Origin of the sequence: Candidatus Blochmannia sp. SNP, from assembly GCF_036549215.1 — a bacterium.
Lineage (GTDB): Bacteria > Pseudomonadota > Gammaproteobacteria > Enterobacterales > Enterobacteriaceae > Blochmanniella.
In genome coordinates this window covers 288,358-403,700 of record NZ_CP144371.1, presented here as the reverse complement: position 1 = coordinate 403,700, position 115,343 = coordinate 288,358, and the positions used below count along the sequence as shown (strand labels likewise).

At 28.6% G+C, this 115,343-nt stretch carries 82 protein-coding genes, 7 tRNA genes and 2 pseudogenes (2 of these 91 only partly in view); 45 read left to right on the top strand and 46 right to left on the bottom strand.

Annotation, left to right across the window (positions count from 1 at the left end; genetic code table 11):
• Positions 1–491, bottom strand: the 5' portion of a protein-coding gene (locus tag VOI34_RS01650) for a TonB family protein (protein WP_331828148.1). The gene continues 121 nt to the left of window position 1, outside the view; only the first 491 of its 612 coding nucleotides appear in the window; the start codon lies at positions 489–491; its stop codon lies beyond the left edge, outside the window.
• A gap of 879 nt (positions 492–1,370) precedes the next feature.
• Here VOI34_RS01650 and cls point away from each other — a divergent pair.
• The gene (cls, locus tag VOI34_RS01645; protein WP_331828147.1) at positions 1,371–2,840 is read left to right on the top strand and encodes a cardiolipin synthase; all 1,470 of its coding nucleotides are present in this window, start codon (positions 1,371–1,373) and stop codon (positions 2,838–2,840) included.
• A 545-nt stretch (positions 2,841–3,385) separates the two neighbouring features.
• On the opposite strand, the gene VOI34_RS01640 is transcribed toward cls, so the two are convergent.
• Positions 3,386–4,000, bottom strand: a complete 615-nt coding sequence (locus VOI34_RS01640) for a thymidine kinase (protein ID WP_331828146.1) — start codon at positions 3,998–4,000, stop codon at positions 3,386–3,388.
• A 610-nt stretch (positions 4,001–4,610) separates the two neighbouring features.
• Here VOI34_RS01640 and hns point away from each other — a divergent pair.
• From hns to minE, 8 genes are all read left to right on the top strand, one after another.
• Entirely contained in the window at positions 4,611–5,021 is a 411-nt protein-coding gene (hns, locus tag VOI34_RS01635; RefSeq protein WP_331828145.1) for a histone-like nucleoid-structuring protein H-NS, read from the top strand.
• Between the two features lie 1,835 nt (positions 5,022–6,856).
• A complete protein-coding gene (gene xthA, locus VOI34_RS01630; protein ID WP_331828144.1) occupies positions 6,857–7,663 on the top strand; it encodes an exodeoxyribonuclease III in 807 nt (268 codons plus the stop codon).
• Between the two features lie 174 nt (positions 7,664–7,837).
• Positions 7,838–9,697, top strand: a complete 1,860-nt coding sequence (gene sppA / locus VOI34_RS01625) for a signal peptide peptidase SppA (protein ID WP_331828143.1) — start codon at positions 7,838–7,840, stop codon at positions 9,695–9,697.
• A gap of 355 nt (positions 9,698–10,052) precedes the next feature.
• Positions 10,053–11,057, top strand: coding sequence for a type I glyceraldehyde-3-phosphate dehydrogenase (gene gap, locus VOI34_RS01620; protein ID WP_331828142.1), 1,005 nt, complete (start codon positions 10,053–10,055; stop codon positions 11,055–11,057).
• Positions 11,058–11,525: 468 nt separating this feature from the next.
• The gene (dsbB, locus tag VOI34_RS01615) at positions 11,526–12,053 is read left to right on the top strand and encodes a disulfide bond formation protein DsbB (RefSeq protein ID WP_331828698.1); all 528 of its coding nucleotides are present in this window, start codon (positions 11,526–11,528) and stop codon (positions 12,051–12,053) included.
• Positions 12,054–12,624: 571 nt separating this feature from the next.
• The gene (gene minC, locus VOI34_RS01610) at positions 12,625–13,305 is read left to right on the top strand and encodes a septum site-determining protein MinC (protein WP_331828697.1); all 681 of its coding nucleotides are present in this window, start codon (positions 12,625–12,627) and stop codon (positions 13,303–13,305) included.
• A 27-nt stretch (positions 13,306–13,332) separates the two neighbouring features.
• Positions 13,333–14,145 (top strand): septum site-determining protein MinD, encoded by an 813-nt coding sequence (gene minD / locus VOI34_RS01605; protein ID WP_331828696.1) that lies wholly within the window; start codon positions 13,333–13,335, stop codon positions 14,143–14,145.
• Between the two features lie 5 nt (positions 14,146–14,150).
• Positions 14,151–14,417 carry a cell division topological specificity factor MinE gene (gene minE / locus VOI34_RS01600; RefSeq protein WP_331828695.1) on the top strand — a complete coding sequence of 89 codons (267 nt, stop codon included), beginning with the start codon at positions 14,151–14,153 and terminating at the stop codon, positions 14,415–14,417.
• 387 nt (positions 14,418–14,804) lie between these two features.
• Here the strand turns inward: minE and tsaB are convergent, their stop codons facing one another.
• The gene (gene tsaB, locus VOI34_RS01595) at positions 14,805–15,512 is read right to left on the bottom strand and encodes a tRNA (adenosine(37)-N6)-threonylcarbamoyltransferase complex dimerization subunit type 1 TsaB (protein WP_331828694.1); all 708 of its coding nucleotides are present in this window, start codon (positions 15,510–15,512) and stop codon (positions 14,805–14,807) included.
• A gap of 423 nt (positions 15,513–15,935) precedes the next feature.
• Between tsaB and pabB the strand changes: the two genes are divergently transcribed.
• A complete protein-coding gene (gene pabB, locus VOI34_RS01590; RefSeq protein WP_331828693.1) occupies positions 15,936–17,327 on the top strand; it encodes an aminodeoxychorismate synthase component I in 1,392 nt (463 codons plus the stop codon).
• 52 nt (positions 17,328–17,379) lie between these two features.
• Here pabB and VOI34_RS01585 read toward each other — a convergent pair whose 3' ends face one another.
• Positions 17,380–18,936 (bottom strand): TerC family protein, encoded by a 1,557-nt coding sequence (locus tag VOI34_RS01585; protein ID WP_331828692.1) that lies wholly within the window; start codon positions 18,934–18,936, stop codon positions 17,380–17,382.
• Positions 18,937–19,503: 567 nt separating this feature from the next.
• Here VOI34_RS01585 and manX point away from each other — a divergent pair.
• The 3 genes from manX to VOI34_RS01570 all read left to right on the top strand — a co-directional run bounded on the left by manX (position 19,504) and on the right by VOI34_RS01570 (position 22,262).
• Positions 19,504–20,478 (top strand): PTS mannose transporter subunit IIAB, encoded by a 975-nt coding sequence (manX, locus tag VOI34_RS01580; RefSeq protein WP_331828691.1) that lies wholly within the window; start codon positions 19,504–19,506, stop codon positions 20,476–20,478.
• An 88-nt stretch (positions 20,479–20,566) separates the two neighbouring features.
• Positions 20,567–21,379 (top strand): PTS mannose/fructose/sorbose transporter subunit IIC, encoded by an 813-nt coding sequence (locus tag VOI34_RS01575; RefSeq protein WP_331828690.1) that lies wholly within the window; start codon positions 20,567–20,569, stop codon positions 21,377–21,379.
• 16 nt (positions 21,380–21,395) lie between these two features.
• Complete coding sequence (locus VOI34_RS01570) at positions 21,396–22,262, top strand: PTS mannose transporter subunit IID (protein WP_331828689.1); 867 nt, start codon at positions 21,396–21,398, stop codon at positions 22,260–22,262.
• Positions 22,263–22,646: 384 nt separating this feature from the next.
• Here the strand turns inward: VOI34_RS01570 and cspE are convergent, their stop codons facing one another.
• From cspE to zwf, 3 genes are all read right to left on the bottom strand, one after another.
• A complete protein-coding gene (gene cspE, locus VOI34_RS01565) occupies positions 22,647–22,856 on the bottom strand; it encodes a transcription antiterminator/RNA stability regulator CspE (protein WP_331828688.1) in 210 nt (69 codons plus the stop codon).
• A 458-nt stretch (positions 22,857–23,314) separates the two neighbouring features.
• Positions 23,315–24,247: a protease HtpX gene (gene htpX, locus VOI34_RS01560; RefSeq protein ID WP_331828687.1), complete on the bottom strand. Its 933-nt coding sequence runs from the start codon at positions 24,245–24,247 to the stop codon at positions 23,315–23,317.
• Between the two features lie 248 nt (positions 24,248–24,495).
• Positions 24,496–25,974: a glucose-6-phosphate dehydrogenase gene (gene zwf / locus VOI34_RS01555; RefSeq protein ID WP_331828686.1), complete on the bottom strand. Its 1,479-nt coding sequence runs from the start codon at positions 25,972–25,974 to the stop codon at positions 24,496–24,498.
• Positions 25,975–26,585: 611 nt separating this feature from the next.
• On the opposite strand from zwf, the gene pyk reads away from it, so the two are divergent.
• Positions 26,586–28,028 (top strand): pyruvate kinase, encoded by a 1,443-nt coding sequence (gene pyk, locus VOI34_RS01550; RefSeq protein ID WP_331828685.1) that lies wholly within the window; start codon positions 26,586–26,588, stop codon positions 28,026–28,028.
• Positions 28,029–28,166: 138 nt separating this feature from the next.
• On the opposite strand, the gene mepM is transcribed toward pyk, so the two are convergent.
• Together mepM and aspS are read right to left on the bottom strand one after the other, a co-directional pair.
• The gene (gene mepM, locus VOI34_RS01545) at positions 28,167–29,525 is read right to left on the bottom strand and encodes a murein DD-endopeptidase MepM (protein WP_331828684.1); all 1,359 of its coding nucleotides are present in this window, start codon (positions 29,523–29,525) and stop codon (positions 28,167–28,169) included.
• A 288-nt stretch (positions 29,526–29,813) separates the two neighbouring features.
• A complete protein-coding gene (aspS, locus tag VOI34_RS01540; protein ID WP_443092752.1) occupies positions 29,814–31,538 on the bottom strand; it encodes an aspartate--tRNA ligase in 1,725 nt (574 codons plus the stop codon).
• 625 nt (positions 31,539–32,163) lie between these two features.
• Between aspS and argS the strand changes: the two genes are divergently transcribed.
• The gene (argS, locus tag VOI34_RS01535) at positions 32,164–33,909 is read left to right on the top strand and encodes an arginine--tRNA ligase (RefSeq protein WP_331828682.1); all 1,746 of its coding nucleotides are present in this window, start codon (positions 32,164–32,166) and stop codon (positions 33,907–33,909) included.
• Positions 33,910–33,944: 35 nt separating this feature from the next.
• Here argS and murJ read toward each other — a convergent pair whose 3' ends face one another.
• Positions 33,945–35,492: a murein biosynthesis integral membrane protein MurJ gene (gene murJ, locus VOI34_RS01530; protein WP_331828681.1), complete on the bottom strand. Its 1,548-nt coding sequence runs from the start codon at positions 35,490–35,492 to the stop codon at positions 33,945–33,947.
• A 631-nt stretch (positions 35,493–36,123) separates the two neighbouring features.
• On the opposite strand from murJ, the gene mdtH reads away from it, so the two are divergent.
• Positions 36,124–37,347: a multidrug efflux MFS transporter MdtH gene (gene mdtH / locus VOI34_RS01525; protein WP_331828680.1), complete on the top strand. Its 1,224-nt coding sequence runs from the start codon at positions 36,124–36,126 to the stop codon at positions 37,345–37,347.
• 190 nt (positions 37,348–37,537) lie between these two features.
• Positions 37,538–37,630, top strand: a tRNA-Ser gene (locus VOI34_RS01520).
• A gap of 597 nt (positions 37,631–38,227) precedes the next feature.
• Here the strand turns inward: VOI34_RS01520 and VOI34_RS01515 are convergent.
• Positions 38,228–38,317: transfer RNA gene (locus VOI34_RS01515), tRNA-Ser, on the bottom strand.
• Between the two features lie 261 nt (positions 38,318–38,578).
• Here VOI34_RS01515 and VOI34_RS01510 point away from each other — a divergent pair.
• Positions 38,579–38,651: transfer RNA gene (locus tag VOI34_RS01510), tRNA-Asn, on the top strand.
• 75 nt (positions 38,652–38,726) lie between these two features.
• On the opposite strand, the gene gutQ is transcribed toward VOI34_RS01510, so the two are convergent.
• Together gutQ and tmaR are read right to left on the bottom strand one after the other, a co-directional pair.
• Positions 38,727–39,707 (bottom strand): arabinose-5-phosphate isomerase GutQ, encoded by a 981-nt coding sequence (gutQ, locus tag VOI34_RS01505; RefSeq protein WP_331828679.1) that lies wholly within the window; start codon positions 39,705–39,707, stop codon positions 38,727–38,729.
• A gap of 452 nt (positions 39,708–40,159) precedes the next feature.
• Entirely contained in the window at positions 40,160–40,483 is a 324-nt protein-coding gene (tmaR, locus tag VOI34_RS01500; protein WP_331828678.1) for a PTS system regulator TmaR, read from the bottom strand.
• Positions 40,484–40,889: 406 nt separating this feature from the next.
• On the opposite strand from tmaR, the pseudogene sbcB reads away from it, so the two are divergent.
• Positions 40,890–42,347: pseudogene (sbcB, locus tag VOI34_RS01495) on the top strand (exodeoxyribonuclease I); the annotation flags it as partial.
• A gap of 331 nt (positions 42,348–42,678) precedes the next feature.
• Here sbcB and VOI34_RS01490 read toward each other — a convergent pair.
• Positions 42,679–42,810: a hypothetical protein gene (locus VOI34_RS01490; protein ID WP_331828677.1), complete on the bottom strand. Its 132-nt coding sequence runs from the start codon at positions 42,808–42,810 to the stop codon at positions 42,679–42,681.
• 52 nt (positions 42,811–42,862) lie between these two features.
• Here VOI34_RS01490 and hisG point away from each other — a divergent pair, with 52 nt between their 5' ends.
• The 8 genes and pseudogenes from hisG to hisIE all read left to right on the top strand — a co-directional run bounded on the left by hisG (position 42,863) and on the right by hisIE (position 49,989).
• Positions 42,863–43,762 carry an ATP phosphoribosyltransferase gene (hisG, locus tag VOI34_RS01485; RefSeq protein ID WP_331828676.1) on the top strand — a complete coding sequence of 300 codons (900 nt, stop codon included), beginning with the start codon at positions 42,863–42,865 and terminating at the stop codon, positions 43,760–43,762.
• 4 nt (positions 43,763–43,766) lie between these two features.
• Positions 43,767–45,092 (top strand): histidinol dehydrogenase, encoded by a 1,326-nt coding sequence (gene hisD / locus VOI34_RS01480; RefSeq protein WP_331828675.1) that lies wholly within the window; start codon positions 43,767–43,769, stop codon positions 45,090–45,092.
• Positions 45,079–46,185, top strand: a complete 1,107-nt coding sequence (hisC, locus tag VOI34_RS01475; protein WP_331828674.1) for a histidinol-phosphate transaminase — start codon at positions 45,079–45,081, stop codon at positions 46,183–46,185. Before hisD ends, hisC begins: the two co-directional genes overlap by 14 nt.
• Complete coding sequence (gene hisB, locus VOI34_RS01470; RefSeq protein WP_331828673.1) at positions 46,175–47,251, top strand: bifunctional histidinol-phosphatase/imidazoleglycerol-phosphate dehydratase HisB; 1,077 nt, start codon at positions 46,175–46,177, stop codon at positions 47,249–47,251. The genes hisC and hisB overlap by 11 nt, the downstream gene beginning before the upstream one ends.
• Positions 47,248–47,837 (top strand): annotated as a pseudogene (gene hisH / locus VOI34_RS01465) (imidazole glycerol phosphate synthase subunit HisH). The gene hisB and the pseudogene hisH overlap by 4 nt, the downstream one beginning before the upstream one ends.
• Before the next feature lie 3 nt (positions 47,838–47,840).
• Positions 47,841–48,581, top strand: coding sequence for a 1-(5-phosphoribosyl)-5-[(5-phosphoribosylamino)methylideneamino] imidazole-4-carboxamide isomerase (locus VOI34_RS01460; RefSeq protein WP_331828672.1), 741 nt, complete (start codon positions 47,841–47,843; stop codon positions 48,579–48,581).
• Positions 48,563–49,339: an imidazole glycerol phosphate synthase subunit HisF gene (gene hisF / locus VOI34_RS01455; protein WP_331828671.1), complete on the top strand. Its 777-nt coding sequence runs from the start codon at positions 48,563–48,565 to the stop codon at positions 49,337–49,339. Before VOI34_RS01460 ends, hisF begins: the two co-directional genes overlap by 19 nt.
• Positions 49,333–49,989 carry a bifunctional phosphoribosyl-AMP cyclohydrolase/phosphoribosyl-ATP diphosphatase HisIE gene (gene hisIE / locus VOI34_RS01450; RefSeq protein ID WP_331828670.1) on the top strand — a complete coding sequence of 219 codons (657 nt, stop codon included), beginning with the start codon at positions 49,333–49,335 and terminating at the stop codon, positions 49,987–49,989. Before hisF ends, hisIE begins: the two co-directional genes overlap by 7 nt.
• A gap of 282 nt (positions 49,990–50,271) precedes the next feature.
• On the opposite strand, the gene gndA is transcribed toward hisIE, so the two are convergent.
• Positions 50,272–51,687: an NADP-dependent phosphogluconate dehydrogenase gene (gene gndA / locus VOI34_RS01445; protein WP_331828669.1), complete on the bottom strand. Its 1,416-nt coding sequence runs from the start codon at positions 51,685–51,687 to the stop codon at positions 50,272–50,274.
• Positions 51,688–52,246: 559 nt separating this feature from the next.
• On the opposite strand from gndA, the gene metG reads away from it, so the two are divergent.
• Complete coding sequence (metG, locus tag VOI34_RS01440) at positions 52,247–53,896, top strand: methionine--tRNA ligase (RefSeq protein WP_331828668.1); 1,650 nt, start codon at positions 52,247–52,249, stop codon at positions 53,894–53,896.
• 807 nt (positions 53,897–54,703) lie between these two features.
• Here the strand turns inward: metG and folE are convergent.
• On the bottom strand, positions 54,704–55,369 hold the full coding sequence (gene folE / locus VOI34_RS01435) for a GTP cyclohydrolase I FolE (protein ID WP_331828667.1): 666 nt from the start codon (positions 55,367–55,369) through the stop codon (positions 54,704–54,706).
• 924 nt (positions 55,370–56,293) lie between these two features.
• Here folE and rplY point away from each other — a divergent pair.
• Positions 56,294–56,530: a 50S ribosomal protein L25 gene (gene rplY / locus VOI34_RS01430; protein ID WP_331828666.1), complete on the top strand. Its 237-nt coding sequence runs from the start codon at positions 56,294–56,296 to the stop codon at positions 56,528–56,530.
• A 367-nt stretch (positions 56,531–56,897) separates the two neighbouring features.
• Positions 56,898–56,971, top strand: a tRNA-Pro gene (locus tag VOI34_RS01425).
• 7 nt (positions 56,972–56,978) lie between these two features.
• Here the strand turns inward: VOI34_RS01425 and VOI34_RS01420 are convergent.
• From VOI34_RS01420 to gyrA, 3 genes are all read right to left on the bottom strand, one after another.
• Positions 56,979–58,070, bottom strand: a complete 1,092-nt coding sequence (locus tag VOI34_RS01420; RefSeq protein ID WP_443092749.1) for a D-alanine--D-alanine ligase family protein — start codon at positions 58,068–58,070, stop codon at positions 56,979–56,981.
• A gap of 113 nt (positions 58,071–58,183) precedes the next feature.
• Entirely contained in the window at positions 58,184–59,305 is a 1,122-nt protein-coding gene (locus VOI34_RS01415; RefSeq protein WP_331828665.1) for a porin, read from the bottom strand.
• 686 nt (positions 59,306–59,991) lie between these two features.
• Positions 59,992–62,547, bottom strand: coding sequence for a DNA gyrase subunit A (gyrA, locus tag VOI34_RS01410; protein ID WP_331828664.1), 2,556 nt, complete (start codon positions 62,545–62,547; stop codon positions 59,992–59,994).
• A 244-nt stretch (positions 62,548–62,791) separates the two neighbouring features.
• Between gyrA and ubiG the strand changes: the two genes are divergently transcribed.
• From ubiG to yfaE, 4 genes are all read left to right on the top strand, one after another.
• Complete coding sequence (ubiG, locus tag VOI34_RS01405) at positions 62,792–63,526, top strand: bifunctional 2-polyprenyl-6-hydroxyphenol methylase/3-demethylubiquinol 3-O-methyltransferase UbiG (RefSeq protein ID WP_331828663.1); 735 nt, start codon at positions 62,792–62,794, stop codon at positions 63,524–63,526.
• Between the two features lie 444 nt (positions 63,527–63,970).
• On the top strand, positions 63,971–66,253 hold the full coding sequence (gene nrdA, locus VOI34_RS01400; protein ID WP_331828662.1) for a class 1a ribonucleoside-diphosphate reductase subunit alpha: 2,283 nt from the start codon (positions 63,971–63,973) through the stop codon (positions 66,251–66,253).
• A gap of 69 nt (positions 66,254–66,322) precedes the next feature.
• On the top strand, positions 66,323–67,453 hold the full coding sequence (gene nrdB, locus VOI34_RS01395) for a class Ia ribonucleoside-diphosphate reductase subunit beta (protein WP_331828721.1): 1,131 nt from the start codon (positions 66,323–66,325) through the stop codon (positions 67,451–67,453).
• The gene (gene yfaE / locus VOI34_RS01390; RefSeq protein ID WP_331828661.1) at positions 67,437–67,721 is read left to right on the top strand and encodes a class I ribonucleotide reductase maintenance protein YfaE; all 285 of its coding nucleotides are present in this window, start codon (positions 67,437–67,439) and stop codon (positions 67,719–67,721) included. The genes nrdB and yfaE overlap by 17 nt, the downstream gene beginning before the upstream one ends.
• A 102-nt stretch (positions 67,722–67,823) precedes the next feature.
• Here yfaE and nuoN read toward each other — a convergent pair whose 3' ends face one another.
• From nuoN to fabB, 18 genes are all read right to left on the bottom strand, one after another.
• Positions 67,824–69,323, bottom strand: coding sequence for an NADH-quinone oxidoreductase subunit NuoN (nuoN, locus tag VOI34_RS01385; protein WP_331828660.1), 1,500 nt, complete (start codon positions 69,321–69,323; stop codon positions 67,824–67,826).
• Between the two features lie 33 nt (positions 69,324–69,356).
• A complete protein-coding gene (nuoM, locus tag VOI34_RS01380; RefSeq protein ID WP_331828659.1) occupies positions 69,357–70,898 on the bottom strand; it encodes an NADH-quinone oxidoreductase subunit M in 1,542 nt (513 codons plus the stop codon).
• 78 nt (positions 70,899–70,976) lie between these two features.
• The gene (gene nuoL, locus VOI34_RS01375) at positions 70,977–72,866 is read right to left on the bottom strand and encodes an NADH-quinone oxidoreductase subunit L (RefSeq protein ID WP_331828658.1); all 1,890 of its coding nucleotides are present in this window, start codon (positions 72,864–72,866) and stop codon (positions 70,977–70,979) included.
• Positions 72,863–73,165, bottom strand: a complete 303-nt coding sequence (nuoK, locus tag VOI34_RS01370) for an NADH-quinone oxidoreductase subunit NuoK (RefSeq protein ID WP_331828657.1) — start codon at positions 73,163–73,165, stop codon at positions 72,863–72,865. The genes nuoL and nuoK overlap by 4 nt, the downstream gene beginning before the upstream one ends.
• Before the next feature lie 7 nt (positions 73,166–73,172).
• Positions 73,173–73,715, bottom strand: coding sequence for an NADH-quinone oxidoreductase subunit J (gene nuoJ, locus VOI34_RS01365; RefSeq protein ID WP_331828656.1), 543 nt, complete (start codon positions 73,713–73,715; stop codon positions 73,173–73,175).
• A gap of 34 nt (positions 73,716–73,749) precedes the next feature.
• The gene (nuoI, locus tag VOI34_RS01360; protein ID WP_331828655.1) at positions 73,750–74,292 is read right to left on the bottom strand and encodes an NADH-quinone oxidoreductase subunit NuoI; all 543 of its coding nucleotides are present in this window, start codon (positions 74,290–74,292) and stop codon (positions 73,750–73,752) included.
• 23 nt (positions 74,293–74,315) lie between these two features.
• On the bottom strand, positions 74,316–75,290 hold the full coding sequence (gene nuoH / locus VOI34_RS01355; RefSeq protein WP_331828654.1) for an NADH-quinone oxidoreductase subunit NuoH: 975 nt from the start codon (positions 75,288–75,290) through the stop codon (positions 74,316–74,318).
• Complete coding sequence (nuoG, locus tag VOI34_RS01350) at positions 75,287–78,046, bottom strand: NADH-quinone oxidoreductase subunit NuoG (protein WP_331828653.1); 2,760 nt, start codon at positions 78,044–78,046, stop codon at positions 75,287–75,289. The genes nuoH and nuoG overlap by 4 nt, the downstream gene beginning before the upstream one ends.
• Positions 78,047–78,168: 122 nt before the next feature.
• The gene (nuoF, locus tag VOI34_RS01345; protein WP_331828652.1) at positions 78,169–79,500 is read right to left on the bottom strand and encodes an NADH-quinone oxidoreductase subunit NuoF; all 1,332 of its coding nucleotides are present in this window, start codon (positions 79,498–79,500) and stop codon (positions 78,169–78,171) included.
• Entirely contained in the window at positions 79,497–80,009 is a 513-nt protein-coding gene (gene nuoE, locus VOI34_RS01340; protein ID WP_443092751.1) for an NADH-quinone oxidoreductase subunit NuoE, read from the bottom strand. Before nuoE ends, nuoF begins: the two co-directional genes overlap by 4 nt.
• 28 nt (positions 80,010–80,037) lie before the next feature.
• Positions 80,038–81,813 carry an NADH-quinone oxidoreductase subunit C/D gene (gene nuoC / locus VOI34_RS01335; protein WP_331828650.1) on the bottom strand — a complete coding sequence of 592 codons (1,776 nt, stop codon included), beginning with the start codon at positions 81,811–81,813 and terminating at the stop codon, positions 80,038–80,040.
• Between the two features lie 89 nt (positions 81,814–81,902).
• Entirely contained in the window at positions 81,903–82,577 is a 675-nt protein-coding gene (locus tag VOI34_RS01330) for a NuoB/complex I 20 kDa subunit family protein (RefSeq protein ID WP_331828649.1), read from the bottom strand.
• Positions 82,552–82,956: an NADH-quinone oxidoreductase subunit A gene (ndhC, locus tag VOI34_RS01325; protein WP_331828720.1), complete on the bottom strand. Its 405-nt coding sequence runs from the start codon at positions 82,954–82,956 to the stop codon at positions 82,552–82,554. Before ndhC ends, VOI34_RS01330 begins: the two co-directional genes overlap by 26 nt.
• Before the next feature lie 686 nt (positions 82,957–83,642).
• Positions 83,643–84,923: a bifunctional tetrahydrofolate synthase/dihydrofolate synthase gene (folC, locus tag VOI34_RS01320; RefSeq protein WP_331828648.1), complete on the bottom strand. Its 1,281-nt coding sequence runs from the start codon at positions 84,921–84,923 to the stop codon at positions 83,643–83,645.
• Positions 84,924–85,018: 95 nt separating this feature from the next.
• Complete coding sequence (accD, locus tag VOI34_RS01315) at positions 85,019–85,882, bottom strand: acetyl-CoA carboxylase, carboxyltransferase subunit beta (protein WP_331828647.1); 864 nt, start codon at positions 85,880–85,882, stop codon at positions 85,019–85,021.
• Between the two features lie 351 nt (positions 85,883–86,233).
• The gene (gene truA / locus VOI34_RS01310) at positions 86,234–87,019 is read right to left on the bottom strand and encodes a tRNA pseudouridine(38-40) synthase TruA (protein ID WP_331828719.1); all 786 of its coding nucleotides are present in this window, start codon (positions 87,017–87,019) and stop codon (positions 86,234–86,236) included.
• Between the two features lie 499 nt (positions 87,020–87,518).
• Positions 87,519–88,652: a 4-phosphoerythronate dehydrogenase gene (locus tag VOI34_RS01305; protein WP_331828646.1), complete on the bottom strand. Its 1,134-nt coding sequence runs from the start codon at positions 88,650–88,652 to the stop codon at positions 87,519–87,521.
• A gap of 493 nt (positions 88,653–89,145) precedes the next feature.
• Positions 89,146–90,360, bottom strand: a complete 1,215-nt coding sequence (gene fabB, locus VOI34_RS01300) for a beta-ketoacyl-ACP synthase I (RefSeq protein WP_331828645.1) — start codon at positions 90,358–90,360, stop codon at positions 89,146–89,148.
• Between the two features lie 850 nt (positions 90,361–91,210).
• Between fabB and prmB the strand changes: the two genes are divergently transcribed.
• The 3 genes from prmB (at position 91,211) to VOI34_RS01285 (ending at position 93,549) form a co-directional block, all read left to right on the top strand.
• Entirely contained in the window at positions 91,211–92,122 is a 912-nt protein-coding gene (gene prmB / locus VOI34_RS01295) for a 50S ribosomal protein L3 N(5)-glutamine methyltransferase (RefSeq protein WP_331828644.1), read from the top strand.
• A gap of 26 nt (positions 92,123–92,148) precedes the next feature.
• Complete coding sequence (gene aroC, locus VOI34_RS01290; protein WP_331828643.1) at positions 92,149–93,213, top strand: chorismate synthase; 1,065 nt, start codon at positions 92,149–92,151, stop codon at positions 93,211–93,213.
• Between the two features lie 264 nt (positions 93,214–93,477).
• Positions 93,478–93,549, top strand: a tRNA-Arg gene (locus VOI34_RS01285).
• A gap of 335 nt (positions 93,550–93,884) precedes the next feature.
• Here the strand turns inward: VOI34_RS01285 and VOI34_RS01280 are convergent.
• Complete coding sequence (locus tag VOI34_RS01280; RefSeq protein WP_331828718.1) at positions 93,885–95,123, bottom strand: Nramp family divalent metal transporter; 1,239 nt, start codon at positions 95,121–95,123, stop codon at positions 93,885–93,887.
• A gap of 349 nt (positions 95,124–95,472) precedes the next feature.
• On the opposite strand from VOI34_RS01280, the gene VOI34_RS01275 reads away from it, so the two are divergent.
• Positions 95,473–96,663, top strand: a complete 1,191-nt coding sequence (locus VOI34_RS01275; protein ID WP_331828642.1) for a NupC/NupG family nucleoside CNT transporter — start codon at positions 95,473–95,475, stop codon at positions 96,661–96,663.
• Positions 96,664–97,077: 414 nt separating this feature from the next.
• Here the strand turns inward: VOI34_RS01275 and gltX are convergent, their stop codons facing one another.
• A complete protein-coding gene (gltX, locus tag VOI34_RS01270) occupies positions 97,078–98,517 on the bottom strand; it encodes a glutamate--tRNA ligase (RefSeq protein ID WP_331828641.1) in 1,440 nt (479 codons plus the stop codon).
• A 168-nt stretch (positions 98,518–98,685) separates the two neighbouring features.
• Here gltX and VOI34_RS01265 point away from each other — a divergent pair.
• Together VOI34_RS01265 and VOI34_RS01260 are read left to right on the top strand one after the other, a co-directional pair.
• Positions 98,686–98,758 (top strand) — tRNA-Val (locus VOI34_RS01265).
• Positions 98,759–98,781: 23 nt separating this feature from the next.
• A tRNA-Lys gene (locus VOI34_RS01260) sits at positions 98,782–98,854 on the top strand.
• A gap of 313 nt (positions 98,855–99,167) precedes the next feature.
• On the opposite strand, the gene ligA is transcribed toward VOI34_RS01260, so the two are convergent.
• The gene (ligA, locus tag VOI34_RS01255; protein WP_331828640.1) at positions 99,168–100,955 is read right to left on the bottom strand and encodes an NAD-dependent DNA ligase LigA; all 1,788 of its coding nucleotides are present in this window, start codon (positions 100,953–100,955) and stop codon (positions 99,168–99,170) included.
• A 375-nt stretch (positions 100,956–101,330) separates the two neighbouring features.
• Here ligA and cysK point away from each other — a divergent pair, with 375 nt between their 5' ends.
• The 3 genes from cysK (at position 101,331) to ptsI (ending at position 104,730) form a co-directional block, all read left to right on the top strand.
• On the top strand, positions 101,331–102,281 hold the full coding sequence (gene cysK, locus VOI34_RS01250; RefSeq protein ID WP_331828639.1) for a cysteine synthase A: 951 nt from the start codon (positions 101,331–101,333) through the stop codon (positions 102,279–102,281).
• Positions 102,282–102,681: 400 nt separating this feature from the next.
• Complete coding sequence (locus tag VOI34_RS01245) at positions 102,682–102,939, top strand: HPr family phosphocarrier protein (protein WP_331828638.1); 258 nt, start codon at positions 102,682–102,684, stop codon at positions 102,937–102,939.
• A 75-nt stretch (positions 102,940–103,014) separates the two neighbouring features.
• On the top strand, positions 103,015–104,730 hold the full coding sequence (gene ptsI, locus VOI34_RS01240; protein ID WP_331828717.1) for a phosphoenolpyruvate-protein phosphotransferase PtsI: 1,716 nt from the start codon (positions 103,015–103,017) through the stop codon (positions 104,728–104,730).
• Positions 104,731–105,241: 511 nt separating this feature from the next.
• Here the strand turns inward: ptsI and cysA are convergent.
• From cysA to cysP, 4 genes are read right to left on the bottom strand one after another with little or no spacing between them, the layout of a single operon-like run.
• On the bottom strand, positions 105,242–106,312 hold the full coding sequence (gene cysA, locus VOI34_RS01235; protein ID WP_331828637.1) for a sulfate/thiosulfate ABC transporter ATP-binding protein CysA: 1,071 nt from the start codon (positions 106,310–106,312) through the stop codon (positions 105,242–105,244).
• Between the two features lie 27 nt (positions 106,313–106,339).
• On the bottom strand, positions 106,340–107,191 hold the full coding sequence (locus VOI34_RS01230) for a sulfate ABC transporter permease (protein WP_443092748.1): 852 nt from the start codon (positions 107,189–107,191) through the stop codon (positions 106,340–106,342).
• On the bottom strand, positions 107,191–108,024 hold the full coding sequence (gene cysT, locus VOI34_RS01225; RefSeq protein WP_331828636.1) for a sulfate/thiosulfate ABC transporter permease CysT: 834 nt from the start codon (positions 108,022–108,024) through the stop codon (positions 107,191–107,193). The genes VOI34_RS01230 and cysT overlap by 1 nt, the downstream gene beginning before the upstream one ends.
• Positions 108,024–109,046, bottom strand: a complete 1,023-nt coding sequence (cysP, locus tag VOI34_RS01220) for a thiosulfate ABC transporter substrate-binding protein CysP (RefSeq protein WP_331828635.1) — start codon at positions 109,044–109,046, stop codon at positions 108,024–108,026. Before cysP ends, cysT begins: the two co-directional genes overlap by 1 nt.
• A gap of 1,963 nt (positions 109,047–111,009) precedes the next feature.
• On the opposite strand from cysP, the gene tkt reads away from it, so the two are divergent.
• Positions 111,010–113,016: a transketolase gene (tkt, locus tag VOI34_RS01215; protein WP_331828634.1), complete on the top strand. Its 2,007-nt coding sequence runs from the start codon at positions 111,010–111,012 to the stop codon at positions 113,014–113,016.
• 184 nt (positions 113,017–113,200) lie between these two features.
• Entirely contained in the window at positions 113,201–114,367 is a 1,167-nt protein-coding gene (gene dapE / locus VOI34_RS01210; RefSeq protein ID WP_331828633.1) for a succinyl-diaminopimelate desuccinylase, read from the top strand.
• Positions 114,368–114,425: 58 nt separating this feature from the next.
• Here the strand turns inward: dapE and VOI34_RS01205 are convergent, their stop codons facing one another.
• Together VOI34_RS01205 and dapA are read right to left on the bottom strand one after the other, a co-directional pair.
• The gene (locus VOI34_RS01205; RefSeq protein ID WP_331828632.1) at positions 114,426–114,707 is read right to left on the bottom strand and encodes a hypothetical protein; all 282 of its coding nucleotides are present in this window, start codon (positions 114,705–114,707) and stop codon (positions 114,426–114,428) included.
• 68 nt (positions 114,708–114,775) lie between these two features.
• A protein-coding gene (dapA, locus tag VOI34_RS01200; RefSeq protein WP_331828631.1) for a 4-hydroxy-tetrahydrodipicolinate synthase crosses the window boundary here: on the bottom strand, positions 114,776–115,343 show its 3' portion. It continues 317 nt past the right edge of the window; the window shows 568 of its 885 coding nt (coding positions 318–885); the start codon falls outside the window, past its right edge; its stop codon occupies positions 114,776–114,778.

The following is a 115,343-nucleotide window of genomic DNA, read 5'->3' as shown; positions in this document are numbered from 1 at the left end:
ACACCAACAGGAACAGCTGATAATATCCGTACATTATCAACTCTACCTTCAATGTTAACATCATATTGTACGATAACTACTCCTTCTATACCTAATATTTTTGCTTTATTAGGATATTCAGGATACATACGGTTAATCACACAAGAAGATACATAATTCCTCTGATTACGATCTGTTTTAAAAGAAGATACAGAATGTCCTGTAGGTTCTGAAATGTTCATATTATTTTTTTTAACTACAGGAGAATTTTTATTAGAATTTAATATATTTTTAGAATTACTTACAATCTGTTGTTGTTGTTTTGGATGAATTATAGTTTTTGAGTTTGACTTATTATCATTTTTTTTTAACAGTTTTAATGACTGATTTTCTTCCAATGAAACCTGAAGAACCTGATCAGGTTTCGGAAACGATAGTGTAAATATTTTAGATTTTTCTATATACATAGACTTATTAACAACATGAGAAAATTGGCACGATAACACTTTCATTATAAATATATGTATTATACATGATAAAAAAACACAAAAATAAATTGATACATGTAATTTATTCCAAGTACGTCGATAATTATTTATAATTAAATTTTTTAAAAAACCCATATTGCATTATGCAAATTAAATAATTTGTTCTTTTATACAAAAAATGATTCTCTATCATGCTCCTTAATATTTTTTAAAAAATTTTTAATCACTTTATAATACATAAAACAACAGTTATATTTTGCATGTTTCTTTCATCACATACGTTAAAACAGTAATACATATAGTATTCAGTTCAAATCCACTTAAATGTGTATAATTTATTTATATGATCATTCTTATGATATTTATATATATATATATATATATTTTAAAGATATTTTAAATTTACATTTAATATACATTAAATTTTTTAAAAATACTCTTTCACATTTATTAAATAAGTAAATATGTTTTACTAAAAAATATTAATAAAATCAATAATAATTATTACAATCGAAAAATTTTAATTCAACACATATATCAAGTTTTAAATTTTAACTATATACTAATTTAGCGTTAATAATAAATAAATTTTTGGTTACTGATAAACAATAATTACTAATTTTATAATGAAAATACCCATTTATTTACTTAATACGCAAAAAAATTTCATGCAATTATCATATGTTTTATGGGTTGTAAACAATGCAACGGAACCAATATTATTGATACAAATTTATTAATATTTAACCACAATATATTTTACCGATTAAAATTTGATTATTATAAATATGTAGGTCTCTTATACAATTATAAGATTTGTCAGAAAATAAATATTCAATAATAATCAAATAACCTTTTGTTAAAAATATTCCACAAACGTTCTGAATAGGATTTATTATAATCATGATCGCGATGTATACCATTTTCAATTGTATTTTTTTATGCAGTTATTGGTCGTTAATCGCGCTAGTTACATTTCGAGTCTTAATAAAACGTCGAGCAGTCCCATCATCTATGGCTTGGTTATTAGTAATTTACATTTTACCTTTAATAGGTATAATTACATATCTGCTATTTGGAGAATCTAATCTTGGCAAACAACGATCTACTAGAAGTAGAATAGCATGGTTATCTACTGTACGTCGCATACAAATATTAAAAACCTATAAACATATTTTTTCAACTGAACACAGTGCAATTGCTTCATCGTTATTTAAGCTTTGTGAACATCGTCAAGGGATAGGTGCGCTGAAAGGCAATAAAATACAACTATTTAAAAAAACTAATGATGCTATTACCTCTTTAATTAAAGATATTGAATTAGCTCAAAATAGTATTGATATGGTATTTTACATTTGGGAATCGGGAGGATTAGTAGATCATGTTATAAAAAAATTAATTATAGCGGCTAAAAGAGGTATCCAATGCCGTATTATATTGGATTCTGCTGGATGCACTAGTTTTTTTAACAGTTCGTATCCTAATATAATGCGACAGGCTGGAGTTAATGTAGTAGAAGCGCTACATGTAAATTTACTACGAATCTTTTTGCGACGCATGGATTTACGACAACATCGAAAAATGATATTGATTGATGAACATATTGCTTATGCTGGCAGTATGAATATGGTAGATCCACAGTTATTTAAAAAAAATATAGGAATTGGACAATGGATTGATATCATGGTTAGAATAGACGGACCTGCAACTTCAGTTATGAGTATAATATTTTCTTCTGATTGGGAAATTGAAACAGGACAACATGTATTATTACCAGTATTATTAAATACTCACATAGTGGCAGCTCACAAATTAATACCAACAGGCCACACCATTCAAATTATTCCTTCTGGACCAGGATGTCCAGAAGGAATAATTCATCAAATATTACTAATATCATTATATGAAGCTCGAAAAAAACTTATAATCACTACTCCATACTTAGTACCCAGCGATGATTTACTACATGCTATTTGTACAGCGGCGCAAAGGGGAGTGGAAGTACATATAATTATTCCGAAACACAACGATTCTGTACTAGTAAGTTGGGCTAGTAGAGCATTTTTTAGCGAGTTATTGCAAGCTGGCGTTTTAATACATCAATTCCAAAACGGACTATTACACGTAAAAAGCGTATTAGTTGATCAACAATTAAGCCTGATAGGCACTGTAAATTTAGACACACGAAGCCTATGGCTAAACTTTGAGATTACTTTAGTCATTGATAGCCAAGAGTTTAGTGATGAACTAGAAAAAACACAACAAAACTATATTTCTCATTCTAGAGTAATTGATCCTCAAACATGGGCTAACCGTCCCTACTGGGAACGAGTTATTGAGCGTTTATTTTATTTCCTAAGTCCTTTATTATAAAAATTTTCATCCTCAATGCAAATAATATGTCTCAATTTGATATAAATCAACTAATACAAATACTGATGGTAATATTTAGTAACACTACATATTTCTTTTATTTTTATCAAAAATACCTTAATAACTATAATTAATTTATACAGATAATAAAAACTATTTATATGCTATAAATAAAAATTTGTTCCTCTCACTCTCAATACCATCAATTTAACACTTATGCTTAATTTCATATATTAAATTAATTACAAAACACTTAACTCTGTTATATATACATAACACAACCAAATATAACGCATAATATATACCATCGTGCGTTATAAATAATCACAACACACGTCATAATAAAAATATATTAAATATAAAATAAAAAATTAATAAAATTAATAAATCTATGATCCATATCAATATCTATTTTCAATCCAATGTTAGAATATCTTTAATATCACAAAAATATATCTTTTTAGAATAAAATATAACAGATATAAATATTTTCAATACTTATATATTTATTAAGATATATACGGATAAAACTAAATATTTTTTATCTATTTCGATGAATACTTTTGATTAGATACAAGTGATAATTCAAATTTTTCTAAAAAATGCCTACGACATACTGAAATATAACGATTATTACCTCCAACTAATATTTGATCACCATCTCGTATTACTAAACCTTGATCGTCAATTCTAAGAACTCTATTAGCCTTACGTCCACAATAACAAATAGTTTTTAATTCAATTAATTTGTCCGCCCATGCTAATAACCACAAGCTTCCCGGAAACAAATCAGCTTTGAAATCAGTACGTAACCCATAGCACAATACTGGAATATTTAATGTATCTACTATTTTTCCTAAATCAATCACTTGATCACGATTAAGAAAATGACACTCATCTACTAATATACAATGTATTATATCATCCTGATACATAGCTGCTATTTGATTAAAAAAATTAGTTTTAACATTAAATATTCTAGCAGAAGCAGTCAATCCAACACGGGACTTAATTTTTGCATGCCTACAATTTTTATAATTCATTTCAGCGGTATATAACACAGTACACATTCCTCGTTCCTGATAATTATAAGAAGATTGTAATAATGCGGTAGTTTTTCCGGCATTCATTGCAGAATAATAAAAATACAATTGCGCCATAAATTAAAATCCTATCTAAGTCACAGCATTTGAATACTATTCACATAATATAATTCTATTATGTTAAAATTAAGTTTATTAACCTAATTTAATCCATGAAATTTATAAATAAAAATATTTTATATACACATTAATTTTAATGTAATGAATTTTAGATTCTATCTAATATAAATATTTTTACAATACCACATATATACCTTAAAATCATTCTATACTTTATATATAAACAATAATTTAAGTAAATAAATACTCTATACTTAAAAGATTATATATCTCTAATGAGAATAACTAAAAAATTTAATAAACAACTATTATTTATATTTAAAATTCTTGCAAATAAAAAATAATTATTAAATTAAATAATTACATAATGTTAAAATTTTTTATAAAAATATATCAGTTTATTTAATTAAATTAACAAAATATTTTTAGTAAAATATAACATGCAACAATACTTTACTTATATTTATGACTCTATATATAATTACCCGTTGACACACAATGTCATAGAATTTTTTATAAATTAAAACACTCTAGGTATTGCAGAAAATAAATTAGCGCTCTATCCTTATCAATAGATTTGTTATTTATAACATTTGAGATTAAATCAATGAACGACGCATTAAAAATTCTTAATAATATACGCACGTTACGAGCGCAAGCTAGAGAATATACTCTTGAAACATTAGAAGAAATGTTAGAAAAATTAGAAATAATTGTTAATGAGCGCCGAAAAGAAAACAATCAAGCCCAAGCTGAAATAGAAGAACATGCTCGAAAATTACAACAATACCGGGATATGCTTATAGCTGATGGGATAGACCCTAATGAACTATTGCAAAATTTAAGCGCTACTACTAAATTATTTCATAAAAATAAACGTGCATCTCGCCCAGCAAAATATCAGTACACCAACAAAAATGGTGAAATTAAAACCTGGACTGGACAAGGACGCACACCCTCAATTATTAAAAAAGCTATCGATGAAAAACTGAAAAAGTTGGAAGATTTTTTACTATAATTGATAGTACTGTTATATTTTATATTTAATGTAAAGTCAAAGGGCTTTTGATCATATTACTAAGCTCTTTGTTTTATATAAATATAAAAACACGTAATATTTATAATTATTTCATAGAAAATAATATCTAATAATTAGGCTAATAAGCCTATATTACATGTTATTTTGTATATATGTAATACTATTAAACACGTTCTCAAAACAACCAGTATTGTTTACAGTTTAATAATTGAAATACAAATCAAATAAACTTTTCAATCATTAATAATATTATTCTAATAATAAATATTTATTATTACTTAACAGTTACCCTTATGTTGAACTATTATAATATTTTAATAGAATAGAATATAAATACACTTATATTTTCAGTATTCTCGATAAATCTCATTATCTATTTAACACTTATAATATCAATTATAACTCTATCATCTGAATTATTTAAGATTATATATTTCTATATAATATAAATCTTAAATAAATTAAAACTCAACCGCATTAGCATCAGTTACAGTGCTGAGATTAAAAATAATTTTTGAAATAATACAAACACTACCACGCATATGTTATTAAAATAAACGATAATTATTGTTCCTTTAATTACTTCGCTCTTAAACATTCAATAAAATAGCACATAAAATTAATTAAAGAGTCATGTTCATGAAACAACTACTTTCTCAATTACATACCTACAAGGCATAATATGTACACCATACTACTCATTCTATTTTTCATAATAATTTTTTAAATAACTAAAAATATAAAATTGCAACATAACTTTATAACATTATCAACTTAATATAATATTATGATTTGTGCTACAAACAAGCTTCAAATATGTTATAATTTACATTATAAATATAAATGTTACTTAAAAATCATACATATAAACAATCATTGTATTTTAATATATTCCAATAAAAATTTTAAGTTTAAAAATTATTACAATCATCAAAGTTAATGACATTATTTAATAGATATCTAAAGTGTTTGCAATAACAATTGTTACGAACATTCCCTATTTTATGCGTAAAAGAATATAATAAATTCGATGCAACCATTAACTAATATCATATTAAAAAAATATTTAAATTTTTTAAAAAAAACATAAGATACTGTTTTATTTTGACAGAACCAAAAAACTTTAGTTGTTTTACAAAAGACGACGACCAATCTTCTAAAAAATCTTATTTCTATATAAATCTCCACAACTATAACACTTACTAATATATCTATTGCATATACAATAACCTTTTACATAATAAAACTTATAAATAAATTAATCTTAAATCAATGCTAATTTTTAGTTTAAATAACTGATTATTATTCAAAAAATTCACCATATAAACTTGTAGCAAAATTATAAATCAATAACATTCAATTTATGACTACTAAAAATAATCATCATGTCTGTAGTTATCACTTTAATCAAGAAATTATCTAGATATAATAAATACGTAAAAAAAATCAAAAACATAACCACTTATTGAAATACAATGAAAAAATTTCATCACAATATGCAAATACTGTTCTAAACTAAATATACTTACTAAAATACAACAATTCTTTTTTAATTAGTTCTCGTTATTGCATTGTACAGAAACATTTATATATAATGTCCACAATCTTTGAAATACGAGCTGTTACTTTAGAAATAAAGTATTATATACTGAAATCAATTCAAGATTAATCGATATAATTAATAATTATCTGTTACATGCCTCATTATAAGTTCATGAAATTTATTTATTGATTGCAATGGAATATCCATACTTAATAAATAAACAATATATTGTATATATAATACGTATAAATAATTTACGGATCAATATTATATGAAATTTGTTTCTTTTAATGTCAACGGACTACGTGCGCGTATGCATCAGTTAACTGAAATTATCTTACAGTTACAACCTGACGTGATCGGTCTACAAGAAACTAAAGTACATGACGATTATTTCCCCATAAAAGAAATTTTAAAATACGGTTATCACGTATACTATTATGGACAAAAAAAATACTATGGTGTTGCATTACTTCTTCGTCAGATTCCATTAACCGTGATCCGGGGAATTGCTAATGATGATCATTTATCTCAAAAACGAATAATCATAGCTGATATTATGACATCAATAGGCATATTAACTATTATCAATGGTTATTTCCCTCAAGGAGAAAATAAAAATAATACTAAAAAATTTATGTATAAAAAATTTTTTTACAAAAACTTTCAAAACTATATAGAACACACTTATCACAATAATTCATTGTTACTAATTATGGGTGATATGAATATCAGTCCTACAGACTTTGATATTGGTATTGGTGAAAAGAATAAAAAAAAATGGATTTCATCAGGACGATGCTCTTTCTTGCCAGAAGAAAGAACATGGATAAATAATTTAATGAACTGGGGATTAATAGATATTTATAGAAATATGCACCCTCATAAAAACGAACGTTATTCTTGGTTTAGTTATAAATCTAATGGATTTAACAGAAATAGTGGTTTACGTATCGATTTAATATTAGTAACTTGTTCTTTAAAAAATCATTGTAAAAATAGTGATATAAGTTATAGTATTCGCAGTATGAGTAAACCTTCTGATCATGCCCCGGTATGGGCAGAATTCAATATTTAACTTTTACTTATATAATAAAATAAAAATTATATTTAATCTTTATTACTTATCATAAGGTAACACACTATTAGTTTCTACAAATTATGAGTATATAAAACACCTGATATAACTTAAGAGTAATTGATAAATTATTCATTGGATCGTAATATAATGTATTTAATGATTAAAGAGTTCATGCGAAACACATGGAAAACAATTCGTAAAATACTTAAATATAGTGTACGGACACTATATTTAATACGAACAATAATAATAAATATATTTTTTATAGTTCTAATAATTGTCATTATAGGAACATATTTAAACTTAAGAAATAATTCTACCAAATCGCCATCAAAGAACACTGCTTTGATTTTAGACATTTCCGGCACTATTGTAGATAAACCTGTAACATCAGATAACAAGTTTCACAAATTCAGTAAACATTTACTAAATACAAATCAATCAAACACCAAAGAAAACTCACTATTTGATATTATTAATATATTACGTCAGGCTAAAAATGATCCTAACATAACTGGATTAATATTATCATTAAAAAACTTTTCTGGAAGTAATCAAACATCATTAGAATATATTGGAAAGGCTTTACATGAATTTAAAAATTCTGGTAAATCTATTTATGCCATTTCTGATTATTATAACCAATCGCAGTACTTGCTAGCCAGCTACGCAAATAAAATTTATCTTACACCTCATGGTTTTGTAGACTTACGAGGTATCTCTACCAACAGATTATATTATAAATCACTATTAGATAATTTAAAAATTAATACTCATGTTTTTAGGGTAGGTGCATATAAATCTGCTGTTGAACCATTTATTCAAGATCAAATGTCTGATCATGTACGACATGAAGAAAAAAAAATAATCAATCATTTATGGAATCAATATTTAAAAACAATATCCACTAATCGTAAGATAACAGCTCAAGAAATTTTTCCAGAAACTAATAAAATGTTAAATGAATTACATCAAATACAAGGTGATACTGCAGCTTATGCACTTAAAAAAAAATGGATAGATGAAATTGCTTCTCACTGTGTTATAGAAGACACAATGCAAAAAATATTTGGATCTAATAAACAAGGCACTTCATTCAATGCAATTAGCATGTATGATTATAATCTTATAGCACCAATACAACAAAAAGATGAAATAGCAATAATTTGTGTTAATGGGCCAATTGTAGATGGACCTGATATACCAGGTTCAATTGGGGGCGATACTATAGCTCATAAAATTAGAAGTGCCCGATTTAATTCTAAAGTGAAAGCAGTAATACTTCGTGTCAATAGTCCTGGAGGAAGTGTAAATGCTTCTGAATTAATTAGATCAGAATTAATAGCTGTAAGAAATTCTGGTAAACCAGTGGTTGTTTCTATGGGAGGAATAGCCGCATCTGGTGGGTATTGGATATCAACTCCAGCTAATAGTATTATTGCAAGCAATAGTACTATTACGGGTTCTATAGGAATATTTGGTATTATTAATACATTTGAAAAGTCTCTCGATGCTATCGGTGTTCATAATGATGGAGTAAGTACATCTCCTATTGCGAATATTTCAATTACTACATCTCTACCTACTGAATATATAAATATGATGCAACTTTATGTAAATAATAGCTATCATTATTTTATTAACACAGTCGCTGAGTCTCGCCGTCAAACTATAGAAGATATTCATAAAATTGCTCAAGGACACGTATGGCTTGGTTATGATGCAATAAAACACGGACTAATTGATAACATAGGGGATTTAGATGACGCAATAAATAAGGCTGTTAAATTATCTCATTTGACAGAATATCAACTCAATTGGTATGAAGACAAAACAAATTGGATAGATATTTTATTACAACACACTAATAAAGTTATTCATGCCATAACTATAAATTTTTTAAATAATCATCTTTCATTAACTAATTTTAATGAAAAATTAAAAATTAATAATCTTAATGTCTTAAATTTTATATGGAATGACCCCAAAAATTGTTATGCTCTATATTTAGATCATTTAACACAATTATAACAGTATAATCAAAACTTAATTCATAAATGTATAAAAGTTATTAAATTATATTTGCGTATATCAAAGATCACATAATAAATATACTTAATATTAATTTTAATAAAAACAAAAGGTAATAATATATAATATTTACATTCCTATATATTGCTATCATATAGCAGATCACATTATAACTAATTAAACACATATATTCTATTTAGTGTTATGATAACGTGTAATTAATTAATATTTGCATAAACATATCAAAACATACTTTATATTTTCAATTATTAATTTATATATCGCACATATATATTATAATTGAGACTTTATTCATAACACATAACTACAATTACTTACATAGGAGTTATAATATATGGCTATTAAAATAGGTATTAATGGATTTGGAAGAATTGGTCGTGTTATCTTCAGAACCGCGCAAGAACGAAAAGACGCAGATATCGTTGCTATTAATGATTTACTAGATATTGAACATATTGCATATATGCTGAGGTATGATTCAACTCATGGTCGGTTTAAAGGCACAATCAATGTACATGACGATCATTTAATTATTAATAATAAAATTGTGCACTATACTTCACAAAAAGATCCAAAAAATTTATATTGGAAAGATTTTAATGTCGACGTTGTCACCGAATCTACAGGGATTTTCTTAACTCAAGAAAAGGCTCATGGACACATATCTTCTGGAGCTCGTAAAGTAGTATTAACAGCCCCAGCAAAAGATGATACTCCAATGTTTGTTATGGGAGTAAATAACCACCTTTATAACGGAGAAAAAATAGTATCTAATGCATCTTGTACTACTAATTGTTTAGCTCCATTAGCTAAGGTTATTCATGATAATTTTGGAATTATTGAAGGCATGATGACCACTGTTCATGCTGCTACTGCTACTCAAAAAACTGTTGATGCTCCAATACATAACGATTGGAGAAGTGGACGTGGTGCTTATCAAAATATCATTCCATCTTCTACTGGGGCAGCACAAGCATTAGGAAAAGTTATTAAAGAATTAGATGGTAAATTAACGGGAATGTCATTCCGGGTCCCCATTCCAAATGTTTCTGTTGTCGACTTTACTGTCCGATTGGAAAAACCAGCCTCTTACAAAAATATTTGTGATGTTATTAAACATGCTTCTTATGGTAATTTAAAAGGAATTATGGGATATACCGATGACAAAGTAGTGTCCAGCGATTTTAATGGAGAAAAATTAGTTTCTATATTCGACGCACAATCTAGCATTTCGTTAAATAAGAACTTTGCTAAATTAATATCTTGGTATGATAATGAAACAGGTTATTCTGATAAAGTGATTGATTTAAGCATATATATTACAAAATATAAACAATAATACAGATCATATAAGTATATTGACACATTTATTGAATGAATGAATACTTAAAGCCATGTAAAATGGCCCTATATAACTCAAATAGGGAGGTTGTTTAAATAAATTAATAAAAAACAACATCCCTATCAATATAGACCTCAAAGCTTCAAATTTTTTATTCATTTAATTATATTTGTAATATAACTTAATATTTTTATATTCCTATAAAATAAAAAATTATCAGCTTTAAAATTTGAATGTTTCTATACACAGAAAATTTCAAATTTAATTTTAGAATTAAATTTTGACATAAATATCATTATGTATAATTTGATAATCTTGAGAGATTTTAATATATATGTAGTTTATATGCATATAAGCATAACAATAGTTAATACATAATAAATTAATTATATAATAAATATTTTTATTCTATTTTTGAATAATTACATATTAAACCAAAAATATTTTAATTCTAGGTAATTATTTATGTTGTATTTTCTAAATATTTGTTCCAAAAGCAGAAAATACTGGGGTTTTCTAGTTTTTACTATTATTAATTTAGAATTAGTGGCCCTATATTTACAACACATTGTTTTAATAAAACCTTGTGTACTATGTATCTATCAACGATGCTCCCTATGTGGCATAGGGATTGCAGGATTGATTGCAATAACCGCCCCGTCATTTGCTCCTTTAAGATTATTTGCTATATCAATTTGGACATATAGTGCTTGTAAAGGATTATTATTCGCTAAAAAATACATTGATATTCAATTACATCCTTCCCCATTTTTTACATGTGATTTATTTGTCGAATTTCCTAATTGGTTACCTATAAATAAGTGGTGGCCCGCTATATTTGATGCTAACGGCAATTGCGCTGAATACAAATGGTATTTTTTATCTCTAGAAATTTCTCAATGGATGCTCATAATTTTTTCTAGCTATTTGCTAATAGCATTACTTATATGTATATCACAAATCATTGATTTAATAAACCATAATACTAAATAACAATTTAAATAAAAATAAAAAATTGCTATATTTTAATAAATAAAAATCACTTACTAAAATATAACATATATATTAATTGTAATTAATTTATATGAATACCAATCCTACCTCAATCGAGGTATACTGTAATCAATACACAAAACGCCAGTTAATTTTAACATATATTTGTGTCACAGAATAATATTCATAACAAAATAATCTTTTATGTGCATTAACAACTAACAAAACCCTAAAAAATAGTATTAATTATGCAATATTTTATTATTTTTTAAAATTAAAAATATCATTATACTAAATAATAACGTAATAATCTCTGTATTATCCTAATAAATAACTCATTTGTATAAGCATTCATAATAAAACATAAATTATTAATATAATAAAGTTATAATATTATTTTTTATTGTAACGTTATAAAAATTATAATATAGTATTTTACTGAAAAATATGTAAACTGTTAATTTTATTATTTTGAATAATAAAATTAACAACAAATAAACGCATACTTATATAAATAATGTTTATTGCATATAAGTACATAATATATATATTTAAATTGTGAAACATTAGCGTGTCTATTAGTATAAAAGGAAGCAATTTTCCATTATTAGTAATGCATGTTTATAGTACATGCTTAGAAGCAATCCGTAAATCATTGCTAGAAAAAATAGAAAAATCTCCTATTTTTTTATTAAAAAATACCCCAATTGTTGTAAATGTTAGTAATCTTAATTACCGTAGTAATTGGGATGCTCTATATCAAACAATATCAGATTCTGGATTATTTATAGTTGGGACATGTTGTTGTCATGATAATAAATTAAAAGAAATTATCATTCGTAGCGGAATACCTGTTTTATCACAAAACGTAACTATATTACGTAAAGATTTTCCAGAATATCTTCGAAAAAATACTTTAACAACATCCAAAACACAATTAATTACAACACCAATACGTTCTGGGCAAAAAATATATGCTCGTAATAGAGATTTAATTATTATTGCAAATGTTAGTGCTGGAGCCGAAATTATTGCCGATGGAAATATCCATATTTATGGCACAATGCGAGGACGTATATTAGCTGGTGCATCTGGGAATAAAGAATCTCAAATTTTTTGTACTAATTTATCTTCTGAACTGGTATCTATTGGAGGGCATTATTGGCTAAGCGATCAAATTCCAAAAGAATTTTCAGGTAAAGCAGTAAGACTTAGTTTAAAAAATGACGCTCTTACCATTCAAAATTTATAATGTATACTGCAAATAAGGAATTTGTTGATGGCACGCATAATTGTTATTACTTCAGGAAAAGGAGGAGTTGGTAAAACAACATCAAGCGCAGCTCTTGCTACTGGACTAGCGCGTAAAGGCAAAAAAACAGTTGTTATTGATTTCGACATTGGTTTACGTAATCTTGATTTAGTTATGGGATGTGAACGTAGAGTAGTATACGATTTTATTAATGTCATTCAAAACGAAGCTACATTACATCAAGCATTAATTAAAGATAAGCGCACTAATTATCTATATATTTTACCTGCTTCACAAACACGCGATAAAAATGCCTTAACTCTTATCGGGGTAGAAAAAATATTAAATGATCTTAATAAAATGAATTTTGAATTTATAATATGTGATTCTCCTGCAGGTATTGATAGTGGGGCATTAGCAGCTCTACATTTTGCAGACGAAGCTATTATCATCACCAATCCAGAAGTTTCTTCAGTACATGACTCAGATCGTGTTTTAGGTATTTTATCTTCTAAATCTAAACATTCTATAAATAACATAGAAACCATTAAAGAATACTTATTATTAACTCGATATAATCCTATTCGTGTAAAACATGGAGATATGCTTAGTTTAGAAGATGTAATAGAAATATTAAGAATCCCTTTATTGGGTGTTATACCAGAAGATAAATCAGTACTAAAAGCATCTAATCAAGGTGAACCGATTATTTTAGATATCAGATCCCATGCAGGTCAAGCTTACTCAGATACAGTAGATCGTTTATTGGGAAAGCAATGTCCTTTTCGATTTACTGAAAGCAAAAAATTAAACTTTTTAAAACGATTTTTTAAGAGATAATACTTATGGTATTAGTCAATTTCCTTTTTTTAAGAAAAAAAACTCCAGCTAATATTGCCAAAAGAAGACTACAAGACATTATTTCTGAACATAAAATCAAAAATATAAATAATCATTCCCCATATTATTTATATCAATTAAAAAAAGATTTAACCCAAATAATACGTAAATATGTACCTGATCCATATATACTTTCAGTACAACTAGAAAAAAAAGACGACAACACATTTGTTTTAAAATGTAAAGTAATTTTTTCTAACGAAAAAACATAACAAACCAAGCTATACGTATCATTTAAATTAAACACTCTAATAATAAACAATACTTTACAAAAACATTTTATTAATTTATACAATAAACTAGTATTACGAAAATATATTCATCCTTTTGTTATGGTTCACTAATATTCTAATAAATCACATTGTTTTATAATCTAAATTACAATCAAGTTAAGTATATTATGGATAACATTCATATACTTCTTATTATCAGATCAATTCTATTAATGAATTATATTATAATATTTCACAACCCATAATCAACTATATACACAATACTGTCATACACAAATTATTAAAAACTCATCAATGTACTAGTATAGTACCACTATGTACATAAATTACATATTTAATACTATTTGAGACTAAATCTATACTGTTTTATGTAGAAACTATTTTATTACGTAAATAAATAGGCTGTGCCTGATTTGGAGTTAAAAACATTTTATTTCTCCAATTATGTATTCCTAATGGTAACATGTCCCGTGCTTCAGGTGACATGACAATCTTCCTTAAAAAAATAGTATCACTTATTTTTATATTTTCTAACACTGAGTAGTTATTCCAACCTGTACCTGCAAGTACCCAACTACCTTGTTGCAACGTTGTATTGCAACACGTTAACTCAGCAGCAATTACCTCTGCTGTCATAATTGATTCATTACTATAACATCTCCAACAATTGTTATCACTCACCCGATAATAACGAGCACAATACAACTCGCCCATACGCGCATCAATGGTAGATATAACTTGTTTTATAGAAAAAATACGCCAAGCTCCTTGAGCTAATACTACTAAAGAAGATACCTCCACTAATGGCAAATCAGCTCCCAATGCTAACCCTTGTGCAACACATATTCCAATTCGTATCCCAACAAAACTACCTGGACCTCTATTAAATATAATACAATCAAGAGATTTCAGGGTAACACCTACTTCTGCTAATAATTCATTAATCATAGGTAATATCTTTTCTGCATGACGTCTTGATGCTATAATCTTGTGATCATATATGTTATGATCGATCATTAAAGCAACAGAACATAATTCAGTAGTAGTATCAAAAGCCAAAATTCGAGTAGACATATCACATAAATACAATAAAAATTATATATATATATATATATATTGAACGTATCATAAAAAAATTATATTATACATGTTATATTTATAACATAACATATGAAATACTTATTAAATTTAAACTAAAATTACTAAAATTAAACAATTAAGTTGTGATAGTACTCATTTTGAAAATAATGAGTACTATCACAACTTAATTGTTTAAAATGATATGTATTATCATTTTAAATATTGCTACACAATAAAACATAACATAAAAAATAATTATATCTAACGTATACAAAATATATACATATATTACATGTTCTTTAATATTTTTAATAATGCTAAATATTATACAAATAATATTTATGCTTTATTTTTATTCATACAACTAACATAGTTAACAACAGATATTTTCAAAACACAAAGGAACATCTATTTTTAATGGGAATACATCTTATAGAATTACCTTATCACCCTGATGCTATACTAAACCTTTTTGAACCTTTATCTAACACAGCATGGTCTATGCTATTGTATTCTGGGCATAACGACCAACACCCAGATGGTCGTTTTGATATATTAGTTACTAACCCAGTGTTGACATTAGTAACTAAAAACAATATTACTACAATTTCCCACAACAAAAATCATCAAATTAGTAATACAGATCCATTTATATTATTAAAAGAATATACCCATATTACTAATATGGAACCATGTAATAGTCATAAACTTAAATTACCATTTCAAGGCGGATTTTTAGGTATATTTGGGTATGACCTTGCTAGATGTATTGAATCATTACCAAAATTAGCAAAACAAGATCTCTTATTTCCAGATATGGCAATAGGTTTATATCGTTGGGCAATTATTTCTGATCATAAACTTTATAAAAATTACCTTGTTACTCATGATGATCCAAACCAAATATTACCCTGGATATATCAACAATATACATACAGCAATCGTGTTGATAATACATCATTTCGTATTATAAAACCATGGAAAAGTAATATTAGCCAATCTGAATATGCGAAAAAATTTAGTATTATAAAAAAACATATAACGATAGGTAATTGTTATCAAGTGTGTCTTTCTCAACGTTTTTATGCCCCATATATAGGAAATTCCTGGATAGCCTTCCGTTATCTATTAAATTATAATCACGCACCTTTTTCAGGATTTGTTAGATTACCAAATAAATTAAGTATACTTAGTTTATCCCCAGAACGTTTTTTACAATTACATGATACACAAATTAAAACTCAACCCATTAAAGGAACATTACCGAGACTAAAAAATGAACAAGATGATTATTACCAAATTATTAAACTATCTAAATCTATAAAAAATCAATCAGAAAATTTAATGATTGTTGATTTATTAAGAAATGATATTGGAAAAGTAGCTGTTCCAGGCAGTATTCATGTACCTAAATTATTTGATATCCAATCATTTAGAGGAGTACATCATATGATCAGCACAATTACAGGAAAACTTTCTAATAATTTTTCTGCTTGTGATTTATTACGGGCATGCTTTCCAGGAGGATCTATAACTGGAGCCCCAAAAATTCAAGCAATGAAATTAATCGAACAACTTGAACCACATCGTCGAAGTATTTGGTCTGGAAGCATTGGATACTTAAGTTGTTGTGGGAACATGGATACCAATATTGCTATCAGAACACTATTGGCTGATAAACAACATCTCTTTTGTTCAGTAGGAAGCGGCATTGTTTTCGATAGTGACGAAAATATAGAATATCAAGAAATGAAAGACAAAATACATACTCTGTTGCTACCGTTATTGAAAAAATTTTATTTAATGTAATTATTGCAACTATCAACAATAATATTTTAGATATATTTATATAACAATACTATTATTGATGTGTTTCATTAAACAAAGTAAAGTGTTCTATCTCCACTAACTCAATACGATACTCTATCATTTTTCGAATTATAAAACGCCATCTATTAATTGTTAGTACATCACCCTCTTTTGGTATACGATCACAACGAGATAATAATAATCCAGCTAAGGAAGCAACATGATCAGATTCATGCACTAAATCATGAGCTTGTAATGCTTGTTGCAACGCATGTAAGTCCATACTACCTTTTGCTAACCAACCTGTACCATTATTAATTATTTCAATTTCTGGTGTTTCATCTTCGTCAGGAAATTCACCAGCTATAGCTTCTAACACATCCAAAGGAGTTATTAATCCTTGAATAATACCAAATTCATTAGATACAATAACCATACTCCCTTTTGCGCGACGTAATTCTTTTAATAAATTTAAGACATCTAAAGTCTCCGGAACCACAATAGGCAAATTTTCTGCAGCATGTGTTTCTACTTGCTCTCCATGAGCTATCGCTGCCATCAAATCTTTAGCACGAACAATTCCTATTAATTGATCCAATTCACCGTTACATACAGGAAACATGTTATGAGGAGTATTCATTAAAATAGAATATAATTCCTGTACTGGTTTTTGAGAATCTAACCATGAAATTTCATTTCTAGGAGTCATTATACTACGTAAAGTACGTGAAGCTAACGATAAAACTCCAGTAATCATATGTCGCTCTTCTTCAGCAAAATGTGTTGTTGATGAAGAAATAGAATAATTTTTTTCTGCAGTAGTGCTCCATTGCGCCGTGTTACCCATTAACTTCATAATCACTTCCGCGGTACGTTCACGCATTGATTTAGTTGATTGACCTTTCATAGAATTACAATGAGCTATTTGATTAAATAATTCAATTAATACCGAAAATCCAATAGCAACATATAAATAACCTTTTGGTATATAAAATCCGATTCCTTCTGCAATTAAGCTTAAACCGATAATTAACAAAAAACTCAAACATAAAACCACTACAGTCTGATGATTATTAATAAAATTAGTTAATAAACGAGATAATAACAACATTAACGTTACTGCTATTATCACTGCCATTATCATGATGATTAAATTTTCTACTGTACCAACAGCCGTTATTACTGCATCAAGAGAAAAAATAGCATCAAAAACTACAATTTGTATTACTACTATCCAAAAACTAGCGTATCCGCGAGTAGTATTATTATGTATTTTATGTTCTAATTGTTGATGTAACTCAGTAGTTGCCTTAAATAAAAGAAAAATACCACCAAACAATAAAATTAAATCTCTGATAGAAAATGAAAAATCAGCAATTTTACATAGTGGTTTTGTAAGAGTTGCAAACCATGAAATTAAAGATAGTAATGCTATACGCATTATTAATGCTAATGTTAAACCAATAATACATGCACGTTCACGTTGTTTTTTTGGCAGCTTATCTGCTAAAATAGTGATAAAAACTAAATTATCAATACCGAGTACAACTTCCAAAATCACTAGAGTTAATAACCCTACCCACATTGATATGTCTGTTAAAAATTCCATGATAATCTCCATTGAATATTAGATAACACATCATTTCATGGCATGTTTATATAAACATATTAAAATATCTGGTTACATAATGAAGTTTTAAACAATAAATTAAACATGATCAAATATAAGTTTACGTAGGAAAGAGTATCGATAAAAGTCAATATATATTGCCATAAGGTTATGTAAACTTTATTTAAGTAAAGAAATGCTACTGTTATGATATGATGTAAAATATCTCTTGCATACCACTGTAAAGTATGCATTTTAACATTAAAGATAATCTATCATTATTACAGAAAAGACAGTATAATGTAGTCAATTGTCTTTTGCAGTATCTCAATGCTTACTTACATATGTATTGATTGAAATAAAATCAGAAAAACTAAAATAGTATAAGCATATATAATTTTTATTTTAAAATATAAAAAATCGTTAGCCCACGTATTGTACATAACATAAAATAAATCGTAAACAATACGACAAACAACTAAAAATATATACCGTATTATTTTAAAAATTAAAATAATACAAAAATAAAAAATAAATTATTAATAATGCATCAAAGAGGACAAAGTAGTGACTATCGCTATTATATTAGGAGCTCATGGTTCTGTATCTGAACAATTACTTAAAACCACTGAAATGATTGTGGGCAAACAAAAAAACGTTGCATGGATTGAATTACTTCCTGAAGAAAATACTGAAATGCTAATCAAAAAATATAATACATGTCTATTAAATCTTAATACTAATGCAGGTGTATTATTCTTAGTAGACACTTGGGGAGGAAGCCCTTTCAATGCTGCTCATAGCATCATATTAAACAAAGAAAAATATGATATTATCACAGGCATAAATATCCCTATGTTAATTGAAATATTCATGGCTCGTGATGATACCCATAATTTTCAAGAATTAGTACAAATTGCATTGAAATCTGGTAACGAAAGTATAAAATCCGTAAAATATTGCTCTAGCCCTAATCAATTAGATGGGGATCGAAATGCCAATAAAAATAAAATTATGCATCCATTATTAAATAAAAATAATAAAAACCATATGGTCATTTGTTTAGCGCGTATTGATGATAGATTAATTCATGGACAAGTAGTAACTCGTTGGGTTAAAGAATACAACATTACACGTATTATAGTAGTAAACGATGAAGTATCTAAAGATATGATCCGAAAAACTTTATTGACTCAAGTAACACCTCCTGGGATTACTGCTCATGTCTTAGATATCGATAAAACTATACGTGTATATAATAATCCCAAATATGCTGGAGATAAAGTCATCATGTTATTCACTAATCCCACAGATATTGTGCGCCTTATTGAAGGCGGTATCCCTATTAAATCAGTAAATATTGGAGGGATGGCTTTTTATAAAGACAAGAAACAAATAAATAATGCCATATCAGTAAATAACATAGATATTGAGGCTTTTAAAAAACTTGATCAATATGGTATTGAATTAGAAGCACGTAAGGTACCATCAGATCCATCATTAAAAATAATGAAACTAATAAAAAAAATAAATCATTCCTAATTAATTTAAATATGTGAATTTATTTAATAAATTCATATGAAAACTATATTAATAAAATGTTTTATTTTCATATTTTCAGGAAAATGAAATGGAAATTAATACACTTCAAATTATTTTATTGTTTATTATATCTTGCATTATCGGAATGGGTTCAATACTTGATGAATTTCAATTCCATAGACCATTAATAGCATGCACGCTGATTGGTTTAATCTTAGGAGACATAAAAACTGGGATCATTATCGGAGGAACATTGGAAATGATAGCGCTGGGGTGGATGAATATAGGAGCTGCTGTCGCGCCTGATACTGCTTTAGCTTCAATTATTTCTACCATCTTAGTAATTATGGGACAACAACCTATTGGAGCAGGAATTGCTTTAGCAATTCCATTAGCTGCTGCCGGACAAGTATTAACTATTATTGTACGTACTGTTACTGTAGCATTTCAACATGCTGCTGATACAGCAGCAGAGCGCTGTAATATAACAATTTTAAGCTGGATTCATATTACTGCTCTTATGTTACAGGCTATGCGTGTTGCAATTCCAGCTACTATTGTTGGAATTTCTGTCGGAACTGAAACTGTACATCACATGCTTCACTCAATCCCAGGAGTAATAACTAACGGTTTAAACATTGCTGGAGGTATTATTGTTGTAGTTGGTTATGCAATGGTTATTAATATGATGCGTACTGGATATCTAATGCCATTTTTTTTTCTAGGATTTGTTATTACAGCATTCACCGAATTTAATTTAGTAGCATTAGGTGTTATTGGTATAGTTATGGCTATCCTATATATTCAATTATCTCCACGATATAATCAAATTGCACATAAAAATATTCCTGATCCAGCTATTCAACAGGCTAAAAATAAACTTGATGACGAATTAGACTGATTAATAGGTAATTATAATGATTAATAATCCTCAAACAATTCATACTAAAACAAAAATAATAAAATTAAGAAAAAGTGATATACGCGCAGCTTTTATTCGTTCTAACCTTTTCCAAGGGTCTTGGAACTTTGAACGTATGCAAGCATTAGGATTTTGTTTTACTATGATTCCAATAATTAAACGTTTATATCCTAAACGCAGCGAAAATCAAAAAGAAGCAATTAAACGACATTTAGAATTCTTTAATACACATCCCTATGTTGCTGCTCCTATATTAGGAGTTACCATGGCCATGGAAGAACAAAAAGCTAATGGTGCTACTACTATAGATAATGCTTCCATCAATGGTTTAAAAATAGGATTAATGGGCCCTCTTGCTGGAGTAGGTGATCCAATATTTTGGGGAACTGCTAGACCAGTGTTTGCTGCCTTAGGAGCAGGAATCGCTATGAGTGGAAATTTATTAGGTCCATGTCTATTTTTTATTCTATTTAACACAACTAGATTAGCTACTCGTTATTATGGCATTATATACGGTTATAAGAAAGGCGTAAGCATTGTTAATGATATGAAAGGAGGAGTGTTAAAAAAACTAACAGAAGGTTCTTCAATTTTAGGTTTATTTGTTATGGGAGCATTAGTTAATAAATGGACGCATGTAAACGTTCCATGTGTGCTTTCTAAGCTTACTGATAATGATGGAAATACAGTAGTTACTACCGTACAAAATATTTTAGATCAACTCATGCCTGGATTTATTCCTTTATTATTAACATTTGCTTGTATGTGGTTGCTAAATAACAAAATAAATGCACTATGGATTATTATAGGATTTTTTGGGATTGGAATTTTCGGATACTGGATAGGATTGTTAGGGCTTTAACCGAAATAGATCAATCAAAAAGTAAATCTACAAAAAATAAGAGAACCTGAAGTTCTATGACAACAACACACGATAAATAAAATAGGTTCTCTTATTTTTAGAAACAAACACAAACACAGCAGTAACCGTTATACTCTTTTAGATCTCTTCCAAAATTACTAAATTAACACATTAATACTACATATATAGCTTTACACATAATCTTTTAAACTTTAAAATAAAGCACTGCACTATCTATGTATTTCATATCAACAGTAAATTTGTATACCATGATACTCGCTGTTTATTTTTTATAATTTTTTTATAATTTACACCAACCACCACCACCTTATACCTTTTTAACATCCTTAATTACATATATAAAGTATATAATACACATATATATTATAAAGTTGTCACATTAACAGCAGATGGGCCTTTATGTCCATCTTGAATTTCAAATTCTACATTTTGTCCTTCAGATAAAGTTTTAAATCCATTTCCTTGAATAGCAGAAAAATGTACAAAAACATCTTTACTACCATCTGACGGTGTAATAAAACCAAAACCTTTAGATTCATTAAACCACTTTACTTGACCTTTAATTTTTGCCATCTTACGTATTTCCTTTAGAGTGTTTACATTTGCCGTAACAGCGATTAAAAGACAAACCAGAGTTATTATTCTCGTGAAACATTCAAATAAGAGGAAATTATATTATTCATACATAACAACACTTCTTTACTGAATTTATCAAAATACCACTTACATACGGAAGCATATCTCGGTTTACCTGATACCTTATCATATAATCATATAATTATATAATTATATAATTATATGATTATATGATATTAATCAATAATACACATGAATTCCTTATTTTTTTTTCAAATCATTTTTATATGAAGAATCAATATATTTATAAAAACGTTTAACTTATACAAAACTCTGTTTGCATAGTAACATTTATTTTTTATTTTGCAAATCATATGATGGTTTCATTTATAAAAATCCATAAATCAACCATTTTATAAAATAAAATAAAATAGAACACGTACGTAATTATTTGTTTAGAAAAAATAAGACGATTTATTCAAATAAGTACCATGTTGCAACGCTTCTATCCTTTTATCTATAGAAGGATGAGATGCAAATAAATCGCTTATCAAGCTATTTTTTTTAACACTATTAATATACAATGTAGCGATACTATTAGATGTTTGAGACTCATAACTACATTTTAATTCTTGTAAAGCAGCAATCATATTTTTACACCCCACTAATTTAGCAGATCCAGCATCTGCATAGAATTCACGATGACGAGAAAACCAAAATACAATCACGCTTGCAAACATACCAAATAAAATCTCTAAAAGAGCAGATATAATAACATACGTTAAAGAACTATTCACATCTTCATGATGATGATTAGTATCAAGTTGTTCATTATCTTGATCCTGCATAAATGAAGTCCAATAAGCAATCAATTTAGCAAGACTACGTGATATAAAAATAACAAAAGTATTAACCACACCTTGAATGAGAGTCATAGTAATCATATCACCAGAAGCAATATGATTCATTTCATGAGCAATAACGGCTTCAATTGATTCCTGCTTCATATTTTTCAAAAGACCAGTACTAACTGCTATTAATGCCGAATTTCTTCTTGCACCTGTAGCAAAAGCATTCATATCCATAGAATCATAAATAGCTAATTGTGGTGCACCAATATCTAATTTACTGGCCTGTTTATGTATTATTTTTAATAACCAATTTTCCATATCGTTAGACGCTTTGTTAATAATTACACCATTAACTACAGATAAAGCTACAAATTTTGACAAAAATAAAGAAATAATAGCACCCCCAAAACCAAATATTCCAGCCATTCTGACTAACCAAAATGTAGTAGACGACCATAATCCCAACAAACTCAGTATACTACCAAATAATATCATTACCGACAAATTGGTAATTAAAAATAATATAATACGTACCATAAAAAATAATTTTCCTATTTAACAAAAAACCAAAAATATTAAGACAATACTTTACTATACATAATTACTCAATTCGAAATAATCCTTCACATAAAATACACGTACCTGTATTTCAATATCTAAAACAATCTAAAATACCTAATCACACACAAACATCTTTGTATAAAAAATACAAATTTAAAAACTTTATTAATTAACAATATTAAAAAATAGTAAGACTTATATAGTCTATTCAAAATTAATTACGTCTACAATTTATATTCATTCCAAAAACGACCATCTTTAGCAATCATAGTCATAGAATCTACAGGCCCCCAAGTACCAGCTTGGTAAAGCTTTGGTATATTATTTTCTGATTCCCAAGATTGTATGATAGAATCAACCCACTTCCAAGCTCCTTCTATTTCATCATGACGAACAAATAATGCTTGAATCCCGCGCATTGTTTCCAATAATAATCGCTCATATGCATCGACTATATGTTCTGAACAAAAAGTTTTGTAAAAACTCAAATTTAATTTAGTAGCTTGTAACCGATGCTTATGGCCTAATCCAGGTATTTTATTCAAAATTTGAACATCTATGCCTTCGTCTGGTTGTAATCGAATGGTCAACTTATTATTAGGCAAATCTCGATATGAATCAGGAAATAAATTAATCACTGGTTTTTTAAAAAAAATTACAATTTCAGAACATTTAGTTGGTAATCTCTTTCCAGTACGCAGATAAAACGGAACGCCAGCCCAACGCCAGTCATCTATGTTAACACAAAGAGATACAAATGTCTCAGTATTACTACTCTTATTGGCTCCCTTTTCTTCTAAATAGCCTGGAACTGGTTTTCCATGAATAAAACCAGACGTGTATTGTCCACGAACTGTAACATTATGTACATTATTGCAATCAATCCTCCGTAATGACCGAAGCACTTTAACTTTTTCATCTCGAATACAATCAGCGCTCAAATTAGATGGAGGTGACATAGCTATAATAGTCAAAATCTGTAATAAATGACTTTGTATCATATCACGCATTTGACCTATCGAATCAAAGTAACCCCAACGACCTTCAATACCTACCTCTTCCGCTACAGTAATTTGCACATGATCAATAGTATTATTGTCCCAATTTGAAGAAAATAAATAATTTGCGAAACGTAATGCCAACAAATTTAAAACTGTTTCTTTTCCTAAATAATGATCAATACGATAAATTTGTTTCTCTTCAAAATATTTTGATATCTGAGCATTAATAATACGAGCAGAATCCAAATTAGTACCCAATGGTTTTTCTATAACTATACGATTTGATTTTTTGTTTAATCCAATAGTACTCAATCCTTTACATATAACACCAAAAGTATCAGGCGGTGTAGCCAAATAATTTACTGTTGCTATGTCTGTGTTCTGTAATTTATCCAATAAGTGAATAAATCGTTCAGTTTGATATACATCTAAATTACAAAAATCAAGTCGTGCTCTAAAAATACACCATAAAGATTCATCAATAGGATCGTGCATAAACTTTTTTAAAGCAGCATATACAACTTCAATATACATAACAAGGCTCCATGCTGCACGACCTACTCCTATAATTCGTGTATCAGGATGAATAGCGCCTATTTTTTCTAACTGATATAATGATGGAAACAACTTTCTACGCGTTAAATCACCTTTAGTTCCAAAAATAATTAAATTACATGCTTGAGTAATAGATGTTGCTTGCATATTTATTCTCTGATATGTTAGTTTGTGATTATTATATTTAATTACAATATAAACATAAATGACCTAAAATAAACGTAGATACATTGATTAAATATCAAATAAAAACCCATAAAAACCAGATGTCATATATGGCACCTAATATTAGTTATCTGTATATTGTCACAGTATCAACATAATTTTAAAATATGCAATTAAAACTACGTATTCTAAAAAACTTAATATATTTAAATATTATCATAAATAAGTATAATATCTATTTATCATAACTAAATCACCGTATCACAAGTCTATTTATAATTAAAGAATTTATTTATCTTAAAGATAATGACATCCAATTACAACTAAAACATCTATATGTTTAGATAGCATGATTCATTGTGAAATTCTAATATTAAATTTAGTTGTCCTCCTGCACTATTAATATTTATAAAAAATATTAATAGATTATTTTATAGATATTCAAAATAGATATTATACTATATATAGAACTACCATATAACATATTAAGATTTAATGTAAAATAATAACAATTATCATACATTAACAACATGATGATTATTCATCATTCTTTAATATTTATTGTTTATGCTTAAGTCCATAAGGAATTAATTATGCCTCGCCAATTGAGAAGAACAAAAATTATCGCCACTCTAGGACCTGCTACAGATAAAGATAATAACCTTGAGAAAATAATTGTTTCAGGAGCAAATATAGTACGACTAAATTTTTCTCATGGAGAAACAAAAGAACACTTTATCCGTGCAAAAAAAGTACGCGAGATTGCCTCAAAACTAAGAAAACACGTCGCTATTCTTGGAGATTTACAAGGACCTAAAATCCGTATCTCAACTTTTCAAGGTAACAAAATATATTTAAAATCTGGAGATAACTTTTTAATTGATGCCATGCTGAGGAACAATATAGGTGATCATAAATGTATAGGTGTTGATTATGAAGAATTAGCACAAGACGTACATTCAGGAGATTTACTTCTATTAGATGATGGGAAAATTCAACTAAAAGTAATAACCATCCATAATACTAAAATCTATACTAAAGTAATTATTGGAGGCATTTTAACTAATCGAAAAGGACTAAATAAATTAGGAGGTGGACTTTCAGCAAAAGTATTAACAAATAAAGACAAAATCGATATTATGACTGCAGCTCAAATTGGAGTTGATTACCTAGCGATATCATTTCCACGTAGCAGTATAGATTTAAATTTTGCTCGAAAATTAGTTGTAGATGCTGGTAGTCACGCAAAAATTATTTCTAAAATAGAACGTGCAGAAGTAGTTGCATCCGATGAAACAATAGATGATATTATTCATGCATCAGATGCAGTTATGGTAGCTCGAGGAGATTTAGGAGTAGAAATTGGAGAACCAGAGCTAGTAGGTGTTCAAAAAAAAATAATAAAAAGAGCATGTGCTCTTAATCGAGCAGTAATTACTGCAACACAAATGATGGAATCTATGGTTCATAATTCTATGCCTACTCGCGCAGAAGTAATGGACGTAGCTAATGCAGTATTAGATGGCACTGATGCAGTTATGTTATCTGCTGAAACTGCTACAGGTCAATATCCATCTGAAACTGTAACAACAGTAGCAAATGTCTGCTTAGGCGCAGAAAAGATTTCAAACGTCAATTTTTTAACACACACCCATCAAAAAAAATTCAATAACGTCGAAGAAATTATAGCCATATCGGCAATGTATACTGCTAATAACTTGGAAGGAGTAAGTGCTGTCATCGCCCTAACTGAATTTGAAAATACTACATTATTAATGTCTCGTATTAATTCAAAATTACCTATTTTTGCTTTATCTCAACATAAGCATACCTTAAATATAGTTACTCTTTATAAAGGAGTTATTCCTATTTATTTTAATCGAACAGGCGATAATGTGATAGATGCAAAATATGCTAGAAATTTATTACGTGACAAAGGATTTCTCACATCTGGTGAATTAGTAGTTATGATACAAAACGACGCATACAATAAATGTGATATGATGAATATAAGCCATATCTTACAAGTAGAATAATTATTCTTATCTCAATATCTTCCTGTAAATTAATTTAAAAAATACATACATCGCATATCCCCACATATACAATATATAATGTTTACTTCTCATTAAACTCAGACCCTAGTTATTAATCAATAATCACAAAACATGTCTCTAATCAAAACGTAGTTTTGAAATAATATCTTTTACTTGATTTAAATATATGACACGTTCATTTCCTGATAATTTATCAACATTTAAAATCTTAGTAGTTAATGGATTCACAGGGCGATGATTAATCCATATTTCAAAATGCAAATGAGGACCTGTTGATCGACCTGTATTACCAGACAATGCTATATTGTCACCTCGTTTAACTTTTTGTCCAGGGATAACTAATAACTTTTTCAAATGCATATACCGAGTTATACAATGACGGCTGTGTCTAATTGTTATATAATTACCAGCAATTTTACTATATGTGCTTACAATAACTTCTCCATCTCCTACTGAAAAAACTGGAGTGCCAATGGGAATAGCAAAATCAACCCCGGCATGGGGAGATACTTGTCCGGTTACAGGATTTAATCTGTTTAAATTAAAATTAGAAGATATACGAAATGGTTTTAATGTAGGAAACCGTATAAAACTTCCTTCCAATCTTACAGCCTCGCGATCATAAAATTTACCGTTATCTGCACGAAATATATAATAGTTTTTACCAGAAGTAAATAATCTTGCCCCGAGTAATTTACTTTTAACATTGTGGCTGCTATCCATCATTGTTGACATCAATACCGCAAACCTATCCCCTTGACGCAATTTTCGAAAATCTAATTGATGTTGTAATGCATTACTTATATCTACAATATAATTTTCTTCTATACCTAAAGCACGAGCACTATCGATAAATGTTCCATGTAATTCACCTATAAATAAAATTGCAGGATATAAACTATTATTTAATTGATTTAAAAGTCTAATAATGCCTTCTGTAAAACTAGCATGCACCCGATTATATATACGAGTTTCCTGTGGAAAAATATCCCAAACTAAACATTGTAATTTTTTTTTTGTAATTATCATCCAAGAAAGTATTTGTCCTGTTTCTAACTTCCTAAGTATTGGATACTGTTGCAATAAAAGCGAAATCCCAGAAATATCAATACCATCACTACTATATTTTATTAAAATTTCACTCAAAACATCATTCTGACATACCATATAGTTATACACATTTATTTCTTTCGATAATTTATTGTAATATAAGTGTTTCTTTAAAATATTAAAATACACCATTGCACTATTACAAAATCTTTCATTTTTTATAATTTCAAATTGATTAGACTCATCTTTCTTAAGATAAAATTCCTTATTAATTTTTTTTTTACTTTCATTAAATACACACGGAATAAAAAATTTCCAAATAGTCATAACTATAATAATTAGTAGCAATATAGATGACATTATAAAATAACATTTATGTAAATAACGATATAATAACTTAATGGAACGAACTATAATACTACACACCAATTAATAGCCTTATATTACGATTTCTAACAAAGAGAATAACACTTAATAAAAACTAAAATAAAATATAAAAAAGAATAAAAACTTTAACATTAATAATACTATCTGTTAAACATCACATTACCTAGCAATCTGTCCAAAACAACATGAAAACTAAATATTCTATTTATTACTTTTTATGTTTTAAAACATCTAAAAATAGCTTCCTTAAACACTTTTAAAGTATAGTTAACAGATAGATGTACCACATAAAATACTATGATACTAAACCAACCATTTAATTATATATTAATCAGGTGCATTAACCATTAAATCTATTGCTGCTGTAGTTTTAGGAAATGCAATAACCTCTCGTATGTTCTTAACTCCAGTTAACAACATAGTTAAACGATCTAAACCAAATGCTAAACCAGCATGAGGAGGCGCTCCATATTTTAAAGCATTCATTAAATACCCAAATTTTTCTTGCTGTTCATTTTGCGTGATACCTAAAATATTAAACACTGCTTTTTGTAAATTAAATGAATGAATACGAACTGATCCACTACCAACTTCGCACCCATTGACAACCATATCATAAGCTTCTGAAGCCACTAATAATGGATCTTTCTGTAAATCGTGAATATCACAATTTTTTGGAGAAGTAAAAATATGATGCATAGATACAAGTTGCCCATAGCTATTCTTTCTAAACATCGGGAAATCTATTACCCACAACGGAGCCCAAGAATCTCTTTTAATTAAACAAAGATCATTACCTAATTTAGATCTTAAAGGACTTAATATTTTTGTAATAGATTGATTTTGATCCTCACTAAATCCAAAAAATAAAATATCACCATTTTTAGTATTAGTTTTTTCTAAAATAATATCCAATACTGAATTATCTAAAAAGTCAATAACTGGTCCATGAATTTCCTTTTTAGCATTACCATTATTATATTGAACAACCTTAATCCACATTAATTCCTGCAAACCACATTTTTTAGTATAGTAAATATATTCATCAATCTGTCTTTGCGTCAGTTTTCTGCCATTAGGCGCTTTCATCACCACTACCTGCATATCAATATTATTTGTGCGCATAAAGGGTAGCCTATTTTGACTTAACTTAAATAAATATGATATATCAATCATTTCTATTGGATTTCTTAAATCTGGAGTATCAGATCCAAAACGTTGAATTACTTCAGAATACGTCAACTGAGGAAACGTTCCTAATTCTATATTTAGAATTTCACGCCAAATAATACGAATAAAAATCTCCATAAGTTCTCGTATTTTTTGTGCGGACATAAAAGAAGTTTCAATATCTATTTGAGTAAACTCTGGCTGACGATCCGAACGTAAATCCTCATCTCTAAAACATTTAGTAATTTGATAATACCTATCAAATCCAGCAACCATTAATAATTGCTTAAATATCTGAGGTGACTGAGGTAAAGCATAACTTTTACCTATATGCAATCTACTAGGAACAATATAATCACGCGAACCTTCTGGAGTAACTTTTGTTAATATTGGTGTCTCAATATTTAAAAATCCTTCTAATTCCATAAAACGATGAACAATTGATATAATACGCGATCGAGTTCTTATTCGATGTAACATAACTGGACGTCTTAAATCAAGATAACGATATTTTAATCTATTTTCTTCAATATTATTATGATTAATATCTAATGGTAATGGCTCAGAAGTATTAAGAATAATGAAGTTTTTTGCAGCTATTTCAATAGAACCAGTAACCATATTTCTATTAATTTGATTTTTAGGTCGTGCACGAACCACGCCTGTTAACTGAATACAAAATTCTTGTTTCAATGTGGTTGCTGATATACACATTTTTCTGTTTTGATTAACATCAAAACATACTTGTATATATCCTTCTCTATCACGTAAATCAATAAATATTAAACCACCAAGATTACGATATTTACTTACCCAACCACATAACGTAACTTCCAATCCAACATGGGACAAATTTAATTGTCCACAATATGCAGTACGCATACAAATCCCTCTAATCATGAATGTTTAATTGCATAAAATATATTTTTAGAAAATTCATATCAAAATGTTGTTTATATATAATATGTATATATTTTTTAATTTTAATAATTCATACAAATAAAAACATTATCTGATATTATATTAATTACTTCTTAAAATTAAAGAACACTCATTCTGAGCTATACTTAAATTTATTGCAGTCAATCGTATCTTATATTAAATACCTTGATTAAATAATATCTTAATGTTTAACAAAAATTAAATACATAGTTTTGACTAAAATATATGCAATTTATTTTAGTCAAAACTATGTATTATTATAAAACTATAATTTAAATAAATTTAATTAAAACTAGAATAAATTCTCTTTCCAAAATAAAGCTAAAATATTTCATTCTTCAAAAATACGATGTATTGTACTACGTACATACACAATAATTATTTCATTAGTTTCCTAAATAATTTTTACATAACCTATGATTATCCAAGATAACAAATATACTTAACGGATAGATCATAACTCAAAAATATATTTGAAATTATAAAACAAAATTTGTAATTTACATTACTGGAAATTAATATATCATCCAATATTATTAGATAATATATTTTGAGTTATGTTTATATGAATATTAAAACATTTTTACTACAAAAAATAAATCAAGCTTTATTATTCATTACGAATAAATCTGTTTCCAATCTAATACAAATACAACAATCAACAAAATCAAAATTTGGAGACTATCAAGTTAATGGATTAATAACTATTTCCAAAAAATTACATATCCCCGTTGAAGAACTTGCTAAAAAAATTATAGAACTTATCGATCTAAATGATATCGCTAAAACAACAAAAATTGAACAACCAGGATTTATTAATATATTTTTGAATCCAAAATGGGTATCTCATCAAATTAATAATATTTTTTCAGAGCCTCGTTTAGGTATTGCCCCAGTCACGCCAAAAACCATTGTTATTGATTACTCTAGCCCAAATATTGCAAAAGAAATGCATGTTGGACATTTACGCTCAACTGTTATAGGAGATAGTGTTGCTCGTATTTTGTCTTTTTTAGGACATAATGTCATTAGAGTTAATCATATAGGAGATTGGGGTACTCAATTTGGTATGCTTATTGCTTATATAGAAAAAAATATTCAGCCTGAATTTTTATTAAATAAATCCATACAATTATCTACATTAGAGTATTTTTACCAAGAAGCTAAAAAAATATATGATATTGATCCTGATTTTGCGGAATTATCTCGAAATTATGTTTTAAAATTACAAAAAGGAGACAAATATTGCTGTCAAATATGGAAACGTTTAGTAGATATCTCTATATCAAATAATCAAAATATATACATACGATTAAATGTTACTTTAAAAAAAAGAAATATCATGGGAGAAAGTTTTTATAATAATATGCTTCCTAATATTATATCGGATTTAAAAAACAAAGGCTTAGCAATTAAAAGTAATGGAGCTATTGTAGTGCCTCTAAAAAATTATAACAATAAAAATGGCACTCCTTTCGGAGTAATTATTCAAAAAAAAGATGGAGCATACCTATATAGTACCACTGACATTGCTTGCATAAAATATCGCTGCAAAATATTGCATGCTGACAGAATTATTTATTATATCGATAGTCGTCAAAAACAACATATAATGCAAGCACAGGAAATTGCCCATAAAGCAGGTTATCTAGATAAATCAGTGCTGTTAGAGCATCATATATGCGGTATGCTACTTGGAACAGATAAAAAACCATTTAAAACACGATCTGGTAATGCGTTAAAATTAAAAACATTATTAGATGAAGCTCTAAAACGTGCTCGTTTATTAATATTAAGCAAAAACTCTAATTTAAAACATGCTCAAATAAATAAACTAGCACATATTATTAGTATTGGTGCTATCAAATATTCTGAACTGTCAAAAAACCGTATTATAAATTATATATTCGATTGGAATAACATGTTAAAATTCGAAGGAAATACTGCTCCTTATATACAATATGCATGTACTAGAATTTTTTCTATTTTTGAACGATCTAAAACAATTGATTCTCAACTAAAACAAAACAATATTCAATTAGAAACTCAAGAAGAAAAACTGTTAGCAATTTGTTTGCTTCAATTTGAAGAAACAATTACTACAGTAGCAAATCAAGGCACTCCTCACATTTTATGTTCTTATTTATATAAATTATCTATGTTATTTTCTTCTTTTTATGAAAACTGTCCAATTATTAAAATAACCAATATACACATAAAATATAGCAGATTAAAATTAGCATCGATTACTGTTCGTATTTTAAAAAAAGGATTAAATTTATTAGGAATCAAAACAATAAGACATATGTGATATACTAATACGTCTTCTATTTAATAAAACGAACACTACTTACTCTCTCTACTTAAAAAAATAAAATCTTTTAACCGAATACCTACACACCATAGCGTTATACAATAACTACTACTAACTAATATTAAAACAACTATCATTCTAATTAATCTATAAAAAATACGCCCTTGCGTCCAATCAGATATATACATTAACAATCCTAAACATACTGCATACAATATAATAAGAGCAATAATCAATTGACCACAAAAAAACAACCATCCAGACTGCAATTGAAATAAATATTTTTTTTTAAATTTCCAATATAACAACCCTGCATTTAACCAGGCCCCCAAACTAATAGAAAAAGAAAAAACAACATGTTTTAACGAATGAATACACGTTAAATTTATAAATTGAGTAAAAATAAGGACAATAACAATTATATAGACTGGAGTTTTAATATCATGGCGCGAGTAAAAAGCAGATGTCAATATTTTAGATAAAATTAACCCAGGTAACCCTATTGCATATGCAATTACAGAATATTGTGTCATTAATACATCAAATTCTAAAAATTTTCCATACTTAAACAATGTTATTATTAATGGTTTAGACAAAACTCCTAAAATAACAGCACTTGGTAAACTTAGTATAAAACATAACTTAATCCCCCAATTCATCAAACAAGAATAATCTTCGTAATTTTTATTAGAAATAAAACGAGACAAATATGGATATAAAATAGTAGTTAATGTTACTCCAAAAACTCCAATAGGTAACTCCATTAATCTATCAGCATAATACATCCAAGAAATAGCGCCATCACTCAAAAAAGAAGCAAGAATAGTATTAATAACCAGTGATATCTGACTACTTGAAACAACAATTATAGTAGGAACCATTGATTTATATATTCTACATACTCTATTATCATAAAATTTCATTTTTGGAATAACTAGCATATTAATTTTTTTTAAAAATAGCACACAATAAGCACACTGTAATACTCCCCCTACAATAACTGACCAAGCCAATCCCATAATAGGAATATGAGAACATAAATACTCTGCAAATAACATAAAACTGATCATACTAATATTTAAAAAAATTGGAGTAAACGATGGTACTAAAAAAAAATTACAAGTATTTAAAATAGATCCCATCAATGATGTCAATGACACTAATAAAATATAAGGAAACATCACTCTAAACATTTTAATAGCCATAATAAATTTTTCTGTAGAACTATCAAAACCCGGAGCAGTAACCGCAATAATCCAAGGTGCTGTTAATAACCCAATGACGACGATAATAGTCAGCATAAATATTAACATACCAGAGACTCTAGAAATAAATACTCGTGTTTCTTCTTCACTATCACGACATCGATATTCTGATAATATAGGCAAGAAAACTTGATAAAACACTCCTTCAGCAAAAATACGTCTTAATAAATTAGGTAATTTAAAAGCAACAAAAAACGCATCTGTCATGACACTGGCACCAAACATTCGAGCTATAATGGTATCTCTAATAAAACCCAAAATACGAGATAACATAGTTATAAAACTCATTGAAGTCAGCGACTTTAACAGATTCATTATATTTAAAAAATTTTCAAAAAAATTCAATATAAATATAGTATTATACAAACATAATTTTTATCATAAATTACAAAATTGCGCCGAATTACATAAATTATAATAATCAGTTCTATAAACAATAGTATTATATTAAAAAATATTTTCTATTTTAAAATCATATATTCAAAATACCAATAGAACGTATATATAAGCTATAATTATTATATATCTCTGTTATAATGTAGTATATGTATTGATACGCATAAAACATGGTACTTATTAAAAACAACTAATAACAACAACCATATTTCTTATGCTATAAGCTTTACAAACAAAATGACCGCTTAAAATGCTTTCTTTAAATTTATCATAAAACTGGTTAACTGTGTGTTTATATAAAAATTTACACATATTAGCAATCTTTAGTAAAGATAATCACTTTTATTATTCAGTATTATATTTAGAATAAAATATATAAGAAACAAACATATATATATAAATATTAATATTTGTATATTTAAATGTTTCATAAAACATATAAGATACATGTTAATTTACACCGTAATCAAAAACAAAAATACACAACTACTAAAGATATTTTTAATACACAGTAAACAAAAACGTATACAAAATACACACACGGAGACCCATGTATACAATATCGCAAGCTAGAAGACTAGGTAAATATTTTTTAATTATAGATAATATGTTTGTAGTTATAGGTTTTTATGTTGTTTTTCCACTTATTTCAATATATTTTGTCGAACAGCTAGGATGGGGAGCTTTTTTAGTAGGATTTGCTTTAGGATTACGGCAATTTATTCAACAAGGATTAGGAATTTTTAGCGGAGCCTTCGCTGATAAATTAGGCGCAAAACCCATGATCGTATCCGGATTATTTATGCGTACTGTAGGATTTATTATAATGAGTATTGCAAATACTCCTATATTATTATGTTTATCATGTGTATTATCTGCATTAGGTGGAACATTATTTGACCCGCCACGTACTGCACTAGTAATTAAATTAGTTCGCCCATGGGAATTAGGGAGATTTTATTCTGTATTAATGCTTGAAGATAGTATGTGCGCTATAATAGGTATCGTACTAGGCACATGGTTATTACAATATAACTTTAAATTGGTATGCTTTACCGGAGCAACATTATTTTTCATCGCTGGAGTTTTTAACGCCTGGAGATTACCTGCATACAAAATTTCTAGTTCCCATGATTCATTATTAGAAGGTATAAAAAAAGTACTTAATAATCAAAGATTTATAATTTATGTTTTTACCCTAACTGGATATTATATCTTATCAGCTCAAGTGATGTTAATGTTGCCTATTCGTATTCATGAAGTATCTGGGCAACTATCATATATAAAATATATGTATATTATAGAAGCAATTTTATCTTTATTATTAATTATTCCTATAACTTGGTGGAGTGAAAAATATTTCAAATTAGAAACACGCTTGATGGTAGGGTTAATAACTATTATCATTAGTTTATTTCCTATTGGATTAGTTAAAAACTTACATATGTTATTAATTCTAATTAGCTTTTTCTACATAGGTTCTATTATTGCTGAACCTGCAAGAGAGACTTTAGGGGCTTTATTAACAGATTACAAGGCACGTAGCAGTTATATAGGTTTTAGTAAATTGAGTTTAGCTTTAGGAGGTACTGTAGGTTATAGCGGCAGCGGATGGTTATATGATATTGGTAAAGCACAAAATTTTATGCAATTACCTTGGATTGTTCTAAGTATAATTGGTTTAATTACTTTACTGGGATTATATTTTCAATTCAAATATTACTCTTTTCAATCTTTACTTAATAACAAAAATGACAAGAAACGTAAACTATGACTAGAAATGTACATTTATTATAATAAATATATCTTACTACATCATTTCACTTAAGATACTAGAAAATTTTTAATGCTTAATTTAAGACTAGTACATTTCATTGATACTAGTAAACAACAGATTAAATTAAACTATCATACTTAACCTGAAACAAAAATTTTATATTATTTCAGTATTTGCTTATTAAATTGGTGAGGTGTCCGAGTGGTTTAAGGAGCGTGCCTGGAAAGCATGTATACACATAATTTATGTATCAAGGGTTCGAATCCCTTCCTCACCGCCACTATCGTAATTATATAAATCACAAATCATTAGTTGTTACATTTTATAAAAAATTAAAATTTATATATATATCTTCAAACTAACAAAAACTAATTCCAATTACTGGATGGATAAAATCAGCAAAATAACGTCGTTGTTCTACTGTAATATTTGTAAAAACCACCTTCTTATGATCTATATACAATAGAAACCAAATATTTTATAAATATATAAATTAAATCCATAACATTTACTTTATAAAACATAAAAATATACAATCATCCTTTAAATTAATGATAAATAAATTATATTATTTGTTTTAATTTACCTATACAAGGTATATCATATAAATATATAAAACATCACTAACTAAAATAAATATCCCTTATCATTTTATATCTACAACAAAATAATGAAAATAATCTTCAACACATTATAATACAATTATAAATAATAATATTATATACATTAATATTATTGAAAAAAATAAGACTCATGCAAATTAATATAAATTTTCATCATCAATTATTTAATCATTTTAATTGAATACGAATCATTTATACTTCAACATAACATTAAAACATCATATAGTATTAATGTTTATACTTTCAAAAAATAACGGAGAGAAAGGGATTCGAACCCTTGAAAGATATTATTTCTTTAAAACGGTTTTCGAAACCGCTCCGTTCAGCCACTCCGGCATCTCTCCCTATTGAAAATCTAAAGAATTTTATATTCCTTCATATAGAAAATAACACACAAACACATCTATTTTAATTTAAATATAATAAACTTATTATATTTAAATTAAAATACCACAAGAGATTATAAAAAAATAATCCAATTATTAAATAAATAATAATATCCACAGTTTTCCCATCATATTTAAATACCTGATTAACTCAACCGATTGTCATTAAGCACTTGTATTATTAAATATATTAATATAGTATGGATCTAATTTATTGGTTCCTCTGTAGTTCAGTTGGTAGAACGGCGGACTGTTAATCCGTATGTCACTGGTTCGAATCCAGTCAGGGGAGTCAAAATAACTAAAAAAAATTATATATAAAAATATTTTTAGTTGTTTTAGTTCATTTAAAATTAAAACTAACTACTCACTCTATTATAGCTTGGTGTAAATCATGTATATTGATTGAACCTACTAATGTTCCAGTTTTATCCACCACTGGTGCTGCGGCGATTTTTCGTTGATACAACGCTTTTAACGCTGCGCTCGCATGCCATTCTTTTGGAATACGATAACCAGGTTTAGTCATAGCAATATCAATAGGATCATCAAGAGATTTACCTTTAACCATCCAACGTCTTAAATCTCCGTCAGTAAACACTCCTATAACACGAATATGATTGTCGCACACAGCAGTTAATCCAAGCCCAGTACGGCTCAATTCAAACATTGCGTCCATTACTGTTACCTCCCAAAAAACTTTTGAAATATGTTCCCCAGTACGCATTAAGTGATGTACACAATTGAGTAATTGAGCTCCTAATATACCTCCTGGATGAGATCTAGCAAATTGTTCTAAACTAAACCCTCTATATCTCATAAGAGCCATTGTTAATGCATCCCCCATCATTAAAGTGTTAACTGCGCTAGAAGTAGGAGCTAATTCCATGGGGCAAGCTTCTCTTTTTATCTTAATATTAAGAACGCACGTAGCCCCTTTAGCTAAAGGAGAGCTTACATCACCAGTAAATGCAATCACAGGGATACCGCTTTCTACTAAGAATGGCATTAAAGTAATTATTTCACATGCACGACCCGAATAAGAAATAAATATCACCACATCTTTCGTTCCAATCATACCTAAATCACCATGCAAAGCTTCTGCAGGATGAACAAAAAAAGCAGGAGTACCCGTGCTTGATAAAGAAGCAGCAATTTTTTTTCCAATATGACCTGATTTACCTATGCCAGAAACTGCAACCTTTCCTGTACAATTCAATAATATACGACAAGCAAACACAACGCTTTCATCTAACCTGCCTAACATACTTTGAGCTTCGTTAATTTCGATCTCTAAAGTTTCTTTAGCAAATTCTAATAACAATGCATCATTATTAACTATTACCATAATTATTAAATAATCAATTTCAAACTATAACACTGTTAAATCATTCATATTACTAAATATGAATGAAATCTCTCTACTAACATCAGAAAATATATTCCTATAAGTATTATACAAAACAATAAATACTCAAAACATACTTATATTCACTTACTCAAACCCAACTAAGATACATAATAATATTTCATTATTAAAATAAAAATACACAAAACATTTTAATTAAATATTGAAACATGACATAACAACCTACATTAAGATTAATAATCCTCATCATAATCTTATCATTAAATTAATAACAATAGAAAAGACATAACATATATCTTATGTTTTTATCAGACCACTACCTCCTCAATACAGCATTATATGTAATAGATAATATCTTACCTGCATATATCATCAATTCATTACGAATATATAAAATAAATATTTCAACGTAAATCAACTTTCCATTAAATTTAATCAACTATAGATTTTTTAAAATTATTTAATTTTTTTGATAATTCACGACGTTCCTTTGATAATTCAGCATTTTTTATTATATATTCATCCACTCGATCTTCATAATCATTACGCATATTGGTAATGATAACTTGTATCCCTTCTACAGATGTTTCAGTCTTAATATAATCACTTAAATTACCCAATAATAATACTCTTTTTTGATTATCTCTAATTTTTTTTTCATTATCAAGAATCTCTCGTTGCAGTTTATTCTTACGACGAAATATTCGCACAAATTCCAATACGTCATAAAACGATTTATTAACATCATTGCTCATAAATCATCTCCTATTTATATTTATTTTAAAAATATACACACAATAAATTTCTATAACCTTATCAAATCAAAATTAAAATTTAAATTTATAAATATTATCCGTATAATATAATACTTAATTTTAATTAGATTGAAAAATCCACAATATTACTCATATTGAAATGATACTGAGATGTCTATAAATACTATAATTTTTATACTATATTAATTATGATACATTACACTAAATATATATAATACGTGATTACATTTTGTTTATGTTGTGTCATAAAATATAATATATTACGAACAAATCTAAACATATGATTTATAATATTAATAAATAATTTGAATATTATTTATACCGAAAGTACCGGTGTGACGATGTTAATAAATAAAAATACTAAAAACCCTAGTTTTTTTTTTATGATTATGAAACTTTTGGAATAAACCCAGCACTAGATAAACCAGCACAATTTGCTGGAATCCGTACTAACAATACATTAACTCCCATAGAGAAAGAAAAAGTTTTCTTTTGCCGATTACCAGACGATTATCTTCCTGATCCAAAATCAGTACTTATTACAGGGATTACTCCTCAAGATACTTTACATAACGGTTTGATAGAAGCTGAATTCGCCCGTCGCATCAACCAAATATTCTGTATTCCTAATACTTGCATACTTGGATATAATAATATTCATTTTGACGATGAATTTAGTAGAAATATTTTCTATAGAAATTTTTTTGATCCTTATATGTGGGCTTATCAACAAGGAAACTCACGCTGGGATTTATTACATGTATTACGTGCTTATTATTCTCTATGTCCAAATGGCATTAAATGGCCATTGAATATTCATAATAACCCCAGCTTTCGTCTAAAAGACCTAACACAAGCAAACTCTATAACACACCTTAACGCTCATGATGCTATGTCAGATGTATATGCTACTTTAGAGTTAACAAAATTTATAAAAAAAGTCCAACCACAATTATTTCAATTCTTATTTAATCATCGTACCAAATACCAATTAAAAAAAATAATCGATCTAGAAACTACACAACCTCTAATATTTATAACTAAAAAAATTAACAATAAATATCATAATTTTATAACTTATATAGCTCCAATTACTTGGCACCCTACAAATTCTAATATTTTAATTGCATGCGATCTAAATGAAAATATTGATACTTTGTTAAATTTAAATATAAATACAATATATCAAAAACTATATTCCAACCATACAACAATACATGATATATTGAAAAATATACCATTGCAGGTAATCCGATTAAATGCATGCCCCATTCTAATACCAATAAATTTTTTTAATAAAAATAGTATTAACACCAATTATTCCATTCAATTTTCTATCAATTATCAACATTGTTCAAAAAATTTAAATTTTCTCAGAATTCATGAAAATAGTATTCATTTACGTAAAAAAATAAACACACTATACACTATCATTGAGTCATACATGCGTCAAAAAGCTCTACGTAATAATTTCCATGTAGATTCTCAACTATATCATGGATTCTTTAATAATGCTGATCAAAAAATAATTTTAAATATCCAAAAAACTCATCCAAAAAATTTAAAAAATTTATGTATCGAAAATGTTGATAGTCGCTTAAAACTATTGTTCTACTATTATAGAGCTCGTAACTTTCCTAACACTTTAAATTCGAAGGAACAACAAGAATGGTTTAATTACATCAAAGACAAATTATTTACTCAAAATCAATCAAAAGCTTATAACGATAAATTAAATATACTTTTATCAATCTATAACTATAATAAACAAAAAACTAAACTTCTGCATTTATTACAAAAATATTATCAATATCTTTATGAAAATTGCTTTAATTTTCATTAAAAAATAATAATTTTTAGTATTTTATCTATATATACAAATACAACACGATCTAGTATCAACTAAATTAACTGAAAAGTCACTTTACTACATAAATATAATATCATAAAAATATGACATACGCCGTATTATAATTATGACTATATAGTCATAATTATAATTCTAAAACTTTTTATATAACTATTTTTAGACTAAAAATATATCAAATGTTATTAAATATTTTATAATTTAATTATAATATTAATTATATACGTATAAAATAAAGTAACTGAATAACATTTAACCCTATACAAATTTAATTATATTCGTTAAAATATTAAGTGTTAAAAATTTTTTAATGAAAAAATTGTACTTCATGTGTTAATTTATCATCCATGGTCCTGGCTGATCCTCCAAATAAATTAACAATAGAAATAATTTGAATCCTTTGTTCATTAAAAATGCCAAAATTACTTCTATTGTACAAATTTTATTAAAGTATTTAGTTATAAAAAATTCTTTACATAAGGTAAAATATCATGTTGGATAGATCACGATTACGAATAGCGATGCAAAAATCAGGAAGATTAAGCAAAGAATCTCAACAACTTCTTGAACAATGTGGCATTAAAATTAATTTACAACAGCAACGCCTACTAGCGTTCGCAGAAAATATGGCTATCGATATCATGAGAGTACGAGATGACGACATTCCTGGTTTAGTGATGGATGGTATTGTAGATTTAGGAATTATCGGAGAAAACGTATTAGAAGAAGCATTGTTGTCAAGACGATCACAAGGAGATAATCCTTGTTATATTATGTTACGTCGATTAGATTTTGGAGATTGTAGACTATCCATGGCTTTACCCATAGATGAACCATGGAATGGACCAAAATGTTTACAAGGAAAACGAATTGCAACTTCATATCCGCATCTACTAAAACAGTATTTAGATAAATTGGGTATCAATTTTAAATCTTGTTTGCTAAACGGTTCAGTAGAAGTAGCGCCACGAGTTGGACTAGCAGACGCAATTTGCGATCTTGTTTCTACTGGAGCCACATTAGAAGCTAACGGATTACATGAAGTAGAAGTAATTTATCGATCTAGAGCATGTCTTATTCAAAGATCTGGAAAATTGTCAAACATAAAACAATCATTAATAAATAAATTAATGATTCGGATACAAGGAGTTATACAAGCTAGAGGCTCTAAATATATCATGTTGCATGCTCCTACTGAACAACTAGAAAAAATTATTAATTTACTACCTGGAGCAGAAAGTCCAACAGTATTACCATTAGCAGGAAATCAACATCGTGTAGCAATATATATGGTAAGCAATGAAACATTATTTTGGGAAACAATGGAAAACTTAAAAAATCTTGGAGCCAGTTCTATTTTAGTATTACCAATAGAAAAAATGATGGAATAATATTATGAGTTCTTATGAACATCCTATATCTATTATTTATTGGAACTGTTGTTCTAAATCTGAACGAAAGAGATTACTTATCCGTCCAATAGACAATAATTCAAAGGATATCAGTACAAATGTTAAAAACATCCTGGATCAAGTTCATAATGAAGGAGATCGTGCTTTATTTAAATTTAATCTATATTTCGATAACGTACAAACTAAACAATTAAAGATTCCACCTGAAATTATTATAAACTCAGGTAATGATCTATCTAATACAATAAAAAGAGCAATACACGTTGCAATAACAAATATTACACGATTTCATCAAGAACAATATCCTTCAGAAATAAATTTAGAAACTTCTCCCGAAGTATACTGTCGCCAAATTATTCGACCATTAAACATTGTCGGACTATATATTCCAGGAGGCACTGCACCATTGCTATCAACAGTGATGATGTTGGGCATTCCAGCTCATATTGCTCGATGTAAACGCGTTATATTATGTTCTCCTCCTCCGGTGCCCGATATAATTACATATACTGCACAACTTTGTGGAATCAATGAGATCTATCAAATAGGAGGAAGCCAAGCTATAGCTGCTATGGGATTTGGTACTGAATCTGTTCCAAAAGTAGATAAAATATTTGGACCAGGTAATGCTTGGGTTACCGAAGCAAAACGTCAAATTAATTTTGCACCAAATGGAACAGCTATCGATATGTTGGCTGGCCCTTCCGAAGTATTAATTATTGCAGATAATACAGCTAATCCTATTTTTATCGCAGCAGATCTTTTAGCACAGGCAGAACATGGGCCTGATTCGCATATAATACTAACCACTCCCAGTATACACATTGCAGAGCAAACAAAACAAGAACTACATAAACAATTACAAATACTACCACGTAAAAAGATAATTAAAGATTCATTAATTAATGGCTGCATAATCATTACTGATAATTTAATGGAATGTTTTTCTATAAGTAATAGTTACGCTCCAGAACACTTAATCATTCACGTTGAAAATGCCCAAGATTATTTAAATCACGTCATTAATGCCGGGTCAATATTTCTGGGCAATTGGTCTCCAGAGGTTGCTGGAGACTATGCAAGCGGGCCGAATCATGTATTACCTACATACGGACGTGCAATTACCACATCTGGTTTAGGGGTTGTAGATTTTCAAAAAAGAATATCGGTACAACAATTAACCCAAAATGGACTCTTAAAATTATCATCAACAATCAAAACATTAACACAAATTGAACAATTAAAAGCTCATGAATATGCTGTAATATATCGCATCAATCATATCAAGGAACAAAATGAACATTCGTGACTTAGCCAGGAATAATGTATTAACTCTAAAACCTTATCAATCTGCCAGAAAATTAACACATTCAGGTAACATATGGCTTAACGCCAATGAATTTCCGATCGCCCCCGATTATCAATTACGTTGTAAAAAAATTCACAGATACCCTATGTGCCAACCACAAGAAATAATTAACAAATATGCTTACTACGCTGGAGTACGACCTGATCAAATTTTAGTATCCAGAGGGGCCGATGAAAGTATTGAGTTATTAATGAAAGTATTTTGTAACCCTGGGAAAGACGTTATAATATTTTGCCCTCCAACATATGGTATGTACAAAACCACTGCAGAAATTTTAGGAATTAATTATCGGATCATACCGAAAAAGAAAAACTGGCAACTTGATTTAGTATCTATTAAGTCACAATTAAATGATGTTAAATTAATTTATATTTGTAATCCAAATAATCCTACTGGTAATATTATTCATTTAAATAGTTTAAAAAAATTGTTAAATATTATCCAAAATCGAGCGCTATTAATAACTGATGAAGCATATATTGACTTTTGTCCTGATGCAAGTTTAGTGCGCTGGTTATCCACGTATCCGCATTTGGTTATTTTAAGAACTTTATCCAAGGCTTTTGCACTAGCAGGAATACGTTGCGGTTTTACTTTAGCTAATCCAGAAATTATTAAATTGTTAGAAAAAGTTATAGCACCATATCCATTGTCCATTCCAGTAATTGACATCGCAGAACAAGCTTTAACCCCAATAAACATACAATATACTAAAAACAGAATAGCTATAATTAATACAAACCGAGACATATTAATTACGGGTTTAAAACAATGCTCTTGTGTCCAAAAAGTGTTTAATAGTAATGCTAATTATGTATTAGTTAGATTTAATCCAAAATATCAAGTGTTTAATGCACTATTAAATCAAGGTATAGTTTTAAGAGATCAAAGTAAACAACTAGGATTAATTAATTGCTCACGAATCACTATTGGTACGCTTAATGAATGTAAACGAGTGATTTCTGTCTTAAAAAAACTACGCGTTTCATCATCCACCTACGTAAATAAATATAGGAGCACTCATGTGTCATAAAATTTTATTTATAGATCGGGATGGAACTCTAATTAATGAACCAAAAGACAATTTTCAAGTTGATTCTTTAGATAAGTTCTCATTAGAACCCCACGTTATTCCTGCTCTTATAGCGCTAAAAAATATAGGTTTTGAATTTGTTATAGTTACTAATCAAAATGGACTAGGAAGTATTTCATTTCCCAAAGAAAAATTTGATGAGCTGCATTACCTGATGATTCGAATATTTCAATCTCAAGATATTAAGTTTAATCAAATATTAATTTGTCCTCATTTTCCTGAAGAACAATGTCATTGTCGAAAACCAAAAACTGCTTTAGTAAATTCTTGGTTAACCGATAATAAATTAAATAAATTTAATAGTTATGTTATTGGAGACCGAGATACTGATATGATCTTAGCAACCAATATGGGTATTCAAGGAATACGGTACCATCACATTAATTTTGGTTGGAAAAAAATTAAAAACTATTTAATGCAACATTACAGATCAGCACATATTTATCGAACCACTGAAGAAACTAATATAGATATAAAAATATGGTTAGATCAAAGCGATAAAAGTTATATTAATACTGGAATTAATTTTTTTAATCATATGTTACAGCAAATAGCTATTCATGCTGGATTACGTATGAATATTATAGCAAAAGGAGATTTATATATAGACGACCATCATACTGTTGAAGATACTGCTTTAACATTAGGAGAGGCTTTAAGTGAAGCACTAAATAAAAAATGTGGTATTAGAAGATTTGGATTCACCTTACCTATGGATGAAAGTATCGCGCAATGTATATTAGATCTTTCTGGACGTACATACTTTCACTATCAAGCTAAATACAATTTTCAAAAAATAGGAGATCTCAGCACTGAAATGATAGAACATTTTTTCCGTTCATTATCTTCAAAAATGAACTGTGCTTTACATTTACAAGCAATCGGGGATAATGACCACCATAAAGCAGAAAGTTTATTCAAATCTTTTGGTCGAGCATTGCGCCAAGCTATTTATATAGATAATAATAATAATAATATACCAAGCTCTAAAGGAACATTGCTATGAATATAGTTATTATAAACACCAATTGTTCTAATTTATTTTCTGTAAAAACCATGTTGCATAAATTAGGGCATAATCCAATAATTAGTGATAGAGTTGATATTATATCCCGAGCAGATAAACTGTTTTTACCAGGAGTTGGTACCGCCGCAGCCGCGATGAAGCAATTAAAAAAAAAAATCTAGTTACGTTAATACAAAATTGTACTAAACCAATATTAGGCATTTGTTTAGGGATGCAGTTATTCGGTACCCATAGTGACGAAAATAATGGCATCAACACCTTAAAAATTATTAATGTACCTATTAGACGCATGAAATACTATGGTTTTCCACTACCACATATGGGATGGAATACTATTACTGTTCCTAAAAAAAATTCTTTATTTGATGGTATAAAAAGAAATGACTATTTTTATTTTGCACATAGTTATTTAATAGAAATATGTCATATAACCATTGCTGAAACAAATTACGGCCAATCATTTAGTTCAGTCATAGAATATAATAATTTTTTTGGAGTTCAGTTTCACCCTGAAAAATCAGGTATACCTGGACAACAATTAGTAAAAAATTTTTTGGAGATTTAATTTGTGATTATTCCCGCACTAGATATTATTAACGGAAAAATAGTCAGGCTATATCAGGGATCTTATCATATGGAAACTAGTTATGGAAACCCTGTATCATTATTAAGACAATATATATGCCAAGGAGCAAAAATGATACATTTAGTTGATTTAACTGGCGCACAGAATCCATCAAAAAAACAAAGTTCATTAATTAGTCAATTAATAAGAGAAGCTACTCCTTTATCGAAGATACAAATAGGAGGAGGTATACGTAACACTACAGATATAGAATTTCTCTTAAAAGCAGGAGCAACACGTATAGTATTCGGTTCTGTAGCGGTTACAAAGCCAGAAATGGTAAGAAAATGGTTTGAATATTTTGATCCAAATCATTTAGTTTTAGCAGTAGATATACGCATTTCTTCTACAAAAGATCGAAAAATAGCTATTTACGGTTGGAAAAAAGAAACTAATTTGAAATTAGAGCAAATAATAGAAGAATATTATACTATAGGATTAAAACATGTTCTTTGTACAGATATTTCTAAAGATGGAACTTTATTAGGTAGTAATATATCTTTATATCAATCTATATGTCGTTCTTGGCCAAAAATATTTTTCCAATCATCTGGAGGTGTTTATAAGCTAACGGAAATCTCCAAGTTACGTTGTGCTGGAGTCAAATCAATCATTATTGGTCGTGCTTTTTTAGAAAATAAATTTACTGTTGCTGAGGCAATATCATGTTGGCAAAACGAATAATTCCTTGTCTTGATGTAGCTAATAATAAAGTAATAAAAGGGGTACAATTTAAACATCACAAAATTGTAGGAGATATATTAGATTTAGCAAATCGTTACGAAAAAGAAGGAGCTGATGAACTAGTGTTCTACGATATTACGGCATCACCCAATAATCAAGTAGTAGACAAGAAATGGATTTCCCGGATTGCAGAAATAATAAACATTCCATTCTGTGTTGCTGGAGGAATCAGTACAATAAAACAGGCTAAACAGATTCTTGCATCCGGAGCTGATAAGATTTCAATTAATTCCCCTGCTTTAATAAATCCAACGCTAATCCAAAAATTAGCTGATCATTTAGGTACACAATGTATTGTAGTTAGTATTGACACTTGGCATAATCCTGAAAAAAAAATATATCAAGTACGATGCTATACCGGAGATAGTTATCGCACAAAAACTACAACATGGAAAACATTAGATTGGGTTAAAAAAGTACAAGAATATGGTGCCGGAGAAATAGTATTAAATATGATGAATCAGGACGGCATGAAAAATGGTTATGATTTAAATCAATTAAAACACATTAGAAAACATTGCAAAGTGCCGCTTATAGCTTCCGGTGGAGCTGGTACTTATCAGCATTTTTTAGAAGCTTTTCGTGACGCTGATGTAGATGGCGCATTAGCAGCTTCAGTTTTTCATAAAAAAATTATTGATATTCATAAATTAAAACAATTCTTATCTAAAGAAGGAATACAAATTAGATTATGCTAATTAAAAATAAACATCAACAATTAAATTGGACTAAAAATCACGGTTTAATACCCGCTATTGTACAACACGCTAGATCAGGAGAAGTATTAATGCTAGGATATATGAATAAAGAATCGATGATAAAGACAGAACAAACTAAGCATGTTACTTTTTTTTCACGCAAAAAAAATAAATTATGGACTAAAGGAGAAATATCTGGAAACACATTAAAATTAATCAATTGGCATCCAGATTGTGATCATGACACGTTATTAATTTTTGTTTTACCTCACGGACCTACTTGTCACAACAACACTAGTAGTTGCTTCCATCCTGGGATAGCAGATTTAAGTTTTCTTTACCAACTGGAAAACATTATATCTACAAAAAAAAATATGCTATCCCATTCTAATAATTCATCTTATACATCTCGTTTATATACTAGTGGTATTAAACGTATTGCTCAAAAAGTTGGAGAAGAAGGTTTAGAGACTGCACTTGCAGCGATTTCTGCTGATTGCAACACGAAAGAACTAATTAACGAAGCATCAGATCTAATTTATCATCTACTAGTCTTGTTGCAATGTAAATCAATAACTTTTAATGAAATTATTCAAGAATTAAAAACACGAAATCATAATAGTAGTCAACAAATAAAATATGACATATAGAAAAACAAAAAAATATAATACAACAAAATATTTTATATGTATTGGTCTTATTATTTTATATATATATAGGTAACGTAATAAACTTATAAAACACTACTACACTACTATTCAATTTATCAGATTTATATTAACAACAACTAAAACTTTTATTAGACTATAACAGAAAATATATCTATCTCTATTAGAGATAGATATAAAACATCAATGTTTACAAAAAATTTAATCTCTGTATATATCTACATCAGTCATTATCAAATTTATTTAACTCATATAATAATATTTTTATATTTGTTCTAACCAATCAGTATGAAACAGACCTTTTTTATCAACACATGTATAAGTGTGTGCTCCAAAACAATCTCGTTGTGCTTGAATAAGATTTGTGGGTAATAAATCACTGCGATAACTGTCGTAATATGCTATAGCAGCAGATAACGCAGGCATTGGAATACCATATTGGATACCACAAACCACAACATCCCTCAACATTTTTTGGTAATTATTTGCAATAGAAACACAATATGGGGATAACATTAAATTAGTAATTCCTGGATCTTGAGAATAAATATCAATAATTTTTTGCAAAAATTTTGCTCTAATAATACACCCTGCACGAAAAATTTTAGCAATTCGTTTATAATTTAAATTCCAATGATACTTATCAGATGCAATTTTCAATTGATAGAAACCTTGCGCATATAAAATAATCTTACCAAGATACAATGCTTTTTGTGCTTTTTCTAAATATAAATATTTGTTTTCAACACAATCCTTCCTATCTGGCCCTAAAAATATTTTTGATGCTTTCATACGTTGAGTTTTAAGCACGGATATATAACGAGCAAACACTGATTCAGTTATTATACTTGATGGTATTGCTAAATCAATAGCATCCTGACTAACCCATGCTCCAGTACCTTTATTCTCCGCCACATCTAGCACAGAATCAATAATATATTTATTATTAGCATCTCGTTTAACAAATATACGACTTGTTATTTCGATAAGATAACTATTTAATTCTCCTTGATCCCATTCATTAAAAATTTTCCCTAATTCTTCATTCGTCAAATTAAATATATTTTTTAGAAAAAAATATATTTCAGCAATTATCTGCATATCTCCATATTCTATACCATTATGTATCATCTTAACATAGTGACCAGAACCATTTGGCCCTATATATGCGACACAAGTTTCATCATTAACACGAGCTGCAATTTTTTTAAAAACTGATTCAACCATCTCGTATGCGTCTATTTGTCCTCCAGGCATCAGAGATGGCCCTTTCAATGCTCCTTCCTCCCCTCCAGAAATTCCAGTTCCAATAAAATTTATCCCTCTTTGTGATAATTCAAAATTCCTACGAATGGTGTCTTTATAAAACGAATTGCCACCATCAATTAAAATATCTCCTGGATTTATATACATTAATAACATTTTTATAATATTATCAATATATATTCCTGAAGTAATCATCAAAAATATAAACCGAGGCTGATTTAAAGATAGCACAAATGTTTTTACTGAATAGAACGGGATAATATTTTTTTTTGGATTATTAGAAATAACTGCATCAGTCTTATCTTTAGAACGATTATAAATAGAAACGCAATAACCTCTACTTTCAATGTTTAGTGCTAAATTTCGACCCATAACACCCATCCCGATGATACCAATTTTTTGTTCTGTAAACACATCCGCTCCTGTATAATATAAATATGTCTTATATGGTAAGAACAATAGTTTTAGCTTTATATTACTAATATATATCTAATTTATAGTGTGAGATATTATACATAAATATATTAAATATAAAAATAAAAAATTTTTAAACAAACATTATTCATAAATATAAATTCTCAAATAATATAAATTACTAATTTTAAACGTTTATTGTTAACATAAGCTAATATGACTATACATTTGAAATCAACGCTCATACATGCAATACATATTCCATATGTAAATATAATAAAATCTTATGTTTTATCTATGTTACGTTTAAATCTAAAATATATTTTAAACTTATAAAAATATATTTTTGTTAATCAAAACATTGTTTCTGTAAACAACACATAAACTATTAATATAAGCTATCAAAAAATAAATCTAATATAATTTTCATTATTTTAATATTGGATAATTTATTACATTACTATATTCTGTAGTATTAATTATAAAACATAAGAATAATTTTTAATAATATTAAATATATGTTATCGTACAGTGTATTTAGATATTTCAATTGATTTTTATGACTATAAAAAAAATGCTAGTTACTTGTGCCTTACCTTATGCTAATGGTTCCCTTCATATTGGGCACATGTTAGAACATATACAAGCAGATATATGGGTTCGTTATCAACGTATGCAGGGTAATCATGTGTATTTTATTTGTGCAGATGATGCACACGGAACTGCTATTATGTTGAAATCACAAAAACTTAATATAGCGCCAGAAAAAATGATTGCCCAAATACAACAAGAACATAAACAAGATTGTCACGCATTTGGCATCAGCTATGATAACTATTATTCTACTCACAGCGAAGAAACTCGCGAGTTATTAACTAATATCTATTTTCGATTAAAAAAAAATGGATTTATTACATCTAAAGCTATTTATCAATTATATGATTCTGAAAAAAAAATATTTTTACCAGATCGTTTTGTAAAAGGTGTATGCCCAAAATGTAAAGCGTCAGAACAATACGGAGATAATTGTGAAATATGTGGCGCTATTTATACATCTTTAGATCTTATAAACCCAAAATCAGTTATTTCTGGAAAATCTCCAATAATAAGAAAATCTGAACATTTATTTTTCGATTTACCAGCTTTTACTGATACATTACATGCATGGATACAATCTGGAAGTATACAAAAGGAAGTAGCCAACAAAATAGAAGAATGGTTTAAATTAGGTTTAAAACAATGGGATATTTCTAGAGATGCGCCTTATTTTGGATTTAATATTCCTAATACCTCAGAAAAATATTTTTATGTCTGGATGGACGCAACCATAGGATATATGGGAACTTTTAAAAACTTATGCAAAAAAAACAAAAATATATCCTTCGAAGATTTTTGGAGTTTAAATTCCAAAGCAGAATTATATCATTTTATAGGAAAAGATATTATTTATTTCCACAGTCTATTTTGGCCAGCTATTTTGTTAGGTAGCCAATTTCGTAAACCAACTAATATATTTGTCCATGGACACGTTACTGTAAATGGATCCAAAATATCAAAATCTAGAGGCACATGTATTAATGTCAGTACTTATTTATCATATTTAAATCCAGATTATTTAAGATATTATTATGCTACAAAACTTTCATCTCATATTAACGACATAGACTTAAATCTATCAGATTTCATCAGAAAAGTAAATGCAGATATTATTAATAAAGTATTAAATCTAGCATCTAGAAATTCCGGATTTATACACCAATATTATGGCGGACAATTAGCAAACACATTAGCAAATCCAGTTCTATATGATAGATTTATTAAATCTAAAGACTCTATAGGAGAATTATTTCAAAAAAGAGAATTTAATTGCGCAATGCGTAAAATAATGAAATTAGCAGACGAGGCTAATTTTTACATAGATAAAACCGCCCCATGGGTCATTGCAAACAAGCCAAATCATAAAAAAGAAGCTTTATCCATTTATTCTATGGGCATTCAATTATTTCGCATTATAATGATATACTTAAAACCTGTCTTACCTAGATTAGCTAAATATAGTGAAGATTTTCTCAATACTCATCTTACATGGGATTGTCTCTCTAACCCATTGTTAAATCATCGAATTAATAAATTTGAAATAATTTTTTTTCGCATTAGTCCCGATCAAATTTCATCTATAGAAAACAAATCACGACAACATAACTCTTAGTTATAAAATAAAAAATAAATTATTTACAGTAAAAATAACTTATAATATAATGGTAACCGCATAAAAATTTAAACTTTATTAATAAACATATACCCTGTTTTTATACTTATATCATCCTACAATATAAATTACTGTAGTCTTAAATATTCAATATAATTAAAATAATAATTAATCAACAACGATTAATAAATAAGAATACACAATTACAATTTTATCATCAAAATGATCTATCGGATCTACGCACGTATTATCGTCATTTAATTTAATTTATATTATCTGTATAAAAATTTTAAATATATAAAACTCATATAAATCAAAATTTTTAATATCTTATAACTGTCCTATTTATTTTTTAATAATTACATATATAACGTTAGAATAAATACTGAATTATTTCACAACTTAAATAAATAAATTTAAATAAAATAAGTGTTTTAATATATATATATATATTATGTATACATAATAGCCAAAATCATATTTCTTATATAAATAAATACAACTTTCATTAAAATTTATATTTCTATTATATATAAAGTACTATACATCACAAAATCTATTTATTTTAGTCATTATTCGGAATAAAAAATGAATTGATTTTTTATATAAATCGCAAAATATTATGATGTTAACTTATAGTCTTCATTTGAAGATAATAAAAATTTTTAAAAATAAAAATATCTTACAAAAAATATAATACTTATTATTATAGTATTAATACATAATTTCAAGTAATTTTTTATATCTTATAAATGTTCTGTGTCTGACATGTAATATCAATACTATAAATTTTATAACAAATAAGATTTAATGATTATAATGTACAATTGTATGTAAAAACTCTTTTCGAATATTTGAATTCGACTCGAATACACCTCCTAATGAAATAGTAGCGGTAGTACTATTAATATCATGTATACCTCTAGATTTTACACAATAATGCACTGCATCAATAAATATTGCTACATCATTAGTATTAAGTAACGTTTGTAGTGCTAAAGAAATTTGTTTTGTCAATCGTTCTTGTAATTGAGGTCTCTTAGAAAAAAACTGAACTATTCTATTTATCTTTGATAAACCAATCACTTTTTTTTTTGGAATGTAAGAAACAGTAACTTTTCCATTAAAAACAATGAAATGATGTTCACAAGTACTAGTGATAGTAATTCCTCGCACTGTAATCGTTTCGTGGATTTTCATTGTATTTTGAATAATTGTGATTTTAGGAAAATTTAAATAATCTAAACCTGAAAAAATTTCTTCTACATACATTTTAGCTATTCGTTTGGGAGTATTTGACAAACTATCATGTTTTAAATCAAGGTTAAGAAGATGCATAATAGACTTCATATGATTTTCAATACAACGTTTACGAATGTGATTATTAATATTTAATGCAATTAACGGGTTTTCTAACCCTTGCATTAATAAAGCATCACGTACTAATAATGCTTCTTGTGTCAAGATATACATACCGCCGCTTTCTCTAAAATAAATATTTCTATAATTTTTAGTATAGTATAATACCTATAATAATATTAAAACAACTGACACAACTAAATTCATATTAATAACAAATACCAAAACCTTAAATCCAACTACCGTAAAACTTAAAACCAAATGTATTCATTTCTACACATTACTTAATCTTTATTTACATAATTACATCTCTCTCATAATATGATCTATATAATCAATACCTTCTATTATGTTTACATTATAGAAATAATTTAATGAACAATTTAAATAAAAAATAATATATATTGTAATTATTATTTAGTTCTATCTATGTAGAATAAGATTTAATTATTTAAAATATAAACTTATATTACGCCTATTCATTGTATTCTTTATAATATGTATCTATATTATCATTTAATTTCCATAAATAAAAATAAATAATTGTTCATGTATTACATCAATGGTACAACAAACACTAAAACCATTTGCCAAAAATAAATAAAATTAAAAACTTTATATTTTAATTGTTAAGATGTATACTGTCTAAAATTAGACAAAATTTTGGATTTTTAATTCAATAAAATCCTACTATAGACCATAAATTAAAAATATTAACAATAAAATATCATACCAATATTTTATTACAATATTACCAAAAGTTACTATTTTTATAGTACAATATTTATTGACATGTTTAACACTAATAAATTATAGTATCAATGATGTAATTATATAACTTAATAACGTAAAAATGTGTAATCTATATTTATTTATATTACTATAAATAATGCCGCAAATAGTTCACACACAGTATAAAAATTGTATATCAAAATAATATTATAATATAAGAATAATTTTATATTTTACAGGTATTAAATCAATGTTAACAATCAAAGCTAACTTGCGTATTTATAAAAAAAAAGCGCAACGAGACGTTTGCGAAAACAAAACCAATGTCCAGCTATCATCTATAGAAAAGATAATGAAAAAAATTTACCCATTATACTAAATCAAAATGATATTCTACATCCTGATGCTATAGGACAACTATATAAAAATAATCTAATTCTATTATCGATTAAAAATAAGGAATCTATTACAGTTAAAATACAAGAAATACAATATCATCCTTTCAAACCTAAACCAATTCATATTGATTTCATACGTGTTTAATACTAATGATAAATAATACATCCATTTACAACACTTAACCTATCAAGGCATAATTTTTTAAACTGAAACTCAGGTCCACTTTATTATTATAATAAAGAAATAATATAAAAATGTTATAAGCTAAACGAGGTTAGCTTATATATAAAATTATACAATAGATTATATAGCTAATAAACACCCATGTTTTTATGCACACATTCTTATTAATAAAATGAAATAAACAGAACAACACACATTATATGATATATAAGATTTAGCTTTTACAAATAAAAATTTTGAAATTATATATAATATCTATATTCGTGTTTTTTCAAAAATTAATTTTTCTGTTTTTACAATTTTTAATAAATAACAAAACCCAGAAACGCGGCATGTAGCGTAGTTTGGTAGCGCGCCGTCATGGGGTGACGGAAGTCAGAGGTTCAAATCCTCTCATGCCGAGAATACTTTAATGGACCCGAGAAGATGATCTGCATGATAAAACCGGTTTGTTTTTATCATGCAGATCTAATGCCAATTCTATCAATTTAGTAATTAATTTTTGAAAACTTAATCCACTTATCTCCCATAATTTAGGATACATACTGTTATAAGTAAATCCAGGCAACGTATTCACTTCATTCACAAAAATCTGATTGTCTGAAGTTAAAAAAACATCTACACGAGCCATTCCAGCACAACTTAATACCTGAAATGCACGTAAAGTAATACTACGAATCTCATCACTTATTAAATCATTAACTAAAGCAGGTATCTGGATCCGCACATCTTGTGCTATATATTTATCATAATAAGTATAAAAATTATTATGCTTCAATATAATTTCACCACACACACTAGTCTCTGGACTATCATTACCCAACACTGCACATTCTATCTCTCTTCCAATAATAGCTGATTCTATCAATATTTTGTGACTAAAATAAAAAGCTTTTGCCAATGCTTGATTAAAATATTTACGATTAGTAACTTTTGAAACTCCTATTGATGATCCTTGATTCACTGGTTTTACAAAAAAAGGTAATCTAAAAGTAGAAACAAGATCGTCAAAATCTATGTTATGTTGATCGTTCACTAAAAAAGTTTTAAATGGCACTACTGATAAGCCCGCATCTCGCAATAAACGTTTAGACACATCTTTATCCATACCTATAGATGAACTTAAAATATGAGAACCAACAAATGGTATATTCATCATACATAATAATCCCTGTAAAGCACCATCTTCTCCTAATGTGCCATGAATGACAGGGAAAATAACATCAAATTTTATAAAATCATTTATGTGCTTAGTATTCGATGAAAATCGATGAGGGTAGTTTTGTAACAATATTGAAATATACGTATCATCTTTACAACAAAATAAAGTATCAAAATTTATATTTTTTAGATGCCAACATCCCTTTTTATCTATCCACAAAATTATTGCTTCGAATCGACATTTATCAATAGATTGCGCAATACACATAGCTGATTTTAATGAAATTTCATGCTCTAAGGAACGCCCTCCACAAATGATACCAATACATAATTTTGACATATACTATACCTCAATACATATATTGTTCCACTTATATACTGTACTAAAAACAAAGGCGAATTATATAAATAATAATTCGCCTTTGTTTTTAGTACAGTATATAAGTGGAACAACTAAAATACATAAGCTACTCCTAATGCAATAATATCATCTGGATTAATATTAGACGCATCAGTAAAACTATTTTTATTTAGTAAATCAATTCTATAATCTATAGTAGTACAAATATTTTTATTAAAAACATAACTAGTTCCAACTGTAATACATTTTTTTAAAAAATTTCTATAACCACTTTCTAAATCATTAGCTTTTGAATGTAAATAAGATATAGAAGGGCGTAACCCAAAATCAAACTGATACTGAGCTACTAATTCCACATTCTTTGCCTTATTAACAAACCCATAAATATTTTCTGGAGTAATGCTATCACAAAAACTTCCAAACGGTGTCATATTATAAGTCTCTCCATAAGTAGCTGCGACATACATCCCTTTTCCATCATATTTTATTCCAAAAGAAAACGCTTCAGCATTATCATTACCGCCACCACCGTTATTATCTAAAACATTTTGTTCAGCGATACGCTTACTATTAGCATAGGCAGCAGATGCAGCGAATCCATTATCCAATGAATAAGACGCTGACACTCCGTATCCCTCTCCATTAGCTGTTTTTAAAGTACGACCCGTTTCTTTATTAACATCATTTTTACCTTGGTATTGTAAAGCAAAATCTAAACCATTTACGAAACCAAAAAGGTCTTTATTACGATATGTAACCACATTCGAACTACGATTAGACAAAAAATTATCTATAAGTGATATATCTCCGCCAAATCCTGGTATTACATCCGTCCATGATCCCACATCATATAGCACTCCATAATTCCGTCCATAATCAATACTTCCAAAATCTCCAAATTTTATTCCAGCATAGCCAAGCAACACTTTACCACCATTACTTACATTAATTCCCTCAACATTTTTTAAAGAAATTTCATGCTCCCACATACCAAAACCTACAATTTTATCATTAACATATGTTTTTCCAGAAAATCCATATCTTAAAAATGAATTATCCCCATCTTTGGTATTTTCTCTAGAAAAATAATGACCTCCAATAATACTACCAAACATATTTAATATATTTCCATCTTTATTATAAATTTCAGCAGCCCCAGCAGTGCTTGCCATAACCATAGTCGCAACCAGGCTAGTAAAACACCGTAATTTCATATTCATACCTCATTATGTAATAAATAATACCACTAACAATTCAATGCCTAAATCTGACATTAATTTTTTAGTAACAATCACAACAACATATATTAATACCTATTAACTGATATCGTATACTAAAACCATCTAATACTCTTATTTTATATTAATCATATTATAATATTAAAAATAAAACGAAATTTTTAAACAATCCTATTATGTTCAACAATACATATCAAACACTAAACTTTTATATAATAAAACAAACACCTCCAAAGCGATCTATATAAATAGAATTTATTATCTAATAAGTAACTATTCTCCTATCTGTCATAGATTACCCATCTAATAGTTTCTATTATTAAATATCATATTACGTCTAGTCATTATATTCAACATGAATAACAAATGATTTTCTCATAATTTAAATTATATACATACTACCCTTATCTCAATTTAACTATTACCGTTGTTCTCAATTAATTATTTTATTAATCATCAAGTAATTATCTAAATCTTAATTTTTATAAATAATCACTATATATCACATATTAATAATATATATATCAAAAAACGTACAATTAAGCAATTGTACAACATAACATTAATTTTAAGGAGATAAAATATTTCAAAATTGTTTTATACACTTTATTATCAAGAAAGTTAATAACTAATATCGCAATCAAATTATATATAATACTTAATCAACAAACAAATCTATCTTCACTCTCTACAGATTCTACAACACGCTGTAATCCAACTACACGTTCATCAGGAGCAATACGAATTAACATAACTCCTTGAGTATTACGTCTAATAATATTAACTTCAGAAACACGAGTGCGAACTAATCGACCTGAGTCAGTGATCATTACTATCTGATCAGCTTGATTTACTTGTACAGCACCAACTACATTACCATTTCTCTCTGTAACTTTAATAGAAATAACACCTTGAGTAGCACGCGACTTAATTGGATATTCTAATTGATTAGTACGTTTTCCAAAACCATTTTGAGTAACAGTAAGAATAGAACTCTTATCTTTTGGTATAATCAAAGATACCACACGATCACCTTGTAATAAATGAATCCCTTTTACCCCAATTGCTGAACGCCCCACACTACGTACTTGTGTTTCTTTAAACCTCACCACTTTCCCGTAAGCAGTAAATAACATTACTTCATTACTACCATCAGTTATATCAGCACCAATCAATTCATCACCATCATTAAGATTTAGAGCAATAATACCAACATTACGTGGTCGACTAAATTCAGTGAGTGATGTTTTTTTTACAAGTCCACTACTAGTTGCCATAAAAACTTGATATCCTGTTGTATAATTCTGAATAGGCAAAATAGCAGTAATACGTTCATTCACATCCAATGGTAATAGATTGATAATCGGCTTACCTCGTGATCCACGACTAGCTTCTGGCAACCGATAAACCTTCATCCAATATATACGCCCATAATTAGAAAATAACAAAATTGTATCATGAGTATTAGCTACTAATAATCGAGTAATAAAATCTTCCTCTTTAATTCGTGTTGCTAACTTTCCCTTCCCCCCTCGTTTTTGTGCTTCATAATCTGTTAATGGTTGATATTTAACATAACCTTGATACGACAAAGTCACTACTACATCCCGTTGATTAATCAAATTCTCAACATTAATATTTTCAATATTACTACTAATTTCAGTACGACGAGGATCATTATATTCTTCTTTTATAGTCAGCAATTCTTGTCGGATTACTGCCATAAGACATTTTGGATCCTTCAAAATAGAAATTAAATTCTTTATCTTTTCTAGCAAACTACTGTATTCTTTCAATAATTTTTCATGTTCTAAAGTGGTAAGTTTATGCAATTTCAAATCTAAAATAGCTTGAGCCTGATCTTTAGTAAAATAATATTGATTATTACGAATGACATTGTTTACTTCTGATTGATCAAATTCAGTAAAATTAATAAAATTTGCTTGCCTCATATCAAGAATATTACTCAATTTCCAGGATGATGACATTAAAATAGAACTAGCTTCTGTAGAACTATCAGATTTACGAACAAGCTCAATAATTGAATCAATATTAAATAATGCAGTAGCTAATCCCTCTATAATATGAATACGATTCCGAGCTTTTTTTAATTCAAACATAGAACGACGTACTACTACTGAACGACGATGGTATACAAAAGCAGATAAAACATCTTTTAATGACATAATCTTTGGTTGACCTTGATGTAAAGCCACCATATTAATGCCAAATGAAGTTTGTAAAGAAGTTAAAGAATACAAATTATTTAAAATAATCTCACTAATCGCATCACGTTTAATTTCAATAACTATTCGCATACCATCTTTATCAGATTCATCACGCAAATTATATATTCCTTCAATACGTTTTATTTTTGTCAGTTCAGCTATTTTTTCCAATAATCGAGCCTTATTAACTTGATAAGGAATTTCATATATTACAATAGACTCACGACCACTTTTCACATCAGTCTCAATTTCTGCTCGAGCACGAATACAAATTTTCCCTCGTCCAGTACTGTATGCCTCTTGAAGGCCACTGCAATCATTTATAATGGCAGCAGTAGGAAAATCTGGACCTGGAATATATTGCATTAATCCTTCAGTAGTAATATCCTCGTTATCTATAAATGCTAAACATCCATTAATTACTTCAGAAAGATTGTGAGGAGGAATATTTGTAGCCATCCCTACAGCAATTCCAGCAGAACCATTAATTAAAAGATTCGGGATTCTAGCGGGTAGAACTCCTGGAATCTTTTCAGTACCATCATAATTAAATTCATAATCCACAGTTTCCTTTTCTAAATCTAATAACAATTCATTTGCTATTTTAGACATACGTACTTCAGTATAACGCATAGCTGCTGCTGGATCTCCATCTACTGATCCAAAATTACCCTGTCCATCTACCAGAGCATAACGCATTAAAAAAGGTTGTACCATACGTACAATAGTTTCATACACTGCAGCATCTCCATGAGGATGATATTTTCCAATAACATCACCTACTACTCTAGCTGATTTTTTATAACCTCTATTCCAATAATTGCCAAGCACTTGCATAGCAAATAATACACGACGATGCACAGGTTTTAATCCGTCTCGTACATCTGGTAATGCACGTCCAACAATTACCGACATAGCATAATCTAAATAAGAACGAGTTAATTCTTCTTCTACATCAATCTGTGTAATTTCTTTGGCAAAATTATTCATGCATTTATACCCTCCATTTATTCTTTAGTTATATATACTAGAAATTAACTTAAATCATCTATAATCTACAACATAAACCATTTAAAAATATAAAATTATTCCTCAAAAATAAATGCATTCATCATTGTATATATATCATTTCATTTGTGATCATATTTTAATAAACTAACAGTTTTGTGAATCATTTATATTGCTAAAATAAATATATAAAATTTCACATTTATTATTTCAGGAGAATCTTAACATGAAAGACATAATTATCGATAAACCTACAGTAACTCAAAAAAATATAAATAAAAAAGTAATTAATAAATTTAACGCATCTTTATCTCAATGGTGGGGTCCTTACAATATATTTAAACCATTACATCATATCAATTTGACACGTTTTAATTATATTATCGAACACAGTAATGGACTATTTGGCAAAAAAGTATTAGACGTTGGATGCGGAGGGGGTATTTTATCAGAAAGTATGGCACAAGCAGGAGCAAAAGTTATTGGATTGGATATAAGTACTTCTGCTTTAGAAGCAGCAAAATTACATGCCTTAAACCAAGGCCTAAATATTTACTACACACAAGAAACAGTAAAAAATCATGCTATCAATCATATTAATTACTATGATGTAATAACCTGTATGGAAGTTCTAGAACATGTATCAGATCCTATATCAATTATTTATGCCTGCTCCACCATGATCAAAATAAATGGATCAGTATTTTTTTCTACATTAAATCGTACTTTTAAGTCATGGCTATTAATTATAATAGGTGCTGAATATTTCTTACGCCTTATCCCAAAAGGCACTCACGATTTTAACAAATTTATTACTCCGTCCGAGCTTCTAAAATGGATTGACTCTACCATTTTAGAAGAACAAAACATCACTGGCTTACATTATAACCCTTTTACAAATAAATGTACCTTAATACACAACATTGATATAAACTATATTTTGCACACTCAACGAAAATAAATACTCCTATATCTAGATATAAATATTAATATAATTACTCTAATAAATATTTATATTATTAAAAGATAATTTAATATAACAAATATAATCTTCAAAAGTATAATCCAAATTAAATGATCATATTAAAAACAAACAATATTTCCAATAATTCATTAAAACACAATGCATTTGTTTCGATACGTTTAAAATTAAAAAATAATATAATATAATGTGATAATGGGCTTTTGTGACACAATGAATTTTTCAAATACTTATATCAAATTGAAATAATAAAACGTTCTTCACTTATATTGCTATGTAATTATTATTATTATTATTTTTTACACACAAAAATTATAATGTCATCATTAATTCATTATTGTACTACAAATCTAAGTTAGAATTTATTCATAACGAATTACTGTGACTAATACTATTAGTATTTTAAAATAGGCATGTACTTATATGAATCAAACTCTACTAGTTACTAAACGAAACGGTCATCACGAACCTATTAATCTTGACAAAATTCACCGAGTTATTAATTGGGCTGCAAAAGGCCTGAAAAAAGTTTCTGTTTCGCAAGTAGAATTACGTTCTCACATACAATTTTATAACGGAATAAAAACTTCTGACATTCAAGAAACTATCATAAAATCAGCAGCAGACTTGATTTCTGAAGAAGAACCAGACTACCAATATCTAGCAGCACGATTAGCAGTATTTCATTTACGTAAAAAAGCTTATGGTCAATTTGAACCACCAAAACTTTACAATCATGTATTACGATTGGTAAAAATTGGTAAATATGATAAACATTTACTAGATGATTATAATGTGGAAGAATTTGATCAAATGGATACATTCATTGATCATTGGAGAGACATGAATTTTTCATATGCTGCTATAAAACAATTGGAAGGAAAATACTTAGTACAAAATCGAGTAACTGGAGAAATTTACGAAAGCGCTCAATTTTTATATATATTAACTGCAGCTTGTTTATTTTCTAAATATCCTCAAAAAACTCGTATGAATTATATCAAACAATTTTACAATGCAATTTCAACTTTCAAAATTTCTTTAGCAACACCTATTATGTCTGGTGTACGTACACCTACGCGCCAATTTAGCTCCTGTGTATTAATCGAATGTGATGATAGTCTTGATTCTATTAATGCAACGTCTAGCGCTATTGTAAAATATGTTGCACAACGCGCTGGAATAGGCATTAATGCTGGACGCATTAGAGCATTAGGCAGTCCAATACGTAATGGAGAAGCATTTCATACTGGATGTATTCCATTCTATAAACATTTTCAAACAGCAGTAAAATCATGTTCTCAAGGAGGTGTGCGTGGCGGAGCCGCTACATTATTTTATCCTATTTGGCATTTAGAGATAGAAAATTTACTTGTTTTAAAAAATAATCGTGGCATTGATTCCAATCGAATACGTCATTTAGACTATGGCGTACAAATTAATAAATTAATGTATCAACGCCTCATTCAAGGCAAATATATTACACTATTTAGCCCATCCGATGTCCCCGGATTATATGAAGCTTTTTTTACTAATCAAAATGAATTTGAGCGCTTATATGAAATATATGAAAATAATCGAAATATTAGACACCGCAAAATAAAAGCAATAGAACTGTTTTCTTTAATGATGCAAGAAAGAGCCTCTACTGGAAGAATTTATATTCAACATACAGATCACTGTAATACTCATAGCCCCTTTAACAGTACCACTACACCCATTCGTCAATCTAATTTATGCTTAGAAATAACGTTACCAACAAAACCTTTAAATAATATTAATGACTATAATGGTGAAATTGCTTTATGCACATTATCTGCTTTCAATCTTGGTAATATTGAAAATCTTGATGATTTATCTGAACTATCTACTCTGATAGTACGTGCTCTTGATGCTCTATTAGATTATCAAGATTACCCTATTCCTGCAGCGCAACGTAGTGCTATAAGCAGACGTTCTTTAGGAATTGGAGTAATTAATTATGCTTATTATCTAGCCAAGCATGGAGTACGTTATTCAGATGGCAGTGCTAATAAACTAACACATCGTACTTTTGAGGCTATTCAATATTATCTATTAAAAGCCTCTAATAATTTAGCCAAAGAAAAAGGATCTTGTGAATGGTTTAATGATACTTCATATGCAAAAGGTATACTACCCATTGATACGTATAAAAAAGATCTCAATTTTTTTATTAATGAACCATTACATTATAACTGGGAAGATTTGCGTACTAAAATCAGACAATATGGATTGCGAAATTCTACATTATCTGCATTAATGCCATCAGAAACTTCGTCACAAATTTCCAATGCTACTAATGGAATAGAACCTCCTAGAGGTTACATTAGCATAAAAACTTCAAAAGATGGAGTTTTACGACAAGTAGTACCTGAGTTTATTAGACTAGAATCTGCTTATGAATTATTATGGCAAATACCAAATAATCGAGGATATCTACAATTGGTAGGGATTATGCAAAAATTTATTGATCAATCTATTTCAACTAATACTAATTACGATCCGTCTCGTTTTCCGAAATCCAAAGTTCCCATGAAACAACTACTTTCGGATCTATTGTATGCATATAGACTTGGTATCAAAACATTATACTATCATAACACTCGTGATGGCGCTCAAGATATACATAAAATAATATCACATAATCAATCTAATATATGTACTAGTGATGCTTGTGTAATTTAAAAATACGATTACTATATTATCTACAGTCTCAATCATATATTCATGTTTCGCTTTAATATAGGAACAAAGATGATTTATACAACTTTCTCTCAAAATAAAAATAATCAACTACTTGAACCAATGTTTTTAGGACAACCAGTGAATATTGCTCGATTTGACCAACAAAAACATTCCATTTTTGAAAAACTAATCGAAAAACAACTTTCTTTTTTTTGGCGCCCAGAAGAAATAGATATCTCCAAAGATCGAATAGATTTTCAATCATTACCAGAACACGAAAAACACATTTTCATTAGCAACTTAAAATATCAAACATTATTAGATTCTATTCAAGGACGAAGCCCCAATATAGCTCTATTACCATTAATCTCAATACCAGAACTAGAAACTTGGGTAGAAACTTGGTCATTTTTTGAAACAATCCACTCCCGTTCTTATACTCATATTATTCGTAATATTGTTAATCATCCGTCCTTAATATTCGATGATATTATCAGTAACAAAGAAATTTTAAAACGAGCAAAGGATATTGCAATGTACTATGATAATTTAATTGAATTAACCAGTTATTATCATATTTTAGGACCTGGAATCCATCGTATTAATAATAAAACTGTCACAGTAAACTTACATGAACTCAAAAAAAAGTTATATTTGTGTCTAATTAGCGTTAACGTGTTAGAAGCTATTCGTTTTTATGTAAGTTTCGCTTGCTCTTTTGCATTTGCTGAACGAAAACTCATGGAAGGCAATGCAAAAATCATACGATTTATAGCCCGTGATGAGGCCTTACATTTAAACTCTACCCAACATATCCTCAATTTAATGCGCTCTAGATTAGATGATCCAGAAATGGCTGACATCAGTGCAGAATGTCAAGAAGAAAGTTATGAGCTATTCTTAATGGCTGCAGAACAAGAAAAAAATTGGGCTAAATATTTATTCAAAGATGGTTCTATGATAGGTTTAAACAAAGATATACTTTGTCAATATATTGAATATATTACCAATATGCGTATGCAAGCAATCGGTCTAAAAATACCCTTTAGCACTAAATCTAATGTAATACCCTGGATTAACTCTTGGTTATCATCAGACAATGTTCAAGTAGCACCCCAAGAAGTAGAAGCTAGTTCTTATCTAGTAGGCCAAATAGATTCTAATATTAAGGATGATGAATTTAATGATTTTCAACTGTAAAATACTTATTTTTTCAGAAAAATATATAAATATACAATTTTCTAATAATAATAAAACATATCGTTCTTTGTTAGAAGCGTTAGAAATACACCATCATATACCGCTGATAAATTATCAATGCCGATCAGGTTATTGTGGAAGTTGCCGCGCCTTATTAATAAAAGGAAAAGTACGATATCATAAAGAACCTTTAAGTTATGTTAGTTCCAATGAAATTCTGACTTGCTGTTGTGCTCCTATAGAACATATTATATTAAAATTATTATGACACATGTTCAGAATAAATAATATTTTCATTAAAATATATGCATGCAGAGATTAATTTATTAAATTATTCATATTATATATATTTATAGTCATATTTTATTATCTAAAATAATCCAATCGCATTACCTGATGAATGTATTAAATGAACGAAGTAAATCATAGGTTGTGGATATAGTCCTAAAAATAATATAAAAAAAGACACAACAATCACTAATATTCCATTCGGAGTAATAATCCAACTAGATGCAACATTAGAAGAATTAATACCAACAAGATAGTTTCTACTAGGATTGAGATATAAATTTATTATAATTTTTAAATAATAAATTATACTAATAACACTACCCATTGCTATAAAAATAGTAAGCCACCATAATTGACTATTTATCCCTAACACAAATAAATAAAATTTACCAATAAAACCTAACGTCATCGGTATGCCTGCTAAAGATAATATTATAATTGTAAATAACACTGATAACATTGGTTGACGCCAAAAAAGACCACGATATGTAAATAATACATCTGTATGCGCATCAACACAAAAAACTGACATGATAGCAATAACGCCAAATGCCCCTATATTAGCAAGCAAATAGCTTATTAAATAAATACCAATGGCTTCTAAAGCCATTGGATTAGTTTGTAACGCTGAAATTACACCAATTAATGCATAACCTATATGCGCAATCGAAGAATAAGCTAAAACCCGCTTAATATTATTTTGTTTAATGGCCATTAAATTTCCAAATAAAGTTGAACAACATGCAGTTCCTGATAAAAATATATAAAATATCTTATTATACTGATCAGGAAAAATCATAAACAATCGTATTAAAACTGATATTATGGCTATTTTACTACTAGTTGTTAAATATAGCGAAACTGAAGACGGAGCTCCCTGATATACATCAGGAGTCCATAAATGAAATGGAACCAATGATAATTTAAATCCAAACCCTACCATCACCATACCCAATCCTATAATTAACACCAGCATAGACTGGTTCGATGTGATGAGATGTAATACACAACTAATACTAGTAAAAGATAAACAACCAGTTACAGCATATATTAACGCTATACCAAACAATATAAATGATGAAGATATTCCAGATAATATAATATATTTAATACTTGCTTCTAAAGAAAATTTTTTAAAGAAAGAATAACCTATCAATCCAAATAACGGTAATGAAATTAATTCTATTCCTAAAAATAATATGCCCAAATGACTAGCACTCGCCAATAGTACCCCGCCAATACTAGAAATAAGTAGCAGTAAATAAAATTCATCACGATTATTTGGATAACTCAGTAACCAATTATAAGCCAATACAGCACTTGCTAGACTAGCAACTAATACTAATATTATATATAATAAAGCAAAATTATCGATACATATTGATTGAAAAATATTTTGAACATCTTGACGTTGTACTATTCCAAGTGACACCATCGCTACACCCAATCCAAATATTGTCAACAAAGCATGTAGAAATAAATTACGACGATATGCAATAGATAGCAGAATGATAATTATTGTTACTCCAATAATTAATACAGGCAACAATGCCATTATTTGTATCCAAGTTATTATCATTAAGAATTATAGCCCTATTATGTTACAATATGATTATATTGAATAATTATATTCTTTTAACCAAAGATAAATACTTTGCATAGTTATAGATGAAGTATCTAAAATATATTGCGGGAAAAAACCAAGTAAAAAAATACACGATAATAATATTATGATGATACACTTTTCTCGTAATGTCATACTCGTTAACAACTTACTTCTACCAACAGAGTTAATTAATATTGGACCAAAATACATACGTTGTATCAAAATAAGAGAATAAATTGATGAAAATATTATCCCAAAACAAGCTAGTATTGTAATTATAGGAGCTACTTTAAAATTACCAAATAAAATAGTTACTTCTCCAATAAAATTTCCGGTGCCCGGTAATCCTAATGTTGCCACTGCAAAACATAAAGAAAATGGAGGAATCAAATGTACACGATTCCATAGTCCTCCCATTAAACGCATATCTCTAGTATGTATTCGTTCATATAATTGGCCACAAAGTATTAACATTCCAGCAACCGTTAAGCTATGAGAAATCATGTGTATAACAGCACCTTGATATGACAATTGAACGCCACTATAAATTGCGATCAATACAAACCCCATGTGAGATATACTAGCGTATGCGATTAAACGCTTAACATCAGTTTGTGCAAATGCCATACAAGCTCCATAAAAAATATTTAATAAACCTAAACACATAGCAATCGGGGCAAAAGATTTAGAAGCACAAGGAAATAACGGTAAAATAAATCGGAAAAATCCATAAGCTGCTGTTTTTAATAAAATTCCTGCTAAATCCACTGACCCAGCAGTGGGAGCTTGACTATGAACATCTGGCAGCCATGCATGAAATGGAACGATTGGCATTTTTACTGCAAAAGCAAAAAAAAATCCTAACATAATCAAATATTCCATGTTCGATGATAATACTGTATTCAATAAATCTTGATAAGCAAAAGACCATACCCCGTTTATATTATAATTTGTAGAAACAAGAGTAATAATAGAAACCAACATTAATAATCCACTAAATTGAGTATAAACGAAAAATTTAGTAGCAGTATTAATACGATCACTTCTGTTTACTTCTTTATGTCCCCATAAAGATATTAAAAAATACATCGGAATAAGCGTTATTTCCCAGAAAAAAAAGAATAAAAACATATCAATTGACAAAAAAACACCAATAACTCCACCTAAAATCCATAATAAATTAAGATAAAAAAGGCCTTGATAACGATTAATTTCACACCAAGAACATAATACTGCCATGCATCCTAAAAAACCGGATAATGTCACCATTAATAAAGAAAATCCATCTAACGCTAAATGAAAATTAATTCCAAATCTTGGAATCCAAGGATATATATATTCTAATTGCCATTTAGGAAATACATACCCTGCTGAATATACATCTAACACATGATCACACTTATTTTTCCATAAAAAAAAAGTAATAAAAAATGTTATACCCATTCCAGATAAAGCAAACCAACGAGGCATCCAATACCCAATGCGTTCTGATTGCCAGCATAACAATCCAAAAATAAAAGGAATAAATATTAAGATAAGTAATAACATACTATTTTATTGTTCTCGCTGAAACATACACACTAACATTTATATTTTATGAGCCCCATCCAATAATGTTAAACTAACTTAGATATAATCATGCGTTAATATTATAATGAATATAATTACGGCCCCTATATTTATTGAAACTATATACCAATTTAGCTTTCCATTTTCACTAAATACCAAACCACTTTTAAGCCAACATAATAATGATGTGAAAATATTTATGATTATATTAACCGGATCAGAATAAGATAATTTTTTTGTTATAAACAAATATGGTTTTACAAATATTAATTTATACAACCAATCAAACCCCCATCCATAATAACATAACAATATTATGTATCGCTTTACTATTTCAGATAAATGAGGCCTGACAATCTGTCTTGTAATGCTATTTAAAGAATCCAACCAAAAAATTGAAGCAAACCAAATACCAAAAATCACTAAAAAACCAAATACTATTTCAAAATACATTTGTCTATAATTACATACCGTACTGACATCAGTACATACGATATCTAATGATAAAGGTAATTTTATCCATCCACCAATAAAAGTAGATAACAATAACAATACAACTAAAGGAAAATTTTGAGTAATTTTATTACATATACGTGGCTCTATTTTATTAGGACCATGAAATACAACAAAAATCATACGAAACGTATAAATAGGTGTCAAAAACATTCCTATTAATCCCGAAAACAGGAAAAAATAATCATGATTAACTAAAGTTTTTAACATAATTAATTCTTTAGAATAAACTCCAGCAGTAATTATAGGAACTCCAGATAAAGATGCACCACCCATTAAAAAACATATATAAATGAAAGGTATAGATTTATATAATCCTCCCATTTTAAAAATATTTTGTTCATATCTACAAGCATAAATTAATGAACCTGCCGCTAAAAATAACAATGCTTTAAAAAACGCATGCGTTACTAAATGAGACATAGCAGCCCCCCAATGACGTCCTCCTAGGGCTAAAAACATATATCCTATTTGACTAATAGTAGAATATGCTAAAATTTTTTTAATATTACTTTGGAATAACGCTGAACAACCGAATAACACTATAGTCAATGAACCGATAACACCAGTCAAATATAAAATATTTGGAGTCATTAAAAAAAAATTATTCATACGAATTATTAAATATACACCAGAAGTCACCATAGTGGCTGCATGGATTAATGCCGACACCGGAGTTGGACCAACCATAGCACTTGTTAGCCAAGTTTGTAAAGGTAACTGAGCCGATTTACCTATTGCTCCAATAAGCAACATAAAAGATATCCATGTAGTACTGTTAAAAAAATTGTACGACGAAGAAAATTTGAGTTCTAATGCTAACAGTCTACTAAAACTTAAGGTTTGATATTGATCAAAAATCATAAATAATGCACATATCAAACATATATCTCCAAAACGAGTGATAATAAATGCTTTTAGCGCTGCCATTCCATTTCTAAAATCAAAATGATAAAATCCAACTAATAAATAACTACATAAACCTACCCCTTCCCATCCAAAATACATCAACAACAAATTATCTGATAATACTAAAAGTATCATATTCGCCATAAATAAATTAGTATAAGCAAAAAAACGAGAATAACCTTCACATTCTCTCATATACCAAGTAGCATATAAATGAATAATAAATCCCACTCCAGTTATTAATGATAACATTATCAAAGATAATCCATCTAGTCTAAGCGCTACAGTAATACATAAAGCATTAATAGAAAACCACGTCCAAAGATTCTGAACGAACACAAAAGTCGTGTAATTACCAACATTACAATAAAAATTAAATATTATACATACAGTAATAAATAGCGATATACTTACCGTACCCACTCCTATCATAGCGGAGATATTTTCAGACCATTTTCCTTGAGAAATAGCTAATATAATAAATCCTAAAAACGGAAACAGTATAGTTAAAAAAAGTAGACTCATCCACGCATCCCACTAATTTTATCAATATGCAATGTGTGAAAACAACGATATAATTGAAGTAATAAAGCTAAAGAAATTGCAGCTTCAGAAGCAGCTAAGGTAATTACTAATATATATATAACTTGACCATCTGATTGCCCTAAATAAGATCCAACAATTACAAAAGCTGAAGCAGCTGCATTAATCATAATTTCTAGCCCTAATAACATAAACAACATATTGCGTCTTATTATTAGGCCTACTAATCCTAGTATAAATAAAATTATAGATAAACTAAGACCATGCGATAAAGGAATCATATTTTCTCTATTCTTGCGATTGATCAGAAACAATATAATTATCAGATAATTTATAATCTCGTGCTAAGTGAAACACAGAGATCAATGCACTTAACAACAAAAGTGATGCTAACTCTACCATTAATAGATATGGCCCAAATAATAACATGCCAATTTGTTTTAAATCTATGATCGGTCTATTTACATCGATAAAACAATCTTTTAATCCAAAAGAAACATATAATAAAATAATAAGTAAAATACTTATCAATAAGACAGCGCCACATCCTAATATAGGATTTAAAAATCTACTTTTTTTTTGTTCTCTAAATGTAATAGTTTTTGCATTAAGCATCATTATTACAAATACGAATAAAATCATAATAGCTCCCGCATAAATAATAATCTCCACAGCACCAGCAAAAGACGCTCCTAAAGAAAAAAAATTACACGATATAGATATAAATGAAACTATTAAATATAGTAAAGCATGTACCGGATGGTAATGCATAATTACACACATTGTAGATATTATTGCTATAATACCAGAAACATAAAATAAAACTGTCATAACATATCTCTCATTGCCCTTCTGAACTTTAAAATTAAGGCAATATATTTTTAACGCTTATAGGCTGCGCCTCATTTTTTGCATCTCCCTTTTTTTTATTCAATATTTCTTTACCAGAAAATCGATAAAAATCATATTCTGAATATTTACCAGGACCTGATATTAATAAATCAGATTTTTCATACACCAAATCATGCCTTTTAAAATCACTCATTTCAAAATCTGAAGTTAATTGAATAGCCGAAGTCGGGCACGCCTCCTCACACATACCACAAAAAATACACCTAGAAAAATTGATTCTAAAAAATTCTGGATACCATCGTCCATCTACAGATTCTCCTTTTTTTAAAGAAATACATCCTACTGGACAAGCTACAGCACATAAATTACAAGCTACACACCGTTCTTGACCTGAAGAATCTCGAGTTAATACAATACGACCACGATATCTATGTGATGGAATACACGGAATATCAGGATACATCTGAGTCTCACGTGTACTAAATGCCTGCATTCCTATCATCCAGATACTACGCAATATAGAACCGATATCTATAAAAATCTTGATCAAATTCATTATATTTAACCTATACAAATAATTTATAATAAAATAATAACAGCGGTGCTCAATAAATTAAACAACGTCACAGGTAAAAGGAACTTCCAACCTATCAACATAACTTGATCATAGCGTGGACGCGGTAATGCCGCCCGTATTAATACAAATAACATCAAAAATAAAAAAGTTTTACCAACAAACCAAATAATAGGAGGAAACCAAGGTCCTTTCCAGCCTCCAAAAAATAATGTTACAACAAATGATGAAATTACAATCATACTGATATATTCAGAAATAAAAAACAAACTAAATTTAATACCAGAGTACTCAATATGATAACCAGAAGCTAATTCTTGCTCTGATTCTGGTTGATCAAATGGATGTCTATGACACAAAGCTATACCTGCCAAAAAAAAAGTAATAAACCCTAAAAATTGAGGAACTATATTCCATAAATATAGTTGATCTTCAACTATATTTTTTAAATTAAACGACCCAGATTTAGCAACTACACCCATTACAGATAATCCTAAAAATACCTCATAACTAAGGGTTTGCGCTGCAGCGCGTACAGACCCAATTAAAGCATATTTATTATTACTTGCCCAACCTGCAAGCAATACTGAATAAACCATTAATCCTGACATCATAAGAAAAAATAATACACCAATATTACAATCCAATATTACCCATGTAGGAGTAAATGGAATAATTAACACACTCATTAATGATGAAATAAAAGCTATTACTGGAGCTAAAATAAATATAACACGATCAGAAAATGGAGGAACCCAATCCTCTTTAAACATAATTTTAATTAAATCAGCCCATAACTGCAATAATCCATTCCAACCGACTCGATTAGGACCATAACGATTTTGAAATAATGCTAACAATCTACGCTCTAAAAAGCTCATATATGCACCACAAGAAACTACCACTAACAAAATAATTATTGCGCGAAGAACAGAACAACACCAATGTGTTGTAATAACTCCTGACGAACAAAAAATCATAATAATACTCCTTGCACATCATACGCGTACATACCAGATAAAAATACAGGAATATCCGGAAAACCTAAAGGCAATCCAATATGTCCTTTAGGCAAATTAATACTAAATTTTATTGGTAAGCATAAAATTTGTTCAGCACATGTAAATTTAAGCAACATATTTTTTTGTATGTTTAATTGTAACGCATCTGATTGATTAATCATGACATAAGGATTTGGCATACAATCTTGAATACACTTAGATCGTTGAGAAGTTTCTTCACTTCCAAATAAATGCCAATAAGGCACTATTAACCATCGATCAATATTTTTAATGATTTTAAAAGATTGAGGAATCATATCAAACCAACTTAATGTCGCACTACTATTAGTATTTAATACACGTACTCCTGGATCTCCAGAATATAAATGCCCACCTACCTTATCTTGAAATTTATTCCAAGCTTGCGGAGAATTCCATCCTGGAGCCCATGCAAATGCCACTTGTTTGTGCACAGATTGAACATTATGACTCCCCTCCATAGAAAAAGAAAACATCGTATCATCATCTTTTGATATATAGGGTTCATGTATATCAACATTAGTATGTATAGCCGTACGTCCACTATAACGGTGCGGTGCTCGAGCTAATTTCTGACCATGAATACGAAAAGATGCATCTGGAGATGTTTGTTTAATTCCGACTAATTCTGGAAAATAATAAATAATCACATCTATAACCTGATCAATATCCAAACTCTTTTTTCTAATATAGTTAGTATAACAATCATATATTAAATATAACCACCTCCAGCTTTCTAAAACAACTGCACTCTTCTCATAAACCTGTGGTTTATATACACTAAAAAATCTCTGTGCTCGTCCTTCATAATTAATCACAGTTCCATCGCTTTCAGCAAAGCTAGAAACCGATAAAACTAAATTTGCTTTTTCTTGTATCAAATTATATTGATGGTCCAATACAATTAAATAATTAATTTTATTTAAAGCAGCATTAACTTGAGTTGCCTTTGCATGACGATATAAATCGTTTTCTAATACAATTAAACCAATAGACGAAGTCTGACTGCTACATATATCAGTCAGAGCTGCATCCAAACTTTTTTTACCTAACATTACTAAACCCATACTATTGACTTCACTCACAATAAAAGTAATGCCAACATCACTGCCACGATTTTTTAAAGCACGAGCAATATTTGCTGCGGAAGCAATTAATTCTTTACTACCTGAATTACTTCCTGAAATAATTAATGGTTTACGTGCTTCCATTAATTTTTGTACAGCTATATTTAATTTATCATTTAACTTATAGTCAAAATCTTTGACTGAAGGAGCAGTGTTATCTAATGCATGAGCAATAGCAAAACCGAAACGTGCTTGATTCTGTACTGAATCATAATATGTTAACACGGCAATATCATCTAATTTTGTTTTATCGATACCAGTAATTAATATAGGATTTTTAATATTTTGAGAATTATTTATAATGGCTGCAGATTGCCAATCAAAAATTCCCTGAGCTTTCGCTTCCTTACGAGCTTTCCCTTTAAAAGCTTGACGTACTGATAACGCTAGGCGCGCCCCAGTTTGAGTTAAATCTTCCCCTAATATTAATATCGCATCATAACTTTCTATTTCACGCAATGACGGAACATAGATTCCACCATTACACAATATTTCAACTATTAATAATAATCGTTCTTGTTCACAACTATTAATACCAGTATAGAAATTATCTGATCCTACGAGTTTTAATAAAGCAAAATTACTCTCCATGCTAGCACGAGAAGATCCAATACCAATGATTTTATTACAATTATATTTCAGTGTGCTAGCAGCTTCTTGGATTGCTTGTTCTTCATTGAGCATAACCCAATCATCACCTTTCTTATGCAATGGGTTCTTAGGCCTATTATCAATATTGACATAATCGCAACCAAATCGACCACGATCACACAAAAAATAAGTATTAATATTACCATTATAACGATTTTCAACACGAGATAACTTCCCGTAACGCTCACCCACAATAATATTACATCCGATACTGCACTGCTGACAAATACTAGGAGCAAAAAGCATATCCCATTTACGAGTATAATATTTTAATTGTGTTTTATCGGTAAACACTCCAGTAGGACATACTTCTACTAAATTACCAGAAAACTCACTTCGTAGCATACCATCCGTAGCTCGTCCAAAATAAATATTATCATGCGCCCCAAATACACCTAAATCGTCTCCACCTGCATAATCGCTATAATAACGTACACAACGATAACAACTAATACATCTATTCATTTCATGAGAAATAAATGGCCCTAAGTATTGATTATAATGTGTACGCTTAGTAAATCTATAACGACGATATGTTTGCCCAACCATCACTGTCATATCTTGAAGATGGCAATTACCTCCTTCTTCACATATCGGGCAATCATGAGGATGATTAATCATTAATAACTCTAATATATTCTTTCTAAACTCCTCTACCTCATCATCAAAAATGGTGATCACACTGCCGTCTGACGCTGGTGTCATACAAGACATTACTAAATAACCTTCCATATCATTTATCTTATTATTATCACGGTATTTTTTTACTGCACATTGTCTACAGGCTCCAATACTGCCTAAGGCAGGATGCCAACAAAAGTAAGGAATGTTGAATCCGAGAGATAAACATACTTCTAATATATTTTTTGAGTCCTCTACTGTATATTTTTTACCTTCTATGTAAATAGAAACCATCATTTTAATATACCAATTTTATTTTTTATTTAACATCATCCCAAAAAAATTAATCAATTAATATGTCCCATTCATTTTAACTAAGTTAATTACGTATAATTAACTTATGTATTTAACTATAAAAACTAATTAATTTGCACACAACGAATATAATTCGTTTCCTGTTGATAGAATTTACAAACCCCCGATTCAAATTCATTCCTAAAATATCTTAAAGCACTTTTCAAAGGTTCTATAGCGCCTGGAGCATGAGCACAAAAAGTTCTTCCAGGCCCAAGTGTTAGACACAATTGCTCTAATAACTCTATATCTCCAGGTCTACCATCTTTATTTTCTAAAGAAATTAATAACTTTACTATCCACGGTAAACCATCTCTACATGGAGTACACCAACCACAAGATTCCCGTGAAAAAAATTCTTCTAAATTACGTACTAAGGCAACCATATTTATAGTGTTATCTATTGCTATCGCCATGCCAGTTCCAAATCGACTACCAGAAGCTGCAATATTTTCAAAGTCCATAGGCACATCTAAATGATCTTGAGTTAAAAAATCTGTACTCGCTCCTCCAGGTTGCCATGCTTTTAAAGTAAATCCAGTGCACATACCATAAGCATAATCCTCTAAAATTTCTCTAGCAGTTGTTCCAAAAGGCAACTCCCATACTCCTGGTTTCTTTACTCTCCCGGAAAATCCCATTAGTTTCGTACCCGAATCATTACTTTTTTTAGAAGAAATATTCTTATACCAATCTACTCCATGCTCAACAATTCCTGGGATATTACATAATGTTTCAACGTTATTAACACATGTAGGTTTGCCCCATAATCCTACATGACTAGGGAATGGTGGTTTAAAACGAGGCACTGCTCGGCGACCTTCTAAAGCATTAATCAATGCTGTTTCTTCCCCACAAATATATCTTCCTGCTCCTGTGTGTAAGAATAATTCAAAATGAAACTCACTATTAAAAATATTTTTACCAATCAATCCAATTGATTTAATCTCACTAATAGCACGATTTAAATAATCAGCTATGATCATATATTCATATCTCAAAAAAATATATGCTCGTGATACCCCCAAAGCATAACTCGCAATTAACATACCTTCTAATAATAGATGAGGTAATCGTTCCATTAAAAATCGGTCTTTATAAGTCCCTGGTTCCATTTCATCTGCATTACATACTAAATAGCGAGAACAACCTGGTTTATTTTTCTGCATCATAGACCATTTTATTCCAGTAAAAAAACCGCCACCACCACGGCCTCTTAAACCAGAATGACTAACTAATTCAATAATCTCCTTTGGAGACATACGAGTAATTGCTTTATATGCAGCCCTATACCCATTTTTAGCTTGATATTCATGTAACCATACTGGTTTTTTATCACAACGCATTCTCCACATAAGTGGATTATTTTCTACATTAAGATCATAAGTATTACTCATAGATACTGTCCCAATAACTTTGTAATCATTTTTGGAGCCATATTAAAATAAATATCTTTGTTTATCATGATTACCGGTGCTTTATGGCAAACACCTAAACAACAAGTAGGCAATAATGTAAAACGATTGTCTAAAGTAGTATCACCTACTCTAACGTTTAATACACATGTTAATTTTTTTTGAATCTTTTCATATCCGGTTAAATAACATACTACGCTATCACAATACCTAATAATATGACGACCTACCGGTTGACGAAAAATTTGATTGTAAAATGTAGCTACACCTTCTACATCAGCAACAGAGATACTTAACATTTTAGCAATCAATATAATGGCTTCATCTGATACCCAGCCGCGATTTTTTTGAATAATTTTTAACGCTTCAATAGAGGCAGCGCGTATATCTTCATAGTGTGTACACTCTTCTTGAATGGCACTATTTTCTTCTTGACTTAATTGAAAACTACCATCATCACTATTATCTAAATTGATAGATACATCATTAATTTTATTTATAACCATATCACCTCATTCATTAACGATCTACATCAGACATAACAAAATCAATACTGCCTAAATACACAATTAAATCAGATACTAAACGACCACGAATAACATATGGAATTTGTTGTAAATGAGGAAAACTAGGAGTACGAATTCGCGTTCGGTAACTCATAGTATTCCCATCACTAATTAAATAATAACTATTAATACCTTTGGTAGCTTCAACCATTTGAAAAGATTCATTCGCTGGTATGACAGGACCCCAAGACATTTGAAGAAAATGAGTAATAAGCGTCTCTATATGCCGTAAGGTATATTCTTTCATCGGCGGAGTAGTTAAAGGGTGATCAGCTTTAAATGATCCTATTGGCATATTTTGTAAACACTGCTCCAGAATTCGTACACTTTGATATATTTCTTCCACCTTTAACATCACTCTACTATAAGAATCACTAATACCGTTTCCTATTGGAATATCAAAATCAAAATTTTCATAACCAGAATAAGGGCGCGATTTACGTATATCAAAATCAATACCAGTCGCACGTAATCCTGCACCAGTTATTCCCCAATCTAATGCATCCTTGGCATTATATGCCCCAATACCGCAAGCACGTTTTTTCAATATACTATTTTCTAATGCTGATTTAACATAAAAAGCAACACGATCTGGTATCCAATCAAGACATTTTTTCAATAAAGAATCCCAACCTCTAGGTAAATCATGAGCAACCCCTCCAATACGAAACCATGCTGGATGCATACGAGCGCCAGTAATCAATTCAACGACATCATAAATTTTTTGCCTATCAGTAAATGCTAAAAAAACTGGGGTCATAACCCCTACATCTTGCAAATAAGTGCTGATATACAATAAATGACTATTGATTCTAAATAATTCAGATAACATAACCCTAATTACTTTTACTCTATCTGAGACTGTAATTTTAGCAAGTTTTTCAATAGCTAAAATATAAGGCATTTCATTTATACATCCTCCTAAATACTCAATACGATCAGTATAAGGAATATAACTGTGCCAAGTTTGTCGTTCTCCCATTTTTTCAGCGCCTCGATGGTGATAGCCAATATCCGGAACACAATCTACAATTTCTTCTCCATTTAATTGTAAAATAATACGAAATACTCCATGTACTGAAGGATGATTAGGTCCTAAATTAAGAAACATAAAATTTTCATGTTTTGCATGTTTCTTCATACCCCATTCTTCTGGTTTAAATAATAATTCTTCCATTGCTAAATTTTCTTTTTGTTTTGTAAGAGTAAAGTAATTAAATTCTGTAGCACGAGCGGGATATTCTTTCCGTAACGGATATCCATTCCAATTCTTTGGCATAATTATATGTACCAAATTAGGATGATTATTGAAATGTATTCCAAACATCTCCCAAGTTTCCCGTTCATACCAATTCGCATTTACAAACAAAGAAACTATTGTTGGTAAATATAGAGAGTTTTCTAATAAAGGAACTTTTATAAGTATATCATCATTACGCAATATGGAAATTAAATGATAAAACACCGTAAAATCTGATTTTGGTAATCCTTCTCGATGTACACGTAATCTTTCATCTATACCATGCAAATCATATAACATGATATATGGTTTTGATGTAGTTTTCAAAAATGTTAATACTGGAACCAAAATCTCACGTTTTATCCAAATTATTAAAATGCCAGTATAAGAAGATTGCAGCACGAAAGCGTCAGAACTAAATACAGAAAATAAATCAGCCAATATTGAATGAACACCTGTAGTAAACTTACTTGTAGGATTATTATGCATAATATCATCAACTAATGATCACCATTGAACAACTCATCCTTAATATTTATCATATTTCGCCATTTTTATTTGAAATAAAAAAATCAAATCTAGTCATCCGGAGAAGAAAAAATAGTTTCTGCAATACGAGCGTTACTTTTACGTTGCCGTTCTGATTGCATATTTTTTCTATATATCCCTTTGTGTCCCAATATCCAAGAAAGCGGACGTCGTTCTTCTTTAATAGATTTCTTCAATAATAATAATGCCTGAATATATGCTTCAGGTCTAGGTGGGCAACCAGGGATATAAATATCTACCGGAAGAAATTTATCTACTCCCTGTACTACAGAATAAATATCATACATACCACCAGAATTAGCACAAGCCCCCATGGAAATTACCCACTTAGGTTCTAACATTTGATCATATAATCGTTGTATTACTGGAACCATTTTAATAAACGGTGTACCAGCTATAACCATAAAATCTGCTTGCCGAGGAGATGTGCGCAAAACTTCTGAACCAAACCGAGCAACATCATGTATTGCAGTAAACGCGGTGGTCATTTCAACATAACAACAAGATAATCCAAAATTATAAGGCCATAAAGAATTACTTCGCCCCCAATTAACAATTTTGTGCAATAAAACACTCAGTTTTCCAAAAAAGACATTTCGCTGAATGTTTTTTTCTAACGGATCTGATACAATCTTATTTTCTTGAAGAGGCAATCGATCATCTTCGTTATAGTCTGTTCTAGCTGTCGTTAAAGTATATTTCATACTTTTGTTTCCTTGTGCTATTTTTTAATCGTTTTGTAGTACCAAAATCAAAATTATTCACACGATTTTCATATCGCATTGATTGTTCTGTCCAATCAAACATACCAATTCTTACTAAATATACTAAACTGGCTAACAAAACAAAGATAAAAATAAAAATCTCACTAAATCCCATCCAACCTACATCTCGTATGGATACTGCCCAAACGTACACATATATACCCTCTATATCAAAAACTACAAACACCATCGCGATCAAATAAAACTTAACGGAAAATCTTATTCTAGCATCACCTACGGATCCAATACCTGATTCAAATGGTACATTTTTAATATGTAAATCGGAACGTCCTCCCAAAAAATATCCACACAACAACATAAAAATACACAAAACAAAAATACCAGCTATAAATGCTATCACGCCTAAATAATGAGTATTACACAAATTATATACCTTTTTTATTTTATTATTAATTACTTTCATCAATACTAAATTATTGTGTTCTCATGAACAAATAATCCAAATATCTTTACTTTTAATATTTTATTAAAGATCGATTTATAACTATTTATTAAATGATTTATTTCATATAATTATAAAATTATTTTGTATAATTATGTATATCTTATACAACTTACATTGATAATTATATAAATTCTAATCACGCATTACATATATTATATGAGTATAATTATTTTTATATTGTACAAGATCAACACCTTAATATTATATGAAATATTCTTAAAAATATTTTCTGTCTTTACATCATAAAATAATATAATCACAACTATTTAATTTATATAAGTTAACTAAAACATAAAAAAATTAAATCTACTCTTATTCTGTTATTCCAGAAAAACATTGCAAAAAATAAATATCGACCATATAAAAATTTATCTAGGTTTATTGAATTACTAGTGTTGCAGTAAACTTACTAAAATAGATATAATTTATAAACACTATAGCATCTCAACCACTAAAAATTAATAATTTTTAATTATTATTAAATTAGATATTATGTACTAACACATTGATTCACTACTGATATCAAAACCATAAATAAGCTAATAGGTATTCATTATTTTTCTCATAATTGGACTTACAGTATGAAATGACCCAAATGCTATAACACAATCATCAAATGTAGCATCAGACATAGCTTGATTCCAAGCTTCTAATATATTACCAAATTTATGAACATTAAAATCAAGTAAAAAAGCAGAAAGTTCATCAGAACTTGCAGAAAATGGTGTATCTAAGCTAGAACAATACCAAACATTAATCAAACGACTTAAACAACATATGGTACCCTGAATATCTTTAGTTTTTAACATTCCTATAACTATTCTTACACTGCCTATTCTTTCTAAAAGAATTGCAGCTAATCGTCTAGCCAAATAATTAGCGGCATGAGGATTATGACCTACATCTAAAATCACAAGCGGTCTATGAGTGATTATTTGGAAACGTCCTGGTAAATTAGCAACTCGTAACCCATGGCATATAGCTGTTTTGGTAACCGAAAAAGGTAACCAATACAACACACTTAATGCAGTGGCAGCATTTTCTAATGGAATTAGAGGTAATGGTAAATCATATAACAAACGATTGTAACCAAAACGACCCCACCACATCCATTTATTTTCATAAGCATAAAAATCCCAATCACGTCCCCGTATGAACAGTATCGCCCTATAATATTTAGCCATTTTACTTATGGTTATTGGAAGACAACTATCACCAATTACTACCGGTTTATTAGGGCGAAAAATACCAGATTTTTCTTGTGCAATCATATCACGACTTGTTCCTAAAAACTCAGTATGATCTATTGCAATATTAGTGATTACAGAAATATCAGGATCGACAATATTAGTAGCGTCTAATCTACCACCTAATCCAACCTCGAGAATGATTAAATCTAATTTTTCCTGCTTAAACATATATAAAGCTGATAAAGTAACAAATTCAAAATAAGTCAATACAATCTGATTACGAGCATTTTCTATAGCAGACATTGCTGTAATATGAATAGAATCCGGCAGTTCTTTTCCACAAATACGGATCCGTTCATTATAAGAAAGTAAATGAGGTGAAGTATACAAACCGACCGTATTATTATTATTTAATAAAATAGTTTCTAATACACTACATGTCGTTCCTTTACCGTTTGTACCTCCCACTAAAATAACATATGCTGCGGGATGTATCAGATCAAGATCAATAGCTATTTTTCGTACCCTATCTAGACTTAAATCAATTGACACATAACTTAAATGTTCAATATAATATAACCATTCTTTCAATGATGATTGAGCAGTAGGAATAGATAAAATTTTATTCATATCTTATGCAATGTTTCAACTTTATAATCATATAAATCTAAAAATCTGAACAACAATAATAACATATAAATGCCTATTTAAATAAATTGCAGTAATCAACTTTTCGGTATCGGTTTATTCATTAACTTTGCCAACAATCCCGCTACTTTAAGCCGCAAATCTGGTCTACGAATAATCAAATCAATTGATCCCTTCTCTAACAAAAATTCACTACGTTGAAATCCTAACGGTAACTTTTCCCGCACTGTTTGCTCAATAACTCTAGGACCGGCAAATCCTATAAGAGCTTTTGGCTCAGCAATATTTAAATCTCCTAACATGGCTAAGCTAGCAGATACCCCTCCCATAGTAGGATTAGTTAAAACAGAAATATACGGTAAACATTGCGCACGTAAATTAGCCAACGCAGCGCTAGTCCTAGCCATCTGCATTAAAGACATCAAAGCTTCCTGCATACGAGCGCCACCACTTGCAGAAAAACAAACTAATGGGCACCTAATTTTTAAGGCTTGATTTACCGCATGCACAAAACGAGCTCCAACTACAGAAGACATTGATCCACCAATAAAAGCAAATTCGAAAGAAGCGGCGATAATCTCCATACCATATAAAGTACCTTGCATAACTATTAATGCATCCTTTTCTTTCGTTATTTTTTGTGCTGAAAGCAGACGATCTTTATATTTTTTTAAATCTCTAAACTTTAAAACATCCTTAGGTTCTAATTCACTTCCTAATTCAAATGTACTATCTTGATCTAAAAAAGAAAATAAACGTACTCTAGCTGAAATTCCCATATGATGGTCACATTTAGGACACACTTCTAAATTACGTTCTAATTCCTTTTTATACAATAATTGCCCGCAATTGTTACACTTAGTCCATATACCTTCTGGAATATTTACTTTTCGGGTTGGAATAATGGCGCTTTTATTAATAATTCGTTCAATCCAACTCATTTTTAACCTTTAATTTTAAAATTATTTTTAAAAAATCATATTTACTTCATGGTATTTATATATTGAATATTACACATATTACGTTATACGCAAATTTTAATAAGAGAAATATATTACTCTCGAAATATAACTTAACAAAATCATAATATTATTGGTAGTGACGTAATAATATAATGCTAACATTATTTCTCTATTCTAGAGAAAATATTTTTCTAAAAATCTAACAGAAATACTCCATGTAAATAAGTGCTATTTACAAAATAACTACAATTATTTTATAATTTATTTTCTGTTAAAACATAAATATATAAAACATATATACAAAAATAAAAAATACTAATATCAATATATTTACACACGCCACAATTCCTCTCTAAAAGAAGAAGGAATAGAAAAATATGAAGGATATTTAACTTCTACTAAATACAAACCATTAGCTGGAGCAGTTACACCAGCTAATGATCTATTACAATTACTTAACAACTCTAAAACCCATGTTGTTGGTTTGTCTCCGCAACCAACTTTTACTAAACTCCCTACGATATTTCGTACCATATGATACATAAAAGAATTTGCTTTAATATCTATTACAACACATTGCCCTGAACGTACAATACGTATATGATATAATTTTCTTCGTTTTGAAGATGATTGACAACCTGCCGCGCAAAATGAAGTAAAATCATTCTCTCCTAATAAGAAATGAGCAGCAGCACACATCTTGTTAATATCTAAATATTTTTTATAGTGCCAAGTTTTGCTAAATAATAAAGCAGATCTAATATAACCATTATAGATTACATAACAATAACGACGAGAAATCGCACTAAAGCGAGCATGAAAATCTTTATTTACCAATTTAGCCCAACGTACACAAATTCTCGATGGCAAATAATGATTAATACCTAGTGTCCAAGCAGATTTTGAACGTCGAGAATAAGTTTCAAAATGAACAACCTGTCCTAATGCATGTACTCCAGAATCGGTACGCCCCGCACAAAATATAGTTACTTGCTCAGCTGTTATCTTTTTTATAGCATATTCTATACAACTTTGAATGCTAAGTGCATCTTTCTGTTTTTGCCAACCACAATATGAAGAACCATCATATTCAATACCTAAAGCCAATTTTTGCATCACATTACAATTTTTATTATATTATAGCAACACATCTATATTAAACATTAATAACATCCTATCAACCCTAAATTAGAACAATAACATCTAACTGATACTTTAAAAACCCATAGTAATAATACATATATTACAAAATAATTTTGTCCTAATTAATATATATAAATCATAATTTGACTAAATTTAAACATAATATCAATTTATAATTATAAGAAACTAATATATAATTAGCTTATTAATTCAAAAAATATTTCATATAAAAATGATTTCTTTAATAAAAAATTATTATTGTATTTTATATCCAAACACTATGATAACTATCACTCTGTAACACAAAACACATAAAAATATTCTATCAAATAGACAAAAATAATCTTTTACAAAATATCCTTTTATTGTAAATCCCTGATCACTTAAAAATCATAAACATAACAAATAACATACATTACACAATTAAAAATTAGCATTTAAACAATATTCAACTGTATTTATATATATAACATCATATATAGCACACACTTATGCCTAAATTAATTAGCATTTCATTATTATAATCTACATAAGTTTCTACGCACAATGAAGACCACTCCCTACGAGCTAAATAACATCTACGTATCTTATCAAATCCTCCTTGTACTGTGGCAAACCTCCTTAATAAAAAATCATCACAACGTATGTCATACACAAATTTAATCAATTTATTTAACAACATTTCATCTATTTTTTTCTGTACTTTCAGATAATAAATAACAGAAGACTCTAACTCAAATAAATTAACTGCATTAAAAATATTAAAAAATTTACAATACTCATTATATATTTGAATAATACTCCGTGTTTTACTTTCAAGAGTGTATCCAGCGATGTGAGCAGTACCTATGTCTACGTAAGATAACAAGGGTAAAGATAACTCCGGCTCTGTTTCCCATACGTCCAATACTACATTCAGTTTTTTACCATTTTCTAATACTTTTAGTAACGCGTTATTATCTATTACAGAACCTCGAGAAGTATTAATTAAAATGCAATTGGAAGGTAATGATTCTAAAACATCAATGTCAACCATATGCCATGTAGGATAATTTCCGTCATAAATTAAAGGAGTATGAAAAGTTAAAATGTCCGCTTCAGAAACTAATTTTTCAAAAGACTTCCAAGACTGTTTATATTGACTTATATTCTTTTCTGCTAATGGAGGATCACACAACAAAGTATGTATACCAAAACTATGTAATCTTTCATGCAACAAACTACCAATATGTCCTACTCCAACAATTCCGATAATTTTATCACGTAAAAAAAATCTATCACGCTCTGCTAACCAAAATAATGCCGCAAAAACATATTCCACTACTGCTATAGCATTATTTCCTGGAGCGTAAACGAAATTAATTCCATACTTTTTTAAATAATTTTGATCAATATGATCAATTCCAGAAGTTGCAGTACCTACAAATTTTATAGAATCATCATCTAATAATTTCTGATTAACTTTTGTTACTGAACGTACTATCAAAATATCTATATTTCTTATATCTTTAGCAGAAATAACACGCCCTTCACATACAGTTATTTCATTATGTAAACCAAATAATCTATGGATATGAGGTATATCTTTATCAACCAAAATTCTCAAATTTATTCTCCAGACAAAGCACTATACATAAATAAAGTAGTCACCTTTCATAATCCTATATAATTTAAAAATTAAAAACAATATGAACATAGAATTCTGTAAATCTATTTTCATAAATTTCTCATATTTTAATTTTTTACATAACGCATATCTATGCACCAAAATCAAACAAAAATATAGATCCAAATCAACAAACTCACATTAAGTATCATCATAATCCACATTTTATAAAACATGACACCATAAAATACATATATATTAAAGATAATAAAATATTGCCCCTATAATAAATAATCTCACACGATCACATCTCCACTATAAATATTAACTTCTAAAATATCAAAACATCACTCATGATGCTCAAATCTAATTCATAGAAACAAACACAATATCGCTCACTAAACATTAGTTTTTATAAGCAATAACACTGCATACATGTAATATACAAAATTTATAGTACGAGTTAGATGATCAACGATCTTAAAACAATATTTTAAGAATATTTACTCATAACTAATGTAGCATTTGTTCCTCCAAAACCAAAACTATTAGTCATAGCTGTTCTTAATTTACGGTAAATAGGTTTATTGATCACAATATTCATATTCTTTATATAAGGATCTAAATGATCAATATTAATGCTGGGAGCAATAAAATTATATTTTAACATTAATAAAGTAAAAATGGTCTCATGAACTCCAGCAGCACCTAATGAATGCCCGGTCATTGATTTAGTAGAAGAAAAAGCAGGATGCTGATCACCAAAAATTTCACGAATTGCCCAAAGTTCTTTAATATCACCTATTTGGGTTGATGTACCATGCGCATTGATATAATCTATTGGATCAATAACATCTCTTAATGCCATTTTCATGCATCGAATCGCTCCTTCTCCAGAAGGAGCGACCATATCACAGCCATCAGATGTAGCTCCATACCCAATAATTTCTGCGTAAATATGCGCACCACGATTTAAAGCATGCGTTAATTCTTCTATTACAACTATTCCTCCTCCTCCTGCAATCACAAATCCATCTCGATGAATATCGTAAGGACGAGATGCTCTTTCCGGTGTCATGTTGTACTTTGTAGATAACGCTCCCATAGCATCAAATTCACAAGCCATTTCCCAACATAATTCTTCTCCTCCTCCAGCGAAAATAACAGATTGTTTTCCTGATTGAATTAATTCAACTGCATTGCCAATACAATGTGTAGATGTAGAACAAGCAGAGCTGATAGAATAACTAACTCCACGAATTTTAAAAGAAGTAGCCAAACATGCTGATACACCCGAAGCCATAGATTTAGTCACCATATAAGGACCTACCCCTCTTAAACCGCGCGAAAGCATCCCATTAGATCCAGATACTTGATTACGTGGCGAACCTCCTCCAGATCCAACAATTAATCCTGTTCGATCATTAGCAATCATACTTGCAGATAATTCAGCATCTACTATAGCTTGTTCCATAGATAAATAGGTATAAATAGATGCATCACTCATAAATCTAGAAATTTTTCGATCAATTAATCCTGATGTATTAATTTTAATATCACCCCAAATATGACTACGCATGCCTGATTCTTCTAACTCTTTAGAAAAAGTAACTCCAGATCTACCATTTTTTAAAGAAATTAAAACTTCGTTCTGATTATTTCCAATGCTTGATATAATCCCTAAACCAGTGATAACAGCACGTTTCATATTTAATATACCTCATGACAATGATGTTTTGTAGTATTAAAATTGCACTAAATCTTAAAAAACTACTTAAAATGTTAGTCGTGTAGAAGCAATTATTAGCATAAAAATAAATCAGTCATTTGAAACTAATTATGTATTACACAAAAAAATCAAAAATATTTTTACCTATATTTGAAATACTGTTCCTTCAATTAAAATACAATATATAAACGTATTACTTGCAACTAACATTTATACTGTTACAATACCAGCTGATGTTAACCATATCGCTAATGCAACTGATTATATTTAACAGACTAAATATAATTAATAATTAACCTAATCATCAAGACATAGTATTTATTAAAATAATAGCGCTACATCTTATAGGTTCAAAAATCGTAACACAGTCATAAAAAAACACAATAACGATAATTATAGTTTATCAATAATGTATGAATATTTATCTATAACTTAATAACTAATTTTTTAAATTAAGAATACTGTCTTGATAAAAGAATATATTGACAATCTTTATTAATATTATACTTATCATTAATAATTTCATTTATTTATATATATGAACGTATACTATAATAACGTCGGGGATTAGTGTATAAATATACATAATATAATTCACATAATTAACAACACCATGTTACACACATAGTGTGTAAAACAAAATTTCTCTTTTAAATATTTATTTATATAAAATATACCTACTATTACGCTAAAATTCCTACCTAAATAGGGTATTATGAAATAAAAACATAATCATTTTATTTTATACTCTTCTTCCTAAAATACATTATATTCTCAAATACAATCACTATAAACACATAATGATCTCATTATAGGAACTATAATCTATATGAATAACACAACGAAAAAAATATTAACAGAGATGCATACTATACTAGATATGTTACGCTGGAGCAGCAGTCAATTGAATGCTAATCCAATTTTTTATGGTCATGGTACTAATAATTTTTGGGATGAAACATTACATCTAATATTGCCTAGTTTAAATTTGCCTATAAATATTCCAACAGAAATATACCAAGCTCGTCTAACTAAGAAAGAACGCTCAGATATAATCAAACTAGTTCACCATCGTATTAACAAACGCATACCAGTTCCTTACTTGACCAATAAATCATGGTTTTGCGGCCTAGAATTCTATGTAGATAAACGAGTATTTATCCCCCGCTCTCCAATTGGAGAGCTAATCACATCATATTTTCATAATCTATTACCCCAGTACCCATATCGCATTCTTGATATAGGTACGGGTAGCGGATGTATTGCTATTGCCAGCGCTATAGTCTATCCAAAATCCGAAGTAGATGCAGTAGATATTTCTATAGACGCATTGAAGGTAGCCGAACATAATATTAAATTATACAATTTAGAACATCGTGTTGTTCCTATTTATTCAGATCTATTTAAACATTTACCAAAATCAAAATATGATCTAATAATAACTAACCCTCCTTATGTAAACAATACATATATATATAAATTACCAAGAGAATTTCATTATGAACCTGTGATATCCTTGTCTGCAGGTAATAATGGATTAAAGATAATTCAAAAAATTTTAATGAACGTTGTACATCATTTAAATACAAATGGAATTTTTATATGCGAGGTAGGTAGAGCTAAAATGGCATTAATAAAATGTTTTCCAAATATACCTTTTCGTTGGTTACAACTTTATCACGGAGGAGAAGGTGTGTTTATGTTAACTTATAAACAATTATTATCTTGTAACAACAACTGAATAATTTAATAATTAAGGAAATTATAATGGCTGGTAATAGTATTGGACAATTTTTTAAAGTTACAACATTCGGTGAATCTCATGGGTCTGCAATAGGTGGTATTATTGATGGCATGCCTCCAGGTCTTCCTTTAACGACACAAGATCTGCAAAATGATCTAAATCGTAGACGTCCAGGATCTTCTCGTTATACTAGTCAACGATCAGAGTTAGATATAGTAGAAATTTTATCTGGCGTTTTTAATGGAAAAACAACAGGCACCAGCATAGGTTTATTTATAAAAAATACTGATCAACAATCTCAAGATTATGAAGAAATAAAAGATTTATATCGACCTGGTCACGCTGATTATACTTATGAAAAAAAATATGGCTTTAGAGATTACCGTGGTGGAGGACGTTCTTCAGCGCGTGAAACAGCAGTACGAGTGGCAGCGGGAGCTGTTGCCAAAAAATATTTACTTAACATAAAAAAAATAAAAATTCGTGGATTTTTAGCGCAAATAGGCAATATTCATTGCAATTTTAAAGATTGGAAACAAGTAAATAACAACCCATTTTTTTGCTCTGATATTGAACAATTAAACGCATTAGATACATTAATAAACGATTTAAGAAAATCTGGAGATTCTATTGGTGCAAAAATAACAATAATAGCGGAAAATGTACCGATTGGATTAGGAGAACCTGTATTTGATAGACTTGATGCTGATTTAGCCCATGCACTAATGAGTATTAACGCAGTAAAAGGAATAGAAATTGGAGATGGGTTTTCAGTGGTTACAAAGCATGGTAGTGAACATCGAGATGAAATGACATCAAATGGATTTAAAAGTAATAATGCTGGAGGAATTTTAGGAGGAATTAGCAATGGACAACCAATAATTATACATATAGCTGTTAAACCAACTTCAAGCATAACAGTACCAGGAAACACCATTACATCTAAAAATAAAGAAACACAAGTCATTACTACAGGACGTCACGATCCATGTATTGGATTAAGAATAGTGCCCATAGCAGAAGCCATGATAGCTATCGTTTTAATGGATCATCTACTCAGACAACGTGCACAATGTGGAAAATCCTAATAAGGATTTTTTAAACTAAAATATAAAACTCAATCACGACAATAGATATTCGTATACATCAACTTATTTTAAGTCAGCTATATATATAAATGTTGTATTGTATTAATAAATTATTTATTTATAAGAAATAGTATTCATTTTTTGAATTACCCTTAACTCTGACACATGATATTTATCTATCATTTTAAAATCACCTAAAATAATACATAAATAATTATGCATAGAATATAAAACCAACAAACTAACAAATTTGTTATAACACAAGTCTTCGTAGTTAAACGGATATAACGAACCCCTCCTAAGGGTTAGTTGCAGGTTCAATTCCTGTCGAAGACACAATTATAATTACAGTTAGTTATATACATTATATAAATTATAGATTTACTAAATAATTATTAATATACTATTATTAAACATTAAACATTAAACATTAAACATATATAATATATGCTAAAATAAACAATTAATTATTTTATATTTTTAGTAAAATTATAAAAATACTTAACAAAAAAAACTAAATATTGATACACTGTGTATAAATATAAAAAACTTATTAATTAAGCTAAAATATATTTTATATATCAATAGTATATATCTATGAAATTAATTTTTCTACAAAACTGAAAATTTTTAAATAAATAACTTTTATCTATATCAATTTATTTCATATACTAAATAATAATACCAACCAACAAATATATATTTAACATTATCACTATTATTGTTATTAACCAACCAACCATCTTCATCAATAAAGAATTTACTAATTCATCCATTAATTTAGCATTTCCAGTAAATACTAACAATGGTATCAATGCAAGCGCAATTCCAAAACTAAGTAATACTTGACTCATTATTAAAATACGCGTGGAATCAATTCCAAAAGAAATAACTATAAATGAAGGTAACATAGTAATAACACGACGTAATAATAATGGAATATGGAAATGAACAAAACCTTGCATCACTACTTGCCCTGCTAAGGTACCTACTACTGTTGATGATAATCCCGCTGCTGTCAAACTTAAACCAAAAACTGTGGCAGCAGTATGGTTCAATAAAGGAGATAACGTTAAATAAGCCTCATTTAAATTAGAAATACCAGTATGGCCGCTGCAATGAAATACTGCTGCTGCAGTGGCCATCATAGATAAATTTACAAATCCAGCAACAGTCATTGCAATAGCAACATCTAATTTTGTAGAAGAATATCGATCAGCTCTACTTGCCGTTATATTATTATCTTGAGTAAGGGAAGAATGTAAATAAATAACATGCGGCATAATTGTAGCCCCCAAAACTCCTGCTGACAAAAACACTGCTTCTCTATTTGGAAGTATTGGAAATAATACACTCATACCTAATACAAGAAATTTAGGTTTTGAGTAGAATAACTCAATAACATAAGCAATTGCGACAAAAAATAACAAACCTCCAACAACAAATTCTAATGGTTTTTTACCATATCTTTGTAAGGTTAAAATCAAAAAAGTTGCCAACCCTGTCAAAAATGCACCTTGTAACAAAGATATGCCAAACAATATTTGAAATCCAATAGCAGCTCCAATAAATTCTGCTAAATCTGTAGCCATAGCAATAATTTCAGCTTGAATCCAATATATCCATACAACTGATCTTGGAAACTGGTCTCGAATATGTTCTGCCAAATTTTTTCCAGTCGCAATCCCAAGTTTTGCAGAAAGTAATTGAATTAACATTGCCATGATATTCGCCCATACTACAACCCACAATAATTGATAACCAAAAGTAGCTCCAGCTTGTATATTAGTTGCAAAATTTCCAGGATCTATATATCCAATAGCAGCTATAAAAGCAGGACCAAGTAACGAAAATTTAATTTTTCTACTAGTAGAACGATGCTCAACTACTGTATCTTGCTTATTTAGCATACTAATAGCCCTCATAAAATCATCTTATTCGACTAACTTTATATACTTAAACAAAATAATTATATTATAATAGAAATAATAATTATTGAACGATCAAATTTAAAGTTATAGCCTCATCATAAATGATGATTGCAGTTTTATATTGAAAATAAGTATAGCATAGGCTAACTTCTAAATTATATTTTTAGATCCATTAATAGTCTTTTAATCATCATAGAATTACGTGAAAAAGTTAAATATGATTAAATTACTTGCATATAACTAATTTTTATTGCTGTTTCTTTTCTATATAAAACAATGCAAAATTTTTGCATACTAATACTACACTTACATTAGCGGAGTAAATATTGTGTCTCGTATCTTACATTTTGTTCTAGGATTCACTGCAATAGTAATTTTGTCACTGCTTGTCAGCAGTAATCCAAAAAATATTCGTATACGTTTTATTTTTCAGATACTGATTATAGAAATTTTATTAGGATACTTTATTTTACATTCCCAATTAGGATCAGATTCCGTACAAAAATTATGTACTTTATTCAATACACTATCAATTTTTGCATTAGAAGGAACTAATTTTGTTTTTGGAGGAATGCACGCACAAGGATTAGCTACTTTTTTTTTAAACATACTTTGCCCAATTATTTTTATTTCCGCTCTAATTGGTATTCTACAGTATATTGGGATATTAACATTTACTATTCGAATAATTGGAACTATTCTATCTAAAATTAACGGAATGGGAAAATTAGAATCTTTCAATGCTGTTAGTTCACTGATCTTAGGACAATCTGAAAACTTTATAGTTTATAAAAATATCATTAAAAATATATCTGAGCCTAGAATGTATACTATGGCAGCAACTGCTATGTCTACAGTATCTCTCTCTATAATGGGGGCATATATGACCATGTTAACTCCAAAATATGTTATAGCAGCATTAATATTGAACATATTTAGTGCTTTTCTTATATTATCATTGCTTAATCCTTATGTAGTAAATAAAGAAAAAGACCTATATATAATATCCGATTTATATACTAGTAATCAAAGTCTCTTTGAGATTATAGGCGAATATATTTTAATTGGATTTAAAATAGCTATTACTGTTGCTGCAATGTTAATAGGGTTTATTGCACTCATCTCTGCTCTTAATACAATATTTAAAATATTACTTAACGTATCTCTACAAGAAATTTTAAGTTATATTTTCTTTCCATTCGCCTGGATCATAGGTATACCTACCAATGAAATATTACAAGTTAGCAGTATTATGGCGCTTAAATTAGTTTCTAATGAATTTATTGCCATAATAAATTTACAGAAAATTTCTGACGTTTTATCATCTCAAACTATAGGAATAGTATCAGTTTTTTTAGTTTCATTTTCTAATTTCTCATCTATTGGTATTGTTATAGGCGCTATTAAAGGGTTGAATAAAACACAAGGAAACATAATATCGCATTATGGATTTAAACTAATATACAGCTCTACACTAATTAACATGTTATCAGCCACAATAACCAGTTTAGTAATATAATTTTTACTAATAAATAAAAATATTTTATACATCATTTAACTATAAAATTAGTACTAATCTGATAACATATACTTGATAATATCACATTGATGTGATTAAAAAATTAAATAATTTTAAAGCTACAAAAATAAATAGATAAATAATAATAATAATAATACGATGAAATACATACATCCGATGTATAATACAACATTTTATAAAAATAAACGAAACCTACAACAGCTAACTCAAACCGAACAATTCTAACAATTTCTTATTTTACACTCCACACTTCGAACAATCATCCTAATTAAACACAACTATAGTTTAATCTTAAAATTTGTTATATTATTACCGGTAATCGTAATCTCCGTTATCTACTATATATAATGACCTTGATTATATATTCACATTTTAAAAAATAAATTGAAATAATCATTCACTTGTATGTTGTTGTCGAATACAGTTCGTTAAAACATAACGTACAGCTTGATCAATACGCTCTAATACGCGCGATTTTCCAATAGCATGTATAGTACAGCTAAGAGCTGGAGACCGATCCGTTCCAGTTAATGCTACACGAAGAGGCATCCCTATCTTATCCATACTGATGTTTAATTCACTAACAGTTTCAATAATGACAGATTTAATAGTTTCTGGTGTCCAATGGACTATATTGCTGAATTTTCTTTTTAAATATTTTAATGGCATTATTGTAATAGGTTTTAAATAATTTTTAGCTACCTTATTTTCAAATATATTAAAATCTATATAAAAATAATGACAATTATTTGCAATTTCCTTTAATGTTCGCGAGCGTTTTGCAAATAATTTTATTATATCAGTTAATTTTGGACCATTTTGCATATTGATTCTTTGTTGACTCATATGCCACGACAAATGCGAAGCTACATAATCTATCGGCAAATGATTAATATAATAATGATTTAACCAAAGCAATTTTTCAAGATTAAAAACACTAGGAGATTTACTAACTCCACTAAAATCAAAATATTTTTTCATCTGTTCAATACTAAAAATTTCTTGATTACCATAAGACCATCCTAATTTTACTAAATAATTAAGTATAGCTTCGGGAAGAAATCCATCATCACGGTATTTCATAATTCCTAACGTTTCACGACGTTTTGATAATTTTTTATGTTCATGATCTAAAATCATTGATACATGAGCATATGTTGGTATTGGAGCTTTTAATGCTTTTAAAATATTTATCTGACGCGGAGTATTATTAATATGTTCCTCTCCTCGTATAATATGAGTAATTTGCATATCCATATCATCTACTACAACACAAAAATTATACGTTGGAGAACCATCAGCACGACGAATAATTAAATCATCTAACTCTTTATTACTGAACGTAATTGTGCCCCTAATCTGATCATGGAAAATCACTACACCTTTCTGAGGATTACAAAAACGTACTACATAGGAATTAACACAAGGATTATAATTTATAACTGTAGATTTCAAACGACAATAACCATCATATTTAGGTTTTTCTCCATTTTTTATTTGATTTAACCGCAACAATTCCAATCTTTCTGACGAACAATAGCATTTATAGGCCATATCATGTTGAATCATATAATTTATTACACTATTATAGCGAGCAAACCTATCGGTTTGAAAATAAGGACCTTCATCCCAATCTAAACTAAGCCAGTTCATCCCTGAAATAATAAATTTAACAGCATCATGTATAGAACGTTTCAAATCAGAGTCTTCTATACGCAATAAAAATTTCCCACCTTGCTTACGAGCAAATAACCAAGAATATAAAGCAGTGCGAATATTTCCAATATGTATAGAACCTGTCGGACTAGGAGCGAATCGAGTTTTAATATTCATAAAAAATTAAATACCTAATTATATTAATACATATACTACTCACTTAAGTTAATACAATATTAAATTTAATTCCTACATATAACAAATTACAACTAAAATTCTCTATTTTTATAAAAATCCATTGACTCATGTCAATGAATCCATATAATTCAATCCAAGCAATAGAAAAGGTGATTAGCTCAGTCGGTAGAGCATCTCCCTTACAAGGAGAGGGTCGGCGGTTCGAATCCGCCATCACCTATTTTATTTATCTTGATAAACTTAGGGTCGTTAGCTCAGAAGGTAGAGCAGTTGACTTTTAATCAATTGGTCGCAGGTTCGATTCCTGCACGACCCAAGGAATTAATTGTTGCGCATCATCATTCTTCATAAGAAACAATTTAAATAATTAATGTAATTAATAAAAATTTTACCATATCTTTATTTTATTAATACCTAATTATTAATAAATCACTACTCTTTACTAAAGTTTAAAAGAAAAGTAAAAATATATTTAGTAACTTTAAACCTAAATAATAAAATTTCATTAATATAACCAAATATTTACTAGAAAACTTAAATTTACAATCCTTTATTTTTATCTAAATTGTTTTAACAAAAAAATTTTTGTAACATCCCTATAATTTTTAAAATCTTTTAAAATTTTTTGTTTAAATAATAACGCTTAATTGAATCCCAATAGAGGGATCAATTAAATCCTGTACATTTTTTAGATTATCAGGATTTCTAAAAAAATAATATATGTTATTAGCCACAATTGGTCCTACATATTTCAAACTTGACAATGACCGTAAATCAGCAGTAACTAAATTTTCAAGAGTTTTATATACAACAGCTAAGTTGTTAGCTACCGTTTCACCTACACCCCGAATACCTAATGCATATATAAAACGAGCCAAAGTAATTTTTTTAGAATTTTCAATAGCCCATAATAAGCGTTCGACATATTCCGTTCCGAATCCCTCTAAACAAAGTAACTTATTTTTACTCAAATTAAAAAAATCAACCGGAGTGGATACTAAATTTTTATTAACTAATTGGTCAATAATTCTATTTCCCATGCCGCAAATATTCATTGCTTTCCTAGAAGAAAAATGTTTAAGCGCTGCCTTTCGTTGAGCAAGACACGCTAATCCAGCTGTACAGCGCAATATTGACTGACGATACCATGTAGCAATAAGAGATCCACATATCGGGCAGAAATCTGGAAACTCTATAGCTTTCGCGCGATCAGTACGTTTCGATAAAACTACTTCTAAAATTTTAGGAATAACATCACCAGATCTTTGTATACGAACCGTATCTCCAATCATTAATCCAAGTCTCTTTACTTCATTGATATTATGAATACTAACCTTCCTAATTGTAACATCAGAAATCACAATAGGTTCTAAATAAGCTATTGGGGTAATAATACCTGTTCGTCCAACCTGAAAAATTACATTATCTACTTTAGTAGATCCTACCTCTGCTGGAAATTTATAAGAAACAGCCCAATTAGGAGCTTTAGATCCACAACCTAACTTATCTCGATATTTACAACTATTTATTTTAACAACTATCCCATCAATGTTAAACTCTAAACTAGCTCGTATTTTTTCTATATAAGAATAATATTCTAATACCTTATCAATTCCACTAACTAAACGAATATGATTACTAATTGGTAAACCCCAATTTTTACATAACTGCAATCGTTCCCAATGACTATCTGGCAATTCTTTTTCTCCAAAATAATCACTAACACCATAACAATAAAAACTTAATGGCCGTTTAGCGGTAATAGCAGGATCTAACTGGCGTAGTGAACCAGAAGCAGCATTTCTAGAATTAGAAAAAGGTCTATTACCTTCCCGCACTGTTATCTTATTCAATTGCAAAAAGCATAATTTAGATATAAATATTTCTCCTCTAACCTCTAACCAATATGGTAATACATCATGATTATTAGTATCAATTTTTAAATACATAGGCACCGAACAAATAGTACGCACATTTTTAGTAATATCTTCTCCAATTCTTCCGTCACCTCGAGTTGCTGCACAAACCAATTCCCCATTTTTATATAATAAACTAACTGCCACTCCGTCTATTTTTAACTCACAACAATATGAGATAATATGATTATTATCAAGTTTAAGTTTTATTCGTCTGTCAAATAACAATAATTGATATGATTTAACAATACTATTTAAAGATAACATTGGTATTTTATGATTTATTTTCTTAAAATTATCCGGCAATACACCTCCTACACGTTGGGTAGGAGAACTCTCTGTAATCAGATGTGGATAAATTTTTTCTAACTGATGTAGTTCTTCTAATATTGCATCATATTTTTCATCAGATACTTCAGATTCATTTTTTAAATAATACAAATATTCCCAATGACGTAATTTTTTTCTTAAGTTTTGTATTTTTTTTTCAATAAATTTCATAATATAAATATCCCAATAAATATGGGGTAGGATCATTGATCTACACTTAAAATAAATATCTCCACCTACATGTCATTAAAAATGAATAATACTAATGTCTTAAATAATTAACTGATTTAACATAAATAATACTTGAATATAAATAACTATTTAATTTACTTCCATAAAAATATCTATAACAACAATATAACGTTAATAATTATTATATAATGGATATACACTTACACAATTAATGCATAATAATTAATTCTATTCTGATATGAAATATTTGAATATTTATTCATATTTTAATTTAATTCTGTCTATCTTTTAAAGATATTCTATTTCAAAACAAATATATCATGTAATGTTATATGACACTGAGGAACATTAAGTATGTACAAAATCTATCAAGATAATTCTTATACTATCGGTCATACTCCATTAGTCCGCCTTAATAAAATTGGAAATGGACATATTATGGTTAAGATAGAATCTAGAAATCCTAGCTTTAGTGTTAAATGTCGTATTGGCGCTAATATGATTTGGGATGCAGAAAAAAGAAACCTATTAAAATCAAATACAAAACTGATAGAAGCAACAAGCGGCAATACTGGTATTGCTCTAGCCTACGTAGCAGCTGCACGTCACTACAAATTAACTTTAACCATGCCAGAAACAATGAGCATTGAACGCCGTAAATTAATTAAAGCCTTAGGCGCTGAAATTATATTAACAGAAGGAAATGATGGAATGAAAGGAGCTATTGCTAAAGCAAAAGAGATCGTTTCTTCTGATCCTAAACGTTATCTATTATTACAGCAATTTAGTAATCCTGCAAATCCAGAAATTCATGAAAAAACAACAGGACCTGAAATTTGGAACGACTCTAATGGACAGATAGACATACTTGTAGCTGGAGTTGGCACAGGCGGCACTATCACCGGGATTGGAAGATTTTTTAAAAAAAATATAAAGAAAAATAAAAAAATAATTATCGTAGCAGTAGAACCAGACAATTCTCCAGTCATCACTCAAACACTATCTGGTCAAAAAATAAATCCAGCACCACACAAAATTCAGGGCATTGGCGCTGGATTTATTCCAAAAAATCTTGACTTAACTTTAATTGATCACGTAGAAACAGTAAGCATAGACGCAGCTATTAGCTATGCCAAACATTTGATGGAAAAAGAAGGAATTTTAGCTGGAATTTCTTCAGGTGCTGCATTGGCAGCTGCTATAGAACTACAAAAAAACAAAATCTACGAAACTAAAAATATAGTAGTCATACTACCATCATCCAGCGAGCGATATTTAAGTACTGTATTATTTTCAAACTTATAAAAATAATAATTTTTATATTAGTTAGTACTAAACAAACAAAACAGAAAACACTCATTTCGAGTGTTTTCTGTTTATATTTTTAATAAATACAAGAAAGGCTATACACTTTTATTCATTAAAGAATATATAAAAACATTGAATTAATTACATTATATAAATAGAATACTATATTTTCTGCTATATTATAAAATCTTAAAAAAATTAATGAAAAATATCTTTAGTTCATATTCTATTTTGAATGTGATATACATAAAAGATAAAACAAAATCAATAGATTATTTATTTATATATAAATATATATATAAATTTGTTCGTCTATATTCATCAAAAATTTATTTAATTTAATAAACTTGAAAAAAATATTATTTTCATCATATTATTTAATCAAATGGAGATAAAAATGTATCAAAAAGAAACTGTGATTACCGCTGCCAATGGTTTACATACTCGCCCAGCTACTCAATTTGTAAAAGAAGCAAAAAACTTTAATTCTGAAATTACAGTAATCTCTAATGGAAAAAAAGCAAGTGCTAAAAGTTTATTTAAACTGCAAGCACTAGGATTAAGTAAAGGTTCTATAGTTATTATTTCTGCTCATGGCGTAGACGCAGAACAAGCAGTTCAGCACTTAATTAAATTCATTGCTGAACTTAAATAAAAAGAAAAATAACACAATCAATCAATATGTAGATAATAAACTCAACTCCCCATGACTCTAATGAAGGTAGAATTTATGATTTCAGGAACTTCAGTATCACCTGGCATCGCCTTCGGCAAAGCGTTGCTATTAAAAGAAAAAAAAATTCTCATTAATTCAAAAAAAATCGCTATTGGTTCTATTGAACAAGAAATAAATCGGTTTATTTCTGGACGCACTGAAACTTCTAGACAATTAAAAGAAATTAAAAATAAAATAAAAAAACAATTAGATTCAAAGAAAGAAGCTATCTTTGAAGGCCATATCATATTACTAGAAGATGAAGAACTTGAACAAGATATCATCACTCTTATTAAAGAAGAACTATTTAGCGCAGATGCTGCTGTGTATTCGGTGATTGAAACTCAAGCAAAAGCCTTAGAAAAACTAGAAGATGAATATTTGAAAGAACGTGCCACCGACGTACGAGATATTGGAAATCGTTTATTGAAAAATATTTTAGGCATTCCAATTATCGACTTAAACACAATTACTGAAGAAGTAATTATTATTGCTGTAGATCTTAGTCCATCAGAAACAGCTCAATTAAATTTAAAAAAAGTGTTAGGATTTATTACCGATGCCGGAGGGAAAACTTCGCATACCTCTATCATGGCTCGTTCTTTAGAATTACCAGCCATTGTAGGAACTGGTATTATTACAAAACAAGTTTCTAATGGAGACTTTATAATACTTGATGCCTTAAATAATAAAATTTACATTAATCCAACTCCAAACATCATTAAAAATATCAATATATTAAAAGAAAAATATATTTCTGAAAAATATGAATTAACTAAATTCAAACACCTTCCAGCAATTACTCTTGACAAACATCAAGTACGGATATGTGCCAATATTAGCGGTGCAATACACGATATAATTAGAGCCAAAGAAAACGGAGCTGAAGGCATAGGATTATATAGAACTGAATTTTTATTTATGAATCGTAATGCATTACCTACAGAAGAAGAACAATTTAAAGCTTATAAAAAAGCAGCTGAATCAATGATTAATCAAGCTGTAATCATACGTATTATGGATATTGGAGGTGATAAAAATTTACCTTACATGCATCTTCCAAACGAAGAGAATCCATTTCTTGGATGGCGGGCAATTCGCATAATGTTAGATAGAAAAGATATACTGCATACCCAATTACGTGCTATCTTACGCGCTTCATTTTTCGGTAAATTACGCATAATGTATCCTATGATTATTTCTGTAGAAGAAATAAAAACTTTAAATACAGAACTAAATTTATTAAAAAAACAACTACATAAAGAAGGAAAAAAATTTGACGAAAATATTAAAGTAGGAATTATGATCGAAACTCCTGCTGCTGCAATTATCGCTCATCATTTGATTAAAGAAGTAGATTTTTTCAGTATTGGAACCAATGATTTGACACAATACACTCTCGCCGTAGATCGTGGCAACAAATTAATATCTCATTTATATAATCCCATATCTCCATCTATTTTAATATTAATCAAACAAGTAATTGAAGCTTCACATTCTGAAGGGAAATGGACAGCTATGTGTGGAGAAATGGCGGGAGATGAACGCACTACTTTACTATTACTAGGAATGGGATTAGATGAGTTTAGTATGAGTTCCGTATCTATTCCACAAATAAAAAAAATAATCCGCAATTCGTACTATCACGATGCGAAGAAAATAGCAAAAAAAGCGTTAAATCATCCAACTACAGAATCAATAATGCATTTACTTATGCAGCACAAACAATAATACGCCTGTATTAAAACAGATAGGAATAATAATAATATTAATTATTAATTAATGTAAACGTAATATACCATGAAAATATAACCTGAAAAATAACAACTTTGCAAGTCTATTAGACTACTTAATCTATTACAAAAATTGTAATCTACATTAACATACATACTTATAAATAAAAATAACAAAACAATATATAGAAAAACTATAAATTTACATTACCTAAAATATACTCCTATACAAAATACTTTACTACCGTACTCTATATAGTTTTAATTAATATCCTTTACCATCTTGTTTATCCAGCTATTTAAAAATCTTACAATTCACACATAAAAACCAAATCTTTTTATATACAACTCTTAAATCTAAGAGTATCATTAAACTATTCATATATCCGTATACCAATATAAGCCAAGTAAACAAAACTTACGTCTCTATTGTTATTACTTACATCTACATCTATCTCTTATCTTTAAGACCATGAGAGCATCCTGAGAAACAACATTATTGCTTACACTTACAATTGTGCTATTTCTTCTGAAAATAATCGCGCATTACGCCCGCTTAAATAACAACATGATCCGCATTCTGGGATACCAAAAATATCCCCAATTCCTAAAATTATAGTCAATAAATCTTGGTGCCAACCCAAAGGCTCTACACTTAACTGCCAATAAAATCCATGTAAACTAACATTAACAATCTTAGCTGGTAATGGATGCAATACATTAGATTCTTTACTAATATCCATTTCCCACGGACGAAAAAATAATTCTACTTTTCCCTGAAAAGCAGGCACGTATGGTAAAGACCAATGATAAGACCCAATAGATAATTCTGAACCACATACCATTCCTTGTAGACAATTAACTTCACTTAAAAACTCTAGAACAAAACGAGTAGCTGGTACACACCAAATATCTTTAGGTGTACCTATCTGCTCAATAATACCTCGATTCATAACTACTATCCTATTAGCAACTTCCATCGCTTCTTCTTGATCATGTGTAACAAAAACACTAGTAAATTTAAATTCACTATGCAATCTGCGAAGCCAACGACGTAATCCTTTTCTAACTTGAGTATCCAATGCTCCAAAAGGTTCATCTAATAACAAGATTTCTGGTTCAATTGCTAAAGAACGAGCTAAGGCTACACGTTGTTTTTGCCCTCCAGAAAGTTGCTCAGGATATCTATTTCCTAAACCTTCTAATTGTACCATAGTCAACAACTGCATAACTTTTTTATTAATTGCATGAGAATTGGGACGTTTATGACGTGGTAACATTCTTATGCCAAAAGAAACATTATCCGATACTGTCATATGACGAAATAAAGCATAATTTTGAAAAACAAAACCAACATGACGATCACGTGCACTAAGTTGACTTACGTCTTTACCTCTAAAACGTAAACAACCACTATTATGATATTCCAATCCAGCAATAATACGTAATAATGTTGTCTTTCCAGAACCAGATGGACCTAATAATGCTATAATTTCTCCAGATTCGATATGTAAAGAAATATTAGTTAGCACTTTGTCATGACCAAAAAATTTATTTATCCCGTCTATTTCAATACTCATTGCTTATCCCTAACCACAAATATTAATTCATACATGTTTCAAACGACTTTGTAAATAATTCTTTATAAATAACATAACAATTGAAATAGAAGCTAATAATGATGCGGCAATAAATGCACCAACAGTATTATAATCTTGATATAATAATTCTACATATAATGATAAAGTATATGTTTCTCCACGTATCAACCCTGATACTATAGATACTGCTCCAAATTCACCAATAGCACGAGCATTAGTCAAGATGGCTCCATATAACAAAGCCCAACGGATATTTGGAAAAGTAACATAACGAAACATCATCCAACCAGAAGCCCCAAGAAGTACTGCCGCCTCATCTTCTTGTCTGCCTCTATTTACCATCACCGGAACAAGCTCATGTACTACAAAAGGACAGGTGACAAAAATAGTAACTAACACTACTCCTAACCATGTGAATATTATTTGTATATTATGTAAATCCAGCCAATTTACTATTACATTATTATTTGTATAAAGTAACAAATATAACAATCCAGCAATTACCGGAGAAACAGCAATAGGTATATTTAAAAAAACTAATAAAAATTGCCTTCCATAAAATTTAAAACGAGTTACTAACCAAGCCATCAATACCCCAAAAAATATATTAATAGGTACAGTAAATAACACTACAATAACCGTTAAAAAAATTGCGTGCACCATATCTTTATCAATCAAATTTATTCTAACTACTTTTAATCCTTCTGAAAAAGCAGATACAAAAATCACAATTAAAGGAACTAACAATAACACTGATGATATAAACATAGCCAAGATAATTAAAACCCATTGGTTCAATGTAATATGACGAATACAATTATTATTCCTATTGACATAATTATTAAATATATTTATCACTAAGATCCCTTAAGCCTCCGATTTATTCGTAATTGAAACATATTAGTAAATAATAATAATAATAAAGAAACAATCAAAATTACAGAAGCAATAGCGCTAGCTGCTGGATAATCAAATTCTTGTAAACGAATAAAAATAATTAAAGATATTACCTCATTCTTCCATGCAATATTTCCTGCAATAAAAATGACTGCACCAAATTCACCTAAGCTTCGGATAAAAGATAACACTACACCAGATAACCAAGCTGGTGCCAATTCCGGAAAAATTATATTATAAAAAATTTGCCAATGATCAGCTCCAAGAGTCTTTGCTACTTCTTCGTATTCTTCAGCAAACTCTTCTAATACTGGCTGCACCGTACGTACTACAAATGGAATACTTGTAAAAATCATAGCAATAGATATTCCTATCCATGTATATGATACTGTAATACCTACTCGAGATAACCAACTTCCATACCAACCTGATGTTGAAAATAATGTTGCTAAAGTTAATCCTGCTACTGCAGTAGGTAAAGCAAAAGGCAAATCTATTAATGCATCTAATAATTTTTTACCAGGAAATTGATATCTGGTTATTACCCATGATACTAACATACCAAATACAGCATTAAATAATGTTGCTGATCCAGCAGATAATAAAGTAATTTTATAGGATACTAATAATGCTGGATCTGTAATTATATCCCAATATTGAGAAAAATTCATTTGAGATAGTTGCATCATTAATGCACTTAAAGGTAATAATAAAATCAAGCAAATAAATAATAAACTGCTGCCAAAAGCTATACCAAATCCAGGTAATACATATTTAACTGAAAAAAATAACATCAACGATGTCCTACCGATAATAATTTATCTAATTCACCGCCACGCCTAAAATGTGTCTCCATAAGAATATTCCAATTACCATTCTGGTCCTCTATCCTAAATAATTGACTCTTAAAAGATCTATTCTGATCTAATTGAATAGCATCCGTTGTATTTAAACGATACCCAAACTTAGCAATAATCTTTTGTGCTGGAGGAGTATACAAATAATTTAAATAAGCTTTTGCTACATTTTTAGTTCTATTTCGGAGAACATTTCTATCTATCCAAGTCACTGGAAATTCTACTAAAATATTAGGTTTAGGTATCACAATATCGTAGTTATTAGATCCATATTGCTTCTGTACTAATTTTGCTTCAGATTCAAAATTAATTAATACATCCCCCTGATTGCGATCAACAAAAGTAGAAGTAGCAGCGCGTCCTCCAGTATCGAATACTACTACATTTTGTAAAAACTTTCGCATCCAAAATCGAGTTTGCTCTATATTTTCGTTACTGTTTTTAAAAAATACATTCCAAGCAGCTAAATAAGTATAGCGCCCATTTCCAGAAGTTTTAGGATTAGGAAATACTATTTTCAACCCTTCATTAGTTAAATCATGCCAATTATAAATTCCTTTTGGATTGCCTTGCCTTACTAAAAAAGCCATAGTTGAATAAAATGGAGAGCTGTGATTCGGCAATCGATCTTGCCAGTCTTTAGGAATTAATTTTCCACGATCGTGTAAAATTTGTACATCTATTACCTGATTATAAGTGACTACATCTGCACGCAATCCTTGTAATATAGCTATAGCTTGTCTGGTAGATCCTGCATGAGACTGACGGATAATTAGTGTGTCTTCAGGATTTTTATCCTTCCAATATTTAATAAAATTGGAATTAATCTCTAAAAACAATTCTCTAGATACATCATACGAACTATTTAACAAAACAGTTCCAAACACTGAAGTATAAAAAATAAAATACAACAGCGCCGTTGTTCTAATTGTTTTAAAAAAAATACGTGTAATAATCATATATATCCAAATATAAACACGATTACTAAAATAGAATTTCTTTTATTCCAGAAAAATATGATATATTATGTGTATAATTGTGAAATGGATCGTATGTAAATATATATTTATATAAAAATTTATTAACCAATTACTAGTATACAAAATAATATTTTTATAATATAGAATAAATTTCTAACTAATAATTTATTAATTAATAAAGAATTTACTTTTGATTTATTTTAAAAATAAATTACTACAATAATTAAATAATTATACGTAAAATAAAAAATTTTCTTCATTAATACAATCAAAAATCTGAACAATTATATATAACAATATATATAATTAAAATTCAAATTAAAATATTTTATTGATTAAAATAAAGTATATACGTATGGTTATCTTTCTATATAAAGTCTCATATTTAATTAATCACTTTGTATACTTAAATAAATCGTTTTAAAAATAAAATACCTACCTTAAGATTTAATTAAAAAATATTTAAACACTAATAAATATATGCATGACATAATATATAAACCACTATTCAACAAAAATTAAAATCAATTATTGAATATCAAGTATAAATTACATCTTTTATTCTGTTCATATCAAATTAACCATCTCATTTATTATAACAACATATACACAACCTAATATACTATTTTATTTAATCTAAAAAATTAATAACTCTTTTAATTTAATGCTACACGTTATTCTAACTACAATAATAGATATAATTATTATATCAATAATAATTATATCTAAGTCTTAATTATACTTAAGAATCATACTGTTATCATTTTAATGAAAATATCTTTATATGAAAGATATGCATACATATTTAATTAAAAAATAATATAAAATATATAAAGCTCAATCTCTCATATGAAAAAATATGATTTATCATATAAAATATAAATTCATTTCTAATAAAATACATTTATACTTTACACATTAAAATAATCATAATGATCAAACAATTACAATTACTATCCCGCTATAAGTACTCTATACCAATCAGTGATCGATCAATTAAATAATGCAAAAAATTGTATAGCTATAACATAAAAATATACTAATATCACTAATTATGATAATCTACACAACGCAATTATTATTAATTCGTTTCTTATTTATTTAAGAATCAATGTTCTTCCATTTATTACATATTACTTTAAGACATTAAAGCCCATACTAAAAAATAAATAATATATATATACCTATCTATATACAATCAAAAAATTAATAGTGAATATAACCATTAAAGTTTTATATAATATATCTAAACACATATCTACTGGCGGAAAAATAACATCATTTATAACAAATATATGACAATAAAAACATAATAAATTAATTAAAATACATTCAGAACAAAGTACAAAGACATCTTATATTATTATTAATATTATTACTACTTTTCAAAAAGATATTAAAATAACATAAAACTAAAAATAATAACAATATCCAATTTAATTTAATGCTATCATTCCTCTTTAATCAATAAAATGCACATATCAAAATCAAATATATATTTTAATTTATACATTTTTAGATCCTGTTTACAATAAACACTATCAATATATTTATTAAATAAATATAATGTATGTAATCATGCCATTATATATAATAATAATAATTAAAAATTGTTCTTGCTATAAACAATATGATTATCATATGATTAATCCTAACATTAGTTGACTGTCATACAGATAAACAAATTATAACTACAATTAAATGTAATTATTGCTCTAAAATTGACAAAACATTAGCCTGAAATATACAGATTCCTAAATATTTTATTTACAAAAAGAAATAAAATATTTAATAAAATTATTTTTATATTATTCGTTTTTAAAACATAACAAAATAACATGGCTATAGAAAATTATTCAATACACTCAACAATTCTCTATAAAGAAACAATATTTTAATAAATAATCTTTTAATTAAAAATTTAATATTAGGAAAACACTTTATGTTAATAACAAATAAAATATTAGCTAATGCTATACGCATACTAAGCATAGATGCCATACAACAGGCTAATTCCGGACACCCTGGTTGTCCCATGGGTATGGCTGATATTGCTGAAGTATTATGGAGAGATTACATAAATCATAATCCAATCAATCCAAATTGGATTAATAGAGACAGATTCGTTCTATCTAATGGACATGGATCAATGCTACTATATAGTATACTACATTTAACTGGATATTCTATATCTATAGAAGATCTAAAAAATTTTAGACAATTAAATTCTAAAACACCTGGACATCCAGAATATGGACATACTGATGGAGTTGAAGTTACAACAGGACCATTAGGACAAGGCCTAGCTAATGCTGTGGGATTAGCAATTGCTGAGCGAACACTAGCAGCTCAATTTAATCGTATGCAATTTAATATCATTGATCATTATACTTATGTATTTTTAGGAGATGGGTGCATGATGGAAGGTATTTCTCATGAAGTTTGCTCATTAGCTGGAACCATGAAACTAAATAAATTAATTATGTTCTATGATAACAATGGTATTTCTATAGATGGCAATATAACAGAATGGTTCACGGATGATACTGCTATGCGCTTTGAATCTTATGGATGGAATGTAATACGTAATATAAACGGACATAATAGAGATTCTATTAAAATTGCAATTAACCAAGCTAAGTCTATACCGAATAAACCATCATTATTAATATGTAATACTATTATTGCTTTTGGATCACCAAATAAAAGCGGTACACACAGCGCACATGGCGCTCCGCTAGGACCAGAAGAAGTAGCTGCTACACGAAAAGCCCTCCATTGGCATGAACCCCAGTTTGTTATACCTAAAAAAATATATAAATTATGGAACGCTAAAATAATAGGTCAAGAAAAAGAAGATGCTTGGAAACAACTATTTTGTAAATACACACTTACTTATCCTGATTTATCAAAAGAATTAATAAGACGAATACAACGAAAATTACCTGATGATTGGTACAAAAAAACGAAAAAATTTATCGAAAACTTACAAATGAACCCTAAAAATATTGCTACACGTCAAGCTTCTCAAATTACAATTGAATCTTTTTCCAAAAAATTGCCGGAACTTTTTGGCGGATCAGCAGATTTAACACCCAGCAATTTAACAACTTGGTCTCAATCTTCCTCTATTATGAAAAATGCTGCTGGAAATTATATTCATTACGGTGTACGCGAATTTGGTATGACTGCGATTGCTAACGGTATTGCTAATTATGGAGCTTTTCTACCCTATACCGCTACATTTTTAACATTTGTTGAATACGCACGTAACGCGGTTCGTATGGCAGCGTTAATGAACAGTCATCATATTATGATTTATACTCATGATTCTATTGGGTTAGGAGAAGACGGTCCGACTCATCAACCTATAGAACAATTATCAAATTTACGTATGACTCCAAATTTAACAGTATGGCGCCCCTGTGACCAAGTAGAAACAGCAGTTGCTTGGAAATCTGCAATTGAACATCATGGCCCAACCGCGCTAATTTTATCTAGACAAAACCTTATACAACAAGAACGCACATCAACACAAACTAACAATATTGCTCGAGGAGGGTACATTCTAAAAGATTGCCAAGGCGTGCCTGAATTAATTATCATTGCTACTGGATCAGAAATAGTACTAGCCATAAATTCATATTACCGCTTAACCAATGAAGGATATAAAGTACGAGTTGTTTCCTTACCTTCTACTGATATATTTGATCAACAAGATGTATCTTACCGTGAATACGTATTACCAAATACAATAATTAATAGAATAGCTATTGAAGCTAGTAGTACTGATTATTGGTATAAATATGTTGGATTATATGGTGAAATAATAGGTATGAATGAATTTGGAAAATCAGCTCCACCAAATCAATTATTTAAATTTTTCAACTTTACTGTAGATTATGTAATCGAGAAATCATATAAATTATTAAATAAATTTATAAATTAATAAGTAACCATAAAATATTTTATACATAATAAAAATACGTATGTACTTTAATTTATATATACTATATAAATTAAAGTACATTTATCACAAATATTAATTTCTGATAAATGTACAATTTCAAATGTATAATTATCAAGCTTAATTAATTTTTGATCCATAAATATTATAAATAAAAACAAACAATATGAATTTTTCTAAATTAGAAATATTAGCTCAAAAATTAATTAAACAACCATCAGTATGCCCAAGAAATAATAATTGCCATGAAATAATTGTGGATTATTTACAAAAATTAAATTTTAAAATAGAGCTCATGCAATTTGATGATACGCTTAATATTTGGGCATACCATGGCAATAATGGTAAAAAACAAAAACATACTACTACATTATTATTTCTTGGGCATACTGATGTGGTAGACCCTGGAAACATACAGCACTGGAATCATCCCCCATTCTCAGGTGTAATACACAATAACGCATTACACGGGAGAGGAGCGGTGGATATGAAAGGTGCATTAGCTGCTATGTTAGTTGCCTCCGATAATTTTATAAACAAAAATCCCAATTATCAAGGTCGACTTGCATTTCTTATTACTGCTGACGAAGAAGGAACTGGAATAAATGGAACTACAAGAGTTGTAGAATCTTTAATGATGCGCAACGAACATATAGATTATTGTATAGTAGGTGAACCATCAAGTCAACATCAAATTGGAGACATTATAAAAAATGGAAGACGTGGTTCACTTATGGGACAATTAACAATATATGGATCACAAGGTCATGTAGCATACCCCCAATTCTCAAAAAACCCAATCCATTTAGTTATTCCAATATTATCAGATCTCCTAAATACTACATGGGATCAAGAAAAAAATGTATTTTTCCCTCCTACTACTATACAGATTACAAATATTTATACGAATAACAACAATAATAGTAATATTATACCTCATACAGTTACATTAGACTTTAATTTTCGCTTTAATAATAAATCTTCTATTGAAGACATTAAAAAAGGTATAAATAAAATACTTACATATTATTCTTTAACTTATAATATTGATTGGAAACTTTCTGCAGAACCTTATTTCAGTAATCCAGGAAAACTAACTAATGTTGTAGTCAATGCTATTAAATATTATCAAAAATTTGAACCTTGTTTAGAAACTACAGGGGGCACTTCTGATGGACGTTTCATAGCTAAAATGGGAACAGAAGTTATAGAATTAGGCGCACGTAATCATACTATCCATAAAATCAATGAATACATTGATTTAGCAGATCTAAAATTACTTAGCTCTATATATCAAAAAATAATAGAAGATTTACTTCTATATCAACAATAACTATGAGTATTCTGTATACTCAAAAACATAATGACAAAAAATTTTTGATTATATTTAGTTAATTTTCAATATTAATTAAACAAGATGTATGCGTTATTTCTGTAGACAACACCGATGGAGGGCATATATTTAATTTTTTACCTATTTTTTGAATATCAACATTAATGTTGCTAATCTTCGGGATAACATAATCATCATATGATACAGGCAATAAAATATCTAAATTTTCTGGTAAATTTAATTCCAATAAAGATACAGTATCTAAATATTTTAGATTTCCATTAAGTTTACAGCGATTGTCCTTATATATTTCAGAAGAACAAGCCGATAACAATATCACACATAAAATCTTTAAAAAAGTTAACATTAAAACTAAAACCCTTATAAATATAATTATTTATAATTATTTTAAGTATAAAATAATCCTGAATCTATTAAAGCCTTCTTTAATACATGACAATATACCTCAGATAAATAGGTCATAGGTAAACGCAAAGTATCATATGAAATCAACCCTAATTCTTTACAAGCCCATTTTACTGGTATAGGATTAGAATCAATGAATAATGCTTTATGAATAGGCATCAAGCGTTGATTGATGTATTGTGCATTTAAAAAATCATTTTTATTTGCTAATTTACATAAGTCAGCCATTTCTTTTGCAGCAACATTGGCAGTAACAGAAATTACTCCGACTCCTCCAAGTTTCATAAAATCTAATGCACTTAAGTCATCTCCACTTAATAAAATAAAATCTTCATGAACGAGCTGTTTTAATTGATTTACTCTATTTAAATTTCCTGTCGCCTCTTTAATACCAATTATATTTTTTATCTTTGATAAACGAGAAACAGTACTTGGCACCATATCACACCCAGTACGCAATGGAACATTGTATAATATCTGGGGTAATTCTGTACTTTCTGAAATAGCTTTAAAATGTTGAAATAACCCTTCTTGATTAGGACGATTATAA

Coding starts and splice junctions, on each gene's coding strand:
- cls (WP_331828147.1), top strand. CDS start 1,371: ATGATCGCGATGTATACCATTTTCAATTGTATTTTTTTATGCAGTTAT.
- VOI34_RS01640 (WP_331828146.1), bottom strand. CDS start 4,000: ATGGCGCAATTGTATTTTTATTATTCTGCAATGAATGCCGGAAAAACT.
- hns (WP_331828145.1), top strand. CDS start 4,611: ATGAACGACGCATTAAAAATTCTTAATAATATACGCACGTTACGAGCG.
- xthA (WP_331828144.1), top strand. CDS start 6,857: ATGAAATTTGTTTCTTTTAATGTCAACGGACTACGTGCGCGTATGCAT.
- sppA (WP_331828143.1), top strand. CDS start 7,838: ATGCGAAACACATGGAAAACAATTCGTAAAATACTTAAATATAGTGTA.
- gap (WP_331828142.1), top strand. CDS start 10,053: ATGGCTATTAAAATAGGTATTAATGGATTTGGAAGAATTGGTCGTGTT.
- dsbB (WP_331828698.1), top strand. CDS start 11,526: ATGTTGTATTTTCTAAATATTTGTTCCAAAAGCAGAAAATACTGGGGT.
- minD (WP_331828696.1), top strand. CDS start 13,333: ATGGCACGCATAATTGTTATTACTTCAGGAAAAGGAGGAGTTGGTAAA.
- minE (WP_331828695.1), top strand. CDS start 14,151: ATGGTATTAGTCAATTTCCTTTTTTTAAGAAAAAAAACTCCAGCTAAT.
- tsaB (WP_331828694.1), bottom strand. CDS start 15,512: ATGTCTACTCGAATTTTGGCTTTTGATACTACTACTGAATTATGTTCT.
- pabB (WP_331828693.1), top strand. CDS start 15,936: ATGGGAATACATCTTATAGAATTACCTTATCACCCTGATGCTATACTA.
- VOI34_RS01585 (WP_331828692.1), bottom strand. CDS start 18,936: ATGGAATTTTTAACAGACATATCAATGTGGGTAGGGTTATTAACTCTA.
- VOI34_RS01575 (WP_331828690.1), top strand. CDS start 20,567: ATGGAAATTAATACACTTCAAATTATTTTATTGTTTATTATATCTTGC.
- VOI34_RS01570 (WP_331828689.1), top strand. CDS start 21,396: ATGATTAATAATCCTCAAACAATTCATACTAAAACAAAAATAATAAAA.
- cspE (WP_331828688.1), bottom strand. CDS start 22,856: ATGGCAAAAATTAAAGGTCAAGTAAAGTGGTTTAATGAATCTAAAGGT.
- htpX (WP_331828687.1), bottom strand. CDS start 24,247: ATGGTACGTATTATATTATTTTTAATTACCAATTTGTCGGTAATGATA.
- zwf (WP_331828686.1), bottom strand. CDS start 25,974: ATGCAAGCAACATCTATTACTCAAGCATGTAATTTAATTATTTTTGGA.
- pyk (WP_331828685.1), top strand. CDS start 26,586: ATGCCTCGCCAATTGAGAAGAACAAAAATTATCGCCACTCTAGGACCT.
- aspS (WP_443092752.1), bottom strand. CDS start 31,538: ATGCGTACTGCATATTGTGGACAATTAAATTTGTCCCATGTTGGATTG.
- argS (WP_331828682.1), top strand. CDS start 32,164: ATGAATATTAAAACATTTTTACTACAAAAAATAAATCAAGCTTTATTA.
- murJ (WP_331828681.1), bottom strand. CDS start 35,492: ATGAATCTGTTAAAGTCGCTGACTTCAATGAGTTTTATAACTATGTTA.
- mdtH (WP_331828680.1), top strand. CDS start 36,124: ATGTATACAATATCGCAAGCTAGAAGACTAGGTAAATATTTTTTAATT.
- gutQ (WP_331828679.1), bottom strand. CDS start 39,707: ATGGTAATAGTTAATAATGATGCATTGTTATTAGAATTTGCTAAAGAA.
- tmaR (WP_331828678.1), bottom strand. CDS start 40,483: ATGAGCAATGATGTTAATAAATCGTTTTATGACGTATTGGAATTTGTG.
- hisG (WP_331828676.1), top strand. CDS start 42,863: ATGTTGGATAGATCACGATTACGAATAGCGATGCAAAAATCAGGAAGA.
- hisD (WP_331828675.1), top strand. CDS start 43,767: ATGAGTTCTTATGAACATCCTATATCTATTATTTATTGGAACTGTTGT.
- hisC (WP_331828674.1), top strand. CDS start 45,079: ATGAACATTCGTGACTTAGCCAGGAATAATGTATTAACTCTAAAACCT.
- hisB (WP_331828673.1), top strand. CDS start 46,175: ATGTGTCATAAAATTTTATTTATAGATCGGGATGGAACTCTAATTAAT.
- hisF (WP_331828671.1), top strand. CDS start 48,563: ATGTTGGCAAAACGAATAATTCCTTGTCTTGATGTAGCTAATAATAAA.
- hisIE (WP_331828670.1), top strand. CDS start 49,333: ATGCTAATTAAAAATAAACATCAACAATTAAATTGGACTAAAAATCAC.
- metG (WP_331828668.1), top strand. CDS start 52,247: ATGACTATAAAAAAAATGCTAGTTACTTGTGCCTTACCTTATGCTAAT.
- folE (WP_331828667.1), bottom strand. CDS start 55,369: ATGTATATCTTGACACAAGAAGCATTATTAGTACGTGATGCTTTATTA.
- VOI34_RS01420 (WP_443092749.1), bottom strand. CDS start 58,070: ATGTCAAAATTATGTATTGGTATCATTTGTGGAGGGCGTTCCTTAGAG.
- VOI34_RS01415 (WP_331828665.1), bottom strand. CDS start 59,305: ATGAAATTACGGTGTTTTACTAGCCTGGTTGCGACTATGGTTATGGCA.
- gyrA (WP_331828664.1), bottom strand. CDS start 62,547: ATGAATAATTTTGCCAAAGAAATTACACAGATTGATGTAGAAGAAGAA.
- ubiG (WP_331828663.1), top strand. CDS start 62,792: ATGAAAGACATAATTATCGATAAACCTACAGTAACTCAAAAAAATATA.
- nrdA (WP_331828662.1), top strand. CDS start 63,971: ATGAATCAAACTCTACTAGTTACTAAACGAAACGGTCATCACGAACCT.
- nrdB (WP_331828721.1), top strand. CDS start 66,323: ATGATTTATACAACTTTCTCTCAAAATAAAAATAATCAACTACTTGAA.
- yfaE (WP_331828661.1), top strand. CDS start 67,437: ATGATTTTCAACTGTAAAATACTTATTTTTTCAGAAAAATATATAAAT.
- nuoN (WP_331828660.1), bottom strand. CDS start 69,323: ATGATAATAACTTGGATACAAATAATGGCATTGTTGCCTGTATTAATT.
- nuoM (WP_331828659.1), bottom strand. CDS start 70,898: ATGTTATTACTTATCTTAATATTTATTCCTTTTATTTTTGGATTGTTA.
- nuoL (WP_331828658.1), bottom strand. CDS start 72,866: ATGAGTCTACTTTTTTTAACTATACTGTTTCCGTTTTTAGGATTTATT.
- nuoK (WP_331828657.1), bottom strand. CDS start 73,165: ATGATTCCTTTATCGCATGGTCTTAGTTTATCTATAATTTTATTTATA.
- nuoJ (WP_331828656.1), bottom strand. CDS start 73,715: ATGACAGTTTTATTTTATGTTTCTGGTATTATAGCAATAATATCTACA.
- nuoI (WP_331828655.1), bottom strand. CDS start 74,292: ATGAATTTGATCAAGATTTTTATAGATATCGGTTCTATATTGCGTAGT.
- nuoH (WP_331828654.1), bottom strand. CDS start 75,290: ATGATTTTTTGTTCGTCAGGAGTTATTACAACACATTGGTGTTGTTCT.
- nuoG (WP_331828653.1), bottom strand. CDS start 78,046: ATGATGGTTTCTATTTACATAGAAGGTAAAAAATATACAGTAGAGGAC.
- nuoF (WP_331828652.1), bottom strand. CDS start 79,500: ATGAGTAATACTTATGATCTTAATGTAGAAAATAATCCACTTATGTGG.
- nuoC (WP_331828650.1), bottom strand. CDS start 81,813: ATGCATAATAATCCTACAAGTAAGTTTACTACAGGTGTTCATTCAATA.
- VOI34_RS01330 (WP_331828649.1), bottom strand. CDS start 82,577: ATGAAATATACTTTAACGACAGCTAGAACAGACTATAACGAAGATGAT.
- ndhC (WP_331828720.1), bottom strand. CDS start 82,956: ATGTTGTTGTGTGGATATTTTTTGGGAGGACGTTCCGATTTACATATT.
- folC (WP_331828648.1), bottom strand. CDS start 84,923: ATGAATAAAATTTTATCTATTCCTACTGCTCAATCATCATTGAAAGAA.
- accD (WP_331828647.1), bottom strand. CDS start 85,882: ATGAGTTGGATTGAACGAATTATTAATAAAAGCGCCATTATTCCAACC.
- truA (WP_331828719.1), bottom strand. CDS start 87,019: ATGCAAAAATTGGCTTTAGGTATTGAATATGATGGTTCTTCATATTGT.
- fabB (WP_331828645.1), bottom strand. CDS start 90,360: ATGAAACGTGCTGTTATCACTGGTTTAGGGATTATATCAAGCATTGGA.
- prmB (WP_331828644.1), top strand. CDS start 91,211: ATGAATAACACAACGAAAAAAATATTAACAGAGATGCATACTATACTA.
- aroC (WP_331828643.1), top strand. CDS start 92,149: ATGGCTGGTAATAGTATTGGACAATTTTTTAAAGTTACAACATTCGGT.
- VOI34_RS01280 (WP_331828718.1), bottom strand. CDS start 95,123: ATGCTAAATAAGCAAGATACAGTAGTTGAGCATCGTTCTACTAGTAGA.
- gltX (WP_331828641.1), bottom strand. CDS start 98,517: ATGAATATTAAAACTCGATTCGCTCCTAGTCCGACAGGTTCTATACAT.
- ligA (WP_331828640.1), bottom strand. CDS start 100,955: ATGAAATTTATTGAAAAAAAAATACAAAACTTAAGAAAAAAATTACGT.
- cysK (WP_331828639.1), top strand. CDS start 101,331: ATGTACAAAATCTATCAAGATAATTCTTATACTATCGGTCATACTCCA.
- VOI34_RS01245 (WP_331828638.1), top strand. CDS start 102,682: ATGTATCAAAAAGAAACTGTGATTACCGCTGCCAATGGTTTACATACT.
- ptsI (WP_331828717.1), top strand. CDS start 103,015: ATGATTTCAGGAACTTCAGTATCACCTGGCATCGCCTTCGGCAAAGCG.
- cysA (WP_331828637.1), bottom strand. CDS start 106,312: ATGAGTATTGAAATAGACGGGATAAATAAATTTTTTGGTCATGACAAA.
- cysT (WP_331828636.1), bottom strand. CDS start 108,024: ATGTTATTTTTTTCAGTTAAATATGTATTACCTGGATTTGGTATAGCT.
- cysP (WP_331828635.1), bottom strand. CDS start 109,046: ATGATTATTACACGTATTTTTTTTAAAACAATTAGAACAACGGCGCTG.
- tkt (WP_331828634.1), top strand. CDS start 111,010: ATGTTAATAACAAATAAAATATTAGCTAATGCTATACGCATACTAAGC.
- dapE (WP_331828633.1), top strand. CDS start 113,201: ATGAATTTTTCTAAATTAGAAATATTAGCTCAAAAATTAATTAAACAA.